90 protein-coding genes, 1 pseudogene and 1 riboswitch (1 of these 92 only partly in view) are annotated in these 105,173 nt (G+C 72.4%); of the genes and pseudogenes, 36 read left to right on the forward strand and 55 right to left on the reverse strand.

The features are described 5' to 3' along the window. Positions 1–689, forward strand: the 3' portion of a protein-coding gene (locus tag ACIRB4_RS17900; RefSeq protein WP_403292250.1) for an SIS domain-containing protein. The gene continues 271 nt to the left of window position 1, outside the view; the window shows 689 of its 960 coding nt (coding positions 272–960); its start codon lies off the left edge, out of view; the stop codon is at positions 687–689. Next, positions 689–1,543: a ketose-bisphosphate aldolase gene (locus tag ACIRB4_RS17905; RefSeq protein WP_403292251.1), complete on the forward strand. Its 855-nt coding sequence runs from the start codon at positions 689–691 to the stop codon at positions 1,541–1,543. Before ACIRB4_RS17900 ends, ACIRB4_RS17905 begins: the two co-directional genes overlap by 1 nt. On the opposite strand, the gene ACIRB4_RS17910 is transcribed toward ACIRB4_RS17905, so the two are convergent. From ACIRB4_RS17910 to ACIRB4_RS17930, 5 genes are all read right to left on the reverse strand, one after another. After that, positions 1,530–3,290 carry a VanW family protein gene (locus tag ACIRB4_RS17910; RefSeq protein ID WP_403292253.1) on the reverse strand — a complete coding sequence of 587 codons (1,761 nt, stop codon included), beginning with the start codon at positions 3,288–3,290 and terminating at the stop codon, positions 1,530–1,532. The genes ACIRB4_RS17905 and ACIRB4_RS17910 overlap by 14 nt on opposite strands. A 126-nt stretch (positions 3,291–3,416) precedes the next feature. Further along, a complete protein-coding gene (locus ACIRB4_RS17915) occupies positions 3,417–4,883 on the reverse strand; it encodes a GH1 family beta-glucosidase (RefSeq protein ID WP_403292255.1) in 1,467 nt (488 codons plus the stop codon). 95 nt (positions 4,884–4,978) lie between these two features. Continuing rightward, complete coding sequence (locus ACIRB4_RS17920) at positions 4,979–5,899, reverse strand: carbohydrate ABC transporter permease (RefSeq protein ID WP_403292257.1); 921 nt, start codon at positions 5,897–5,899, stop codon at positions 4,979–4,981. A gap of 4 nt (positions 5,900–5,903) precedes the next feature. After that, the gene (locus tag ACIRB4_RS17925) at positions 5,904–6,905 is read right to left on the reverse strand and encodes a carbohydrate ABC transporter permease (protein ID WP_403292258.1); all 1,002 of its coding nucleotides are present in this window, start codon (positions 6,903–6,905) and stop codon (positions 5,904–5,906) included. Between the two features lie 183 nt (positions 6,906–7,088). After that, positions 7,089–8,405, reverse strand: a complete 1,317-nt coding sequence (locus ACIRB4_RS17930) for an ABC transporter substrate-binding protein (protein WP_403292260.1) — start codon at positions 8,403–8,405, stop codon at positions 7,089–7,091. 177 nt (positions 8,406–8,582) lie between these two features. Between ACIRB4_RS17930 and ACIRB4_RS17935 the strand changes: the two genes are divergently transcribed. After that, positions 8,583–9,611 (forward strand): LacI family DNA-binding transcriptional regulator, encoded by a 1,029-nt coding sequence (locus tag ACIRB4_RS17935; protein WP_403292262.1) that lies wholly within the window; start codon positions 8,583–8,585, stop codon positions 9,609–9,611. A gap of 182 nt (positions 9,612–9,793) precedes the next feature. Here ACIRB4_RS17935 and xylA read toward each other — a convergent pair whose 3' ends face one another. Continuing rightward, a complete protein-coding gene (xylA, locus tag ACIRB4_RS17940; RefSeq protein ID WP_403292263.1) occupies positions 9,794–10,963 on the reverse strand; it encodes a xylose isomerase in 1,170 nt (389 codons plus the stop codon). A 164-nt stretch (positions 10,964–11,127) separates the two neighbouring features. On the opposite strand from xylA, the gene xylB reads away from it, so the two are divergent. The 5 genes from xylB to ACIRB4_RS17965 all read left to right on the forward strand — a co-directional run bounded on the left by xylB (position 11,128) and on the right by ACIRB4_RS17965 (position 18,077). Next, positions 11,128–12,651, forward strand: a complete 1,524-nt coding sequence (xylB, locus tag ACIRB4_RS17945; RefSeq protein ID WP_403292265.1) for a xylulokinase — start codon at positions 11,128–11,130, stop codon at positions 12,649–12,651. A gap of 148 nt (positions 12,652–12,799) precedes the next feature. Beyond that, positions 12,800–13,807 (forward strand): phosphatase PAP2 family protein, encoded by a 1,008-nt coding sequence (locus ACIRB4_RS17950; protein ID WP_403292266.1) that lies wholly within the window; start codon positions 12,800–12,802, stop codon positions 13,805–13,807. Positions 13,808–13,850: 43 nt separating this feature from the next. Then, positions 13,851–16,073, forward strand: coding sequence for an NADP-dependent isocitrate dehydrogenase (locus ACIRB4_RS17955; RefSeq protein WP_403292267.1), 2,223 nt, complete (start codon positions 13,851–13,853; stop codon positions 16,071–16,073). A gap of 100 nt (positions 16,074–16,173) precedes the next feature. Then, positions 16,174–16,464, forward strand: coding sequence for a hypothetical protein (locus ACIRB4_RS17960; protein ID WP_403292269.1), 291 nt, complete (start codon positions 16,174–16,176; stop codon positions 16,462–16,464). A gap of 86 nt (positions 16,465–16,550) precedes the next feature. Continuing rightward, positions 16,551–18,077, forward strand: a complete 1,527-nt coding sequence (locus ACIRB4_RS17965; protein ID WP_403292271.1) for a sigma-70 family RNA polymerase sigma factor — start codon at positions 16,551–16,553, stop codon at positions 18,075–18,077. Between the two features lie 28 nt (positions 18,078–18,105). Here the strand turns inward: ACIRB4_RS17965 and ACIRB4_RS17970 are convergent, their stop codons facing one another. From ACIRB4_RS17970 to ACIRB4_RS17985, 4 genes are all read right to left on the reverse strand, one after another. Next, complete coding sequence (locus ACIRB4_RS17970; protein WP_403292273.1) at positions 18,106–18,972, reverse strand: CAP domain-containing protein; 867 nt, start codon at positions 18,970–18,972, stop codon at positions 18,106–18,108. A 407-nt stretch (positions 18,973–19,379) separates the two neighbouring features. Then, a complete protein-coding gene (locus tag ACIRB4_RS17975; RefSeq protein WP_403292275.1) occupies positions 19,380–20,264 on the reverse strand; it encodes a universal stress protein in 885 nt (294 codons plus the stop codon). A 231-nt stretch (positions 20,265–20,495) separates the two neighbouring features. Continuing rightward, on the reverse strand, positions 20,496–20,939 hold the full coding sequence (locus tag ACIRB4_RS17980) for a hypothetical protein (protein WP_403292277.1): 444 nt from the start codon (positions 20,937–20,939) through the stop codon (positions 20,496–20,498). A gap of 10 nt (positions 20,940–20,949) precedes the next feature. Next, a complete protein-coding gene (locus ACIRB4_RS17985) occupies positions 20,950–21,126 on the reverse strand; it encodes a CsbD family protein (RefSeq protein WP_403292279.1) in 177 nt (58 codons plus the stop codon). A gap of 166 nt (positions 21,127–21,292) precedes the next feature. Here ACIRB4_RS17985 and ACIRB4_RS17990 point away from each other — a divergent pair, with 166 nt between their 5' ends. Continuing rightward, positions 21,293–21,532 carry a CDGSH iron-sulfur domain-containing protein gene (locus ACIRB4_RS17990; RefSeq protein ID WP_403292281.1) on the forward strand — a complete coding sequence of 80 codons (240 nt, stop codon included), beginning with the start codon at positions 21,293–21,295 and terminating at the stop codon, positions 21,530–21,532. Positions 21,533–21,620: 88 nt separating this feature from the next. Here the strand turns inward: ACIRB4_RS17990 and ACIRB4_RS17995 are convergent, their stop codons facing one another. Both ACIRB4_RS17995 and ACIRB4_RS18000 read right to left on the reverse strand, forming a co-directional pair. Further along, the gene (locus tag ACIRB4_RS17995) at positions 21,621–22,805 is read right to left on the reverse strand and encodes a zinc-dependent alcohol dehydrogenase (RefSeq protein WP_403292282.1); all 1,185 of its coding nucleotides are present in this window, start codon (positions 22,803–22,805) and stop codon (positions 21,621–21,623) included. Positions 22,806–22,923: 118 nt separating this feature from the next. After that, on the reverse strand, positions 22,924–23,961 hold the full coding sequence (locus tag ACIRB4_RS18000) for an NAD-dependent epimerase/dehydratase family protein (RefSeq protein WP_403292284.1): 1,038 nt from the start codon (positions 23,959–23,961) through the stop codon (positions 22,924–22,926). Between the two features lie 105 nt (positions 23,962–24,066). On the opposite strand from ACIRB4_RS18000, the gene ACIRB4_RS18005 reads away from it, so the two are divergent. Further along, positions 24,067–24,309: a DUF5133 domain-containing protein gene (locus tag ACIRB4_RS18005; protein ID WP_403292286.1), complete on the forward strand. Its 243-nt coding sequence runs from the start codon at positions 24,067–24,069 to the stop codon at positions 24,307–24,309. 473 nt (positions 24,310–24,782) lie between these two features. Here ACIRB4_RS18005 and ACIRB4_RS18010 read toward each other — a convergent pair. The 3 genes and pseudogenes from ACIRB4_RS18010 to ACIRB4_RS18020 form a co-directional block, all read right to left on the reverse strand. Continuing rightward, positions 24,783–25,568 (reverse strand): annotated as a pseudogene (locus ACIRB4_RS18010) (metallophosphoesterase); the annotation flags it as partial. Next, positions 25,565–25,819: a BON domain-containing protein gene (locus ACIRB4_RS18015; RefSeq protein ID WP_403292288.1), complete on the reverse strand. Its 255-nt coding sequence runs from the start codon at positions 25,817–25,819 to the stop codon at positions 25,565–25,567. The gene ACIRB4_RS18015 and the pseudogene ACIRB4_RS18010, both read right to left, overlap by 4 nt. Next, positions 25,806–26,534 (reverse strand): nucleotidyltransferase family protein, encoded by a 729-nt coding sequence (locus tag ACIRB4_RS18020; RefSeq protein WP_403292289.1) that lies wholly within the window; start codon positions 26,532–26,534, stop codon positions 25,806–25,808. The genes ACIRB4_RS18015 and ACIRB4_RS18020 overlap by 14 nt, the downstream gene beginning before the upstream one ends. Before the next feature lie 186 nt (positions 26,535–26,720). Between ACIRB4_RS18020 and ACIRB4_RS18025 the strand changes: the two genes are divergently transcribed. Then, complete coding sequence (locus ACIRB4_RS18025; RefSeq protein ID WP_403292291.1) at positions 26,721–27,137, forward strand: STAS domain-containing protein; 417 nt, start codon at positions 26,721–26,723, stop codon at positions 27,135–27,137. A gap of 22 nt (positions 27,138–27,159) precedes the next feature. Next, positions 27,160–27,612: an ATP-binding protein gene (locus ACIRB4_RS18030; protein ID WP_403292292.1), complete on the forward strand. Its 453-nt coding sequence runs from the start codon at positions 27,160–27,162 to the stop codon at positions 27,610–27,612. 87 nt (positions 27,613–27,699) lie between these two features. Here the strand turns inward: ACIRB4_RS18030 and ACIRB4_RS18035 are convergent, their stop codons facing one another. Further along, a complete protein-coding gene (locus ACIRB4_RS18035) occupies positions 27,700–28,635 on the reverse strand; it encodes a SigB/SigF/SigG family RNA polymerase sigma factor (protein ID WP_403292294.1) in 936 nt (311 codons plus the stop codon). 133 nt (positions 28,636–28,768) lie between these two features. On the opposite strand from ACIRB4_RS18035, the gene ACIRB4_RS18040 reads away from it, so the two are divergent. The 3 genes from ACIRB4_RS18040 (at position 28,769) to ACIRB4_RS18050 (ending at position 32,583) form a co-directional block, all read left to right on the forward strand. Then, complete coding sequence (locus ACIRB4_RS18040; protein WP_403292296.1) at positions 28,769–29,401, forward strand: ATP-binding protein; 633 nt, start codon at positions 28,769–28,771, stop codon at positions 29,399–29,401. An 84-nt stretch (positions 29,402–29,485) separates the two neighbouring features. Beyond that, positions 29,486–32,458, forward strand: coding sequence for a HAMP domain-containing protein (locus ACIRB4_RS18045; RefSeq protein WP_403292297.1), 2,973 nt, complete (start codon positions 29,486–29,488; stop codon positions 32,456–32,458). Next, a complete protein-coding gene (locus tag ACIRB4_RS18050; RefSeq protein WP_403292299.1) occupies positions 32,443–32,583 on the forward strand; it encodes a hypothetical protein in 141 nt (46 codons plus the stop codon). Before ACIRB4_RS18045 ends, ACIRB4_RS18050 begins: the two co-directional genes overlap by 16 nt. 4 nt (positions 32,584–32,587) lie before the next feature. Here the strand turns inward: ACIRB4_RS18050 and ACIRB4_RS18055 are convergent, their stop codons facing one another. Continuing rightward, a complete protein-coding gene (locus ACIRB4_RS18055; RefSeq protein WP_403292301.1) occupies positions 32,588–34,909 on the reverse strand; it encodes a PP2C family protein-serine/threonine phosphatase in 2,322 nt (773 codons plus the stop codon). A gap of 511 nt (positions 34,910–35,420) precedes the next feature. Here ACIRB4_RS18055 and ACIRB4_RS18060 point away from each other — a divergent pair. The 3 genes from ACIRB4_RS18060 to ACIRB4_RS18070 all read left to right on the forward strand — a co-directional run bounded on the left by ACIRB4_RS18060 (position 35,421) and on the right by ACIRB4_RS18070 (position 37,098). Beyond that, the gene (locus ACIRB4_RS18060; RefSeq protein WP_403292303.1) at positions 35,421–35,588 is read left to right on the forward strand and encodes a hypothetical protein; all 168 of its coding nucleotides are present in this window, start codon (positions 35,421–35,423) and stop codon (positions 35,586–35,588) included. Beyond that, positions 35,585–36,616 carry an iron-containing redox enzyme family protein gene (locus ACIRB4_RS18065; RefSeq protein ID WP_403292304.1) on the forward strand — a complete coding sequence of 344 codons (1,032 nt, stop codon included), beginning with the start codon at positions 35,585–35,587 and terminating at the stop codon, positions 36,614–36,616. The genes ACIRB4_RS18060 and ACIRB4_RS18065 overlap by 4 nt, the downstream gene beginning before the upstream one ends. 158 nt (positions 36,617–36,774) lie before the next feature. Continuing rightward, on the forward strand, positions 36,775–37,098 hold the full coding sequence (locus ACIRB4_RS18070) for a plasmid stabilization protein (protein ID WP_403292306.1): 324 nt from the start codon (positions 36,775–36,777) through the stop codon (positions 37,096–37,098). 90 nt (positions 37,099–37,188) lie between these two features. Here ACIRB4_RS18070 and ACIRB4_RS18075 read toward each other — a convergent pair whose 3' ends face one another. Continuing rightward, positions 37,189–38,487 (reverse strand): D-alanyl-D-alanine carboxypeptidase family protein, encoded by a 1,299-nt coding sequence (locus ACIRB4_RS18075; protein WP_403292308.1) that lies wholly within the window; start codon positions 38,485–38,487, stop codon positions 37,189–37,191. 427 nt (positions 38,488–38,914) lie between these two features. Between ACIRB4_RS18075 and ACIRB4_RS18080 the strand changes: the two genes are divergently transcribed. Beyond that, positions 38,915–40,798: an NAD-binding protein gene (locus tag ACIRB4_RS18080; RefSeq protein ID WP_403292422.1), complete on the forward strand. Its 1,884-nt coding sequence runs from the start codon at positions 38,915–38,917 to the stop codon at positions 40,796–40,798. A 36-nt stretch (positions 40,799–40,834) separates the two neighbouring features. On the opposite strand, the gene ACIRB4_RS18085 is transcribed toward ACIRB4_RS18080, so the two are convergent. The 6 genes from ACIRB4_RS18085 to ACIRB4_RS18110 form a co-directional block, all read right to left on the reverse strand. Beyond that, on the reverse strand, positions 40,835–41,080 hold the full coding sequence (locus ACIRB4_RS18085) for a hypothetical protein (protein WP_403292309.1): 246 nt from the start codon (positions 41,078–41,080) through the stop codon (positions 40,835–40,837). A gap of 41 nt (positions 41,081–41,121) precedes the next feature. Continuing rightward, positions 41,122–41,625, reverse strand: a complete 504-nt coding sequence (locus ACIRB4_RS18090) for an NUDIX domain-containing protein (RefSeq protein WP_403292311.1) — start codon at positions 41,623–41,625, stop codon at positions 41,122–41,124. A 23-nt stretch (positions 41,626–41,648) separates the two neighbouring features. Then, positions 41,649–42,383, reverse strand: a complete 735-nt coding sequence (locus ACIRB4_RS18095; protein ID WP_403292313.1) for a D-Ala-D-Ala carboxypeptidase family metallohydrolase — start codon at positions 42,381–42,383, stop codon at positions 41,649–41,651. Positions 42,384–42,524: 141 nt separating this feature from the next. Further along, entirely contained in the window at positions 42,525–43,754 is a 1,230-nt protein-coding gene (locus tag ACIRB4_RS18100) for an FAD-dependent oxidoreductase (protein ID WP_403292423.1), read from the reverse strand. A gap of 80 nt (positions 43,755–43,834) precedes the next feature. Next, the gene (locus tag ACIRB4_RS18105; protein WP_403292315.1) at positions 43,835–45,286 is read right to left on the reverse strand and encodes an FAD-dependent oxidoreductase; all 1,452 of its coding nucleotides are present in this window, start codon (positions 45,284–45,286) and stop codon (positions 43,835–43,837) included. After that, the gene (locus ACIRB4_RS18110) at positions 45,283–46,734 is read right to left on the reverse strand and encodes an FGGY family carbohydrate kinase (protein ID WP_403292317.1); all 1,452 of its coding nucleotides are present in this window, start codon (positions 46,732–46,734) and stop codon (positions 45,283–45,285) included. Before ACIRB4_RS18110 ends, ACIRB4_RS18105 begins: the two co-directional genes overlap by 4 nt. A 311-nt stretch (positions 46,735–47,045) precedes the next feature. Here ACIRB4_RS18110 and ACIRB4_RS18115 point away from each other — a divergent pair, with 311 nt between their 5' ends. Continuing rightward, positions 47,046–48,023: a hypothetical protein gene (locus tag ACIRB4_RS18115; protein WP_403292319.1), complete on the forward strand. Its 978-nt coding sequence runs from the start codon at positions 47,046–47,048 to the stop codon at positions 48,021–48,023. A gap of 76 nt (positions 48,024–48,099) precedes the next feature. Next, the gene (locus ACIRB4_RS18120; RefSeq protein WP_403292321.1) at positions 48,100–49,632 is read left to right on the forward strand and encodes an amino acid permease; all 1,533 of its coding nucleotides are present in this window, start codon (positions 48,100–48,102) and stop codon (positions 49,630–49,632) included. An 83-nt stretch (positions 49,633–49,715) separates the two neighbouring features. Here the strand turns inward: ACIRB4_RS18120 and ACIRB4_RS18125 are convergent, their stop codons facing one another. The 3 genes from ACIRB4_RS18125 to ACIRB4_RS18135 all read right to left on the reverse strand — a co-directional run bounded on the left by ACIRB4_RS18125 (position 49,716) and on the right by ACIRB4_RS18135 (position 52,581). Continuing rightward, positions 49,716–50,471 (reverse strand): GntR family transcriptional regulator, encoded by a 756-nt coding sequence (locus ACIRB4_RS18125; protein ID WP_403292322.1) that lies wholly within the window; start codon positions 50,469–50,471, stop codon positions 49,716–49,718. A gap of 319 nt (positions 50,472–50,790) precedes the next feature. Then, positions 50,791–52,179: an FAD-dependent oxidoreductase gene (locus tag ACIRB4_RS18130; RefSeq protein ID WP_403292324.1), complete on the reverse strand. Its 1,389-nt coding sequence runs from the start codon at positions 52,177–52,179 to the stop codon at positions 50,791–50,793. Between the two features lie 24 nt (positions 52,180–52,203). Beyond that, positions 52,204–52,581, reverse strand: coding sequence for an ArsR/SmtB family transcription factor (locus tag ACIRB4_RS18135; RefSeq protein ID WP_403292325.1), 378 nt, complete (start codon positions 52,579–52,581; stop codon positions 52,204–52,206). Positions 52,582–52,692: 111 nt separating this feature from the next. On the opposite strand from ACIRB4_RS18135, the gene ACIRB4_RS18140 reads away from it, so the two are divergent. Continuing rightward, the gene (locus tag ACIRB4_RS18140; RefSeq protein WP_403292326.1) at positions 52,693–54,600 is read left to right on the forward strand and encodes a heavy metal translocating P-type ATPase; all 1,908 of its coding nucleotides are present in this window, start codon (positions 52,693–52,695) and stop codon (positions 54,598–54,600) included. A 1-nt stretch (position 54,601) separates the two neighbouring features. Here ACIRB4_RS18140 and ACIRB4_RS18145 read toward each other — a convergent pair whose 3' ends face one another. From ACIRB4_RS18145 to dhaK, 11 genes are all read right to left on the reverse strand, one after another. After that, positions 54,602–55,849 carry a GTP-binding protein gene (locus ACIRB4_RS18145; RefSeq protein ID WP_403292328.1) on the reverse strand — a complete coding sequence of 416 codons (1,248 nt, stop codon included), beginning with the start codon at positions 55,847–55,849 and terminating at the stop codon, positions 54,602–54,604. Between the two features lie 5 nt (positions 55,850–55,854). Beyond that, positions 55,855–56,025, reverse strand: a complete 171-nt coding sequence (gene rpmF, locus ACIRB4_RS18150) for a 50S ribosomal protein L32 (RefSeq protein ID WP_137991083.1) — start codon at positions 56,023–56,025, stop codon at positions 55,855–55,857. Positions 56,026–56,858: 833 nt separating this feature from the next. Next, a complete protein-coding gene (locus ACIRB4_RS18155; RefSeq protein WP_403292329.1) occupies positions 56,859–57,392 on the reverse strand; it encodes a PadR family transcriptional regulator in 534 nt (177 codons plus the stop codon). 30 nt (positions 57,393–57,422) lie between these two features. Then, positions 57,423–59,447, reverse strand: a complete 2,025-nt coding sequence (locus ACIRB4_RS18160; protein WP_403292330.1) for an FAD-dependent oxidoreductase — start codon at positions 59,445–59,447, stop codon at positions 57,423–57,425. A 119-nt stretch (positions 59,448–59,566) separates the two neighbouring features. After that, complete coding sequence (locus tag ACIRB4_RS18165; RefSeq protein ID WP_403292332.1) at positions 59,567–60,415, reverse strand: ATP-binding cassette domain-containing protein; 849 nt, start codon at positions 60,413–60,415, stop codon at positions 59,567–59,569. Next, positions 60,412–61,161: a cobalt ECF transporter T component CbiQ gene (gene cbiQ, locus ACIRB4_RS18170; RefSeq protein ID WP_403292334.1), complete on the reverse strand. Its 750-nt coding sequence runs from the start codon at positions 61,159–61,161 to the stop codon at positions 60,412–60,414. The genes ACIRB4_RS18165 and cbiQ overlap by 4 nt, the downstream gene beginning before the upstream one ends. A gap of 6 nt (positions 61,162–61,167) precedes the next feature. Further along, positions 61,168–61,527, reverse strand: a complete 360-nt coding sequence (locus ACIRB4_RS18175; RefSeq protein ID WP_403292336.1) for an energy-coupling factor ABC transporter substrate-binding protein — start codon at positions 61,525–61,527, stop codon at positions 61,168–61,170. 5 nt (positions 61,528–61,532) lie between these two features. Then, the gene (locus ACIRB4_RS18180) at positions 61,533–62,234 is read right to left on the reverse strand and encodes an energy-coupling factor ABC transporter permease (protein ID WP_403292337.1); all 702 of its coding nucleotides are present in this window, start codon (positions 62,232–62,234) and stop codon (positions 61,533–61,535) included. Between the two features lie 28 nt (positions 62,235–62,262). Further along, a riboswitch (cobalamin riboswitch) is annotated at positions 62,263–62,471 on the reverse strand. Positions 62,472–62,545: 74 nt separating this feature from the next. Then, the gene (locus ACIRB4_RS18185) at positions 62,546–62,950 is read right to left on the reverse strand and encodes a PTS-dependent dihydroxyacetone kinase phosphotransferase subunit DhaM (RefSeq protein WP_403292339.1); all 405 of its coding nucleotides are present in this window, start codon (positions 62,948–62,950) and stop codon (positions 62,546–62,548) included. Continuing rightward, positions 62,947–63,585, reverse strand: coding sequence for a dihydroxyacetone kinase subunit DhaL (gene dhaL / locus ACIRB4_RS18190; RefSeq protein ID WP_403292341.1), 639 nt, complete (start codon positions 63,583–63,585; stop codon positions 62,947–62,949). Before dhaL ends, ACIRB4_RS18185 begins: the two co-directional genes overlap by 4 nt. A gap of 8 nt (positions 63,586–63,593) precedes the next feature. Next, positions 63,594–64,586, reverse strand: coding sequence for a dihydroxyacetone kinase subunit DhaK (dhaK, locus tag ACIRB4_RS18195; RefSeq protein ID WP_403292343.1), 993 nt, complete (start codon positions 64,584–64,586; stop codon positions 63,594–63,596). Between the two features lie 451 nt (positions 64,587–65,037). On the opposite strand from dhaK, the gene ACIRB4_RS18200 reads away from it, so the two are divergent. Both ACIRB4_RS18200 and ACIRB4_RS18205 read left to right on the forward strand, forming a co-directional pair. Beyond that, positions 65,038–66,192 carry an aminotransferase class V-fold PLP-dependent enzyme gene (locus ACIRB4_RS18200; RefSeq protein ID WP_403292345.1) on the forward strand — a complete coding sequence of 385 codons (1,155 nt, stop codon included), beginning with the start codon at positions 65,038–65,040 and terminating at the stop codon, positions 66,190–66,192. Between the two features lie 132 nt (positions 66,193–66,324). Next, positions 66,325–66,915 (forward strand): snapalysin family zinc-dependent metalloprotease, encoded by a 591-nt coding sequence (locus tag ACIRB4_RS18205; RefSeq protein WP_403292347.1) that lies wholly within the window; start codon positions 66,325–66,327, stop codon positions 66,913–66,915. Between the two features lie 67 nt (positions 66,916–66,982). On the opposite strand, the gene ACIRB4_RS18210 is transcribed toward ACIRB4_RS18205, so the two are convergent. From ACIRB4_RS18210 to ACIRB4_RS18220, 3 genes are all read right to left on the reverse strand, one after another. Continuing rightward, the gene (locus ACIRB4_RS18210; protein WP_403292349.1) at positions 66,983–68,431 is read right to left on the reverse strand and encodes an endo-1,4-beta-xylanase; all 1,449 of its coding nucleotides are present in this window, start codon (positions 68,429–68,431) and stop codon (positions 66,983–66,985) included. Between the two features lie 82 nt (positions 68,432–68,513). Then, positions 68,514–70,787 (reverse strand): glycoside hydrolase family 3 N-terminal domain-containing protein, encoded by a 2,274-nt coding sequence (locus tag ACIRB4_RS18215; protein WP_403292350.1) that lies wholly within the window; start codon positions 70,785–70,787, stop codon positions 68,514–68,516. A 9-nt stretch (positions 70,788–70,796) separates the two neighbouring features. Continuing rightward, positions 70,797–71,810 carry a LacI family DNA-binding transcriptional regulator gene (locus tag ACIRB4_RS18220; RefSeq protein ID WP_403292352.1) on the reverse strand — a complete coding sequence of 338 codons (1,014 nt, stop codon included), beginning with the start codon at positions 71,808–71,810 and terminating at the stop codon, positions 70,797–70,799. Between the two features lie 243 nt (positions 71,811–72,053). Here ACIRB4_RS18220 and ACIRB4_RS18225 point away from each other — a divergent pair, with 243 nt between their 5' ends. From ACIRB4_RS18225 to ACIRB4_RS18250, 6 genes are all read left to right on the forward strand, one after another. Continuing rightward, on the forward strand, positions 72,054–73,343 hold the full coding sequence (locus ACIRB4_RS18225) for an extracellular solute-binding protein (protein WP_403292353.1): 1,290 nt from the start codon (positions 72,054–72,056) through the stop codon (positions 73,341–73,343). 127 nt (positions 73,344–73,470) lie between these two features. Further along, entirely contained in the window at positions 73,471–74,415 is a 945-nt protein-coding gene (locus ACIRB4_RS18230; protein WP_403292355.1) for a carbohydrate ABC transporter permease, read from the forward strand. After that, positions 74,412–75,242, forward strand: a complete 831-nt coding sequence (locus ACIRB4_RS18235; RefSeq protein ID WP_403292357.1) for a carbohydrate ABC transporter permease — start codon at positions 74,412–74,414, stop codon at positions 75,240–75,242. The genes ACIRB4_RS18230 and ACIRB4_RS18235 overlap by 4 nt, the downstream gene beginning before the upstream one ends. A 38-nt stretch (positions 75,243–75,280) precedes the next feature. Continuing rightward, complete coding sequence (locus ACIRB4_RS18240) at positions 75,281–76,750, forward strand: non-reducing end alpha-L-arabinofuranosidase family hydrolase (RefSeq protein WP_403292359.1); 1,470 nt, start codon at positions 75,281–75,283, stop codon at positions 76,748–76,750. A gap of 248 nt (positions 76,751–76,998) precedes the next feature. Continuing rightward, positions 76,999–77,793 (forward strand): HAD family hydrolase, encoded by a 795-nt coding sequence (locus tag ACIRB4_RS18245; RefSeq protein WP_403292361.1) that lies wholly within the window; start codon positions 76,999–77,001, stop codon positions 77,791–77,793. 2 nt (positions 77,794–77,795) lie between these two features. Further along, positions 77,796–80,210 carry a glycoside hydrolase family 65 protein gene (locus ACIRB4_RS18250; protein ID WP_403292362.1) on the forward strand — a complete coding sequence of 805 codons (2,415 nt, stop codon included), beginning with the start codon at positions 77,796–77,798 and terminating at the stop codon, positions 80,208–80,210. A 40-nt stretch (positions 80,211–80,250) separates the two neighbouring features. Here ACIRB4_RS18250 and ACIRB4_RS18255 read toward each other — a convergent pair whose 3' ends face one another. The 5 genes from ACIRB4_RS18255 to ACIRB4_RS18275 all read right to left on the reverse strand — a co-directional run bounded on the left by ACIRB4_RS18255 (position 80,251) and on the right by ACIRB4_RS18275 (position 87,675). Then, a complete protein-coding gene (locus ACIRB4_RS18255; protein WP_403292425.1) occupies positions 80,251–83,184 on the reverse strand; it encodes an NHLP bacteriocin export ABC transporter permease/ATPase subunit in 2,934 nt (977 codons plus the stop codon). 73 nt (positions 83,185–83,257) lie between these two features. Beyond that, positions 83,258–85,531, reverse strand: a complete 2,274-nt coding sequence (locus ACIRB4_RS18260; RefSeq protein WP_403292363.1) for an NHLP family bacteriocin export ABC transporter peptidase/permease/ATPase subunit — start codon at positions 85,529–85,531, stop codon at positions 83,258–83,260. Then, on the reverse strand, positions 85,528–86,337 hold the full coding sequence (locus tag ACIRB4_RS18265; protein WP_403292365.1) for an HlyD family efflux transporter periplasmic adaptor subunit: 810 nt from the start codon (positions 86,335–86,337) through the stop codon (positions 85,528–85,530). The genes ACIRB4_RS18260 and ACIRB4_RS18265 overlap by 4 nt, the downstream gene beginning before the upstream one ends. A gap of 117 nt (positions 86,338–86,454) precedes the next feature. Continuing rightward, positions 86,455–86,676, reverse strand: coding sequence for a type A2 lantipeptide (locus ACIRB4_RS18270; protein WP_403292366.1), 222 nt, complete (start codon positions 86,674–86,676; stop codon positions 86,455–86,457). Between the two features lie 519 nt (positions 86,677–87,195). After that, positions 87,196–87,675 (reverse strand): RrF2 family transcriptional regulator, encoded by a 480-nt coding sequence (locus ACIRB4_RS18275; RefSeq protein WP_403292368.1) that lies wholly within the window; start codon positions 87,673–87,675, stop codon positions 87,196–87,198. Positions 87,676–87,850: 175 nt separating this feature from the next. Between ACIRB4_RS18275 and ACIRB4_RS18280 the strand changes: the two genes are divergently transcribed. After that, the gene (locus ACIRB4_RS18280) at positions 87,851–90,571 is read left to right on the forward strand and encodes an FAD/NAD(P)-binding protein (RefSeq protein ID WP_403292370.1); all 2,721 of its coding nucleotides are present in this window, start codon (positions 87,851–87,853) and stop codon (positions 90,569–90,571) included. Positions 90,572–90,580: 9 nt separating this feature from the next. Here the strand turns inward: ACIRB4_RS18280 and ACIRB4_RS18285 are convergent, their stop codons facing one another. Both ACIRB4_RS18285 and ACIRB4_RS18290 read right to left on the reverse strand, forming a co-directional pair. Then, complete coding sequence (locus ACIRB4_RS18285) at positions 90,581–91,894, reverse strand: Tm-1-like ATP-binding domain-containing protein (protein WP_403292372.1); 1,314 nt, start codon at positions 91,892–91,894, stop codon at positions 90,581–90,583. A 90-nt stretch (positions 91,895–91,984) separates the two neighbouring features. Further along, positions 91,985–93,634: a hypothetical protein gene (locus ACIRB4_RS18290; protein WP_403292374.1), complete on the reverse strand. Its 1,650-nt coding sequence runs from the start codon at positions 93,632–93,634 to the stop codon at positions 91,985–91,987. 385 nt (positions 93,635–94,019) lie between these two features. Between ACIRB4_RS18290 and ACIRB4_RS18295 the strand changes: the two genes are divergently transcribed. Continuing rightward, on the forward strand, positions 94,020–94,319 hold the full coding sequence (locus ACIRB4_RS18295; RefSeq protein ID WP_403292376.1) for a DUF1876 domain-containing protein: 300 nt from the start codon (positions 94,020–94,022) through the stop codon (positions 94,317–94,319). A gap of 213 nt (positions 94,320–94,532) precedes the next feature. On the opposite strand, the gene ACIRB4_RS18300 is transcribed toward ACIRB4_RS18295, so the two are convergent. The 5 genes from ACIRB4_RS18300 to ACIRB4_RS18320 form a co-directional block, all read right to left on the reverse strand. Beyond that, positions 94,533–95,216 (reverse strand): CBS domain-containing protein, encoded by a 684-nt coding sequence (locus ACIRB4_RS18300; protein WP_403292377.1) that lies wholly within the window; start codon positions 95,214–95,216, stop codon positions 94,533–94,535. An 86-nt stretch (positions 95,217–95,302) separates the two neighbouring features. Continuing rightward, positions 95,303–96,514, reverse strand: coding sequence for a glycoside hydrolase family 64 protein (locus tag ACIRB4_RS18305; RefSeq protein WP_403292379.1), 1,212 nt, complete (start codon positions 96,512–96,514; stop codon positions 95,303–95,305). A 180-nt stretch (positions 96,515–96,694) separates the two neighbouring features. Then, positions 96,695–97,117 carry a VOC family protein gene (locus ACIRB4_RS18310; RefSeq protein ID WP_403292381.1) on the reverse strand — a complete coding sequence of 141 codons (423 nt, stop codon included), beginning with the start codon at positions 97,115–97,117 and terminating at the stop codon, positions 96,695–96,697. Positions 97,118–97,469: 352 nt separating this feature from the next. Further along, positions 97,470–98,135 (reverse strand): GntR family transcriptional regulator, encoded by a 666-nt coding sequence (locus ACIRB4_RS18315; RefSeq protein ID WP_403292382.1) that lies wholly within the window; start codon positions 98,133–98,135, stop codon positions 97,470–97,472. Positions 98,136–98,200: 65 nt separating this feature from the next. Next, complete coding sequence (locus ACIRB4_RS18320) at positions 98,201–99,385, reverse strand: CaiB/BaiF CoA transferase family protein (protein ID WP_403292383.1); 1,185 nt, start codon at positions 99,383–99,385, stop codon at positions 98,201–98,203. Positions 99,386–99,522: 137 nt separating this feature from the next. Between ACIRB4_RS18320 and ACIRB4_RS18325 the strand changes: the two genes are divergently transcribed. After that, on the forward strand, positions 99,523–100,716 hold the full coding sequence (locus ACIRB4_RS18325; protein ID WP_403292385.1) for an acyl-CoA dehydrogenase family protein: 1,194 nt from the start codon (positions 99,523–99,525) through the stop codon (positions 100,714–100,716). An 89-nt stretch (positions 100,717–100,805) separates the two neighbouring features. On the opposite strand, the gene ACIRB4_RS18330 is transcribed toward ACIRB4_RS18325, so the two are convergent. Continuing rightward, a complete protein-coding gene (locus ACIRB4_RS18330) occupies positions 100,806–101,345 on the reverse strand; it encodes an FBP domain-containing protein (RefSeq protein ID WP_403292387.1) in 540 nt (179 codons plus the stop codon). A 77-nt stretch (positions 101,346–101,422) separates the two neighbouring features. On the opposite strand from ACIRB4_RS18330, the gene ACIRB4_RS18335 reads away from it, so the two are divergent. After that, a complete protein-coding gene (locus ACIRB4_RS18335) occupies positions 101,423–101,857 on the forward strand; it encodes a VOC family protein (RefSeq protein WP_403292389.1) in 435 nt (144 codons plus the stop codon). 58 nt (positions 101,858–101,915) lie between these two features. Then, the gene (locus tag ACIRB4_RS18340; RefSeq protein ID WP_403292390.1) at positions 101,916–102,314 is read left to right on the forward strand and encodes a nuclear transport factor 2 family protein; all 399 of its coding nucleotides are present in this window, start codon (positions 101,916–101,918) and stop codon (positions 102,312–102,314) included. A gap of 60 nt (positions 102,315–102,374) precedes the next feature. On the opposite strand, the gene ACIRB4_RS18345 is transcribed toward ACIRB4_RS18340, so the two are convergent. Next, positions 102,375–103,301, reverse strand: coding sequence for a DUF6777 domain-containing protein (locus ACIRB4_RS18345; protein WP_403292392.1), 927 nt, complete (start codon positions 103,299–103,301; stop codon positions 102,375–102,377). Positions 103,302–103,793: 492 nt separating this feature from the next. Here ACIRB4_RS18345 and ACIRB4_RS18350 point away from each other — a divergent pair, with 492 nt between their 5' ends. Next, positions 103,794–105,077 (forward strand): streptophobe family protein, encoded by a 1,284-nt coding sequence (locus ACIRB4_RS18350; RefSeq protein ID WP_403292393.1) that lies wholly within the window; start codon positions 103,794–103,796, stop codon positions 105,075–105,077. Positions 105,078–105,173 lie beyond the last annotated feature (96 nt).

The following is a 105,173-nucleotide window of genomic DNA, read 5'->3' on the forward strand; positions in this document are numbered from 1 at the left end:
CGGGCACCACCACCGAGGTCCTCGACCTGCTCGGCAAGGTCAAGGGCTCCCTCGCGACCGGCGCGCTCACCGCGGACCCGGCCACGCCCGTGACGGCGGCGGCCGACGCCGTGGCCGTACTCGACTTCGCCGACGAGGAATCGGTGGTGCAGACCCGTTTCGCCACCACCGCCCTCGCCCTCCTCCGCGCCCACCTGGAGGCCGAGTCCGCCCTGCCCGCCGGTGTCCGTACGGTCCAGGAGGCGGCCCGGCACGCCGAACGGGCCGTCGCCGAACCGCTCTCCGACGCGATCACCGAAGCCGAGCAGTTCACCTTCCTCGGCACCGGATGGACCTACGGCCTGGCACTCGAAGCCGGGCTCAAGATGCGCGAGGCCGCCGGCGCCTGGACCGAGGCGTACCCGGCGATGGAGTACCGCCACGGGCCGATCAGCATCACGGCGCCGGGCCGCGTCGCCTGGGTCCTCGGCCCCGTCCCCGCCGGTCTCGCCGACGACGTGGCCCGCGTCGGCGGAACCCTGGTCGCGGAGTCCGGAGCCGCGCACGGGGACCTCGACCCGCTCGCCGACCTCGTCCGCGCGCAGCGCCTCGCCGTCGCCCTCGCCGAGGCCCAGGGCCAGGACCCGGACCGGCCCCGCAACCTCACCCGCTCCGTCGTGCTGCCCTCCACCGACCGGGAGAACGGCTGATGCCCCTGACCACCACCGGCTCCGTCGTCCTCGGCGCGCGCGAAGGGAACGCCGGAGCCGGCGCGTTCAACGTCATCCAGATCGAACACGCCCAGGCCATCGTCGCCGGAGCCGAGGCGGCCGGCCGGCCGGTCATCCTCCAGATCAGCGAGAACACCGCCCGCTACCACGGCTCCCTGGAGCCCATCGGGCTCGCCACCCTCGCCATCGCCCGCCGCGCGACGGTCCCCGTCGCCGTCCACCTCGACCACGCCGAGTCCCCCGCGCTGGTCCGCGAGGCGGTCGAACTCGGCTTCCACTCCGTCATGTTCGACGCGTCCAGGCTTCCGTACGAGGAGAACGTCGCCGCCACCCGCGAGATGACGGACTTCTGCCACCGCCACGACGTCTGGGTGGAGGCCGAACTCGGCGAGGTCGGAGGCAAGGACGGCGCCCACGCCCCCGGCGTGCGCACCGACCCCGACGAGGCACGCGCGTTCGTCGCCGCCACCGCCGTCGACGCCCTCGCCGTGGCCGTCGGCAGCTCCCACGCGATGGTCACCCGCGACGCCGTCCTCGACTTCGCCCTCATCGGCCGGCTGCGCGAGGCGGTGCGCCTTCCCCTCGTCCTGCACGGATCGTCGGGCGTCGGCGACACCGACCTCGCCCGGGCCGTCGGCGCGGGGATGACGAAGGTGAACGTCTCCACCCACCTCAACAAGGCGTTCACCCGGGCCGTACGCGACCGCCTGGAGGAGCGGCCGGGGACGGTCGACCCCCGCCGCTATCTGGGCCCGGCCAGGGACGCGGTCGCCCGGGAGGTCACCCACCTGCTGGGAGTCCTCACGGCGGACGCCGAACTCATTCGCACGTGACGCGGTCGCGCGGGGTGTAGTGCGTGCGGAACGTCTCGCGCCCGACCTCCGCGCCGTCGTCGCGGAACACCCGGTCGACCGTGATGTCGAAGCCCTCCAGCGGGGTCTGCGGCTCGCAGTGCGGGCCGGTGCCCTTCCGCTCGGAGGGCTCCTTCAGCTTCGTCCGGGGGCCCTCCACGGCCAGCACCTCGTCGTACTTCTTGGTGCCGTAGAAGGTGACGGTCACCGAGGAGTCCGTGGAGGTCGCCTCGATGTAGATGCCGTGGCCGGAGTCGTTGCGGAACTTCAGGTCCAGCGTGCCCCACGCGACCGTCGCCTCCCGGCCGGCCGGGTAGCGCTCGATGTAGAAGGAGTGCGCCCCGTACTCGACCGGCTTCACCCCGGCGAAGAAGACCGCGTTGAAGACGGTCGTCGCGACGGCGGACACCCCACCGCCCGGAGCGGAGTGGTACTGACCGTCGAGGATCATCGTGCCGTCCACGAAACCGTTGGCCTTCGTGCGCTCGCCGACGGTCCGGTTGAAACTCCAGACCTCACCGGGCCGCACGAGCGAGCCGTTGATCAGCTCGACCGCCCGGCCGATGTTGATCGTCCGGTACGGCGCCGGGGGGAAGTTGACCGTGAAGGTGGACATCCGCTCCTTGATCCCCAGCTCCTCCACCGACTCGGCCGTCAACTCCGGCTGGATCAGCTCGGTGGCGACGGGCGCGGTCCGGGCCGCCGCCCCCGTCCTCGGCAGCAGGGGGAGCACGGCGTCCTTCAGCGCCTTGGCGGACACCTCGTGGCCGGGCCGGCCGTCCGACTCCACCACCACCCGCCCGTCGCGCACTCCCAGCTTCGCGTCGACCGGGCCGTCGGCGATCGAGTCGAGCGGCCGCGCGACGTCCGGATCGCGGATCAGCGCTTCCGCGTCGAGCGACGCGCCCAGCCGGCCCTTGCCGTCCGCCTTCACCTTCAGATGGTCGCCGAGCGTCGCCGGGGCGATCCGCAGCGGCTTGCCGACGGCGGTGAGCGTGACCGGGCCCGACATGGCCGGTGTCGCGAACTCCTTCATGAACCGGGCGACTTCCGCCGCGCCGACCTGGGGAGGGGAGACGGCGGCCGGCAGCGCCACAGGATCCCGGCCGGTGGCGGGATAGGCCGCGCGCAGCGCGTCGACGGCGCCCTCCCTGTCCAGCTTCACCCCGTCGCGCGGCGGAGTCGCGACCGCCCTGCCCTCCTTGAACGCGACGGCGCCCTCGACCGTCGTACGGTCGTGGCGCTTCGCCACCTCGGCCATCGCCGTACGGGCCTTGGCCTCGTCGAAGGCGACGACGGGTTCGACGTCGCGGTCACCGGAGGAGAAGAGGCGGCTGATCACCGTCACCGGATCGCGGGAGGGGTCGGCGGCCCGCTCGGCGGTCCGCGCCGCGTCGACCGTCAGCCCGGCGGCGGCCGGAGCGACGATGTCGGTGCGGTCACCGACGCGTACGGGGAGGGGCGCCGTCCAGGAGGCGGGCGCCGCGGAGACCAGCCGGTCCCGCGCCTCGGCACGGCTCATTCCCCCGATGTCCACGCCGCTGACCCGCGTGCCCTCGGATATGTCCTCCCCGGTGGCGACGAGCCCGGCGACGTACAGCCCGCCCGCGACGACGACGACCGCTCCGGCCGCCGTCGCCGCGATCCGTATGCCACCGCGCTTACGCCTGCGCCCGCGGCCGCCGCGAGGTGAGGGGGCCGCGGCCTCACCGGTACTGGAGCGACGCACACACCCTCCCGCAGCAGTCGGAGTCCCGGTACACCGGCGACGGTACGCCGGGAGATCGTCCGGCGCACCTCAGACCGCTCCCACCTGCAGCGATGTGCTCGCCAGGCTCGCTGGGCGGCGTCCGGCTCAGTCGTCCGCCGGGCCGTCCAGCAGGCCGTCCACCGGGTCGACGAGCTCGCCGGCCCGCGCCACGCGCGCGTACCAGTGGGCGCTCGACTTCGGCGTACGGGCCTGCGTCGCGTAGTCGACATGGACCGCGCCGAACCGCTTGGCGTAGCCGTACGCCCACTCGAAGTTGTCCAGGAGCGACCACAGGAAGTAGCCGCGGACGTCCGCGCCGTCGGCGATCGCCCGGTGCACCGCCGCCAGATGGCCGTGCACATAGGCGATCCGGTCCGGGTCGTGGACCGAGCCGTCCGCGCCCACCTCGTCCTCGTAGGCCGCGCCGTTCTCGGTGATCAGCATCGGAAGGCCGGGGTAGCGGGCCGAGATCCGGCTCAGCAGGTCGTACAGACCGCTCGGGTCGACCGCCCAGCCCATCGCCGTGCGCTCGCCCGGCGCCTGGTGGAACGCGACGTCGTCCGCGCCCGGCCACGGGGAGTGCTCGCTCGCCCCGTGCCCGTCGTCCTGGGGCTTCTCCATCCCGCCCGTGACCGCCGACACCACCGTCGGCGTGTAGTAGTTGATGCCGAGCGAGTCCAGCGGCTGCCGGATCGCCGCGGTGTCGCCGTCCCGTACGAACGACCAGTCGGTGAGGGAGGCCGTGTCGGCGAGCAGGTCCTCCGGGTAGGCGCCGTCGAGCAGCGGCCCGAGGAAGATCCGGTTGCCGACCGCGTCGATCCGGCGGGCCGCCTCGCGGTCGGCCGCCGACGGGGTCAGCGGCCGGATCTCGTGCAGATTGAGGCTGATGGAGAGCCGGGCCCGGCCGGGCAGCGCCGAGTGCAGCGCCTGGGCGGCCAGGCCGTGGGCCAGATTGAGATGGTGGGCGGCGCGCAGAGCGGCCACCGGGTCCGTACGGCCCGGGGCGTGGACGCCCGAGCCGTAACCGAGGAAGGCGCTGCACCAGGGCTCGTTGAGCGTGGTGAAGCGGGTGACCCGATCGCCGAGCGCGCCGCCGACGAGCGACGCGTACGCGCCGAACCGCTCGGCGGTCGCCCGCTCGGGCCAGCCGCCGGCGGCCTCCAGCTCCTGCGGCAGGTCCCAGTGGTAGAGGGTGACGACCGGCTCGATGCCGGCGCCGAGCAGCTCGTCGACGAGCCGGCGGTAGAAGTCCAGGCCCTTCTGGACGGCCGGACCGCGGCCGGTGGGCTGGACCCGGGGCCAGGAGACGGAGAACCGGTACGCGCTCAGACCGAGGTCCGCCATCATCCGTACGTCGTCGCGGAACCGGTGGTAGTGGTCGACGGCCACGTCACCGGTATGGCCCTCGAACACCTTCCCGGGCGTGTGCGAGAAGGTGTCCCAGATGGAGGGAGTACGGCCGTCCTCGGCCGCGGCGCCCTCGATCTGGTACGCGGCGGTGGCGGCGCCCCACAGGAACCCGGCGGGGAACCGGCGGACCGTGGTGAGGGGGCGGGGATCTGTCGTGGTCATACGGAGGTACTCCCGAGTGAGAGGAGGAGTGGGGAGGGGGAGGGGTGGGACGGGGCGCCGGACGATCGGGAGGCGCCTGCGACGGGCGGGGCGGGTCAGTTCTTGACCGCGCCCGAGGTGATGCCGCCGACGATGTGCTTGCCGAGCACGGCGAAGACCAGGAGCAGCGGCAGCGTCGAGATCAGCGCGCCGGTCAGCACGACGGCCTGGTCGACGGTGTGGTTTCCCGAGCCGAGACCGGCCAGGGCGACCTGGAGGGTCGGATTCCCGTCCGGGGTCAGCGCGATGAACGGCCAGAAGAAGTCGTTCCAGGCCTGCACGAAGACGAGCATCCCGAGGACCGCCATGGCCGGCCGGGCCACCGGGAACACCACGTGCCAGATGATCCGCAGGCTGTGCGCGCCGTCCATCCGGGCCGCCTCGACGAGCTCCACCGGCAGCGCCTCGATGAGGTACTGCCGCATGAAGAACACGCCGAAGGCGGCGACCAGCGAGGGCAGTACGACCGACTGGAGCTGGTCGACCCAGCCCAGGTCGGTGATGATCCGGTAGAGCGGGATCACGCTGAGCTGCGGCGGAATCGTCATGGTGGCGACGACGAGCGCCAGCATGGCCCCCCGCCCCTTGAAGGGCAGCTTGGCGAAGGCGAAACCGGCCAAGGTGGAGAACATCACGGTGGACAGGGCCACCAGGCCGGCCACCACGGTGGTGTTGACCAGCGCCTCGCCCATGTCGACCTGGTTCCAGGCGAAGGAGAGGTTGTCGAAGAGGCGGGGGCCGGGCAGCAGCGGCGCGGGCGCCTCGACGACGCGCTCGCCCGAGTGGGAGGCGGCGACGAGGTTCCAGTACAGCGGGAAGAGCGACAGCAGGGCGGCCAGGCCGAGCAGGATGTAGGTCAGCGGTCCGGCGTGGTGCTGGCGGCCGGCGCCGGAACGGCCGAAGCGCCTCTTCCCGGTCTCTTCGCGGACGCGCTTCCTACCGGTCTCTTCGCGGACGCGGGTGCGGGTGTACGTCATGAGGTCAGGCCCCCAGCTTCTTGCGGTTCGCCCGCGACACGAGCGTCTGGACGGCCCCGATCAGCAGCAGGAGCAGCAGCATCACCCAGGCGATCGCGGACGCCTGCCCCAGCGCACCGGTCACCCAGCCCTTCTCGTACATCAGCAGGCTGAGCGTCTGGAACTGGTTGCCGCTGCCGCCACTGATGCCGAGGCTGCCGCCGAAGATCATCGGCTCGCCGAAGAGCTGGGTGGCGCCGATGGTGGAGACGATGATCGTGAAGAGGATCGTCGGGCGGATCGACGGGATGGTGACGCTGAGGAACTGGCGCCAGCGCGAGGCGCCGTCGAGGGCCGCGGCCTCGTACAGATCCTGGGGCACCGCTTGCATCGCGGCCAGATAGATGAGCGCGTTGTAGCCGGTCCAGCGCCAGGTGACGATCGTCGAGATGGCGATCTGCGACGGCCACTTGGACGACTCCCAGTCGACCGGGTCGAAGCCGACCCAGCCGAGGACGGTGTTGATCAGGCCGTAGTCGGTGTTGAAGAGCTGGGCGAAGACCAGGGTCGCCGCCGCGATCGAGGTGGCGTACGGGGCGAGGACGGCGACCCGGAAGAAGCCGCGGCCGCGCAGCTTGTAGTTGAGCAGATGGGCCAGGCCCAGGGCCATCAGCAGCTGTGGCACGGTCGAGACGACGCCGATGGTGAAGGTGTTGAAGAGGGCGTTCCAGAAGAACTCGCTGTCGGTCAGGGAGGTGTAGTTCTCCAGGCCCTTCCACTGCGCGTCACCGCCGAGCTCCACCCGGTGGAGCGAGAGCCAGCCGGTGTAGAGCAGCGGGAAGAGCCCGAAGGCCGCGAAGGTGAGGAAGAACGGGGCGACGAAGGCGTACGGGCTCAGCCGCAGGTCCCACCGGTACAGCCTGCTGCGCCAACGGCCGGGCGGGGCCGAGGGCTTCGGGACGGCGGGGGAGGGGTGCGGGGCGGGCGGCGGGGAGCCGTCGGCCGCCGCCCGGACGGAGGTGGCCACGAGGGGCGTCCCTTCGGATGTCGATGCGTCGGTCGTGCGTCGTGCGTCGGGTGCGGGGTGGGTGTGGGGCGTCGTGCAGTGGCGTCGTGCGCCGCACGCGGGCGCGTCCCGCGCCGCGTGGGGCGCGGACGGACGGCCGCCCGGCGGGGAGCGCCGGGCGGCTCCGGGTCCGTCTGGACTCGCCTACTGGTCGATCTTGTCCGCGACCAGCTTCCTGACGTTCTCCCAGGCCTTCGCCGGGTCCGTGCCGCGCTGCTCGATGTCGAGGACGCCGTTGTCCGTGATGAAGGTCTTCACCTGGCCGTCCCAGCGGCTGATCGGGGCCGGGGTGATGCCGGCGGCCGCCGACGAGTAGATCTTTCCGACCGGGGTGTCACCGAAGTACGGCAGCCTGGCGTCCTGGACGGTCGGGGAGGAGAGCGTGTCCTTGGTGGAGGGGATGTTGCCGTTCACGCCGAAGACCTTGGCGTGCTGCGCGGGGGCGGTGAGCCAGGCGGCGAGCTTGGCTGCCTCCGTGGCGTGCTTGCCCGACTTCGGGACCGCGAGGAAGGAGCCACCCCAGTTCCCGGCCACGGGCGGTGCGGCGATGTCCCACTTGCCCTGGTTGCCGGGGCCCGCCTGATCCTTGATGATGCCGGTCATCCAACTCGGGCAGGCGACCGTGGCGAACTTGGAGTTCTTGAAGGCGGCGTTCCAGCTGCCCTTCTCGTCGAACTGGCGCAGCTTGGCGGTGATTCCGCTCCGCGCGGCCTCGACGGCGGTGTCCCAGGCCTTCTTCACACCGGGGCTGTTCTCGTAGTCGAGCTCGCCCTTGGTGTTGGCGTACTGGATCGGCTGGCTGGAGACGACGGCGTTGAACAGGCCGCTCGCTGAGTCGTGGAAGGAGGTCCCGTCCGGGGCGCTCTTCTGGTAAGTCTTGCCGGTGGAGAGGAACTTCGACCAGTCGCCGGCCCACAGGGCTGCGACCTGTTCGCGGTCGGTCGGCAGCTTCGCCTTGGCGAAGAGCTCCTTGTTGTAGCAGATGGCCATGGGGCCGATGTCGGTGCCGAGGCCGATGACCTTGCCGTCGGGGGTGGTGGCCTGCTTGACCTTCCAGTCGAGGAACGCCCCGAGGTCGGCGCCGCCGACAGAGCCGAGGTCGGTCCACTTGTCCGCCATCGCCGGACCGGTCGCCTCGGCGATGTAGCCGACCTCCAGAGCCTGGATGTCGGCGAGACCGCTGTTGCGCGAGAGGCGCAGCTTGAGCGTGTCCCAGTACTTCTGGCCGTCCGCGACGTTCGACTCGACGATCTTGATGTGCGGGTTCATCTTCTCGTACTCGGCGTAGAGCTTGGCGCCGGTCTTGTCGTCGTAGCCGAAGGAACCGAAGGTCCCGATGCGCAGGGTGATCTCTCCGTCGCCGGAGGCCTCGTCCGAGCCTCCGCCACCGCAGCCGGTGAGCAGGACCGTGCAGGCCGCGAGCCCGGCGACCATGGCGGTTCTCGTTCTGGAAGTGCGCATGCGACTCTCCTCGTCCAAGGCGATGGTGGGAGCGCTCCCACTCCCCACTCGCCCGAAGGTTGCTTCCCGGCGGGGGCGGGTGTCAAGGGGTGTGCGCGGATCCGGGGTCGAAGGTGTGGGAGCGCTCCCACTGTTGATAGGGTCGCGGGAGCACTGGGCTGCGAGGGGAGACGGCGGATGGTGGTGAGCGGGCGCCAGACCGGCAGGCCCACCCTGGAGGAGGTCGCGGCCAGGGCGGGTGTCGGCCGTGGCACGGTCTCGCGGGTGATCAACGGCTCCCCGCGCGTGAGCGAGCAGGCCAAGGCCGCCGTCGGCCGGGCCATCGCGGAACTCGGATACGTACCCAACCGGGCGGCCCGTGCGCTGGCCGGCAGCCGTACCGACGCGGTCGCCCTGGTGATCCCCGAGACCGAGGCGCGGCTGTTCGCCGAGCCCTACTTCCTCGACATCATCCGTGGAGTGAGCGCCGAACTCGCCGATGCGGACAAGCAGTTGCTGCTCACCCTGATCCGCAGCGACAAGGAGCGGCAGCGTTTCGAGCAGTATCTCGCCGCCCAGCGGGTGGACGGGGTGCTGCTGGTGTCGGTGCACGGCGACGACCCGCTCCCGGACCAGGTGCGGGAGCTCGGTCTTCCGGCCGTGCTCAACGGCCGCCGCACCGAGGAGGAGACCGTCGCCTATGTGGACTCCGACAACGTCGGGGCGGGCCGCTCGGCGGTCGCCCATCTTGCCGGCCGGGACCGCCGCCGCATCGCGACCGTCACCGGCCCCCTCGACATGTACGTCGCCCGCTGCCGGCTCGACGGCTACCACCAGGGCCTCGCCGAGGCCGGGCTCGCCCCCGACGAGGAACTCGTCGCCACCGGCGACTTCACCGAGGAGGGCGGCCGGCGGGCGATGCGGGAGCTGCTCGCGCGCCGCCCTGACGTGGACGCGGTCTTCGCCGCCTCGGACGTGATGGCGGCCGGTGCGCGCGGCGCGCTGCGCGAGGCGGGGCGGCGGGTCCCCGAGGACGTCGCCCTGGTCGGCGTCGACGACTCGGCGGTGGCGCGGCACATGGATCCGCCCCTCACCAGCGTGCGCCAGCCCATCGAGGAGATGGGGCGGACCATGGCGCGGCTCCTGCTCCAGGAGATCGCGGAGCCCTCGGCGGACCAGCCCCGCCGGGTGCTGCCGACGGAGCTGGTGGTCCGCGCCTCGTCCTGAGGCGCGGACATCGCGTGGGCCCGCCGGATCGCCGTTCCGCTCCCGGGCGGGTCGGTGCTTTTCGGCGCCCCCGGTGCCCCGCGCGCACACCGCAAGCCGGCGTCCGCGGTGCCCCGCGCGCACACCGCGAGTCGGCGTCCCCCGGCCGGTCAGCGCACCCCGAGCAGCCGTCCCCGGCAGGGTCAGCGCACCGCCAGCAGGTGTTCCAGGGCCAGTTGGTCCAGGCGTTCGAAGGCCATCGAGCGTTCGGCCGCCGCCGTCGCGTCGAACTCCTCGTACGCCGAGCGGTCCGCGAGCAGCTCCGCCAGGCCGGCGGCGGCCGTGGGGGTGGCGAGCTCCGGAAGCCGGGAGGCGGCCAGCGCCTCCTGGACCTCCGGGTCCGCCCGGAACGCGGCGGCACGGTCCTTGAGGATCAGATAGTTGCGCATGCAGTTCTTCGCGGACTCCCACACCCCGTCGAAGCCGTCGGTGCGCACGGGCTTGAAGTCGAAGTGCCGGGGCCCCTCGTAGCCGGCCGTCTCCAACAGGTCGACCAGCCAGAACGCCTGGCGCAGATCGCCCGCCCCGAAGCGGAAGTCCTGGTCGTACTTGATGCCGGACTGGCCGTTGAGGTCGATGTGGAAGAGCTTGCCCGCCCAGAGCGCCTGGGCGATGCCGTGCGGGAAGTTCAGCCCGGCCATCTGCTCGTGGCCGGTCTCCGGATTCACGCCGACCAGGTCCGGCCGCTCCAGGCGCTCGATGAACGCCAGCGCGTGGCCGATCGTCGGCAGCAGGATGTCCCCGCGCGGCTCGTTCGGCTTGGGCTCGATCGCGAAGCGGAGCCGGTACCCCTGTTCGGTGACGTACTGGCCGAGCAGGTCGAAGGCCTCCTTCATGCGGTCGAGGGCCACCCTTACGTCCTTCGCGGCGCCGGACTCGGCGCCCTCCCGTCCGCCCCAGGCGACGTACACGCTCGCGCCGAGTTCGACGGCGAGGTCGATGTTCCTGATCGTCTTGCGCAGGGCGAACCGGCGTACGTCGCGGTCGTTGGCGGTGAAGCCGCCGTCCTTGAAGACGGGGTGCGTGAAGAGGTTCGTCGTGGCCATCGGCACCTTCAGGCCGGTGCGGTCCAACGCGGCCCGGAAGCGCTTGACGGCGGCCTCGCGCTCGGTCTCCGAAGAGCCGAACGGGATCAGGTCGTCGTCGTGGAACGTGACGCCGTACGCGCCGAGCGAGGCAAGGCGTTCGACCGACTCGGCCGGGTCGAGCGCCGGCCGGGTGGCGTCACCGAAGGGATCGCGGCCCTGCCAGCCGACGGTCCACAGGCCGAAGGTGAACCGGTCCTGGGGGGTGGGGGCGAAACGTACGGACATGGTCCGGCCCTTTCGGTCGAAGGCGGTCGGAGGTCTGGGCGACCTATTTGTTTTGTGCGATAACTAATACGCCACCCGGGCGCTCCCGCGCCAGAGTGAGGCGCGGATCCGACGTTCCCTACGGCCGCGCGTGACGACGACGAGGACGACGAGAGGCGAGGCCCATGCCCGCGCAGCACCCCGTGGTGATCGGAGTGGACAGCTCCACGCAGTCCACCAAGGCCGCCGTGGTGGACACCACGACCGGCGCCCTGCTCGCCGTCGGCAGGGCCCCGCACACCGTCAGCGGCACCGGGGGCGCACGCGAGAGCGACCCCGGTCAGTGGTGGACGGCCCTGGTGGAAGCGGTCGGACGAGCGCTGAAGGAGGCGGCGGTGCCCGCGTCCGCCGTCACCGGGATCGCGGTCGCGGGGCAGCAGCACGGCCTGGTCGTCGTCGACGCCACGGGCCGCCCGCTGCGGCCCGCGCTCCTCTGGAACGACACCCGCTCCGCGCCGCAGGCGGCCGACCTCACCGCCGAGCTCGGCGGCCCCGGGCCGTGGCTGGCGCGGACGGGATCGCTGCCGGTCGCCTCGATGACGGCCGCCAAATGGCGGTGGCTGCGCGAGAACGAACCGGCCACCGCCGACGCCACGGCCGCGGTCCGGCTGCCGCACGACTTCCTCACCGAACGCCTCACCGGCATGGGCGTGACCGACCCCGGGGACGCCTCGGGCACCTGCTGGTACTCCACCGCCGACCACGCCTACGACCCGGACCTCCTCGCCCTCCTGGGTCTCGACCCGGCCCTGCTGCCCGCCGTCGCCCCGACGGGAGCCGCCCGGGTCGGCACCCTCACCCCGGCGGCCGCCGAAGCGCTCGGGCTCCCCGGCACCGTCGCCGTCGCCGCCGGGACCGGGGACAACATGGCGGCCGCCGTCGGACTCGGCCTGGGAGGGGCCGGGCTGCTCGACCACCCCGTGGTGAGCCTCGGCACGTCGGGGACCGTCTTCGCCGCCACCCGCACCCGCCCCGCCGCGCCCGGACTGGCCGGGTTCGCCGCCGCCGACGGGACGTACCTCCCCCTCGGCTGCACCCTCAACTGCACGCTCGCCGTGGACAGGTTCGCCGACCTCCTCGGTCTGCACCGCGAGGACACCGCACCCGGCGGCGACGGCGTGGTCGTCCTGCCCTACCTCGACGGCGAACGCACCCCCGACCTCCCGCACGCCACCGGCCTGCTCACCGGCATCCGCCACACCACCACCCCGAACGCGATCCTGGCCGCGGCCTACGAGGGCGCCGTCTTCACTGTGCTGCGCGCACTCGACGAACTCCTCACCGCCTGCGGCGCGAACCCCGCCGACCCGGCGGTACGGGACCGTCCCCTGCGCCTGATCGGCGGCGGCGCACGCGGCCGCGCCTGGGCGCGGACCGTCCGCCGGCTCTCCGGGCGCCCCGTCGTCGTCCCGGCCGCGACCGAACTCGTCGCCCTCGGCGCGGCGGCCCTCGCCGCCGGGGCGGCGAGCGGTGACGACCCGGTCGCGCTGGCCACCGCCTGGGACGCCGGCGCCGGCGACCTCCTTCCGCCTCTGGCACGGGACCGGGAGACCTGGGACCGGATCGCCTCGGTCCTCGACGCGGCCGCACCCGCCCTGCCCGCTTCGGCCGCCGGCGCGGCCGAAGGCGCCCGGACATGGGTGCTCTAGGCCCCCGCGTTCGGTGCCTCGTCCCCCGTGATCGGCTCTCGGCGTGTCGTTCGGGTGCCTCCAGCGGGCGGAGAGGGGCGCCGCGGGGTGGAATCGGGGCATGGCTCCTCTACACAGGGTCGGTACGCGCCGCCGTGTGATACCGCCGATGGAGGTCGGCGACTGGTGGTACTCCGCGGTGGCCGCCGAAGCACCCGATTCCTTCAACGGGCGCATACGCAGACGGATGCGGAACGCCGCCCTCGGCGCCGTCCTGCTCCTCTCCGTCGTCTACGCGGGCCTCGTGCTGACCGCGACCGGACAGCGCTGGGAGAACACGGCCACCGCCGGCCGGCTGACGGACGCCAGGCTCTCCGCCGAGCAGGTCGCGCACCGGATCCCGCACGAGATCGCCCTCTCCACCCTCGGCCTCGCCCTGCTGCTCCTGGCGGTGACCGGCATCCTGCGCAAGCGGTACACGGCCACCGCGGCCGCCCTCGGCGTGGTGATCGCCTCCACGGCCCTCGCCGAGCTGCTCCAGCGGTACGTGCTGCACCGGCCCGACCTCGTCGGCGCACCGGCCCACCTCCTGGACGGCGGCTTCCCCAGCGGGCACACCACCCTCGCCCTGAGCGTGACCCTCGGCTTCGCCCTGGTCGTGCCGTACCGGCTGCGCGCCATCGCCGTCGGGGCGTGCGCCGTGTGGGCCACGGCCCTCGGGTTCCACACCGTGGCCGCCGGATGGCACCGGCCGGCCGACCTCATCGGCGCCCACCTGTTGGTGCTCGCCATGGTCTGCGGGACCGTCACCCTCCTCGCCCGCAAGAGGCGGGTCCGCCCCGCGCCCCGGCACCGCGCCCCCCTCCGTACCGCCCTCGTGACCGTTCCGGTGATCCTGGGCGTCCTCGCCTGCCTCGGCGCGGGCGTCCTCCTGCTCACCCGCTCCCTCGGCGTCCCGCTCCCGGTCGACCCGTCGACCGCGCGCCTCGCCTACGAGTCCGGGCAGCTCCTCGCGGCCGGCACCGGCCTCGCGACCGCCCTGCTCCTCCTCGCCCTGCTGCGCCATGTCGACCTCGACGGCACCCCCGTACAGCACCGCCGGATCCCCGAGGAGAGCGACGTGGAGGACGAGATCACGGGGCCCTTTCCCGTGGAGCACGATCACGAGATATCTTGATGTCGAGCAATCTCGCAGACGCAGACGTGGAGCGGAGCACCCGGTGACTGACTCGACCATCATCTACACGCACACTGACGAGGCGCCCGCCCTGGCGACGTACTCGTTCCTGCCCGTGATCCAGGCGTACGCCTCGACCGCGGGAATCAATGTCGAGACCCGTGACATCTCCCTGGCCGGCCGCATCATCGCCAGCTTCCCCGAGCGTCTCGAAGAGGGGCAGCGCATCGACGACGCCCTCGCCGAGCTCGGCGAGCTGGCCAAGACGCCCGCCGCCAACATCATCAAGCTGCCGAACATCTCGGCCTCCATCCCGCAGCTGAAGGCCGCGATCGCCGAGCTGCAGGCCCAGGGCTACGCCCTCCCGGACTACCCCGACGACCCGCGCACGGACGAGGACAAGGACGTCCGCGCCCGCTACGACAAGGTCAAGGGCAGCGCCGTCAACCCGGTCCTGCGCGAGGGCAACTCCGACCGCCGCGCCCCCGCCTCGGTCAAGAACTACGCCAAGGCCCACCCGCACCGCATGGGCGCCTGGAGCCCCGAGTCGAAGACGAACGTCGCCACCATGGGCGAGAACGACTTCCGGTCCACCGAGAAGTCCACCGTCGTCGCCGAGGCCGGAACCCTGCGCATCGAGCACGTGGCCGCCGACGGCACCACCACCGTCCTGCGCGAGTCGGTCCCCGTCCTCGCCGGTGAGGTCGTCGACGCCTCCGTCATGCGCGCCGCCGCGCTGCGCACCTTCCTCAGCGAGCAGGTCGCCCGCGCCAAGGCGGAGGACGTCCTCTTCTCCGTGCACCTCAAGGCCACGATGATGAAGGTCTCCGACCCGATCGTCTTCGGCCACGTCGTACGCGCCTTCTTCCCGAAGACCTTCGCGAAGTACGGCGAGGCGCTCGCCGCCGCCGGTCTGTCCCCCAACGACGGCCTGGGCGGGATCCTCAAGGGCCTCGACTCCGTGCCGGACCTCGGCGCGGAGATCAAGGCGTCCTTCGAGGCCGAGATCGCCGAGGGCCCGGCCCTCGCCATGGTCGACTCCGACAAGGGCATCACCAACCTGCACGTCCCCTCGGACGTCATCGTCGACGCCTCCATGCCGGCCATGATCCGCACCTCCGGCCACATGTGGGGCCCGGACGGCCAGGAGCACGACACCCTCGCCGTCCTCCCCGACAGCAGCTACTCCGGCGTGTACCAGGCCGTCATCGACGACTGCCGCGCCCACGGCGCCTTCGACCCGTCGACCATGGGCTCCGTCCCGAACGTCGGCCTCATGGCGCAGAAGGCCGAGGAGTACGGCAGCCACGACAAGACGTTCGAGATCGCCGCGGCCGGCACCGTCCGCCTCGTCGACGCCTCCGGCGCCGTCGTCCTGGAGCAGGAGGTCGCCGAGGGCGACATCTTCCGCGCCTGCCAGACCAAGGACCTGCCGATCCAGGACTGGGTCAAGCTCGCCGTCACCCGCGCCCGCGCCACCGGCGACCCGGCCGTCTTCTGGCTCGACGAGAGCCGCGCCCACGACGCGCAGCTCATCGCCAAGGTCAAGCAGTACCTGCCGCAGCACGACACCGAGGGCCTCCAGATCGAGATCCTCTCCCCGGTCGAGGCGACCAAGTTCTCCCTGGAGCGCATCCGCCGCGGCGAGAACACCATCTCCGTCACCGGCAACGTCCTCCGCGACTACCTGACGGACCTCTTCCCGATCCTGGAGCTCGGCACCAGCGCCAAGATGCTCTCGGTCGTCCCGCTGATGAACGGCGGCGGTCTGTTCGAGACGGGCGCCGGCGGCTCCGCGCCCAAGCACGTCCAGCAGCTCGTCAAGGAGAACTACCTCCGCTGGGACTCGCTGGGCGAGTTCCTCGCCCTCGCGGTCTCCTTCGAGCACATGGCCACCACCACGGGCAACGCCCGCGCCCAGGTCCTCGCCGACACCCTCGACCGCGCCACCGGCACCTTCCTCAACGAGGACAAGTCCCCGAGCCGTCGCCTCGGTGGTATCGACAACCGCGGCAGCCACTTCTACCTCGCCCTGTACTGGGCCCAGGAGCTGGCCAGGCAGACCGAGGACGCGCAGCTCGCCGAGGCCTTCGCCGGCCTGGCCAAGACCCTCGCCGAGCAGGAGGAGACCATCGTCTCCGAGCTCATCGCGGTCCAGGGTTCCCCGGTCGACATCGGCGGCTACTACCAGCCGGACCCCGCCAAGGCCTCGGCCGTGATGCGTCCGTCCGCCACCTTCAACGAGGCCATCGCCAGCCTCGGCTGATCCCGGCGCACACGCGTGGCCCGCCCCGGCCCGGACCTCCGTCCGGACCGGGGCGGCCCTGTCGGTGGCGGATGGGCCGTCCGGGTGTGAACCTGGATGGATGAGCTGGGCATCATGGACGACCGCCGGGGTCTATACCGGGCGTGGTGGGGTGCTGACCGAGGAGGCCGGCGCGCTCACCGGTGACGTGACCGTGCACACCACCTACGCGGACGGTGAGGCACGCGTGGCCGTGCAGTACAGCGGCGCGTCCGACTGGTTCACCATGTCGGGCAGTCCGGTGCCGTGCGCCTCCGAGCCGGAGAGCCGCGAGATACACGAAGCGGTCGTCGAAGCCGTACGGGCGGGCAACGCGGCGGTCGTGCCGTACCGGCCGCCCTCACCCACCTGACCGACCGCCGCCCATAACCGTTATCGCGCCCCCTCCCACGGGTCTCCTCACCACGGGGACGGACCCAGGGACGAGGGAGCAGACACATGCACAGCGACGAGCACGCCACGGCAGGCCTGGTGGCGGCGGCCGCGGCCGGGGACGCGCACGCCCGGGAACGGCTGATACGCGACCACCTCCCGCTCGTCCACAACATCGTCGGCCGCGCGCTCGACGGCCACGCCGACGTCGACGACGTCGTGCAGGAGACCCTGCTGCGGGCCCTGGACGGACTGTCCGGCCTGCGCGACCCCGCGCGGTTCCGCTCCTGGCTGGTCGCCATCGCCATGAACCAGATCCGCAGGCGGTGGCGCGAACGGCAGAACGGCCCGCTGCCCGGCCTGGACCGGGTGTCCGAGATCGCCGACCCCGGCTCCGACTTCACCGACCTCACCATCCTGCGGCTGGGGCTCTCCGGGCAGCGCCGCGAAGTGGCCGAGGCCACCCGCTGGCTGGACGAGAGCGACCGCGAACTCCTCGCCCTGTGGTGGCTGGAGGCCACCGGCGAGCTGACCCGCGCCGAACTGGCCGAGGCGCTCGGCGTCACCCCGCAGCACGCCGCGGTCCGCGTCCAGCGGATGAAGGGCCGGCTCGAGACCGGCCGGACCGTCGTCCGGGCCCTCGCCGCCACCCCGCCGTGCCCGGGTCTGGCGGAGGTCGTCGCCGGATGGGACGGCCGACCGGCGCCGGTGTGGCGCAAACGCGTCGCCCGTCACCTGGAGGCCTGCGACGCCTGCGCCGGCTCCCGCTCGGGACTCGCCCCCGCGGAGGGGCTCCTGGTGGGCCTCGGCCTGGTGACACCCCTGCTGGCAGTCGAGGGGGCACCGCACCCGCCGGTCGCCGCGACCGAGACGGTCGCCTGGGCCGGTCCGGCACCGGGCGCGTCCGTGGCGGGGGAGGGGCTGCCGGGTCCCGTGCCGACCGCACGCGGCGTACGAGGGCGGGGCCGGGCCCGTGGTACGGCACGGCGGGCCGTCCTCGCCGGCGCGGCGGCGCTGGGCGCTCTGGGAGGCGTCATCCTGCTCGTCCCGTCACCGCCGCCGGCCCGTACCCCGGAGCCCGCCCCGGCCCTGGCGGCCCCCGCCCCGGCTCCCACGACCGCCCCCGCCGAGCCGTCGCCGAGCACCGCCACCCGGGCGAGCCGGACACCCGTACCGGCCTCCGCGACGCCGGCGCGGACCCAGCCGCCGACCGTCGAGGAACGACTCAACCGGCTGGTCAACCAGCGCCGGGCGCAAGCCGGTTGCGCCCCGCTGCGGACGGACCCGCGGCTGACCGGGGCCGCGCGCGCGTACGCCCGGGACATGGTCCGGCGCGGCTACTACGCCCACAGCAGCCCCGAGGGCGCCTTCGCGGACGCGCGGATCTCGGCCGCCGGCTATCCGTGGAGCCGCTGGGCCGAGAACCTGGCGCGCGGGACGACGGACCCGGCCGACGTCTTCGCGGGCTGGATGGACGACGGCGCGCACCGGCGGAACATGCTGGACTGCCGCTACCGGGACACCGGGGTCGCCGCGGTCCCCGGACCGGACGGCACGGTGTGGGTGCAGAAACTGGCCACCCCGTCGTCCTGAACCCGCACCGCCACCCGCAGTGCCGTGGTCACCGCTTGGCGGCGAAGTTCTGCACCCACCAAGGGCCATTGGGGCTGAACCGCACCCCGACGCCGATGTCCTTGAAGGAGCAGTTGAGGATGTTGCGCCGGTGTCCGTCGCTCTCCATCCACTCGCGCATCGCCTGCGCGGCCGTCTTCGGCCCGCGGTGGATGTTCTCGGCCCAGGTGGACCAGGAGTACCCGGCCGCGGTGATCCGGTCGCCCGCGTTCCGCCCCTCGGGGCTGTTGTGGTCGTAGTAGCCGCGCTCGGACATGTCGTCCGCGTGTGCCTGGGCCGCCGAGCGAAGCCGGGCGTCGGAGCGGAGCGCCGCGCAACCGGCCTTCGCCCGCTCGGTGTTGGCGAGGGAGATCACCCGGTCGACGTACCGCGCGATCTGCCCCGGCGACGCCGGGTTCGCCGGTACCGCCTCGGCCTCGGCCATCGCACGCAGCCGCGCCGGGGCCGTGGGCGCGGTGCGGGCCGTCACCTCCCGCCGGGTCGGCGCGGGGCTCTCGGCGGGCGCGGAGGACCGGCCGGCCGAGACGGACGCGGAGGATACGGCCGAAGGGGTGACAGGGGCCGCCGGAGGTTTCCCGCCCGGCGCCGGGGCCGACGGGGTGGAGCTCCCGGCCGGTGGCGCGACAGCGGCCCGGAGCCCGGTGGTACGCCCGGCCGCGTCGGCCGGGACGCCGTGGGACGCCACGTAGGCGCCCGTCGTCACGGTGAGGACGGCCGCGGCCGTACCCGCCATGGTCACAGCGGTACGGAAGGACGTCGCCCGGCGCGCGTGCCGTCCCGCACCACCCCCTCTGCGATGGCGGCCGCCGCCCTTGGCCGGCCGGTCGTACGGGACGCGATCGTCGTGGTGGTGCATGGGCTCCGCTCTCTTTCAGGACACCGGACGGTCCGGCGCGGGGGAGAGCCGCCGGGGCGACGGCACTAGGGGGTGTCTTGCCGATCAGGCCGGGCTCGCGTGCCCTGGCACCGCTCCCCCGTAGCCCTTCGGGCACGGGAGGGGCCCCACGCCGCGTTGCCGTCGGTCGCCGACTCCCCCGTAGCCCTGCGGGCACGGGAGGCGCCCCCACCGCGTTGGCTCCCTCCTCCGCCTTGCGATCCGTCCCCTCGGCCCTGGCGGGCCTGGGGAGACCCCATGCACCAGACCCCGCTCCCTGATCCGGCCTGATCGACAAGACACCCCCTCACACTGTCCTGCCCCGGAGCCTTCGACACACCTCGTCAATCCGCCGAGTCAACCCACCACGCCGAGCGGCCGCACCCGGGTCACCCGTCGTGCGGAACGACCGCCACCGGGCACGGCGCCAGGTGCAGCGCGGCGTGCGCCACCGACCCGATCCGGGGCCCCACCGCCCCGCGCCGGGCCCGCCGCCCCACCACCAGGAGCCGGGCGTCACCCGAGGACGAGAGGAGCACCTGCCCCGCGCTCCCGATCTCCACATGCTCGGCCACCGGCACCTGCGGGAACCGCTCCCGCCACGGCGCGAGGGCCTCGCGCAGCGCCTTCTCCTCGTACGGGACGAGACCGCCGGCCTCGTCGGCGAGCGCCAGCGACCCCGGGCTGTACGCGAACAGGGGCGGCAGGCTCCACGCCCGTACCGCCCGGACGGACGCTCCTCGCGCCGCCGCCGTCTCGAAGGCGAAGCGCAGCGCCGGGGCGCTGTCCTCCGGCCCGCCCAGCTGCCCCACGACGATCACACCGCCCCGGCCTTCGGCCCGGCTGCCGCTGCCGCCGTCACGGGAGCGGACGGCCACCACCGGACGGGTGGCGGCCGCGATGATCTGCTGTCCGTACGAGCCGAGCAGGAACCCGGCGACCGCCCCGTGTCCGCGCGAGCCGATGACGAGCAGTTCCGCCCGCGCCTCGGTGCTCGTCAGGGCGGAGACCGGGGTGTCGGCCAGTACCTCGGCGGTCAGCCGCACCTCCGGGTGGCGCCGCGCGAGTGCCGCCTCCGCGTCCCGCAGCACGTCCTGGGCGGTCCGTTCCTGCCCCTGCCGGTCCGGCAGGAACGGGATGTCGAGCGGCTCCCACCGCCACGCGTGCACCAGGCGCAGCGGAAGCCCCCGGTGCAGGGCCTCGCGGGCGGCCCAGTCGGCCGCGGCGAGACTCTCCGGCGAACCGTCCACTCCCGCGACGATCTCACGACTCATCAGGATGCCTCCGTAAGCTCCGTACCTCTGCGGCGGTTGCGGCCCGTCGGCCGCGGCCCGTCTTCTGCACTGCCGTCCAGCCTGGGCCCATCGGCTCCCGGACGAGGGGGCCGGACGCCCCGACACGACGGCACGTCGCACACCCCGCCCACGCGCCCGGATGCGGCGCACGCGCGGGGCGTGCGCCGCATCCGGTGGCGTCCGGGCCTCATCTCCCGGCCCGGACCCGCGTCACCAGTCCTTCCTGATCTCGAACCGGTAGTCGCGCCGGTCGAGGACGTGGCCGTCGCCGTCGACGAGCGCGGCGTAGACGTCGTACAGTCCGCGGGCCCGTGGTCCGCTGGGGACGCGCTCCGGGGGAAGCGCGAGTTCGTACGGTCCACCCCGCCGGAAGTCGCCGAGCAGCACCTCCCGGACGCCCACCTCGGCGCCGGACCTGCTGCGTACGTCCAGAACCTTCAGGCCTGTCACGAACGGTCCGTCGACACGGAAGTGCACCACCGCGCGGCACTCCGTGCCCTCCTTCAGCGTGAAGGGCGGAGCTGCCGTGCCCGGTGGAGACACCGGTACCGCGATGGGGTCCCGTCCGGCGAACTGGAGGGACAGGCCCAGCAGTTCCACGGCGCGCCCGTCGCGGACCGGAGCCGACTCGGCCGCATCGGCGAGGGAGGCCATGAGGCGCTCGCTACTCGTGCCCGTGCTTCTTCATCCGCCGCATCGCTTCCGCGGCCTTGGACCTGGCCTTGCCGGTGACCTCCTCGGCGCGACCCTCACCCTTCATCCCCGGGTCGCCGACGGCGCCGCCGACTGCCTTCTTCATCTTGCCCTTCATCTCCTGGGCCTTGCCCTTGGCCTTGCTCATGACGTCGCCTCTCTGCGCATGCCCCTCGGGGGCCAGGTGGTGACGGGTCGCGGCTACCCCGATTCGCCTCGCGCACTCGCCGTCCGGGCGCCGGGAACGGTGCCGCGCATGGCCCGCCGCCGAGCGGGCACTCGGGGTGTCAGAGCCGAGAAAGGGTGGTGGGACCATGTCCGGAACGAGGGAGCCGGCTGCGGACGTTCCGCGCGTGACGCCGGTCACCGGCGGACCGCTCCTGGTCGAGGGGCCGGTCGAGATCGTCATGCCGGACGGCACCGTGACGCTGTGCGAGCGCCCCGTGGTCGCATTGTGCACCTGCCGGCGCACGCTCCGCGCCCCGTTCTGCGACACGAGCCATCGCAGCCGCTTGCGGCGCGACCGGCGTAACGCGGGCGACGGCGACGGCTGAGCGCGCCGCCCGGGACCGGGGCGGACGCCTGAGGCGAGGGAGGCGGAGGGAACATTGCCACTGTTCCCTCCGCCTCCCTCGCCGGTTTTCACGGCCGCAGCAGGGTCTTCACCATCCCGTCCTCCTTCGCCTGGAAGGTGGCGTACGCCGACGGGCCCTCCTCCAGCGGCAGCACATGCGTCGCGAAGCCCTCCACGCCCAGCGGATCCCCGCCGTCCAGGAGCGGCATGATCTCGTCGACCCAGCGCCGTACGTTCGCCTGACCCATCCGCAGCTGAATCTGCTTGTCGAAGAGGGTGAGCATCGGCAGCGGGTCCGCCATGCCGCCGTACACCCCGACGACCGAGATCGTCCCGCCGCGCCGCACGATGTCGATCGCCGTGTGCAGCGCCTGCAGCCGGTCGACCCCGGCGAACTCCATCAGACGTTGGGCGACCGGGTCCGGCAGCATTCCGGTGACCCGCTGGGCCGCCTTCGCCACCGGTGAGCCGTGGGCCTCCATGCCGACCGCGTCGATCACCGCGTCGGTGCCCCTGCCGCCGGTCATCTCCCGGATGACGTCGGCCAGCCCCGCCCCGTGCTCGCGCAGGTCGACGGTGGTCACCCCGCGAGCGGCGGCCCGGGCGAGCCGTTCGGTCACCAGGTCCACGCCGATGACCACCCCGGCGCCCTGGTGCAGCGCGATCCGCGCGGCCATGTCCCCGATCGGCCCGAGGCCGAGGACGGTCACCGAGCCGTCGGGCGGCACGTCCGCGTACCGCACCGCCTGCCACGCCGTCGGCAGGACGTCCGACAGATAGACGAACCGTTCGTCGGGCGGGCCCTCCGGCACCTTCACCGGCAACCGGTCGGCGAACGGCACCCGCAGGTACTGCGCCTGGCCGCCCGGCACCTGCCCGTACAGCTTGGTGTACCCGAACAGCGCGCCGCCCTTGCCGTGCTCGCGCACCTGCGTCGTCTCGCACTGGGAGTGCAGGCCGCGCCCGCACATGAAGCACTCGCCGCACGAGACGTTGAACGGGACGACGACCCGGTCGCCCGGCGCGAGCGACGTGACCTCGGGACCGACCTCGACGACCCGTCCCATCGGCTCGTGCCCCAGGATGTCCCCGGGATCGAGAAACGGTCCCAGCGTCTCGTAGAGATGGAGATCGGAGCCGCAGATGCCGGTGGACGTGATGCCCACGATGATGTCCGTCGGCTCCTCGATCTTCGGATCGGGCACGGTGTCCACCCGGACGTCGCGCCTGCCGTGCCATGTCAGCGCCCGCATGGGACACCTCCTTCTCGACGCCCTCTCGCCGCGGCGCCGTCGCTGTGACGCCCCGAGCCGTGCGGGCGAGTGCCCGGCGACGAGGGGCCGAAACGGGTCGGGGGTCGCGCCGGCCGCCTCAGCCGACGCGGCGACCGGTGAGCGGAGCCGTGGCGTCGCCGCTGCCCGCCCGTACGCCGCGCAGGAAGGCGCGTACGGCCTCCACCGAGCTCACCGTCGGTTCCCAGTCGAGCTCACGGCGCGCCCTGTCCGTGGCCAGCAGGGGCAGCCGCAGCACCGCGTCGAAGAGGTCGGGCGAGGCGGGCGCGACCCGTAGCTTCCAGGCCGCGGAGAGCGCGCCGCGCACGGCGCTCCGCGGGACCCTGACCGTCCGGGCGTCCAGCAGCCCGGCCAGCGTGTCGGCGTCGATCACCGGGTCCGCCGCCAGGTTGAACGCGCCCCGGACGTCGCGCAGCAGCGCCCGTACGTAGGCGTCGGCCGCGTCGTCGGTGTGCAGCGTCTGGAAGCGCAGGCCCTCGAACTCCGGGACCAGCGGCAGGAGTTCGGGGCGGAGCAGAGCGCCGGGGAAGAAGCGGCCGGCGAAGATCCGGCGCTGCTCGCTCGCCGACTCCTCCTTGAAGAGAAAGCCCGGCCGCATCCGCACCACCCGGGTCAGCGGATGGTCGCGCTCGAAGGTGTCGAGGACCCGTTCGAGGTATGCCTTCTCGCGGGTGTACGCGGCCCCGGGCCAGCCGTGCGTCGGCCACGACTCCGAGACACCGGGGCCCGTCTTGGGGCCGGGGGAGTACGCCCCGACCGACGAGGCGTGCACCAGGACCGGCACCCGGCCCGCCGCGACCGCGTCGAAGACGCGCAGCGAGCCGAGGACGTTGGCCTTCCAGGTCTCGACCGGGTCATGGGTCGGCTGGAAACGCCAGGCGAGATGGATGACGGCGTCGGCGTCCTCGACGTACTGGGCGAGCCGTGGCTCGTCGCGTTCGAGTGAGAGGTCCACCTCGGCCCACTCCGTCTTGGGGAGGGTCAACCCGGGCCTGCGGCGGGCCAGTCCGAGGACGGAGGCGACCCGCGGCTCCCGGGAGAGTGCCCGGACCACGCTCGTACCGACATTGCCGGTGGCGCCGGTGACGACCACCTTCAGGGCCTCGCTCGCGTTCATGGGACAGACCTTCCACTACGGAGTGTGTCCGAACGGGTCGCGCAGATGAGCGTCCGACCGGACTATAGAGCGATGGAGGGAAGGGGGGCGTGCCAGGAGGACAAGATGTTGCTGCCCGACAAGAAGATGATCGACCGGCTGCTCCGGCACTACCGGGCCCAGGAGCGAGTGGTTCTCGCACGGCCGGGGGACCTGTCGACGCGCAGGCGCTTCGAGGACACGGCGTACACGCTGTGTGTCCTGATGGGAGAGCGGACCGCCCGCGAGGCGGTGCACGCGGCCGAGCGGTACGTCGGCACGGGAAGCCGCGCGCCCCGCAAGACGCTGGAAAGCCTTCCCGGCGCCTGACCGCCCCCTCAGGAGGGCCCGGCCCCCAACCGGGACCGCCCGGACCCTCCTGAGGCCCCGGCACCCGCCGCGCCCGCCCCGAGCGGACCGCGCGCTGCCCAGGCGCTCGCGCCGATCCCGAACGGACCGCGCGCCGCCGAGGCGCTCTCGTCCGTTCCGGGTCGCCCGGTTCGTGCCGCGCCTGCCGAGCTCGCCGCGCCCGGCCGGGGTCGGCGTCGGCCGCGGCGTCACGACGACCCCGCGTCCTTCCCAGGCGTCGAACGCCCGCCCGGCCGCGCGGAGGTGCCCGGTGCCGGCCTCACGTCGGGACTCGTCACCGCCCCCGGCCGGCCGTCGCCGCCCGTGCGCCCGACCGGCTCGCGCACACCCTCGGAGTGGGGGCGGGACGCAGGTTCGGGTGCTCCGGTGGACTGCCGGTGCCCCCGCGCGCGGCCACCGTCGGCCTCTGCGGCGACCTCCGGCGCCCGGACGCCCCTCGCGGCCTCACCGTCCGCCGACGCCTTGCCGTCGAGCGGCAGGTGATAGACGGCGTACGCCCGGCCGATCACCGGCTGGGCCACGTTCCGCACCCGGATCCCGCCCGCCGTCATCCCGTGCTCCGTGCCCAGGTGGGCGTGGCCGTGCACGGCCAGATCCGCGCCGCCCTCGTCCATGGCCTCCGCCAGCAGATAGCTGCCGAGGAACGGATAGATCTCCGGCGGCTCCCCGGCCAGCGTGTCCGGCACCGGCGCGAAGTGCGTCAGCGCGATCCTCACCCGGCAGCCGTCGGCGCCCAGTTCCTCCAGCGCATGGCGCAGCCCGACCGCGCTGCGCCGGGTGTAGCGCACGAACGCCTTCATCTCGGGCTCCCCGAACTCGCCCGCGCTGCGCCCCGCGAAGCCGCCGCAGAACCCCTTCGTACCGGCCACCCCGATCTTGTGGCCCGCCACGGCCAGCACCGCCGCCGAACCCTCCAGGACGATGACGCCGGCCGAGCGCAGGGTGTCCATCACGCCCGTCTCCTGGTCCGAGTGATAGTCGTGATTGCCCAGCACGGCCACCACGGGCACGCCGAGACCGGCGACCTCCCCGGCCACGACCTCGGCCTCCTCGACGGTCCCGTGACAGGTCAGATCACCCGCCAGGAGCAACAGGTCCGCTCGATCGGAAAGCGTCTCGAACGCGGGCCGCAACAGGCCATGACTGTCCGGCCCCAAGTGGATGTCCCCGACCGCCGCCACGCGCAGGACGTCGCTCCGCTCCTCCGTCCTCGTACTCATAGCAGCTCCTCGGAACGGTCCGGGGCGTCGGCGCAGACCACGACGAGATCGGAGCGGACCGGATGCCCGCCCAGCATCTCGTGCGCGATGCGCAGGATCTGGTCCCGCCGCGCCGCGGTGGGCACGGTCCCGGAGAGCAGCACCGCGCCGCCGCGCATCTCGATCCGTACACCCAGCTCGGCGACCTCGTCGCCCGCGAGCCGGTCCCGCAGATGGGCGATCAGGTACTCGTCTTCGTCACCGTCCCTCATCGGTGGCCTCCCTCCCGGGAATCACGTCCAGCCGCTCCAGCAGGTACAGAAAGGCGTCCGGCATCGGGGCGTCCCCGTGCTCCCTGCGCACCCGGTCCCAGTCCACGCGCTCGCGCAGGCCCCGGGCGACGGGCAGCAGCGCCCCGAAGTCGCAGTGGTGCTCGGAGAGCGCGGCCAGCCGGCTGCTGACCAGGTCCGTGGGGGCGAGTACCGGCATGTGCACGGAGTCGACGGGCAACTGCTGGGCCCGGTCGAGCAATTCCGTCGTCACCGGGCGGTCCGCGAGCGAGAAGATCAGGTCGATCTGCTCGCCCCGGGTGCGCGCCTTCACGAGCCAGTCCTCGGGCGGCTCGATGATCTCGATGCCGTTCTCCTCAAGGATGCGGACGACCGCCTCCGCGTCCTCGCGGCGCACCGCGAAGTCCGTGTCGTGCTGCAGTCTGACCGGAATGCCGTGCGCGTACACCGCCACACTGCCCACCAGGGCGAAGGGGCAGCCCGACTTCTTCAGCAGCGCGGCCACCTGCTTGGTGGTCTCCAGGATGGCCTGGGTGTGGTCCGGCGGCAGGCTCTCCGGCGCCCCTCCCGCCCGGTCCCGGCCGCGGCTCCCGGCCGGGGCGGGTGCCGCGGCGGAGAGGCGGTTCGGGTCCGACGCCGTGTCGTGCGAGCCGGTCCGGATGGCGTTGTTCCGGGCCGGGCCTTCCATCAGGTTCATGGCCGGTACTCCGTCCTGCTGAGGTCCATGCCGAGGTTCAGGGGCGGGAGCCATGCGGGTACCCAGTCGTCGGGAAATGATCCGTCACCGCTTCCTGGTCGATTCGAGGCAAGGGTCGAGTTTCGCGCCGTTGGGTGGGTAGAGGCCGGTGAGGCGCGTGAAGACGCGAAGGGAAGGCGGTGACCCATGGAGGCCGAGAGGTTCGCCGTCGAAGCCGTCTCCGGGAAGGAGCCCGGTTCCGTGGTGCTGACCCTCCGGGGGGAGCTCGACCACGACACCGCGGACACCTTGCGGGCGGCGCTGGAGGAGACGAACGGTACGGGGCGGGCGACCGGCCCCGGCGCGAGGGCCGGTCCACCGGACCGACCCGGCCGGGCGCGCCGGATCGTCGTCGACTGCTCGGCTCTGACGTTCTGCGACTCCTCGGGTCTCAACGTGCTGCTGAAGGCCCGCCTCCACGCGCTGGAGTCGGGCGGGAGTGTGGAGCTGGCCGGGCTGCGCCCGCCGGTCGCGCGCATGTTCGAGATCACCGGGGCGCGGAGCGTCTTCCGGGTGTACGAGGACGTCGCGGAGGCACTGGCGGACCGGCGGGCGGGCGGGTAGACGCGCGAGGGCGGAGGCACTCATGGACCAGGAAGCCACGGCCGGCGAAGCCGTCGGGGAACACGAGGGCCAGATTCGACGGCTCCTGCTGTTCGGCACCCGAGGTGTCGTGACGCGCTGCCGCGACTTCACCGCCGAGGCGCTGGCCGACTGGGGCTGGACGCCGGCCGCGACCGAGGAGGCGCGGGAGCGGGTGGACGATGTCCTGCTCCTGGTCTCCGAGGTGGTCACCAACGCCTGCCTCCACGCAGGCGGCCCCGAGGAACTGGTCCTGCGCCACACGCGCGAACGCCTCCGGGTCGAGGTCGCCGACGCGAACCCCGACCATCCGACGCGCCGCCTGCCCAGGTCCGCTTCCCTTCCCGGCGGGCACGGCCTGATGGTCCTCGACCGGCTGGCCGGGGACTGGGGGTCGGAACCGCGCGAGGGCGGCAAGGTGGTCTGGCTGGAGATCGACCGCTCCGCGGACCCCTGAGGAAGGGCGGTGCGGCTCTCGCCGCTCCGGCCCTTCAGGGGGTATGTGTGACCAGGAGGTACGTGAGACCGCGCTCCAGGCGTCGCCTCAGGCGTCCGTGCCCTCCTTGGCGTCCTCCAGGAGGCCGGTCCTGAGCTCGCCGAGGATCTTGGCGAGCAGCCGGGAGATGTGCATCTGGGAGAGGCCGAGCCGCTCGCCGATCTCCGACTGGGTGAGTTCGTCGCCGAAGCGCAGTGCCAGGATCCGCCGGTCCCGCTCGTCGAGCTGGGCGATCAGCGGTTTGAGCGACTCCAGGGAGTCGATCAGCTCGAAGGAGCGCTCCTCCTCGCCCAGGCGCCGGGCCCCCGCCGTGAGCGACGTCTCCTCGTCACCGGCCGGGGTGTCCAGGGAGCGCGCCACATACCCGTTCGCGGCCTGCTCGCCCTCGGCCACGCTCGCCTCGTCGACCCTGAGGTGCGCGGCCAGCTCGGCGCGGCTCGGCCGGCGGCCCAGGTCCTGCTCCAGCGTGTCGATCGCCTTCGCCAGCTCGATGCGCAGCTCCTGGAGCCGGCGCGGCACCTGGACGGCCCAGCTCGTGTCCCGGAAGAAGCGCTTCATCTCGCCCACGATCGTGGGGAGCGCGAACGCCGAGAACTCCACGTCACGGCTGGTCTCGAACCGGTCGATCGCCTTGATCAGGCCGATGGTGCCGACCTGGATGATGTCCTCCGTGGGCTCCGCCCGGTTCTTGAAGCGCCGCGCCGCGAACTTCACCAGGCTGAGGTTCAGCTCGACCAGGGTGTTGCGGACGTACGCGTGTTCCGCCGTGCCCTCCTCCAGTGCCTCCAAACGGGTGAAGAGCGCCAGGGAGAGGGTCTGGGCGTCGGCCGTGCTCACTTCGGTGGGCCGGTCGATCTCGGGCAGTCCGTCCAGCGCCCGCCGCCGCACCTCGGCCGGCTCGGCCGGCTCGCGTGGCGCGGCCCCCGGGAAGGTGGCGGCAGCCGGGGCGGCGGACTGGGGTCGGGCGATGTGCGAAGTGGACATGATGCTCCCTCGACGGGTGGCGCAGCCCTTCGCCGTCCGGGGGAGGACGCCGAAAGGCCGTCGTTCGAGAGTCCTTAGGGAGAGATTCCCTTTTGGGATGAATTGACACCGAATGTGCGGGAAACGGCCACGTATGAAGCCCTCACAGCAGCGCGAGACGGCGCGGGCTCGGCGGTTCCCCCTGACCGGCGGGCCGGGCGTGGTGGCCGAGTGCCGTGATCTCACGCGCCAGGCGCTGCGGGAGTGGTTCGGGCAGGCCGGAGCCCCGGGGCAGACCGCCGCCGAGGACGCCCTGCTCCTCGTCTCGGAAGTCGTCACCAACGCGTACACCCATGGGGGCGCCCCTTACGAGCTGTACCTGCACCGCACGGACGGCCGGCTGTGGGTCCAGGTCAGCGATATCAACCCCGAACCCCCTCACCCCCGCGGACCGCACCGGCCCGCACGGTCCTCCGGACACGGGCTGTACCTCCTGGAGCGGCTCTCCGCGGCCTGGGGCTGCCTGCCGCGCTCCAGGGGCAAGGCCGTCTGGTTCGAGGTCGACGTCCTGGGGCGGGCGGCCGAACCCGGAGCCGACGGCGGAGACAGGGCGGACGGGGCCGAACGGGCGGACAGGGCGGGCACGGCCGAACGGGCCGGCAGGGCCGAAAGGGCCGCCGACGGCGGCGAGGGCGGCCACCGGGTCACCGAGGCCGACGGGGCCCTCCTCAGCCGGACGGCGCGGCAGGCACCACCGCCCGACGCCGGGCCCGCTCGCCCGGCCTGATCCACTCGGCAGCCCTAGAGTGGAAATGCGAACCGGGCCACCGCGGTGCACCCCGTACCGCTCCCGCGTCGCCGCGAGGCCGTGATGGACGTATCTCCCCGCACCACTCCCGCCGCCGGGCCCGCCGAGCCGGCCGGCCCGGGCGAGTACGGGCTCAGGGAACTGCTGGCCGGACTCACCGCCGTACGGGACGGCGACCTCTCCGTACGTCTGCCGGAAGCCGCCGAAGGCATCCACGGGCAGATCGCGGTCGTCTACAACGACATGGTCGATCAGCTCTCCCTGGTCACCTCAGAGGTCACCCGGGTCGCCCGCGAGGTCGGCGGGCAGGGCCTCCTCGGCGGGCGGGCCCGCGAACCCCGGGTGCACGGCGTCTGGCAGGAGCTGACCTCGGGCGTCAACACCATGGCCGACAACCTGACCTCCCAGGTCCGGTCCATCGCACAGGTCGCCACCGCCGTCGCGGGCGGCGACCTGACCCGCAAGATCCGCGTCGACGCGCGGGGCGAGATCCTGGAGCTCAAGGAGACCATCAACACGATGGTCGACCGGCTCTCCTCCTTCGCCGAGGAGGTCACCCGCGTCGCCCGCGAGGTCGGTACGGAGGGCAAACTCGGCGGCCAGGCCACCGTCCGCGGGGTGTCCGGCACCTGGAAGGACCTCACCGACAACGTCAACTCCATGGCCGACAACCTCACCAACCAGGTGCGGAACATCGCCCAGGTCACCACGGCCGTCGCCCAGGGGGACCTGACCAGCCGGATCGACGTCTCCGCGCGGGGCGAGATCCTGGAGCTCAAGACCACGATCAACACCATGGTCGACCAGCTGTCGTCGTTCGCCGCCGAGGTCACCCGCGTGGCCCGGGAAGTCGGTACGGAAGGAAAGCTCGGCGGCCAGGCGGAGGTCGAAGGGGTCTCGGGGACCTGGAAGCGGCTCACCGAGAACGTCAACGAGCTCGCCGGGAACCTCACCCGTCAGGTCCGCGCCATCGCCGAGGTGACCAGCGCCGTCGCCGAGGGTGACCTCACCCGCTCCATCACCGTCGAAGCCCCCGGCGAGGTCGGCGACCTCCGCGACAACATCAACGCGATGGTCGAGTCGCTGCGGGCCACCACCCGCGCCAACGAGGAACAGGACTGGCTCAAGACCAACATCGCCCGGATAGCCAGCCTCATGCAGGGCACCCGGGGCCTGCCCCACATTGCCGAACTGATCATGACCGAGGTGCCGCCGCTGGTCGCCGCGCAGTACGGCGCCTTCTTCCTGGCCCAGCACGACGAACGGGGCACCGAACTCGTCATGACCGCGGCGTACGGCGCCCCGGAGGACCCCGGCGACCCGCCCCGCCGCTTCCGCCTCGGCCAGTCGCTCGTCGGGCAGGCGGCACGGGACCGGCGCACCCTCGTCGTCGACCGGGTGCCGCCCGGCTACGCCACCATCGCCTCCGGCGCCGGGCACGGCGAACCGGGCATGCTGATCATCCTGCCGATCGTCGTCGAGGACCAGGTCCTGGGCGCCGTGGAACTCGCCTCCCTCCACCCCTTCACCCCCATCCACCGCGACTTCCTCGAACAGTTCGTCGACACGGCGGGAGCCGTCGTCAGCTCGCTCGTCGCCAACCTCCGCACGGACGAGCTGCTCGGCCAGTCGCAGCGGCTCACCGACGAACTGCGCTCCCGCTCCGAGGAGTTGCAGGCCCGCCAGCAGGAACTCCAGCGTTCCAACGCCGAACTGGAGGAGAAGGCGGCGCTGCTCGCCGAGCGCAACAAGGACATCGAGTCCAAGAACCTCGTCATCGAGCAGGCGCGCCAGGAGCTGGAGGCGCGTGCCCAGCAGCTCTCCCGTACCTCCATGTACAAGTCAGAGTTCCTCGCCAACATGAGCCACGAGCTGCGCACGCCGCTCAACAGCCTGCTGATCCTGGCCCGGTTGCTCGCCCAGAACCCGGAGGGGAACCTGACGGAGAAGCAGGTCGACTACGCCGAGGTCATCCACTCCGCCGGCTCGGACCTGCTGCAGCTGATCAACGACATCCTCGACCTGTCGAAGGTCGAGGCGGGCAAGATGGAGATCCGGCCCGAGCCCTTCGCGCTGCACCAGCTCCTTGAGTATCTGGAGGCGACCTTCGTCCCGGTGGCCGACGAGCGCGAGCTGGAGTTCTCCGTCACCGTGGGGCCGGGCGTACCGGACGAGCTGACCACGGACGAGTCGCGGCTCCGCCAGATCCTGCGCAATCTGCTCTCCAACGCGATGAAGTTCACCGACAAGGGCCGCGTCGAGCTGACCATCGACCGCGCCGAGGGCGACGAACTGCCGCCCCGTATGCGCGAGAACGGCTCCGCCCTCGCCTTCCGGGTCAGCGACACGGGCACCGGGATCCCGCCCGAGCGTCTGGAGAGCATCTTCGGCGCCTTCCAGCAGGGCGACGGTACCGGCGTGCGCGGCTATGGAGGAACCGGCCTCGGCCTGTCCATCAGCCGCGAGGTGGCCGGGCTGCTCGGCGGCGCCATCGATGTCCAAAGCACCCCCGGGCGCGGCAGCGTCTTCACCTTCTTCCTTCCCGAGCCGCGGCTCGGGAAGCTGCCGGGGCGTGACGGCGGGCCGGACGCCGTCGAAGGCGGCCGCGCCGAGTCCACCGGCCGGCCCGGGCCCCTCCCCGAGGGCGCGCCCGACCCCCGTACGGCAGGTCGGACCGTGCTCGTCGTCGACGACGACGTACGCAACGTCTACGCACTCACGGAGGTGCTGGAGGGCCACGGCGTCCGCGTTCTGCGGGCCGACGGCGGCCGCTCGGGTCTGGACCTGCTGAGCAGCCATCCCGAGGTGGAACTCGTCCTGATGGACGTGATGATGGCCGGTATGGACGGCTACGCCGCCACCGAGGCCATCCGGGAGCTCCCGGGCCGCGCGGAGCTGCCGGTCATCGCCGTGACGGCGAAGGCGATGCCGGGCGACCGCGCCCGGGCCCTCGCGGCGGGCGCCAGCGACTACATCGCCAAGCCCGTCGACGCGGAGGAGCTGATGACCAAGGTCCGCCAGTGGCTTCCGTCCTGACACCGGCCACGGCGCTCGGCGACTCCGGCGGCGGCCGCGACCACGTTCACGGCACCGGCACCGGCACCGGCACCGGCACCGGCATCCGCGTCGGCTGCGGCCCCGACCGCGGTCCCGGGCCCTGACCCGTCAGCGCACCCGTACCGCGACGATGCTGGTGTCGTCGTCCGTGTCCCCCGCGGCCGCGCTCAACAGCCGTTCCACCAGCTCGTCCAGGGAGTGGCGACTCAGCCGTTCGGCCTCCGCGACGAGCAGTGCGAGTCCCTCGTCGAGGCCGTCGTGGCGCCGTTCGATCAGCCCGTCCGTGTACAGCAGCAGCGTGTCGCCCGCTTTCAGCCTGGCGTGCCGCTCCTCGTACTCGTACGCCGGCACCGCGCCCAGCAGGACGTCGTGCGGGGGGTCGAGCAGCCGCGCCTTCCCGTCCCGGATCAGCAGCGGCGGCAGATGCCCGGCGCTCGACCAGACGATGCCGTGGTCGGCGGGGTCGTACAGCGCGCAGACGGCCGTGGCGGTGGGGTGGCCGCTGGTGTGCAGGGTGACCTCGTTGAGCCAGCGCATCAGGCAGCGGGGGGAGTTGCCGGTGAAGGCGAGCCCCCGCTGGGCGTTGCGGAGCGCCACCATGCCGTTGACGGACGTGATGCCGTGGCCGGCGATGTCGCCGACCGCCACCAGGACCTTTCCGCTCGGCAGCGGGAGGACGTCGTACCAGTCGCCGCCGACGCGGTACTCCTCCGCCGCCGGCCGGTAGCGGGCCGCCGCCAGCAGACCGGGCAGCTCCTGCAGATCGGCGACCTCGGGCACGATGGCCTGCTGCAGCTGCAGGGCCAGTTGGTGCCGGATCTCCGCACGGCCCTGTACGGCCGTCAGATGGTCGAAGGTCGCGTTGAGCGCCACCTCCGTCCGGCGGCTCGCGGACACGTCCTGGTACACCCCGGCGATCCCGCTCACGGCCCGCCCGTCGAGCAGCGGTTCGGCCGCCACCCGCACATGGCGTACGGTCCCGTCGTCCAGCAGGATCCGCAGCACCGTCTGCGCCCCCGTGCGCCGCTCGGTGAGGGTCTTGAGCAGCCCGGTCAGCGCCACGCCGTCCTCCGGGTGCACCCGGCCGCGCAGCCCGAGCAGGGGTACGGGCTTCTCGGCGCGGGCCATGCCGAAGATCGCGTACGCCTGTTCCGACCAGATGGTCTCCCCGCCGGTGAGGCTGTCCTGGAACGTGGCCACGCTCTGCAGACGGGCGACCGCCCGCCCGGTCGCGAGACCCGCGTCGCTCGCCGTGTGCCACAGCACCACCGTCCGCTCGGGACCGGCCGGCAGCACCCGTACGTCGAACAGGTGCGGCGAGCCCCCTTCGGAGAAGTCCGACAGGGGCAGCAGTGCCGCTCGTTGCATCCGCGCGCTGCGGTGGGCGCGGCGCGCGAGATGGGCGAGATCGGTGTGGATCCCGGGCAGGGCGAGGGCGAGGGAGCGGTCCTCGGGAGGGGGAGCGGCCCCCAGCGCCTCCACGGCCTCCTCGTTGAGGTGCTCGATCGTGGGAGCCGTCGACGACGGCGGCGTGTGCAGCAGCATCGCCGGATGGACCAGCGCGTCCAGGACGTCGGCGAGTACGGGGGTGGCCGGCGGCGCCGCCTCGGCCGCGTCCAGGACGGTGCCCGCCACGTCCATGAGGCCCATCAGCGCCCGCTTCACCGGGGGGTCGAGGCTCTGCGGCCCGGGCCAGCAGACCAGGGCGAGGCCGACCGTCGCCCCGCGCAGGCGCAGGGGGAGCAGCGCCCGGGCGGCGCGCGGTCCGGAGCCGGGCAGCACGACGTCGTCGCGCCCCGACTCCAGCCAGGCGGCGGACCCGTCCGCGAGGACCTCGTGGAAGAGGGCCGGTCCCGCCGGGGGGATCCACTGCCAGAACGCCGCCTCGGCCGCGCTCACACCGGCGTGTCCGGCGAGCCGCAGACAGCCCGAGTCGACGCAGCGCCAGAGCCACAGACTCTCCGCTCCGAAAGGCGACAGGCCGCCTTCCAGCAGGGTCCGGGCCGCTTCGCCGACGGTGTCGGCGGTCTCGGCGGCCGCCACCGTGCGGCGGGCACGGCGGGCGTCGACGACATGGTCCGCGAGGGCTCGGGACGCGCCGTCGTCCGGCGGGTTCTCCGGCGCCGTCACTCCGGCTCCGGACACCACCGGAGGGTGCGGCGACGGTCCCGCGACGGCGTTGACGACGTCCGCGGCGAGGTCCTCGACCGCAAGACCGGTGGCGTGGGCCAGGGCGTCGAGGTGGGCGGCCGCGTCGGCGGGCGAGGCGCCGAGCTGGGCGGCGAGGACGCCGGTGGCCAGGTCCAGAAGGTGCCGGCGGGTGAGTTCGGCGCGCAGTCGGCGGTTCTCCGCGCGGAGGCGGCCGGTGCTGTCCTGGCCGGACCGAGCCTTGTCGGCCCCTGGAGGTGTCGCCGCGGGCGTCGTCGTCACGGCTCCTCCGTCCCTGCACCGCACGGTCGTCCGGAATCATCGTGTCCGCTCAGGATTCTACCCGCGAGGGGTGATTGTCAGATTGTGTGGGGAGGGTGACCGGGGGCCGGGATGTGTCTGAACGGTGCTTCTCCGGGTAGTCGCCGCTGCAGAACGGATGAGGATCGCCGGAGCTCCGCCTCCCGCGCACCGGCCCGGCCCGGACCTCCATCCGCGGAGACGACGGACCCGGACCGGACGGCGAGGACCCGAGGAGGTGTCGGCGATGGAGGAGGTACGGCTCTCACCGCGCGAACGGCGCATCCTGGCCGAGATCGAACGGGAGCTGGGGCGAGAGTGGAGACCAGAGCCGGGAGAGGACGCGTCACCGGAACGGCCGCCGGAGCGCGGACCGCGGACCACGCGGCGCGGGAGCGGGCAGCCGGCCGGCACCCACCGTCGTGACGGACGTGACCGTCGTGGCCAACGTGACGGAAGTGACCGGCGGGACCGCCGTGACCGCATGGCCGCCGTGGGCACCGCACTGTCGGGGGCCCTCGCCCTCACCCTTCTGGTCTCCGCGGTCGTGACCGGGGCGCCGGTCCTGGTCTGGGCGTTCGCTGCGGTGTGGGGCGTCACGCTGGTCTGCCTGCTGCGCCTGGTGATCCACTGGTCGACGAAGACGAGGACGAGAACATGAGCAGTGTGACCGAGACGGCCACCGGGAACGCGGATCCGGCCATGACCGCGCCCGGGCTGCCCGCCGCCCGCGGCGACGTGTCCGAGGCGGTGCTGGTGTATCTGCGCGGCGACGCCGACCGGCTCCCCGACGCCGCCGCGACCGCACGCCTCGACCCGTACGGCGAGGACCTCCACCTCGCCCTCCACCTCTGCTACGAACTTCACTACCGCGGCTTCCCCGGGGTGGCGGACGAGCTGGAGTGGGACCCTCGTCTGCTGGAGCTGAGGGCCCGTCTGGAGGCGGTCTTCCACACGGCCCTGCGGGAGGAGTGCGGCACCACCGACGACGTCGAGGAGGCGCTCGGCGAGATCCTCGTCGAGCCGGTGGGCGGCACCGGCGCCTCGCACTTCCTCGTGGAACGGGGTGAACTCTGGCAGTTGCGGGAGTACGCGGCGCTGCGCTCGGTCTACCACCTCAAGGAGGCCGATCCCCACGCCTGGGTCATCCCGCGGTTGCGGGGGCGTGCCAAGGCGTCCATGGTGGCGGTGGAGTACGACGAGTTCGGCTGCGGTCGAGCGGAACGGATGCACGCGCGTCTGTTCGCGGAACTCATGGCCGACCTCGGACTGGACACGACGTACGGTCGCTATGTCGACGCCGCCGGGGCCCGGACCCTGGCGACCGTCAACCTCATGTCGCTGTTCGGCCTGCACCGCGCCCTGCGCGGAGCTCTCGTCGGTCACTTCGCGGCGGTCGAGATCACCTCGTCGCCCGGCTCCTCCCGGCTCGCACTCGCCCTCGAACGGGCGGGGGCGGGGCCCGCGGCGGTCCGCTTCTACGAGGAACACGTGGAGGCGGACGCCGTCCACGAGCAGCTGGTACGCCGCGAGGTCGTCGACGGCCTCCTCGAGGACGAGCCGGAGCTCGCGGCGGACATCGCCTTCGGGATCCGCGCCACCGGCCTGCTGGAGGACCGGCTGGGCGACGCCCTGGTCGACGCCTGGTCCGAGGGAAAGTCGGCACTCCGTCAACCGCTGGACGCGTGAACCTCGGCGCGTGAAAGCGGGCGAAAAGGGCAAATGTGTCGTGGGGTCCGCCGGATCGACGGCGCGGCTCCACGAACCGACGCAGACCGACGGCAGACCGACGACAGACCGACGACAGACCGCTCATGCAGCTCATGCACGGTGGAAAGGAACGGACGATGCCTCGCGGATCGAGTCCGAAGCGGGAACGGCAGTACGAACACATCAAGGAGAGCGCCCAGGACCGGGGCGCGAGCAAGAAGCGTGCGGAGGAGATGGCCGCCCGCACGGTCAACAAGGAACGCGCCCGCTCGGGCGAGTCCAAGACCGCCAGCAAGACGTCCACCGAGGACATGTCGTCCTCCCGGCGGGGCGGGAAGCGCTCGCACAGCGGGTCGGAGGGACCGACCTACGACCAGCTGTACGCCGAGGCCCAGAAGAAGAACGTCCACGGCCGCTCCTCCATGAACAAGGAGCAGTTGAAGCGCTCGCTCGGCAAGTGACCCACCGGCCGCCGGGACGTCTCCCCGCGTGACCCGTACGAGAGCGCCGCGCCCCGGCCACCGCCGGCGCGCGGCGCTCTCGTACGGCCGTCACGCCCCGCCGTCGTCCCGTCCGGTCGACCGGCGCCGCCACAGCCACAGGGAGAGCGCCGCTCCGAGGGACGAGCCCACCAGCGCGAGCGGGAGCCCGGCCCACGGACCGGAGGGTACGGCCTCCGGGGGCACGGTGTTCGCCGCCGCGGCGACCGCCGCGTCCCTCGGCGCCGCTTCGGCTTTCGCCGGTTCGGGCGCCGCGGCCGCCCGCGCCGGCGCGGGCGGCCCTGAGGGCTCCCCGCCCGGTGCCTTCGGTGCTCCCGCCGCCGGGCCCGCCTGCTGGGCCTCACCGGCCGGCCCCGCCTTCAGCGGCTCGGGCCGCAGGGAGCCCACCGGATGGACCCGGCCCGCCGCGGCGAATCCCCAGTCCAGCAGGGCACGAGCCTCTTCGTAGACGGCGAGCCCGCCGCCCGACCGGGGATTCATCACCGACACCACCAGCGTCCGCGAGCCCCTGCGCGCGGCGGCGATCAAGGTGTTGCCCGCGCCGCTGGTGTAGCCGTTCTTGACCCCGATGATCCCCGGATAGCGCGCCACACCGTTCGCCCCGGTCAGCAGCCGGTTGGTGTTGCGGATGCCGTACGACCAGGACCCCGCCGGAAACCGGGCGTAGGGGGTCGAGCAGTACCGGATGAACGCCGGGTCCCGCAGCCCGGCACGGCCGAAGACCGCCAGATCGTACGCGGACGACACCTGCCCCGGAGCGTCGTAGCCGTCGGGCGACACCACGCGCGTGTCGTACGCCCCCAGGGCCCGCGCCTTCACCTGCATCTGGCGGGCCATGGAAGCCCATCCGCCGTTCATCGCCGCCAGCACATGGACCGCGTCGTTGCCCGAGCTGAGGAAGACGCCGTTCCAGAGGTCCGACACCTTGTACGTGTATCCGGCCCGCACCCCGACGAGGCTGCTGCCCGGTCCGATGCCGGTCAGCTCGGACTCCGCGACGGTGTGCAGCCGATCGTGGTCGAGGCGCGGCAGCGCCGTCACGGCGAACAGGGCCTTGAGGGTACTGGCCGGGGGCAGCCGCCGGTGGGCGTCGCGCGCCGCGAGCACCTCGCCGGTGGCGACGTCGGCGACCAGCCATGACCGCGCGGAGACGGAGGACGGGAGGGCGGGCGCGCCCGGCAGTGGCTCGACCTGGGTCCCGTTGAGATGGAGACGGGCCGCGTCGATGAAACGGGCGACGGGAGGCGTGGGTTCGGTGACGGAGGAAGCCGTGGCCGAGGGGGCCGGCAGCACGAGCAGCAGCGCCGCGGTACCGGCGGCGGCATGACGGACAGCTGACGTGACGATCATTCAGCCACCGTAGGAAGCGGCGGCCGTACCCGCAGATCGAAGTGCGCCGACCGGCGTACGGCCGGAGCCGGACGGCCCCGGCGCAGGGACGGGCGTCGACGGCTCCGACGCGGGGGCCGGGCGTACGGGAGGGGCGGCCGCGCGTGTACGGGAGGGGGCGGGCCGGACGGGCACCGGAGGGGCGGCGGCGCGTGCAGGAGGGGTGCGAAGTGCGCGCGCCGCAGGGGCGGGGCGAGTGGGGTCACGGGGTGTCAGTGGGGCAGGGCATGCTGGTGACGTGGCATCACTCCCGTACCAGAGCAACCCGGTTCCGGCGGAGCCCGGCGCACCGCGCGCCTCCGGCGTCGCCGGTCCGCCCGGCGTGCCCTTCGGAGGGCCCGCGCCCCGGGCCGCCGACCGGCAGCCCCGGCCCGCCCCCGTCGGCCACATGATCGTCTGCGGTGACGACGTGCTGGCCCACCGGCTCGCGGGCGAGCTCCACGACGTCTACGGCGAACGGATCACCCTGCTCGTCCCCACTCCCAGGGAGCCCGAGCGGCAGGCCCCCGGCCGGCAGGGCCTCGCCCAGGCGCTCTTCGGCCGGGTGACGGCGGCCGTCATCCGCGGCACCGTGGGCGAACAGCGCGGCGCCACCCCCGGCCGCTCCATCCGGGTGGTGGAGACGGCCGAGGTGGACGACACGGTGCTCCTTGAGGCGGGCGTGGAGCAGGCGGCGGCCCTCGCCCTCGTGCACGACGACGACGAGACCAACATCCGTGCCGCGCTCGCCGCCCGGCGTCTCAACCCCCGGCTGCGTCTGGTCATCCGCCTGTACAACCGCAAGCTCGGCCAGCATCTGGAGACCCTGCTCGACCAGGCCGCGGCCGTCGCCGAGCCCTGCCTGGATCCCAAGCTCCTCGACGCCACGACCACCGTCCTCTCCGACGCCGACACCGCGGCCCCGGCGCTCGCCGCCACCGCCGTCGCCGGCACCAGCAAGGTCGTCCAGGCCGGTGGCCTGCTCCTGCACGCCGTCGAACGGCCCCCGTCCACCGACGGGCAGGCCGCCGACCCGGGGCTGTGCACGCTCGCCCTGCTGTCGGCGACCACCAACGACCCGGCCGGCTGCGAGGGCTCGGAGCACAGCGGCGACGAGGGCCCGCGGCTCCTGCCCGACGACCGGGCCGTCGCGGCGGCCCCCGGCCGCGGCACGGTCGCCCTCGAAGCGATCAGCTACGCCGGTCCCACCCTGTCCGCGAACCGGTTCGGCGCCTCCGCCCTGCCCGTCGCCTCGCTCTTCTCGCGACGGCTGCGCTGGTCCCTGGCGGGCGTGGCGGCCGCCGTCGGCGGCATCGCCCTCGCCACCTGGCTCACCACCGGTGACCATCCCCTGCACGCCGCCTATCTGACGCTCCTGGACATCTTCGCGATCGGCGAGCCCGCCGTCGGCGAGGCGACCAGCCGCCAGGTGCTGCAGATCCTCGCCGGGTTCGTGGGGCTGCTCCTGCTGCCCGTCCTGATCGCCGCGCTCCTCGAAGCCCTCGGCACGTTCCGCACGGCGACCTCGCTGCGCCGCCCGCCGCGCACCCTCTCCGGCCATGTGGTGCTCCTGGGGCTCGGCAAGGTCGGTACGCGTGTTCTGGCGCGGCTGCGCCGACTGGACATCCCCGTCGTCTGCGTGGAGTCCGATCCGGAGGCGCGCGGCATCGCGCTGGCCCGCCGGCTGCGTGTGCCGACGGTCATCGGGGACGTCACCGAGGAGGGCGTCCTCGAAGCCGCGCGCGTCCACCGCGCCCATGCTCTGCTCGCCCTGACCAGCATCGACATCACCAACCTGGAGGCCGCGCTCTACGCCCGCTCGGTCAAACCCGACCTGCGTGTCGCCCTGCGCCTGTACGACGACGACTTCGCCACCGCCGTCCACCGCACCCTGCGCACGGCCCACCCGGACGCCCTCACCCGCAGCCGCAGCGTCTCGCACCTGGCCGCACCGGCGTTCGCGGGCGCGATGATGGGCCGCCAGATCCTGGGCGCCATCCCGGTCGAGCGCCGGGTCCTGCTCTTCGCGGCCGTGGAGGTGGCGGACAACCCCCTCCTCGCGGACCGCACGGTCGCCGAAGCGTTCCGCCCCGGCGCCTGGCGGGTCATCGCCCTCGCCACCGGCTCCGCGCCCCTCGGGCGCCCGGGCGCCGGCCTCCTCTGGCAGCTCGATCCCAGCCGGATGCTGGCGCCCGGCGACCGGGTGGTGGTCGCCGCCACCCGGCGCGGCCTCGCCGAACTCCTCGGCAGGCGCCCGCGGCAGCCCGTACCGGACGCCGCGGGCGGAGCCTGACCGCGCCCTTCGGCGGCCCCACGCCGCACGTCCTCGCTAAGGGAGCCTGCCCCTGTCCGCCGCGGGGGAGGCGCGCAGGGACGAGACCAGGTGGAGCAGATGCGCCTCGTTGCCGGAGAGGCCGGCGGCCCGCAGCGCCTCGTCCGCCTCCGCCATGGGGTGGGTGAGCATCGCCCCGGCGTACGGAGCGAGGCGAGGGTCGGTCAGGACCGCCTGGGTGGACTCCAGCAGACGAAGGTACGCCTGGGCGGCGGCGCGTTCACGGGCGGTGATCGTGGTCATGTCGGGCTCCCTCTCGACAGGTTGGCGCCTCCCACCCTCTCCTACGGGTCTGACAATCGGCTTCGGGCTTCCTCCCGCCCCTCCAGGTGCGAGGCGAGGCGGTCGAGGAAGACCCGCTGGCCCGAGACGAGAAGCGGAGCGGCCGCCACGGGCGTGAACCAGCCGACCCGGTCGATCTCCGGGAACTCCCGCATGACGCCCGAGCCGCGCGGCCACTCCATGGTGAACGTGCCAGGCACGATCCGGGTCGGGTCGAGATCCGCCTCGACCGCCCAGACCGTGACGGTCTTTCCGTTCGCCTGGCGCGCCTCTCCGAGCGCGATCGGTTCACCGTCGGGCGCCGGCAGGCCGAGCTCCTCCTCGAACTCGCGCCGGGCGGCCGCCTCGGGCGTCTCCCCGTGGCCGTACTCGCCCTTCGGGATCGACCAGGCGGACACGTCCTTCGACGACCAGAACGGTCCGCCCATATGGCCGATGAGGACCTCGATCCCCCCGTCCGCGGTTCTGCGGAACAGAAGGAGCCCAGCGCTGCGCTTGTCCGGCATGCCGTCCAGTGTGGCCGAGCGGGTCAGATCCCGCAGCTGCTCGCCGACCAGTAGCGCGAGGCCCTGGTGTCGACGTGCGCGTGGTCACCGTGGCCCGGGTAGCCGGGCCCGAGGATCCCGTTGAAGCCGTGGTTGCGGGCCTGCTTGGCCAGGGTGCACAAGGAGGGCGAGCCGGTCAGGTCGATGCCGTCGCCGTACAGATGCCGGCTGTCGGACGAGCCGCCGACCGCCGAGTTGCAGGCGTACGAGCGGAAGCCGCTGCTCACGGAGATCGGTACGTCGCCGAGCGCGTGGCGCATCGCCTCCAGTTTCCACATCGCGCGCAGGGCGTTGGACTTGGCGGTGGCCGCGCTGACGGCGCCGCCGGAGAAGTCGCTGTTGCACTTGTTGAGCTCGGCGTAGGTGAAGTGGATGGGCGTGCAGTCGGCGTCCTGGAGCGCGTACAGCTTGGAGAAGGTCGAGGGGCCGGCGACGCCGTCCGCGGTGAGTCCGTACGCCTGCTGGAAGCGGGTCACGGCGGCTTTGGTGGCCGGGCCGTAGGCGCCGTCGACGGCGAGCACGGCACCGTACCCGGGGTAGCCGACCACCCGGATCTGAAGCTGGGTCACATCCGGCCCGGACATGCCGGAGGAGAGGGTGCGGCCCCAGGTGTAGCACTCGTCGGCATGCGCCGTACCGGATGTGGCGACCGTGCCCGCGAGGGCGGCGACCACCAGCAGGACCATGGAGAGCAGCGATCTGAGCGTGCGCCGGACCATGACACCTCCGTGTCGGAAGACGGAATTCCTGTCATGAGCATGAGGTTGCCGGGGGAGTGGGGTCAACGGCGCGGCACATATGCCACAGGACCAGGCCTCTGACGCTACGGACGGATCAGGGCCTCTGACGCAAGACACCCCCTACGGACCGGAGCTCACCACCACCGGTCCGCCCGCCGGATCCACCTCGCGCGTCCAAGCCGAGGACAGGAGCACCGAACGCCACGGCCAGACCCGGCCCTCCAGGGTCACGCGGTGCAGCGACCGGCCGTCCTGGGCGACGCACACGACGGGCCGGTTCAGCGGGGTGTCCGTACGCAGCAGGAAGGGCCGCCCGGGAGACCCGTCGGTGATCCGGTTCGGCACCACCCACCGCAGCGGCCGCTCGACCACCATCCGTACGCCGTCCTCGGGCCATGGATCACCGGCCAGCCGGCGCAGTACCGCCTCCGCCGCGGCGAGTCCCTCGGCGGCGGCCGTCCCCGCCGACTCGACGCCCCGCAGGGCGTTGCCCGCGGCGAACACCCCCGCCGCCGTGGTGCGGAGGGAACCGTCGACGGCGGGGCCTCGGGTGCCCGCGTCCAGCGACACCCCACCGGACCGCGCCAGTTCGTGGTCGGGGATCCAGTCCCCGGTGAACACCACGGTGTCGCAGCGGATCGTCCCCGCGCGCCCGTCGCCGCGCAGCACCCGCACGCCCGCGAGGCGGCCCCGGCCGAGCAGCTCCGTCACCGTGGCCCCCGTCAGCAGCGGAGGGGGTGTGGCGCCGGACACGGCGGCGAAACGGCGCGGCCCGCGCCCCTCCTCCGTCACCATCGCCGCCACCTCGAGACCCGCCCGGCGCAGCGCCCGTACCGCGTGGTGGGCGACCGGCTCGGCGCCGACGACCACCGCCCGCCGGCCGAGCCGCTCCCCGCGCACGCCGTACCGCACCAGCGACCACTGCAGCTCCCCGGTGGTGAGGATCCCCGCCGGCCGCGACCCCGGCACAAGCCGCGCACTCCTCGGGCGTTCCCGCGCGCCGGTCGCCAGCACGACCGCGCGCGCCGTGATCGTCTCCAGGCCGCTGGAGGCGGTGACGTCCAGCGTGAGCGGCCCGGCCCAGCCGGTGGCCATCACACCGGTACGCACCACGGCCCCGGCCCGTACCGCCGCCGCGACCGCGCGGCGCGCGTACGCAGGTCCGTCCACCGGGCGGCGTCGCCCGGTGGCGCCGAAGCCGTCGTGGGCGCAGTGGCGCGGTACCCCGCCGGCCTCCTCGTCCCGTTCCAGGACCTCGATCCGGCCCGCGCCCGCCGCCGCGAGCCGGGCGGCCGCGGCGAGCCCTGCGGGCCCCGCGCCGACGACGAGCACATCGACCGACCGGGCCACGGAGAAGTTCCCCGACCGGGCCTCGGACAGGTTCGGCGAGCGGTGCGCGGCGGAGTCCGCCGGGCGGCCCACGGCGGGATTCACGGCCTCGCCTCCTCGAACATCGCCCGTACCGTCGCCCCGCAGGAGAAGCCCTGGCAGCGCCCGCCGCGCGCCCGGGTCCGCCGGCGCAGTCCGTCGAGCGTGGACGGCGGGATCGTCGACGCGAGCGCGTCCCGGATCTCCCCTCGGGTCACGCGTTCGCAGGGGCACACGATCGACCCGAACTCCGGGTCCCGCGCGATCAGTTCCGCGTCCCGGTACGGGCGGGGGAACGCCTCGCCCAGGTTCGGCATCCGGACCGGGGCGAGCGTGCGCGCCGCCCCGAGCTCCAGCCCCTCCTCCGCGAGCAGCTCCACGACATGGGCGGCGAGGGCGAGGGAGGCCGTGAGGCCGGTGGAGCGGATGCCCCCGACCGTGACGTACCGGAGCCCGGGGTGCGCCGTCACCTGGAAGTCGTCGTGCTCGGTGGCGGCACGCAGACCGGCGTAGACGGCGGTGACCTCCTCGTCCAGGAGGGCGGGCAGGATCCGGCGGCCCTGGGCGCGCAGCGAACTCAGGCCCTCGGCCGTCGAGCCGGTGGCCGTCTTGTCGTCCAGGTCCTCGGCCGTCGGCCCGAGCATCACGTTCCCGTAGACCGTGGGCGCCACCAGGACACCCTTGCCGAGCCGGCCCGGCACGGGCAGCAGGATGTGCCGGACCAGGCCGCGCGCGAACTTGTCGAAGACGATCAGCTGTCCGCGCCGGGGTGTCACGGTGAAGTCGCGTCGGTCGAAGTGCGCGTCGAACTCGTCCGCGTGGAGGCCGCAGGCGTTGACGACGTACCGGGCGCGCAGCACCCCGCGCCGGGTGATCAACCGGTGCGGCGCTCCCGGACGGGCTTTCTCGACCGGGCAGTCGAGATGCAGGTCCACCCCGGAGCGGACCGCCTGCGTGGCGTACGCGAGCGTGGTCGTCCAGGGACAGATGACCGACTCCCCGGGCACCTCCAGCGCGCCCAGCGCTCCGGCGCCCAAGTGAGGCTCCCGCGAACGGAGTTCGTCGGCGCCGATCAGCCGGGTCGTGCGGTGGCCGTTGCGCACCGCCTTCTCGGCGAGGTGGGGGAGCGCCGCCCACTGCTCCTCGTCCCAGGCGACGAGCAGCGCCCCGAGGGGCTCGACGGGGATGCCGGTCTCCTCGGCGTACGCGCCGAGCCTGTGCCACCCGTCCCGTACCAGACGCGCCTCCAGCGAGCCGGGCACGGCGTCGAAACCGGTGTGCAGGATCGCGGTGTTGGCCTTCGACGTGCCGTCGCCGACATCACCGGACGCCTCGACGAGCGCGACCCGCAGCGAGTGGCGGGCCAGTTCACGTGCCAGCGCGCAGCCGACCACTCCGGCGCCGACGACGGCGACGTCGTACGCGGCCCCGGGCGCCGAGGTGTCCGGCAGCACCCCCGTGCGCGTCACCACTCCCCGCGCCACCGCTTCGCCCGTCCCAGCCTCCCGCTTCATGCGCGCGACGCTCCCGGGGAGCCGTCGAGGAGCGAGGTCACGGCGGTACGGAACCGGCCCATGCGTTCGCTCGCCTCCGTGCCGTTGATCCGGGGCTCGTACACGGCCGACGGTTTCCACTCCGGTACGGCCTCGTGGACCGCGAGCGCGGGATCGTGACCGAGCCGCGCGACCGCTGCCACGCCGAGCGCGGTCGCGTCCGGCAACGCCGACACCTCGACCGGCAGTTGAAGAAGGTCTGCCTGGGTCTGCATGAGCAGCGCGGACCGCGTGAGCCCGCCGTCCACCCGCAGCGTGGTCAGCGGTGTGCCGAGCCCGGCCGCCGCCGCTCCCGCGAGCTCCACCACCTGTGCGGCGATCCCCTCGCACAGGGCGCGCACCAGATGCCCGGCGGTCGTGTCCAGGCCCAGTCCGTGCAGTGAGCCGCGCACGTCCCCGCGCCACCACGGCGCGGCGAGCCCGGCCAGGGCCGGTACGAAGGTGACGCCACCGGTGTCCGGCACCGTTCCGCCCACGGCGTCGAGGTCCTCCGCGCCGGACAGCACTCCCAGGTCGGTCAGCCAGCGCACGGCCGACGCCGCCGTGTACACCTGCCCGTCCAGGCAGTAACTCGTCCGGCCCGCCAGCCGCCACGCCACACAGCTCACCAGCCCCGCGTCGCCCCGGCGCGGGACCGGGCCGGTCTGGGCGAGCAGGAAAGCCCCGGTGCCGTACGTGCACTTGGCGGCGCCCGGCTCGGTCACCCGCTGGGCGAGGAGCGCCGCCTGCTGGTCCACGAGCAGGCCGGTGAGCGGCAGCGCCGGACCGAAGGCGGTGGTCGTGCCGACCGGAGTGTCCGAGTCCACCACCCGGGGCAGCCGTTCCCCGCCCAGACGGTAGACGTCGAGGGCGGGGCCGGACCAGGCCGCCGTGTCCAGATCGAGGAGTCCGGTGCGGCCGGCGGTGGCGGTGTCGGTGACGAACTCACCCGTGAGACGGTGCACGAGCCAGGCGTCGCTGGTCGTGACCACACCGGCGCCGGTGAGGTGGCGACGGATCCAGGCCATCTTGGGCGCGGCGAAATAGGGGTCGAGCGGCAGTCCGGTCCACTTCTTCAACTCCTCCGCGTGTACGGAGAGTTCCTCGCAGAGCGTGGCGGCCCTGCGGTCCTGCCAGACCAGGGCGTCGGTCAGCGGCTCACCGTCGGCCGGGTCCCAGGCGAGGACGGTCTCTCCCTGGTTGGCCAGGCCCACCGCCACGACCGGGGTGCCCGCCCGGGCCAGGGCCGCGCGCCCGGCGGCGACGACGGAGTCGTACAGCTCCTGTGGATCGACCTCGACCAGGCCGCCCGGCAGATACCGGGGCCGTACGGGCGCCGATCCCGTGCCGATGACCCCGCGCTCGGGACAGACGACGAGCGCCTTGGTCCCCGAGGTGCCCTGGTCGACGGCGAGCACCGGCCCCGTCATCGTCGTACTCCCGTCCTTGAACCCGCGAACCGCGTCGACCTGCCAGAGTGATCGACAAAGCGGAAAGCCTGGTGCACCCCACGGCGACGCGTCAAGCCGTCACGGCACGGACCGCCTCCCTTCTTCTCCGTCGCTGACTCAATGTCAAATTCGGTCAGTGGCGGAATAGTTACGATCAGGAGCGAAAGTGGATCGCGATCGTCCAACGGGCTCTATAGTGATCGCCGATCAACGGCCGGGACGCCCGCCGGGGACTGACCACCCCTCCACCCCCACCGAGGAACCATGTCGCCCACAGCACCTCCCGCTCCGTGAGGGGCGGACAGGGTTTCCGGCCCGTCTACCACCCGGCGGGCCATGACCACGCCCTGCGCAACGCCGTCCAGGACGTGCGGACGGGCCGCTGGCTGTCGATGGCCCGGCTGCTCGACGAGACGTCCGACTGGTCCGCCTGGACACGGCGCACCCAGGTCCTCGCCGCCGTCGCCGCCGGCACCGACGTCGTCCACGCCTGGCGCGCCGAGCAGCCGGACAGCGCGGCCGCCGTCGTCATGCACACGCGGGTCGCCGTGGAACGCGCCGTACGGGCCCATCGCGCCGCCCACCCCCGCACCGGTGAACTGTGGCGGACGGCATGGGACGCCTGCCGGTCCGCCGCCGAACGGTCACCCGCCGACCCGGTGCCGTGGATCTGCCTGCTCGCCCTCGCCCCGCTGGACGGACAGCAGGACAGGGAGGAGTACCGGGCGGAGCCGCCCGCCGCCGTACTCCCGCCCGGACCGTGGGGACTCCTCGCCGAGACCGAGAAGCGCGACCCGTACAACCGGGAGGCGCACCACCGCATGCTCCAGTTCTTCTACGCGCGAGGGCGCGGGCCGCTCTCCGAAGCCCTGAACTACGCGCGGTGGGCGGCTTCGACGGCTCCCGTCGGCTCCGCCCTCCACGCCCTCCCGCTCTACGTCCGGGTCGAGCGCTACCGGCGCGAGAGCGGCCACGAGCGCGCGCTCGACCTGCACTGGGTCGCCGAGGACGCCGTCCGGGAGGCCAGGGGCGCCCTGGACAGCTGGTTCCTCTTCTGCGCCACCACCGAGGCGTCCCCCCTCGATCTGAACCACCTGGCCCACGCGCTCTTCGGCGCTCAGCACTTCGACGACGCCGCCCGGGTCTTCGAGGCCATGGGGCCGTACTACACGGTGCTGCCCTGGGCGTACCGCACGGCGCGCCCCGACGACCGGGCCCTCGCCGAGGAGGTCTTCCTGCGCGCCCGCGCCCGCTGCCTCGCCCACTGACCCGCTCTCGCTCGCCCCGCTCTCGCATCGCACCCCCGCTCACTCCCCGCTCACCCCTTCCCCCGGAGGTTCCGGCATGTCCCGCACCGTCCCCGTCGACGACGACATACGCACGTCCGTACCGGGCCAGGACGACGAGGCCCGGCTGAGAGAGCTCGGCTACCAGCCCGTCCTCGCCCGCCGCATGGGCGGTTTCGGCAACTTCGCCATCAGCTTCTCCGTCATCTCCATCCTCTCCGGCTGCATGACCCTCTACGGCTTCGGCCTGGGCACCGGAGGCCCCGCCGTGATGATGTGGGGCTGGGTGGGCGTCGGCCTGTTCGTGCTCTGCGTGGGCATGGCGCTCGCCGAGGTCACCAGCGCCTACCCGACGTCCGGCGCGCTCTACTACATGGCGGACCGGCTGGGCGGACGCCGCTGGGGCTGGTACACCGGCTGGCTGAATCTGCTCGGTCTGCTCGGCGCCATCGCGGGCATCGACTACGGCGCCGCCCTCTTCACCGGGGCCTTCCTCAACCTCCAGTGGGGCATCGTGCCCACGGCCGGATCCACCTTCCTGATCTTCCTCGCGATCCTGCTCCTGCACGCCGTGCTCAACCTGTTCGGTGTCCGCCTGGTCAGCGTGCTCAACTCGATCAGCGTCTGGTGGCACCTGGCGGGCGTCGCCGTGATCGTGGGCGCCCTCGCCTTCGTCCCCGACCGCCACCAGTCCGCCGAGTTCGTCTTCACCGAGTTCGTGAACGACACCGGCTGGGCCAACCCGTTCTACGTCGCGGCCGTCGGTCTGCTCCTCGCCCAGTACACCTTCTCCGGTTACGACGCCTCCGCCCATCTCTCCGAGGAGACCTCCAACGCCTCGGTCAGCGCGGCCAAGGGCATCGTCCGCGCCATCTGGGTCTCCTGGATCGCCGGCTTCGCGCTGCTCGCCGGACTCACCTTCGCCATCCAGGACTACGCGGGCACGCAGAACAGCGCCACCGGAGTCCCGCCCGCCCAGATCCTCCTGGACGCGCTCGGCTCCGGCGGCGCCACCGCCCTGCTGCTCGTGGTGATCGTCGCCCAGTTGTTCTGCGGCAACGCGGAGGTGGCCGCCGCGAGCCGGATGGTGTTCGCCTTCAGCCGCGACAACGCGCTGCCCGGCTCGGCGCTCTGGCGCAAGGTCAGCAGCCGCACCCAGACCCCGGTCCCGGCGGTCTGGCTCTCGGTCGCGGTCGCCGCCCTCCTCGCCGTGCCCTCGCTGTACTCGGCCACGGCCTACGGAGCGGTGACGGCCATCAACGTCATCGGCATCACCCCCGCCTACGCCATTCCGATCTATCTGCGCCTGCGGGCGGGCAACCGCTTCACCCCTGGCCCCTGGAACCTCGGCCGCTGGAGCCGGCCGATCGGCTGGACCGCCGTGATCTGGGTGGCCGTGGTCACCGTGCTGTTCTGCCTGCCGCAGAAGTCGCCGGTGACCGTCGACTCCATGAACTACGCGGTCATCGCGCTCGCCGTCGTCCTCGTCCTCGCCAGTGTGTGGTGGTACGTCGCCCGCCGCTCGTACGGCACCCCCTCGACGTACGGCAGCGCCCGCGAGGAGGCGGAGCTCGCCGAGGGGATCGTGTAGGGGGCCGGCCGGGCCCGAGGGCCGGGCCTGCATGGGGCGACGCGGGCCGACTCCGCCCCCCCGCAGGCCCGCGCCCCCTCGGCTCAGGCGCTGAACTCGTAGGTCCAGGCGGCCGTCTGGGCGGCGAAGTCGATGTCCGTGATCTCCAGCGTGTGGCCGTGCTGGTCGCTCACCACGCGGTGGACGACCAGCCGGGCCGCGCCGGTCGCCCCGACTCCCGTACCCGGACCCCCGGGCACGGCGATCGACTCGCGGCGGGTCAGCCGCAGCCCGGCCTGGTGCATCCAGTGGTAGAGCAGCCGCAGATCCGGCTGCTGGGCGGTGTCCTGCCCGCGCCGGTAGCGCGCGAGCTGGGGGATCTCCGCCAGCGCGGGCCGGGAGAACCAGGAGACCGACCGCTGCAGCGGCACCCCGCGGGGGCTCAGCACCACATGCCGGTGGACAAGCGTGGGTTCGCCCGGGGCGAGCGCGAGTCGGCCCCCCAGTGCCGCCGGTGGCGCCTCCCAGGCGAGGGCCGCCCGGACCAGCGCGTCGGCCGCCTGCGCACCTCCGGGAAAGGACTGACGGCGGGCCGTCAGCAGCGGGACGTGTGCCTGCGGTTCGGCTCCGACGGCGAACGTGCCGCGCCGGTCGGTCACCACGAGCCGCTCCTCGCGCAGCAGTTGGAGCGCGCTGCGGACGGTCTGGCGGTTGACGTGGTAGCGATGGGCGAGTGAGCGCTCGGACGGCAGTCGGCTGCCGGGTGCGATGCGCCGGTCGGTGAGGTCGTCCCGCAGGGCGGCGGCGACCCGGAGGTAGAGCGGTACCGCGGCCACCTGCTCGGGATCGGGCTCAGCCATGTGCAGACCCTTCTTTGCTCAGGGTGATCACGTGGGTCGTGTGAGTGATCATTCCTACCATTGGTCTAAACCATTGGGAAGGGGTGTGCGGCGAGAGTGGCCGAAACGAGGACCGCGCTCCGTAGGCGCTTCCACCGGAATCGGGGGCGAAGAGGCGGCTGAGGCCGCGCTGCCGACACCACCCGATCGGGCCGAAAAGGGCGGGGCGACCCGCAAGGCCCCTGGATCCGTGCGACATGGCTCTGCGCCCAGCTCGGGGGCGCACCGGGCGGGTGGCAGTCCCGGCTCATCCGAACCGGGCGGTACGCGTCGACGCGTGCTACACCTCGCGCCGCATCGGCGGCTCGGGCGGCGTCCACGGGATCGGGCCGAACAGGACGGCGCGGGCCACCGCGGGAGCGAACAGTGCCGTCATCGGCGCCGTCAGCGTGAGGACGGAGCGGAACGCCGCCCCGACGACCGGGTCCCCGCCGTACCGCTGCTGCAGACGGCCCAGGTACCAGCCCACCGGCTTGTCCACCGCGCGCGAACCCATGGCGTTGCCGGTCGCGCCCGGCATCTTCTTGTCCGCTCCGGCGGAGATGTCCCAGGCCTGGCGTGAGGCGTCGAACAGCGCCTTCTGCACCACCCGCGTGGTCGCCGTGCGCTTCGGGTCGGCCAGGGCCCGGCGCAGGGCGACCGCGCTCAGCGCGGCGACCGCCATGCCCTGGCCGTAGATCGGATTGAAGGTGCACAGCGCGTCGCCGGTGGCGAGGAAGCCGGCCGGGCGACGGCCCGGACGGTCGTAACGGCGGCGGACGTTGGCGGTTCGGCGGAAGCCGAACACCGAGGAATCCGGCTCGGCCCTGGCCAGCCACTCGCTGACCACGGGGTGCGGCAACCGCTTGGCGAACTCCTCGAATCCCGCCTCGTCCGTGGGGGGTTCGTCACCGCGCAGACCGGACAGCGTCACCATGTGACGACCGCCGCCCAGCGGCAGGACCACCGCGCCGTAGACCTGGTCGGGGTTGGGCACGATGTTGAAACCCAGCGCGTCCGACGTGTCGTCCTCCGGAGCCCGGTAGACCCGGGTGGCATAGGCGAGGCCGGTGTCGATGGTCTCCTCGTGCGGCGCCTCCGCGCCGATCGCGGCCAGCCAGTCGGGCGCGCGCGTCCCACGGCCCGAGGCGTCGACCACGAGGTCGGCCTCCAGTGAACGGGTCTGCGTCCCGGCGTCCTTGCCGCGCTCGCGCAGCAGCACCCCGCGCACCCGGGACGAGTCTCCCGTCAGGCCGACGACCTCGGCGCCGCCGACGGTCTCGATCCGCGGATCGGTGAGCACCCGCCGGCGCACCAGCCATTCGAGCTGCTCGCGCGGTCCGGTGTAGAGGGAGGTCGTCGCCGCCGTCCTGCGGAACCACCGGCCGTTCTGCAACTGCACCATGTCCGCCGGCATGCCCACCTTGGGCGCGCCGAGTTCGTCGAGCTCCGCGAGGAACCCCGGCAGCAGCTCCTCGAACGCCTGCTGTCCGCTGTCGAGGAGCACATGGGTGTGTCTGCTCTGCGGGGTCCCCGGCCGCGCGTCAGGACCCTCCGGAAGGCGGTCGCGCTCGACGACCGTCACTTTCTCCGCGTACTCGCTCAGCACCCGCGCGGCCAGCAGGCCCGCGAGACTTCCCCCGATGACCACCGCGTGACGTGTGCCGCGGCGCTCCAAGTCGTCGTCCATCCCCGCCCTTTCCGGTTCGTGGATCTACGACTGACCAGTATCCACGGTCTCCTGGGGGACGTCGCGGGTGCCGAGCCGAAGGTGCTCGATGTGGTACACGGCCTCGTCGAGGAGCTGGGCCACATGGTTGTCGTAGAGGCTGTACTCGATCCGGCGGCCCTGCCGGACACCGGTGACCAGGCCCAGCGCGCGCAGCAGCCGCAGCTGGTGGGAGACGGCGGACTGCTCCATGTCGACGGAGTCGGCGAGTTCGGTCACGCCGCACGGGCCCTGGCGGAGCTTGGTGAGGATCATGAGGCGTGAGGGCGTGGCGAGCGCCTGGAGGGTGGCGGCGATGGTGGCCGCGGACTCCGCGTCCAGGTGGGTGGCCGGGGTCGTCTCGCCGTTCGCTCCGTGTCCCATGGGCTCATCGTAGCGGCGCTCATATGTAGATAGATGAAGACCTCTTCATGTGTTCCGGTATGGTGGTGCTGTTCGTCCGCCCCGTCCCCGTGTGCGAAGAGGTGTACTCCCATGGCATCCCCGGTGCTCGACAGCCCGGCCACCCCTGCCGCGACAGCCCCGCCGCCGACCCGCGGAACCCGTCTGGCCGACCTGCCCGAGGTCCGCTGGGCGGCGCTCTCCGCCCTCGCCTTCCTCTGCGCGCTGCCGCTCGACCTGGCCGGCGCCCCCGCCTGGGCCTGGGGACCGCTCTACGCCGTCTGCTACGTCGCCGGAGGCTGGGAGCCGGGCTGGGCCGGACTCCGGGCGCTGCGCGAGAAGTCCCTCGACGTCGACCTGCTCATGGTGGTCGCGGCCATCGGCGCCGCGGCGATCGGCCAGTACCTCGACGGCGGGTTGCTCATCGTCATCTTCGCCTGCTCCGGCGCCCTGGAGGCGCTCGCGACCCGCCGTACCGCCGACTCCGTACGGGGTCTGCTCGACCTCGCCCCCGAGAAGGCGGTACGCCTCACCGGTGCCGGTGATGGCGGCGGCGAGAGCGAGGAGCCGGTGGACGTCGCCGAGCTGAGGATCGGCGACATCGTCCTCGTACGGCCGGGAGAGCGGCTGCCCGCCGACGGAACCGTGCTCCACGGCGCGAGCGACGTCGACCAGGCCACCATCACCGGCGAATCGCTGCCCGCGCCCAAGGCCCCCGGCGACGAGGTCTTCGCCGGCACCCTCAACGGCACCGGCGCGCTGCGCGTCCATGTCGACAAGGACGCCGGGGACTCCGTCATCGCCCGCATCGTCGCCCTCGTCGAGGAGGCAAGCGCCACCAAGGCACCCACCCAGCTCTTCATCGAGAAGATCGAACAGCGCTACTCCGTCGGCGTCGTCGTCGCCACCCTCGCGCTCTTCGCCGTCCCGCTCGCCCTGGGCGCCGACTTCACCACCACCCTCCTGCGCGCCATGACCTTCATGATCGTGGCCTCGCCGTGCGCGGTCGTCCTCGCCACCATGCCGCCGCTGCTCTCCGCCATCGCCACCGCCGGACGGCACGGCGTGCTCGTCAAGTCCGCCGTGGTGATGGAACGGCTCGGGGCCGTGGACCGGGTCGCGCTCGACAAGACCGGCACCCTGACCGAGGGGACGCCGCGGGTGATCGAGGTCCGGGGCGACGAGGACGCGCTCGCGCTCGCCGCCGCGGCCGAGCTGCCGAGCGAACACCCCCTCGCCCGCGCCGTGGTGGCCGCGGCGCGCGAACGCGGACTGCGTATCCCCGAGGCCCGCGACTTCGCCTCCGTGCCGGGGGAGGGCGTACGGGCGCGGGTGCAGGGCCGCGAAGTGCGGGTGCGCCGCGCCGAGGGAGAGCACGACGACACGGCCGTCGAGGTCGTCGTCGACGGCGCGCCCGTCGCGGTCCTCGTCCTCGCCGACCGGCTGCGCGACGGGGCGCCCGAGGCGGTCGCCGCCCTGACCCGGCTCACCGGCACCGCGCCCACCCTCCTCACCGGCGACAACGCGGGCGCCGCGGCCCGGGTCGCCGGACGGGCCGGCATCACGGACGTACGCTCCGGACTGCTGCCGCAGGACAAGGTGGCGGCGGTACGGGAGTGGGAGCGCGCCGGCTCAAAGGTCCTGGTGGTCGGCGACGGCGTCAACGACGCCCCCGCCCTGGCCGCCGCCCACACCGGCATCGCCATGGGCCGGGCCGGCTCCGACCTGGCGCTGGAGACCGCCGACGCCGTCGTCGTACGGGACGAACTGGCCACCGTTCCCACCGTCGTGGCCCTCTCCCGCCGGGCGCGCAGGCTGGTCGTCCAGAACCTGGTGATCGCCGGCACCTGCATCGGGGCCCTGGTGGTCTGGGACCTGGTGGGCCACCTCCCGCTGCCGCTGGGCGTGGCGGGGCACGAGGGCTCCACCGTCCTGGTGGGGCTCAACGGGCTGCGGCTGCTGCGCGACTCTGCCTGGCGGAAGGCGGCGGAGCGGGGGTGAGTCAGGCGTGCACGGCCTGCGGCGGGGGAGGGGCGGGGGCGGCGTGCTCGTGCTCGCAGACCTCGTCCAGGCCGTGGACGGCCCACTCGGGGAATGGGTCCGGCCAGGGGCCCGTCTCCCCGTCGGCGACCAGGCACCGGGCGAGCTCCGTCTGCAGCGCGTCCTTCCGCAGCTCCGTACCGATGAAGACCAACTCCTGGGCGTCGCCCGGGCCCTGGTGCTCGACGTCCAGGACTCCCGAGGGCTCGAAGCGGGCCACCGCGCCCGCCTGGGACCACAGCCCGGTCACCCGCTCACGGCCCGCGAGCCGGAAGAAGCCCTTGGAGCGCAGGATCCGTCCATAGGCGCCGCTGTCCATGCCCTCCGTCACGAAGTCCCACAACCGCCCGGGATGGAAGGGCCGTTCGGCGCGGAAGACGGTGGAGGAGATGCCGTACTCCTCCGTCTCGGGGACGTGGTCGCCGTTCAGCTCGCGCACCCAGCCGGGCGCCTGCTGGGCGCGCTCCAGGTCGAAGAGCCCGGTGCCGAGGAGCTCGGCGGGCCGCAGCCGGCCGTGGGTGGCGGAGACGATCCGGGCGGCCGGGTTGAGCCGCGACAGCGCGGCGCGCAGCCGGTCGGCGTCCGCCGGTCCCACCAGGTCGAGCTTGTTCACGACGATGACGTCGGCGAACTCGATCTGATCCATCAGCAGATCGCTGACGGTCCGCTCGTCGTCCTCGTACGGGGCGAGGCCCCGATCGGTGAGCCCGTCGCCGCCCTCCAGTTCGGGCAGGAAGTTCGCCGCGTCGACCACGGTCACCATGGTGTCGAGCCGGGCCAGATCGCCGAGCGTGGCGCCGTCGTCGCGGGGGAAGGCGAAGGTGGCGGCGACCGGCATCGGCTCCGAGATGCCGCTGGACTCGATGAGGAGATGGTCGAACCGCCCCTCGCGGGCCAGCCGGTCGACCTCTTCGAGGAGGTCGTCGCGCAGGGTGCAGCAGATGCACCCGTTGGTCATCTCGACCAGCCGTTCCTCCGTACGGGAGAGGGCGGCGTCCCCGCCCCGGACCAGCGCGGCGTCGATGTTGATCTCGCTCATGTCGTTGACGATCACGGCGACGCGCAGGCCGTCCCGGTTGGACAGGACGTGGTTCAGCAGGGTCGTCTTGCCCGCTCCGAGGAAGCCGGAGAGGACGGTGACCGGAAGGCGCGGGTCCCGCGCTCCGGCGGGTGTGCGCGCGGCGGCCGTCGTCGTCGCCGTGTCCGTCATCGCGCTCAGCCCTCGGGGCGCAGCAGGCCGCGCTCGTATGCCTTGGCCAGGCGCTGCGGCACCCGGTAGACGACGCCGTCGACCGTGATCGGGACCAGCTGGGGCGTGGTCGCCTTCCACTGGGCGCGGCGGTGGCGGGTGTTGGAGCGGGACATCTTCCGCTTGGGTACGGCCATGGGGAAACGGACCTCCATCGTCGGGACGTGACGGCCACGCTATCTGAAAATGGTTCCCATTAACAAAAGTGGCCCTGGCCCCGGAACTTTCGTACAGCCAGGACCGCCGAAGTCGGCGACGGTAGAGGCATGCGCGGACACGAAGTGGGGCCCACCCCCATGGATCGCGATGCCGAGACGGCTGGGAGGTCGCCCGCCCCCTCGGCGGCGCATCCCTCGACGGCGTCCGGATGGCCGGATTCCGTGACCGCTTCGCCGCCGGACTGACACGCACGTACTGCGCCCGGTCAGGCCCGCATCCGCGGCGAGCGCGTCGAGTGCGTCGAAGTGTGCTTGTCACCCCGGGCCGCCTACGCGCTGCTGGGCGTCTCCCCAGGCGAACTGCACGGCTCACTCATCGGACTCGAGGACCTGTGGGGGCGGCGCGAGCGACGCCTCCGCGAGCGGTTGACCGACGCCACGACGTGGCAGGAACGCCTCGCGCCGACGGACGAGTTCCTCAGGAAGCGGGCTGCGGGGGCACCGTCGATGTCGCCCGAGGCCGCCGCCGCCTGGGACACCATCGTGGCCCGTCGAGGCCGGATCGAGGCCGTGGCCGACCGACGGCAGGCCGCGTGCCGCAGGTACCCGTCACGGCAGATCCGCCGGGCACACCCCCTAGGTCGTGTCCGGAAAGTCTCGCCTGGTCCGCGACGCCCTGCACGCGCGGTCGCTGCGTCGGCCACAAGCCCAAGTAGCTCCGCTACGAGGGCTTCCGGCCGCCTCGCGATCGCACGCACCGGACGCCGCAGACCCCGCCCTCCGGGCGGACGGCGATACTTTCCGGACACTCCCTAGCGCTCCAGCTCGCTCAGGGCGTGCGTCAGCCACTCCACCCAGAAGCGCTCCAGATCGATCCCCCCGCGCAGGACGAGATGCCGCAGCCGGTCGGGTTCGCTCTCCCGGCGTGCGGGTGGGAAGTCCCGTACCTCGATCGCCCGGTATTCCTCCAACTGCCGCTGGTGCAGGGCGAGATGCCGCCGCAACTCCTCGACCATGCCGGGAGCGCCCACGACCGCCGCCGCGCGCATCCGCAGCAGCAGCGCGGACCGCATCGGCTTCGGGTCCTCCGTCCTGGCCACCCAGCCGGTCAGCTCGGCGCGGCCCGCGGGCAGGACTTCGTACTCCTTCTTCTGCCCGCGGGCCGGGGCCTGGACGGGCAGGGCACGGATGTGCCCCGCCTGCTCCAGCTTGCCCAGCTCGCGATAGATCTGCTGATGCGTGGCCGACCAGAAGTAACCGATCGACCGGTCGAAGCGGCGCGTCAGTTCGAGGCCGGAGGACGGCTTCTCGAGCAGCGCGGTCAGGATCGCGTGCGGGAGGGACATGCGCGCAATCCTAAATTCGCCCCGTGCCCGTCACAGGGCGGCGGCGAGGCGGGTGCCCTGGTCGATGGCGCGCTTGGCGTCCAGCTCGGCGGCCACGTCGGCGCCGCCGATCAGGTGCGCGCTACGGCCCGCGGCGACCAGCTCCTCGTACAGGCCGCGGCGCGGTTCCTGGCCCGTGCACAGCACGATCGTGTCGACGGGCAGCGTCCGCGGAACACCGTCGACGGTGAGGTGCAGACCTTCGTCGTCGATCCGCTCGTACGACGCACCCGCGACCATGGTGACGCCGCGGTGCTTCATCTCGGCGCGGTGGATCCAGCCGGTCGTCTTGCCCAGACCGGCGCCGACCTTGGAGGACTTGCGCTGGAGCAGGTGGACCTGGCGCGGCGGCCGGGGCCGCTCGGGGGTGCGCAGCCCGCCGCGCGTCGCGTAGCTGGTGTCGACACCCCACTGGCGGAAGTACGTCTCCGCGTCCTGGCTCGCACCCTCGCCGCCGTCGGTGAGGAACTCCGCGACGTCGAAGCCGATGCCGCCCGCTCCGATGATCGCGACCCGTTCGCCCACGGGCGCGCCGTCGCGCAGGACGTCGAGGTAGCTGACCACGCTCGGGTGGTCGATGCCCTCGATCTCGGGGGTGCGCGGGGTGACTCCGGTGGCGACGACCACCTCGTCGTACCCTGCGAGGAGTTCCGGCGTGGCCGTGGTGTTCAGCCTGACCTCGACGCCCCGGGCGTCGAGCTGGACCCGGAAGTAGCGCAGCGTCTCGTCGAACTCCTCCTTGCCCGGGACCCGCTTGGCGATGTTCAGCTGGCCGCCGATCCGGTCCGAGGAGTCGAACAGGGTGACGGTGTGGCCGCGTTCGGCGGCGGAGACCGCGCAGGCGAGCCCGGCGGGGCCGGCGCCGACGACGGCGATTCGCTTGGCCCGGCGGGTGGGGGAGAGGACCAGTTCGGTCTCGTGGCACGCGCGCGGGTTCACCAGGCAGGAAGTGATCTTCAGGCTGAAGGTGTGGTCCAGGCATGCCTGGTTGCAGCCGATGCAGGTGTTGATCGTGTCGGCGCGGTCCGCGGCGGCCTTGGCGACGAAGTCGGGGTCGGCCAGGAACGGCCGGGCCATGGAGACGATGTCCGCGCGGCCCTCGGCGAGGATCTGCTCGGCGACCTCGGGGGTGTTGATGCGGTTGCTGGTGACCAGCGGCACGGAGACCGCGCCCATCAGCTTCTTGGTGACCCAGGTGTAGGCGCCGCGCGGCACGGAGGTGGCGATGGTCGGGATACGGGCCTCGTGCCAGCCGATGCCCGTGTTGATGATGGTGGCGCCGGCCGCCTCGATCTCCTTGGCGAGCGCGACGACCTCGTCGAGCGTCGAGCCGCCGGGGACCAGGTCGAGCATCGAGAGCCGGTAGATGAGGATGAACTCCTCGCCGACGCGCTCGCGGATGCGGCGCACGATCTCCAGCGGGAAGCGGACCCGGTTCTCGTAGCTGCCGCCCCAGCGGTCGGTGCGCTGGTTGGTGGCGGCGGCGATGAACTCGTTGATCAGATAGCCCTCGGAGCCCATCACCTCGACGCCGTCGTACCCGGCGGCCTTGGCGAGTTCCGCGCAGCGGGCGTAGTCCTCGATGGTCTGCTCGACCTCGGCGTCGGTGAGCTCGTTCGGTACGAAGGGGCTGATCGGCGCCTGGATGGGGCTGGGCGCGACGAGGGCGGGGTGGTAGGCGTACCGGCCGAAGTGCAGGATCTGCATCGCGATCCGGCCGCCCGCCTCGTGCACGGCGTCGGTGATGAGCCGGTGCTCGGCGACCTCCTCGTCCGTGCTGAGCTTGGCCCCGCCGTCCCAGGGGCGACCGACGTCGTTCGGCGCGATACCGCCGGTCACGATGAGGCCGACACCGCCTCGGGCGCGCTCGGCGTAGAAGGCGGCCATCCGCGCGAAGCCGTTCTCGGCCTCCTCGAGACCGACGTGCATGGAGCCCATGAGCACCCGGTTGGGCAGGGTGGTGAACCCGAGGTCGAGCGGGCTCAGCAGGTGCGGGTACGGGGTGATCGGGTCCATGGGGGCGTCTCCTCGCGCGGGGTCGTCACGCTCTGTTGTAGACGACCGGAGGCGCGTTGTGCAACAAGTTGCATAACGGTGGAGGGGTGATCTGCGCTACGTCCACCACCGCGAGTCGTCTACGGGCCGCCCGGCACGCCCGACCACGCGGCCAGCTCCTCCGCCGTGCGGGGGCCCTTCTCGCCCTCCGGGAGGAGGCCGTGGGCGTGCAGCAGGCGGGTCACCGCCATCCCCCACGGCTGCCGGAGCCGCGCCGCCGCGAGCAGGGCGTCGTCCGCGAGGAGATCGGTGATCGGGCCCGTCCGCAATCCCTCCGGTGACAGCACCGCCGCCTCGTCGGCCCAGCGCAGGGCCAGATCGACGTCGTGCGTCGCCATCACCACCGTCGTGCCCGACTCCCGCAGCCGCGCGAGCACCTCAAGGAGACGCTCCTGCCCGTGGGGATCCAGCCCGGCCGTCGGCTCGTCCATGATGAGCACCCGCGGCCGCATCGCCACGGCGCCCGCGATCGCCGCACGCTTGCGCTGCCCGTACGACAGCAGATGCGTCGGCCGGTCCTCCAGCGCCACGATGTCCAGCGCCTCCAGCGCCTCGCGCACCCGGAGCCGTACCTCCTCCTCCGGCAGGCCGAGGTTCATCGGCCCGAACGACACGTCCTGGCCGACCGACGCCGCGAACAGCTGGTCGTCCGGGTCCTGCACGACCAGCTGCACGGTCGTCCGCAACCGCGTCAGACCCTTCCGGTCGTACGACACCTCCTCGCCGTCCAGCCGGAGCGCGCCGCTGCCGCAGCGCAGGCCCCCGCTCAGCAGCCGCAGCAGGGTCGTCTTGCCGCTGCCGTTCCTTCCGAGCACCGCGAGCGCCCGCCCCTCCGGCACGGCGAAGTCGATCCCGTCGAGGACGGGAGGCCCGTCCTCGTAGGCGAAGCCCGCCCTCACCAGTTCCACGACAGGGGAACGAAGACTCACGGCAGGGACCTTTCCAGTACGAGAGTGAGAGCGACGAGGCCGGCCAGCAGCCCGGCCGTCGCCGCCAGGAACCGCCGCGAGACGGCCGCGCCGGGCACGAGGACCCGGAGGGTGCCGTCGTACCCCCGCCCCGCCAGCCCCGACTGCAACCGCTGCGCCCGGTCGAAGGCGCGTACGAACGCCGTCGCGCCGAGCCCGGCGAGCGAGCGCCAGGTGGCCGCCCGCGTCGTCAGCCCCAGCCGGGCGGCCTGGGCCTGCCGGATCCTGGCCATGGAGTCGAGCAGCAGGAAGCTGATCCGGTACATCACGAGCGCGACGTCCACGACCGGCGCCGGCACCCCCGCCCGTACGAGCCGGGGCAGCACGTCCGAGACGGGTGTGGTGAACGCGAACAGCAGCACGCCCAGCGACGCGGCCGATGTGCGCAGCAGCAGCTCACCCGCGTGCAGCGGTCCTTCCGGCGCCAGGGCGACGAAGCCGCGCGCCCCTCCCACCTCGAACAGCAGCGGCACCGCGCCCGTCACGCAGAAGCCCAGCGGGATCCGGAACGCCCGCCACAGCTGACGTCCGGGCACTCCGGCGGGACCGAGCAGCACCGCGAGGGTGGCCGTCGCCACCAGGACGGCGCCCGGCCACGGCGGCAGACAGACCGCGCACAGCGTCAGGCCGAAGCCCAGAGCGGCCTTCTCGCACGGGTGACGGCGGCGCCAGCGACTGCTGTGCGCCGCCGCGTCGATCGGCAGCATCGCGACCTACTCGTCGCCCGGGGCCCGCGCCCCCATCGCCGCCCGCGTCCCCTGCGACGCCGCCGCGCGCTCCTCGCCCTGTCGACGTCCGCGCCGCAGACCGAAGTAGTACGCGAGGACACCGGCGCCGATGGCCGCCTGCAGCGCGAACAGCGCCGACTCGACCTCGCCGGACGGAGGCTCGTACAGCGGGCTGAACCACGGCTCGTAGTCGGGCCGGATCTCCGTGATCGCGGCCTCCGCCTCGGCGTCGGCCCCCGCGAACGGCTCATCCTTGTGGTCGCCGAGCCCCAGGATCAGCGGCAGCACCGCCAGCGCGGCGACGGCGAGCAGCAGCAGGGCGTTGATCTTCGTGTTCCTGCTCATCGGGCTCATCGGGCCACCGCCTCCGTGGTCTCGCTCTTCCTGGCGCCGGGAAGCAGCACCCCGAGCCGGGTCAGATCGCCCTTGCTCGACTGCGTCAGCAGACGCATCACGAGCACCGTGAGCAGGCCCTCGCTCACCGCGAGCGGCAGCTGCGTGACGGCGAAGATCCCGCCGAACTTCGCCAGCGCGCCGAGCACACCGCTGGCGGGGTCGGGGAACGCGACCGCCAGCTGCACGCTGGTGACGCAGTACGTGGACAGGTCGGCGACGAACGCGCCGAAGAACACGCTCACCATCAGCGGCACGTCGAACCGGCGCAGCAGCCGGTACGCCCCGTACCCGGCCCACGGACCGACGACCGCCATCGAGAAGACGTTGGCGCCGAGGGTGGTGAGCCCGCCGTGCGCCAGGAGCAGCGCCTGGAAGAGCAGCGTGATCGTGCCCAGGACCGCCATCACGGGCGGCCGGAACAGGATCGCGCCGAGGCCCGTTCCCGTGGGGTGCGAGCAACTGCCCGTCACCGACGGAATCTTGAGCGCGGACAGGACGAAGGTGAAAGCGCCGGAAGCGCCCAGCAGCAGAGTGGATTCGGGATGGGCCTTGACCTCACGGGTCAGGGCACGGACCCCGTGGACGACGAACGGCGCGGACGCGACGCCCCAGGCGGCCGCGTGCACAGGGGGCAGATACCCCTCGGCGATATGCATGGTTGGGAGACCCTCTCCAGCACCTCGTGGATGGACAACGCACCTTGGCCGGTCTCCTGGCTGACGGTCATGCCGCCCGGACTCCGCCTTCCCACACCGCGACGGTCTCCCGCGGCGGTGCAGTGGCTCCCCTGAGGGTTCTCCCCAAGGGGGTGGAGCCGGACCTCCCGATCACAGTGGCGAGGGCCGCACCGGTACTGCACCGGTTTCCCGTACACCAAGGCCCTGCGACACTAGTGCGTTGACCAGCTACATCACAACACGGTCGCCTCCCGGTACGGCCCGTGACGGGTGCTACGCCGCCCGCCCGCTCACGCCTTCCGGTACGTGTACGCCTCCGAGGCCGCGGCCTCCACGGCGTCCAGGTCCCCGCCCGCCGACGCCGTGACGAGGGCGGCGATCGCGCCCTCGACGAAGGGCGCGTCCACGAGCCGCGATCCCTCGGGCAGCTCGTCACCCTCGGCGAGCAGCGCCTTGACGGTCAGCACGGCGCTGCCCAGATCGACGAGGAGGGCCACACCGGCGCCCCGGTCGACCGCCTTCGCCGCCTCGGCGATCAGCTCGGAGCTGGTGCCGAGGCCGCCGTCCGGGGTGCCTCCGGCGGGCATGATCGGTGCGGTGGGGCCGCCGCCCGAGAGGCCCTGGGCGAGTTCTGCCACGGCCGCGGCGACGGCGGCGCTGTGCGAGACGAGAACGATGCCGACCTGCCCGCTCATCCGGCCACCTCCGCGAGGGCGGCGATCAGCAGCGCGGACGAGGTGGCCCCGGGGTCCTGGTGCCCGATCGACCGTTCGCCCAGGTAGCTGGCGCGGCCCTTGCGGGCCCGGAGCGGTACGGTCGCCAGCGCGCCCTCCTCGGCCGCCGTCCGGGCGGCCGCGAAGGACTCGCGCAGCGCCTCGGCCGCCGGGACGAGGGCGTCCAGCATCGTCTTGTCGCCGACCTGGGCCCCGCCGAGCTGGGCGACGGCGGCGACCCCGGCGGCCAGCGCGTCGGCGAACGTCTCGCGGGTCACGGTCCCGGCGTCGCCGAGCGCCTTGCCGGTGCGGCGCAGGAGCGTCCCGTACAGCGGCCCCGAGGCACCCCCGACGGTGGAGATCAACTGCCGTCCGGCCGTGGTGAGTACGGCCCCCGGGGTGGCGGGCGGCTCCTTCTCCAGGACGTCCGTCACGGCGGCGAACCCGCGCTTCAGATTGGAGCCGTGGTCGGCGTCGCCGATCGCCGAGTCGAGCTCGGTGAGACGGTCGGCCTCACGGTCGACGGCGGAAGCGGCGACGCTCAGCCAGCGCTGGAAGAACGCGGCATCGAACCGGCCCGGCTCGTTTCCCTCGATCACTTCGGTCACTTCGCTCACTCTCCTTCTCACCGGCCCCAGCGGAGGGCAGGCGTCTGCACGGGCGCGTCCCACAGGCGTAGCAGTTCCTCGTCGGCCTCGCAGAGCGTGACCGAACAGCCGGCCATGTCGAGGGAGGTCACATAGTTCCCGACCAGGGTGCGGGCGACCGGAGTCCCGCGCTCGTGCAGCACCCGCTGCACCTCGGCGTTGAACCCGTACAGTTCGAGCAGCGGGGTGGCGCCCATGCCGTTCACCAGCGCCAGGACCGGGCCGGACGGCCGCAGGTCGTCCAGTACGGCATCGACGGCGAAGTCCGCGATCTCCCGCGAGGTCATCATCGCGCGCCGCTCGCGCCCCGGCTCGCCGTGGATCCCGATCCCCAACTCCAGCTCGCCCTCGGGGAGGTCGAAGGTGGGGCTGCCCTTGGCGGGCGTGCTGCAGGCGCTCAGCGCGACGCCGAAGGACCGCGACCGCTCGTTCACCCGCCGGGCGATCGCCTCCACCCGCTCCAGCGGGGCGCCCTCCTCGGCGGCGGCCCCCGCGATCTTCTCCACGAAGAGCGTGGCCCCCGTCCCGCGCCGCCCGGCGGTGTAGAGGCTGTCGGTCACGGCCACGTCGTCGTCGACCAGGACCTTGGCGACCTGGACGCCCTCGTCCTCGGCGAGCTCGGCCGCCATCTCGAAGTTGAGCACGTCCCCGGTGTAGTTCTTGACGACGAAGAGCACACCGGCCCCGCTGTCCACCGCGGCGGCGGCCCGCACCATCTGATCGGGCACGGGTGACGTGAACACCTCGCCGGGACAGGCCGCGGCGAGCATCCCCGGCCCCACGAACCCCCCGTGCAACGGCTCGTGCCCGGACCCGCCCCCGGACACCAGCGCCACCTTCCCGGCGACGGGCGCGTCCCGCCGCAGCACGACACGGTTCTCGACGTCCACGGTGAGTTCGGGGTGCGCGGCGGCCATCCCGCGCAGCGCGTCGGCGACGACGGTCTCCGGGACGTTGATCAGCATTCTCATCGGTACCTCCTGGTAGGGCTGACAGGTAGGTGTCCGACCTGGGTCACCAGGCCAGGTGCGGTGTGCGCGCTCGCCGGTCTCGGCGGACCGCGTGTCGGCAGTATCGACCTTGCGGCGGCGAAGGTCGCGCTGGTCGGCACATCTCGGCCGTCAGCGCCACCGCGCATCTCGGGACCTACGGCTGTACGCCACCTCCACCGGGGCCGTTCGGGTCATGGGATGCCGGCGCCCGCGCCCGGTTTGCGTAACCTCGTCACCAGAAGGGCACCGGACAGACGTTCCGCCGTCGCTCCGCCGGTCGCGTACAAAGGGGTGCTGGATGTCGATGACGAGTCGGCGCGATCTGCTGGCGCGATCCGCGGGAGCGGTCGCGGTCACCCTCGTGCCGAGCTCCGGCGCGGCAGGCGTGAACACACCGCGGGAGCGGCCGGTCACCACGATCGACGGGCGCGTGGACTGGGACGCCTTGCGGGCGCAGTTTCGCCTGGAGCCGGGATGGGCGAATCTCGCGTTGTTCTATCTGGCCTCGCATCCGAAGGCCGTGCGTGATGCGGTGGAGCATCTGGCAGCACAGGTCGACGCCGATCCTCTCTCGGTGCCCGCGGGCCTTGCGCTGCCCGATGGCCCCACCGGCTGGCTCCGGGTACGCCAGACGCTCGCGGCGTATCTGGGAGGCCGGGCCGACGATGTCGCGATGACGGCGAGCACGAGCATCGGGCTGGGCGTCTTCTACAACGGCGTCGTGACCCGTCCGGGGCAGGAGTTCCTGCTGACCGAGCACGACCACGTCTCCCATCGCGTCGCCGCCCGACTGGCCGCCGACAAGCATGGCTGCACGGTACGGCTGGGCTCGTGGTTCGCCGATCCGGCCACCGCGACGGCGGAGGGCATCGCGGCGGCGGTCGGCGAGGCGATCCGCCCGAACACCCGAGTCGTCGGAATCACTTGGGTGCAGTCGAGCACGGGGCTCCGGATGCCGGTGCGTGCGGTGGCCGAGGTGGTGCGCCGGGCCAATGAAGGCCGCAGCCCCGCCGACCGCTGCCTGCTGGTCGTCGACGGCGTGCACGGGCTGGCCGTGATCGACGAGGACGCCGCCGGCCTGGGCGCGGACGCGGTGATCGCCGGGACGCACAAATGGCTGTTCGGTCCCAGGGGAACGGGTCTGGTCTGGGTGGCGCCGGACGTCCTCGACCAGCTGCGGCCCACGTTCGTCAGCTTCATCGGAGGCGGTGGAGCAGCGCCCTTGTCGCCCGGGGGTTTCCTGGCGTTCGAGCATGCCTTCGCCCTGCCGGTGGCGGTGGCTCTGCATGAGCAGCTGGGCCGCGCACGCGTCGCCGCCCGCATCACCCAGCTGTCGACGCGGGTGAAACAAGGACTGAGCCGCATTCCCGGCATCACCGTGCACACCCCTGCCGACTCGGAGCTCTCCGCGGGCATCACCTGTTTCAGCGTGGCCGGACACACCCATCAGCAGGTCGTCGACCACGCCGCCACCCGCCGCGTACGGCTGTCCACCTCGACCTACACCCGGATCGGTACCGCCGTCGTCAACACCCCGGCCGAGATCGACACCGCACTGAACAGTCTGGACGAACTCACCCGGTGAAGCTTTCACCACGACCTTGCCCATAAGGGCTTCACGAGATTCACGAAGGAAAAAAATGACAGGTGCATGGCGGGTGGGGGTGCGGGGGCATAACGACAGGGATCCGAGCCCCCCACGAGTGAAGGAGCAGCAATGCCGCTCTGTACATGGCTGAAAGCGGGCACCTTAGCCGCAGCGGTCGTCCTGTCCACGGCGACGGGCGCGAACGCCGCCCCCGCCCCCGCCCCCGCGTCGCTGCCGTCGACGGCGGGCGCGTCTGCGGTGGTGACACTTCGTTACGACGACAGCCGGGCCGCCGGTTGGGAGTCCGCCATCGCCGCAGGCGTCGCCTCATGGAACGCCAACGTCGACAACGTGAGGCTGGTCGAGGCCGCGCCGGGCACCCGCGCCGAGATCGTGATCGTGGCCACCACCGGCTGGCCCCAGGCCACTCTCGGCCCCGTCCGTCCGGGCAGGCAGGTGCGCGTCGAGCTCGGCAGCCAGGCGGTGGCCCAGGGCTACGACAAGACCCGCATCGCCGCCCACGAACTCGGCCACAGCCTGGGCCTCCCCGACACCAAGCCCGGCCCGTGCTCGCAGCTGATGTCGGGATCGAGCGCCGGTACGGCCTGCAGGAACGCGGTCCCCAACGCGACCGAGCAGGCCCGGGTGGAGTCCGCCTACGCCAACGGCGCCGCCGCGAGCATCCCCGCCGACGGCCGGATCCTCGTGGACGCCCCGTAACCCAGCGCCTTGAGGGCAGGGCGCCCGACCGTCTTCCACGGTCGGGCGCCCATCCTGTCGCGACAGGTCAGGTGCGGGTCCAGCGCTGGTTGCCGCCGTTCGAGCAGGAGTAGAGCTGGATCAGGGTGCCGTTGGCGGTGCCGTGGGCGACGGCGTCGAGGCAGAGGCCGGACTGGACGCCGACGATGGATCCGTCGGAATCGAGGCGCCACTTCTGGTTGTCGCCACCCCAGCAGCTGTAGATCTGGACCTTGGCGCCGTTGCCGGTGCCGGCGGCGTCCAGGCACTTGTCGCCGTAGACCCTGAGCTCGCCTCCGGCGGTGTAGGCCCACTGCTGGTTGGTGCGGTTGTTGCAGTCCCACAGGTGGACCTGGGTGCCGTCGGTGGTGCCGGCGCCGGGCACGTCCAGGCAGCGGCCCGAACCGACGCCCTTGATCTGTCCCGAACCGGGCGAGGGGGCGGGGGAGGCGGCGTTGAGCGCGTTGAGGACGGCGGTGTAGGCGGGCTTCTTGCCGCCGTCGCCGTTGAACAGCAGCGGCGCGTGCTCCGGCCGCCAGGAGTCGGTGTCGCGCACACCCCAGACGGTGATGCCGAGGCAGCGCGGGACGGCCAGGCAGTCGTTGGTCACGTCGGCGTAGGTCGTGGCCGAGGCGCCCTGGATGTCGAGTTCGGTGATGGCCACATCGACGCCGAGAGCGGCGAAACTCCGCAGAGTCGTGCGGAAGTTGCTGTGGTAGGGGCTGCCGCTGTTGAAGTGGGACTGGAAGCCGACGCAGTCGATCGGCACGCCGCGCTGCTTGAAGTCGCGGACCATGGCGTACATGGCCTGCGTCTTGGCCCAGGTCCAGTTCTCCACGTTGTAGTCGTTGTAGCAGAGCTTGGCGGCCGGGTCGGCGGCGCGCGCGGTGCGGAAGGCGACCTCGATCCAGTCGTTGCCGGTGCGCTGCAGGTTGGAGTCGCGCCGGGCTCCCGAGGTGCCGTCGGCGAAGGCCTCGTTCACGACGTCCCACTGGGCGATCCTGCCCTTGTAGTGGGCCATCACGCCGTTGATGTGGTCGATCATCGCCTGGCGCAGCGCGCTGCCGCTGAGGCTCTGCATCCAGGCGGGCTGCTGGGAGTGCCAGGCCAGGGTGTGGCCGCGCACCTGCTTGCCGTTCCGCACCGCCCAGTTGTGGACGCGGTCACCGGCGGTGAAGTCGAACTGGCCACGCTGGGGTTCGGTGGCGTCGATCTTCATCTCGTTCTCGGCCGTCACGGAGTTGAACTCGCGGGCCGCGATCGCCGTGTACGCCGAGTCGTTGAGCCTGCCCGAGGCGATGGCGGTGCCGAAGTAGCGACCGCTCTGCGCCGCCGCGGCGCCGAGTGTGCTCTCGGCGGCGTGTGCGGTCGGTGCCGGCACGAGCGGGGCGACCGACCCGAGGACGCCGAGGACCAGGGCCGATAACAGAGCGCCTGTTGTCCGGCGACCGCCCGTCTTCCGGCGGACGGCGGGTGGGGAAATGGCTGTTGAGCCCATGACTGAACCTCCAGGAGAGAGAACACGGAAGGAGGAGAGCGCGGCAGAACGAATCCGCGTGTGCGACGCCGGGGTACTCCCTTCAGTTCGCATGCTCGGGAACGCCGATATCCGTCGCCCCGGAGCCAGGCGCCGTAGGTGGAACCGGCACGATCTCGACCGGTACGGACAGCACCCGGTCGGGCCCCGGGTGACGTACGGGACCCTCCAGAGTGAAGGAGCCCCGGAGCGGAAGATCGCCGCTGGACCGTCCGACGGCCACGCCGATCTCCCCGGGTTCCACTCGTCTTCGCAGGTCGAGCCCGGTGAAGGAGGTGCGGTCGGCGTGGACGGAGAAGGTGACCCGGGCGGCCGCGCCCGGCCGCAGCTCGACCCTGCGGAATCCGGCGAGCCACCGCTGCGGCCGGACGACGGACGCCACGGGGTCCGAGAGGTACAGCTGGACCACCTCGGTCCCGGCCACCTCGCCGACGTTGCGTACGGTGACCGAAACGGCGACGGTCCCGTCCGTCGCCGCGACGGGATCCACCGACAGGTCCGAGCAGGTGAAGCTGGTCCAGCTCAGCCCATGCCCGAAGGGGAACAGCGGAGTCGGGTCCACCGAGCTCCAGTCGGTGTGCCCGCCGAGCCTGGCACGGAGGTAGGTGCCGGGCTGGCCGCCGACCTGGCGGGGGATGGAGACGGGCAGCCGCCCGGACGGTTCCGCGGCCCCGCTGATGATCCGGGCCAGCGCCGTCCCGCCCTCCTCGCCGGGGAAGAAGGACTGCACCACGGCCGATGCGCGCTCGGCCAGCGTGCCGAGCGCGTAGGGCCGTCCGGAGACGAGGACCAGGACGGTCGGCACCCCGGAGTCCAGCACGGCGGAGGCGAGTGCGGCCTGGTCGCCGGGCAGGTCGAGGGTCTCGGCGTCGCAGCCCTCTCCGGAGGTGCCCCGGCCGAACATGCCGGCCCGGTCCCCGAGCACCAGCACGTTCACGTCCGGATCGTCCGCGGTGACCGTGAACCCGGCTGCGGTGAGCGCCTCGCCGAGCGTCGGGATCTCAAGACCGAGGTCACCGGGCAGCGCGACGTGGTTGGGGAAGGAGTAGCAGCCGAGGAAGGACTGGGGGTCGTCGGCGTACGGCCCGCTGATCGCGACCCGGCACGGCCGCAGCGGCAGGGTGCCGTCGTTGGCGAGCAGCACGGTGGACCGTTCGGCCAGGAGTCTGGCCAGCGCCCGGTTCTCCGGCGGATCGAGGTCGACCGGCTCGGGCTCGACGGGTTCCCAGCCGCAGTCGAGCAGGCCGAGCTCGGCCTTCTGCCGCAGGACCCGTTCCGCGGCCCGGTCGATGAGCTCTTCGGACACGCTTCCCGACCGCACGAGTCCGGTCAGTGGCTCGCCGTAGCAGCGGGCCGTGGGCAGTTCGACGTCGATTCCGGCCGTCAACGCCAGCGCGCCGGCCGCGCCGCGCGATCCGCTGACGCCGTGCCGGGTCTCCAGGAAGGAGACGGCGTAGTAGTCGGCGACGACCACACCGCTGAAACCCAGCTCACCCCTGAGCAGTTCGGTCAGCAGCCGCTCGTCGGCGGCCACCGGGACGCCGTCCACGTCGGTGTAGCTGTTCATCACCGACCGGGCGCCTCCCTCGCGCAGGGCCCGTACGAAGGGCTCGACCAGCACGTCGGCGAACTCGCGCGGCCCCGAGGCGACGGGGGCCATGTTCCGGCCGCCGCGCGAGGCCGAGTACCCGGCGAAGTGCTTGAGCGTCGCCACGATCCCCGCGCCTTCCAGGCCCTGCACATAGGCGGTGCCGATCGCTCCGACGAGATACGGATCCTCGCCGATGCACTCCTCGGTCCTGCCCCACCGGTAGTCGCGGACCACGTCGAGCACCGGAGCGAGACCTTGGTGGACGCCGACCCGCCGCATCCCCGCGCCGATGGCGGCGGCCATCCGGCGCACGAGGTCGGGGTCGAAGGACGCACCCCAGGCCAGCGGCCCGGGGAAGACCGTCGCCCCGAACGTCATGAACCCGGTCAGGCACTCCTCGTGCGCGATCGCCGGGATCCCGAACCGGCCGGATCCGGTCACCTGCCGCTGCAGCGAGGCGAGCCGCTCCATCCCGGCTTCCGCGGTGACCGGCGCGGTGCCGTACACCCGGGTGAGCTGACCGAGCCCGTGGGCGACGATGTCGTCGAGGCCGGGCGCGGACTCGCCGGAATCATCCTCCATCGGCGCGACAGGTGTTCCCGGATCCGAGGGCAACGCCCAGAAGCCGGCGAGCTGACCGGCCTTCTCCTCCAGCGTCATCCGCTGCAGCAGATCGGCGACTCGCACGGACGCGGGCAGGAGGGGATCACGCCAGGGCTCGGTCAAGGGGTTCTCCTAGGCACGGGGCGGGGCGGTGGAGAGCCGGACCTTCAGCTCGGTCGAGAGCTCCATCCGGGGGCTGACCAGCGGCTGGTCCTCAAGGAGTTGGAACAGGGTGCGAGCGGCGAGCCGGCCCATCTCCTCCAGCGGCTGACGCACCGTCGTCAGCGGCGGCGACAGCCATTCGCACATCGGCAGGTCGTCGAAGCCGACCACGCTGAGGTCCTCCGGGATGCTCAGCCCCAGCTGCCGGGCGGCTTCGTAGACGCCCATCGCCTGCTGGTCGCTGCCGGCGAAGACGGCGGTCGGCGGCTCGGGGAGGGCGAGCAGCTCCTGGGCGCACCGGAACCCGCCCTCGTGCTGGAAGTCCCCGAACCGGATCAGGTCGCGGTCGAGCTCGATCCCGGCCCGCTCCAGCGCGGCCCGGTACCCGTCGATACGGGCCTGGCTGCAGAGCATCTCCTTGCGCCCGCCGATCGTGGCGATCCGGCGGTGCCCCAGCTCCAGCAGGTGCTCGGTGGCGGCGAGGCCGCCCGCCCAGTTGGTCGCGCCGATGCTCGGCACACCGTTGCCCGGCAGATCGATCGGGTCGATGACGACCAGTGCCACCCCGGCCCGTTCGATCTGGGCGCGCTGGGCTCGGGTGACCGAGGCGGTGACGAGGATGACGCCGTCGCTGTGGTGCAGGACCGGCAGTGCGGCCCAGCTCGACGGCGTGGCCTCGCCCGGCGGGACGAGCGACACGACGGTGCCGACGCTCCGCTGGGCGCACTCGGCCTCGACGCCGCGCAGTATCTCCACCGCCCACGCGCTGTCCAGTCCTCCGATGATCAGGTCGACCAGACCTGACCTGCGGGCCCTGCCATGCCGGCCCGGGGGGAGGTAGTGGTGAGACCGCAGCAGGCCTTCGATCCGTTCGCGTGTCGAGGGTGCGACATCGGAGCGGCCGTTGATCACCTTGGACACGGTGGCCTGGGAGACCCCTGCCTCCGCGGCGATGACGGCCAGGGTCGGACGGGGCTCGCTCAACTTCTCTCCTCTGTGCGGATCTGCGCGGACGCCGTGGGCTGGCGACAGGTATCGCAAACTTTCGAAGAAGTTTCTGGTCGGTGCGACCTGCTTGTCAACCCAGAAAACCCAGTTGTTCTCGGGGAGTTCGGTGACAGGCCTTGACCGGGAAGGCTCGCGTTCCTAGTTTATGCCAGCACCGAATTCGAGAGATTTACGAAACATTTTCGAGCGTGCATCGGCATTCCCCACCCCGGAGGTCCCATGGCCAGCACCGCCCCGAGCCGACGAAGTTTCCTGGCGCTCTCGGGTCTGACCGCGCTGTCCGTCCCGCTGGCGGCCTGCGGCGGTGACGACTCCGGCGGCAAGCCGGCGGCCGACGGCAAGGTGACCCTCGCGTGGTGGAACATCGCCACGACGGAACCGGGCAAGTCCCTCTTCCCGCAGATCTCCTCGGCGTTCACGGCCGCGCACCCGGACATCACCATCAGGGCGACCTCGCTGGAGAACGAGGCGTTCAAGTCCAAGCTCACCGCCACCACCGCTTCGGGCAAACTCCCAGATGTCTTCCAGACCTGGGGCGGCGGCGTGTTGCGGCAGCAGGTCGACGCGGGTCTTGTCGAGGACCTCACCGACGCGTTCGACTGGTCGTCCGACCTCACCCCGGTCTCGCTGCAGGCCTATCAGTTCGGGGGCCGGACCTACGGGGTGCCCTACGACGTCGGCATGGTCGGCTTCTGGTACAACAAGAAGCTCTTCGCCAAGGCCGGGATCACCGCTCCGCCGGCCACCTGGGCCGAGCTCCTCGAAGACGTCGAGAGGCTCAAGGCGGCGGGCGTCACTCCGATCGCCCTCGCGGGCAAGGAGAAATGGCCGGGCCACTACTACTGGGCCTACCTCGCGATGCGCGTCGCGGGCCTCCCCGCGCTGCAGCAGGCCGCGACCACGAAGGACTTCACCGGCGCCGGCTTCGTCCAGGCGGGCACCCACCTCAAGGAGCTGGTCGACCTCCAGCCGTTCCAGACGGCCTTCCTCGGCGCCGGCTACTCCACCCCCGGGGGCCAGGCCGCGACCATGGGCAACGGCAAGGCCGCCATGGAGCTGATGGGGCAGTGGGGACCGTCGGTGCAGAAGGACGCGGGCGCCGATCTCGGAGCGGACCTGGGCTTCTTCCCCTTCCCGACGGTCGACGGCGGTGCCGGCCGGGCCACCGAGGTGTTCGGCGGTGGCAGCGGCTTCGCGCTGCGCAAGGGCGCCCCGAAGGAGGCGATGGACTTCCTGAAGTTCTTCGTGCTGGAGAACCAGTCCAAGCTGCTGGCGTCCAACGGCTTCCTGCCCGTCGTCAAGGGCGCGGAGAGCCGGCTCACCGACGCCAACAGGAAGGTGGTGGCCGACAGCCTGGTGAAGGCGACGGGCTTCCAGCTCTTCCTCGACCAGGCATATCCGCCGGCGGTCGGCCAGGAGGTCAACGACAGCGTCGCCGACCTCATCGCGGGCGAGAAGACGCCCGAGCAGGTCACCCGGTCGATCACCGAGGCTGCGAAGAGTGCCTAGCTCCGTGTCCACCCCGACCGGGGAACCGACCAAGGACCCGACCGGGGGCCCGGCCAAGGGTCCGGCCAAAAACCCGACAGAGGACCCGACCGAGAGCCCGGCCTCGAAGCGTACGGGGGGCGGCGCCGTGCCGACGCGACCGCGCGCCGCGGCCGCCCGGTCGCTCCTGCGCGCGTGGGGAGACTGGGCGTCGGTCGCCTGGTTCCTCGTCCCCGCTCTGGTCCTCTTCCTCGTCTTCGTCCTCGCCCCGATCGCCGTCGCCGTCTACACCGGCTTCTTCAAGTGGGGCGGGGTCGGCCCCATGGACGACTTCGTCGGGTTCGCGAACTACGCCGCGCTCTTCCGCGATCAGGTCTTCCTCGGCGATCTGGGCCGCGGGCTGTACCTGATCGCCCTGTCCCTCACGGTGCAGTTGCCCTTCGCACTGCTCACCGCGGTCCTGCTCAACCAGAGGCTGCGCGGCCGGGCGGTCTACCGGATGCTGTTCTTCGCGCCGTACATCCTGTCCGAGGTGGTCACGGCGGTCCTCTTCACGATGATCTTCCTTCCCGGCGACGGCATGGCCGACCATCTCGCCGGCGCCCTCGGCCTGGAGGGGCTGCGGGGCACATGGCTCGCCGATCCCTCGACGGTCATGCCGACCCTGTTCCTGGTCATGACCTGGAAGTACTTCGGTTTCCACATGATGCTCCTCCTCGCCGGGCTGCAGAGCATCCCGGGCGAGATCCTCGAGGCCGCCGCCATCGACGGCGCCGGCGCCTGGCAGCGCTTCCGGCACGTGACGCTGCCGCTGCTCGGCCCGACGATCCGGATCAGCGTCTTCCTCTCGGTCATCGGGGCCATCCAGCTCTTCGACCTCGTCTGGGTCATGACCGCGGGCGGGCCCAACCACTCCTCCGAGACGATGGCGATCTCGATGTTCCAGTACGGGTTCAAGCGCTACCAGGTCGGCTACGCCAGTGCGATCAGCGTGGTGCTGTTCATGATCAGTCTGGTCTTCTCCCTCTTCTACCAGCGGTACGTGCTCCGCCGTGACCTGAGCGGGGCCGTCACCCCGGGCGGTGGTCGATGAACGCCCGCAGGACGGCACGCGGCCTGTCGCTGCACGCCGTGGTCTGGCTGATCGGCGCGTTCGTCGTCGTGCCGCTGATCTACGCGGTGATCTCCGGGTTCAAGAGCACCGGCGAGCTGACGACCAACCCGTTCGGGCTGCCGGAGCACTGGAAGACCGGCAACTACACCGGCATCCTCGGTGACTCGACGTTCTGGCGGCAGATCGCCAACAGCGCGGGCATCGCGCTCGGCACGACATGCTGCACGGTGGCTGCCGCCGCCATGGCGGCGTTCGTGCTCGCCCGCTACGCCTTCCCGGGCAGGGAGCTGTTCTACGGGCTGTTCACGATCGGGCTGATGTTCCCGTTCGCGGTGGCCGTCCTGCCGCTGTTCCTGCTGCTGCGCGACATCGACCTGCTCGACAACCCGCTCGGAGTGATCCTCCCGCAGGCGGCCTTCGGGCTCCCCATGACGATCATCATCCTGCGCGGCTTCTTCCGGACCATCCCGGCGGAGGTCGAGGAGGCGGCCATCGTGGACGGCTGCGGCAAGTTCCGTTTCTTCTGGAAGATCCTGCTGCCGATGGCGCGTCCGGCGCTCGGCACGGTCTCGGTGCTGGCGATCGTCGCGAGCTGGAACAACTTCCTCCTGCCGCTGCTGGTGTTCAACGATCCGCGATGGCAGACGATCCCGGTCGGCGTCCAGCAGTTCCAGGGCCAGTACTCGACCGACTACGCGCTCGTCCTCGCCTACATCGTGCTCGCCATGGTTCCCGCCCTCGCCTTCTACGTCGTTGCCGAGCGGCAGTTGATCGGCGGCCTCACCGCGGGCGCCACCAAAGGCTGACCCGTCCGGTCTACCACCCCCCCGAAGGAGCTCTCCTCATGTGGTCTCACCCTCCCTCCCCGGTCCACCTGAAACGCCTGCTGGCCGCCCTCGCGCCGTTACTGCTCCTGGCGGCCTTCTTCAGTGCCCCGCCCGCCGCCGCCGCGGCGACCATCGACACCAACGCCTCGTACGTGCTGGTCAACCGCAACAGCGGCAAGGCCCTGGACGTCCACAACCTGGCGACCCACGACGGTGCCCGCATCACCCAGTGGACCAGGAACGACCAGGCCCAGCAGCAGTGGCAGTTCGTCGATTCCGGCGGCGGCTACTACCGCATCAAGTCCCGCCACTCCGGCAAGGTGCTGGACGTCCACCACGTGTCCACCGCCAACGGCGGCCCGATCGTCCAGTGGGCCGACCTGAACGGCGCCAACCAGCAGTGGCGGCCGGCCGAGAGCTCGGACGGCTACGTGAGGTTCATCGCGCGCCACAGTGACAAGGCCCTCGAAGTACAAGGCGGCTCCACCGCCGACAACGCGAACATCGTCCAGTACGACGACTGGGGCGGCGCCAACCAGCAGTGGCGGCTCGTCCGGGTCGACGGCGGCGGCCCCGGCCCGTGCGGTCTTCCGTCGACGTACCGCTGGACGTCGACGGGCCCGCTGGCGCAGCCCAAGCCGGGCTGGGTCTCGCTGAAGGACTTCACCGTCGCTCCCTACAACGGCCGGCAGCTCGTCTATGCGACGACGCACGACACCGGGACGAAGTGGGGGTCGATGAACTTCGGCCTGTTCACCAACTGGTCGGAGATGGCCTCGGCCGGCCAGAACACGATGTCGAACTCGGCCGTCGCGCCCACGCTCTTCCACTTCGCGCCGAAGAACATCTGGGTGCTCGCCTACCAGTGGGGCAGGACCGCCTTCTCGTACCGGACGTCGAGCGACCCCACCAACCCGAACGGCTGGTCATCGGAGCAGGCGCTCTTCTCCGGCAGCATCACCGGCTCCTCGACAGGACCCATCGACCAGACACTCATCGGCGACAGCACGCACATGTACCTGTTCTTCGCCGGCGACAACGGCAAGATCTACCGGGCGAGCATGCCGATCGGGAACTTCCCGGGCAGTTTCGGCACGACATCGACCGTGGTCATGAGCGACACGACCAACAACCTGTTCGAAGCCGTCCAGGTCTACAAGCTCCAGGGCCAGAACCGCTACCTCATGATCGTCGAGGCGATCGGCGCGCAGGGCCGCTACTTCCGCTCGTTCACGGCCACCAGCCTGGACGGCTCGTGGACGCCCCAGGCCGCGACCGAGAGCAACCCGTTCGCGGGCAAGGCCAACACCGGTGCCACCTGGACCAATGACATCAGCCATGGCGAACTGATCCGCACCAGCGCCGACCAGACCTTCACCGTCGATCCCTGCGACCTGCGGTTCCTCTACCAGGGACGCGCCCCCGACTCCGGAGGCGACTACGGCCTGTGGCCCTACCGGCCCGCTCTGCTGACACTGCAGCGCTGACGGCATGACACGGATCCGGCTCCGGAGCGGAGCCGGCGTGGCGGGCTCGGCGGAAGGCCGAGCCCGCCGCGGGACGACCTCGACGGGAAGGGCTCACCCCCTTCCCACGTGGTGCCTTCCGCCGAAGCACCTGCGGACTTGCCACTATGGGACGGCGTCCGTCGAGGAGGCGCGGCGGCGGTGACGGGGAGGCGCGAGATGAGCACGGACTCCTGTACGGCAGGGCCCTGGCGGCAGGGCGGTCGTCCATGAGCGCCGAAGCCTCCATGGGACAGGCCCCCACCCCCGCCGATCGTCTGGCACACGCGGCGGCCGTCGTCTTCGACACCGACGGGGTGATCACCGACTCGGCACGCCTCCACGCCGCCGCCTGGAAAGAGGCCTTCGACGCCTGTCTGCGGGCCCACCCGCCGGCCGATCCCCAGGCGCGCCGCCCGTTCGGCCAGGACGACTATCTGCGGTACGTCGACGGCAGAACCCGCATGGACGGAGCCGCGTCCTTCCTCGCCGCACGTAAGGTCGCCCTCCCCCTCGGCACCCTGGACGACCCCCCGGGCACCGACACCGTCGGCGCAGTGGCCGCCCACAAGGAACGGCTCTTCACGGAACGGCTGAGAACCCGGGGCGTCGACGCCTACCCGGGGACGCTCCGTCTGCTGCGACGGCTGCGCGAACGCGGTGTCCCCATGGCGGCCGCCTCCGCGTCCCGGCACGCCGGAGAACTGCTCGACCGGTCCGGGACCCTGCCGTACTTCACCGCGGTGGTCGACGGAACCGAGGCGACCCGGCTCGGCCTGCCGGGCAAGCCCGCCCCCGACCTGTTCCTCGAAGCCGCCCGACGGATCCACGCCCCTCCCGGACGTACGGCGGTGATCGAGGACTCCCTGGCAGGGGTGGAGGCCGGCAGGCGCGGCGGCTTCGGCCTCGTCGTCGGCGTCGACCGTACGCCCGGCACCACCTACCGGGACGCGCTCCTCGAACGCGGCGCCGACCTCGCCGTCACCGACCTGTCCGAACTGCTCACCGACTCCACCGAGGGCTGACGATGGCCGAGCACATCCCGGAGACCAACCACAGCTGGGAGTACGAGGGCTACGATCCGGGCCGGGAGCGACTCCGAGAGGCCCTGTGCACCCTCGGCAACGGCTATATGGCGACCCGGGGCGCCGCACCCGAGTGCGTGGCCGACGCCGTGCACTACCCCGGCACGTACGCCGCTGGCTGCTACAACCGGCTCACCTCGGACATCGCCGGCCGCCAGGTCGAGAACGAGGACATGGTCAATCTGCCCAACTGGCTCCCCCTGCGCTTCCGCATCTACAGCCCGCAGGGCGACACGTCCTGGTTCTCACCCGACAGCGACGCGCTGCGTGAACACCGCCAGCGTCTCGATCTGCGCACCGGCGTGCTGGAGCGCACGGTGAAGTACGAGGTCGACGGGGGAGTGCTCGCCGTCCGCCAGCTGCGCCTCGTCCACATGGGGGACCCGCACCTGGCCGCCCTGCGAACCGAGTTCACCGCGGAGGGAGGCTGGTCCGCCGACATCGAGGTGGAAGCCGCCCTCGACGGTTCGGTGACCAACAGCGGAGTGGCCCGCTATCAGCAGCTCAACGGCAACCACCTGGTCCACGTCAACGCCGGTGACGGCGGGGCCGACACCGTCTGGCTGCGCTGCAGGACCAGCACGTCCGACATCCGGATCGGTCTCGCCGCCCGTACCACCGCCGACGACCCCGTGGCCGAGGTCCGGACCGCCCACGAGCCGCTTCGAGCCGTTCAGACGCTCCGGCTGAGTCTGACCCCGTCGGGCGGCCCCCGCGCGGTCGACAAGGTCGTCGCCCTGTACACCTCGCGCGATCCCGCCATCAGCGACCCGCTCCACGCGGCGATCGACACCGTCGAGCGCGCACCCGCCTTCCCGAACCTGCTCGACTCGCACCGGGCGGCCTGGCGTCAGCTCTGGCGCCGAGCGGACCTGGACGTGCCGGGGGACGTCGGCCGCGTCCTGCGGCTCCACCTCTTCCACGTCCTCCAGACCCTCTCGCCCCACACGGCCGAACTGGACGTCGGAGTCCCGGCCAGAGGGCTGCACGGCGAGGCCTACCGTGGGCACGTCTTCTGGGACGAACTGTTCGTCCTGCCGTACCTCAACCTGCACCTGCCGGAAGTCTCCCGTGCGCTGCTGCTCTACCGCCACCGGCGACTGGCGAAGGCGCGCAACGCCGCTCGCGACCTGGGCAGAGCGGGCGCCCTCTACCCGTGGCAGAGCGGCAGCGACGGCCGCGAGGAGACCCAGCAGCTGCACCTCAACCCCCACTCGGGCCGGTGGCTTCCCGACTACTCGCATCTCCAGCACCACGTCGGATCGGCGATCGCGTACAACATCTGGCGGTACTACGAAGCAAGCGGCGACGACGAGTTCCTGCACACCAAGGGCGCCGAGATGCTGACGCAGATCGCCCGCTTCTGGGCCGACTCGGCCACGTACGACGCCGACACCGACCGCTACCGCATCCTCGGCGTCATGGGGCCGGACGAGTACCACGACCACTATCCCGACCGTCTCACGCCGGGTCTCGACGACAACGCCTACACCAACGTCAGCGCGGCCTGGGTCCTCGGCCGCGCCCTGCATCTGCTGGAGGAACTGCCCGAACCGCGCCGGGTGGAGCTGTGCGAGCGGATCGGTCTCGACGACCGGGAGACCGCCTTGTGGGAGGACGTGTCACGCAAACTGCGCGTCCCGTTCCACCAAGGGGTGATCAGCCAGTTCGACGGCTTCGGCCGGCTGGCGGAGCTCGACTGGGACGCCTACCGGGCCCGGTACGGCAACATCAGGCGGCTCGACCGGATCCTGGAGGCGGAGGGAGACACCGTCAACCGCTACCAGGCGTCGAAGCAGGCCGATGTGCTGATGCTCGGCTACCTCTTCTCACCGACCGAACTGGCCGGCATCTTCCGCCGGCTCGGCTACGACCTGGACGACGAGACCTGGAGCCGCACCGTCGACTACTACCTCCGCCGCACCAGCCACGGCTCCACCCTCAGCGGCCTGGTACACGGCTGGGTGCTGGCCCGGGTGCGCCGGGGGGAGGCGTGGACGTACGTCCAGGAGGCGATCGAGGGCGATGTCGCCGACCTCCAGGGCGGCACCACGGAAGAGGGCATCCACCTGGGCGCGATGGCCGGCACGATCGACCTGGTCCAGCGCGGCCTGACCGGCCTGGAGACCCGGGCAGACGCCCTGTGGCTGGACCCGGTGCCCTCACCGAGCTTCACCGAGTACGGATTCTCCATCCGCTACCGTGGCCACTGGGGGGTGGGGCTGCGGGTAAGGCCGGGCCGCATGCGGGTCAGCGTGCCGCCCTCGGACATGTCACCGATCGAGGTCCGCCTGCGCGACCACGCCGTGTCGGTGGAACCGGGCGCATCGGTCGAGCTGCGCCTCACGACCCGGTGAACGCCGCACGGCGCCACCTCCCGCCACCAGGCGGTTCATGTCACGTGAGCTGGCGCCGCACCAGGTCGTGCAGGAAGCCGCCCGAGTCGGCGAGGAGCGCCGCCGGTGTGCCCTGTTCGACGATGCGGCCGTCAGACATGACGATCACGCGGTCGGTGTCCATGACCGTGGACAGCCGGTGGGCGATCACCAGACGGCTGCACTCCAGGCTGCGCGTGCTCTCGATCACGATGCGCTGGGTCTCGTTGTCCAGCGCGCTGGTCGCCTCGTCGAAGAACAGGATGCGCGGGCGCCTGACCAGGGCCTGCGCGATCATCAGCCGCTGCCGCTGCCCGCCCGAGATGGCGCCGCCGCCGGAGATCAGGGTGTGCAGCCCCATCGGCATCCGCTTGATGTCCTCCGCGAGACCCGCCATCGTGGCCGCCTCCCACACCTCCTCCTCGGAGAAGCTCTCGGCGCCGCAGATGCACTCCAGGATCGATCCCGTCAGCGGCTGCGCGTTCTGCAGCACCACCCCGCACTGCCGGCGGACGGCCGCCTGATCGAGCGCGGCCAGGTCCTGACCGTCGTACAGCACACTGCCCGACGTCGGCCGGTCGAAGCCGATGAGCAGCCGCAGCAGCGTCGACTTGCCGCAGCCGCTCGGCCCGACGACCGCCACGAACTCGCCCGGACGTACCTCCAGGGACACGTCGTCGAGCACCAGCGGGCCGTCGTCCGAGTAGCGGAAGGAGAGTCCGCGGGCCTCGATCCCGCCGGACAGCGCACCGGGCTGCGCGCCCGCGCCCCGGACCTCCGGAGCCTCGTCGAGAAGCGGCTTGACCTGCTCGAACATCGGCATCACGGCAGCCGCCGAGACCAGCGCTCCGGTGACCTGGGTGACGGAGGTCAGCAGCATGGTCAGGGCGGTGCTGAAGGTCAGAAAGGCTCCGGCCGACATGCTGCCGCGGGCCGGCCCCGCCAGCAGCATGAACATCGTGAGCGAGCAGAGCGGCAGACAGACCGCGTCGAGGACCGTGGTCAGGTTCCTGATCCGGCCCGCCCGCTGCTGCAGCTCCCTGGAGCGGGCGAACTCACGCGCCCAGGCCGCGTAGGCGAAGCTCTCCGCCGCGGCGACCCGCAGCTTCGGCAGCCCGCGCAGGGTCTGGTACGCCTGATTGTTGAGCTTGTTGCCGAGCTCGACCAGCTGCCGCTGCCACCGCAGCTGCCACAGACCCATCCCGAGGAACACCGCCGCTGCCACGGCCAGCATCGCGAGGGCCACCAGAGCGAGCGACACGCTGTAGCAGAAGAGCAGGACGACGTTCATCACGCCGACCGTGCAGGCCTGCACGACCACCGGACCGACCCCGGACAGCACCCTGCGGATGGCGCTGATGCCCATCGCCGCGCTCGCCAGCTCCCCGGTGGAGCGCTCGGCGAAGAACGCCGTCGGCAGCCGCAGCAGCCTGTCCCACACGGCGGGCTGCAGAGTCGCCTCGATACGGCCCTCCAGCCTGAGGACGGTCAGGTTCTGCAGCAGCATGAACGCCGCGGTGACCACACTGGTGACCATGACGGCGAGCGAGACCTGGACGATGAGACCGCTCTCGCCCTTCGGTACGTAGACGCCGAGGATCCGGCCGGTGGCGATCGGCACCAGAGCGCCCAGACCCACCGTCACCAGACCGGCGAGGAGCAGGTTCCGCAGGTCCAGCCGTGTCCCGCGCATGCTGAAGCGGAGCAGCCGCCACGGCGTCATGGGCCGGTCCGGGAGCGGTCGGTAGAACATGACGGCCCGCGGCTCGAACTCGTCGGCGTTCTCCCGGCCGACGCGCTGCCGCCGCCCGGTGGACGCGTTGACCGCCTCGTACCGCCCGCGCCGCCACAGCAGCGCGACCGGCGCTCCAGACTTGGCGCGATGCCCCACCAAGGGTCCGCTGTCCGTGCGCCACCAGTCCCCGGCGAGCCGGACGGCGCGGGTACGGACACGCGAGCTCGACGCGATGCGTTCGACCGGCGTGACGCGCTCGTTCGCGGCGCCGCCTCGCGGGGGCTCGGCGAGGTCGATTCCGGCCGCTGCGGCGACGAGACGGCAGACGGCGTACTCCGCTTCGTCGTCACCGGTGCCCGCGCCCGCGGCCGAGCCGTCCACCCGCACGCCACCGCGCCGGCTCCGGTCCGGCCTGCCGATGGAGGCGAGCAGTGCCTCGTTCGCGCGGGCACGGACGGCCGCGCCGGCCTTGATGCCCTGCGCGGTCCGGTCCTCGTGGGCGCGTTCGAGACCCTCGATCCACCGGTCGACGGCGAATAGCAGCCGCTGCTGCTGGTTCACCATGCGCTGCCACATCGCGCCGTCGATCAGCAGATCGGCCGCCGCCTCCGCGCTGAAGGAGGCGCCGTACCGGACACTGCCCGGTTCGACCGACATCCACAGGATGTCGTCGTCGGCCATGGTCTCGTCGCCGGCGGGGCGGCCGTTCAGCGGAGCCTCGAACAGCACGCTCAGGGCGCGGCCGGTGCCGAGGGCGAAGGCGTGCTCCAGCGGCGTCGGCGGTGTCGGCGGGACGCCGTACGCTCCGTAGGCGTACGCCTCGTCCTGCCCGTATGCGCCGTGCGCGCCGAACGAGCCGCTTGAGCCGTATTCCCCGTACGCGCCGTCCCCCGCTCCGTACACACCCTGCGCCCCCTGCACGCCGTACGCCCCGTCGTGCTCCGGCCGGTACAGCTCCCGCAGCGCGATCCGGCGCATCAGGCAGTCCTGCGACGGCCTGCCCAGCAGGGTGTGCTGCGGCCCCTCGACCGGGCCGAGCAGCAGGCTCCCCGTCTCCAGACGGCCGAGGAAGTGCCACTGGCCCTGCTGGACGGGGTCGTACGCGAACAGGTCCAGGGCTCCGGCCATGACGAGCCACAGCACCTGCGGCCCTTCCAGCGGAAGGGTGCGCAGGCCGGTGCAGTCGACGGGCGTACCGAGGCCGCCCAGGGCGTGGATCACCAGGTCCGTGCCGCCCTGTCCTGCGGTGGCGTACCCGGACGGGTCCGCGGGCTGGTGGTGAACGGATGACACGTCAGTGCTCCTTGACCAGCGCGGCGTACGGCCCCCCGGCGGCGACCAACTCGTCGTGCCGGCCGCGTTCGACGACCGAGCCGTGGTCGAGGACCAGGATCTCGTCGCTGTCCCGGACCGTGCTCAGCCGGTGGGCGATGACGACACACGCGCAGCCGCGCCGCCGCAGATTGTCGATGATCACGCGTTCCGTCTCCGCGTCCAGGGCGCTGGTGACCTCGTCGAGGATTAGGATGCTCGGCTGCCGCACCAGCGCCCTGGCGATCTCCAGACGCTGCCGCTGACCGCCGGAGAAGTTCCGGCCGTCCTGCTCGACCCGGCCGTGGATGCCTTCCGGCCGCCGTGCGATCACCTCGTACAGCGCGGCGTCCTTGAGGGCGGTGACGACCGCCTCGTCCGGTATCGACGGGTCCCACAGGGCCACGTTGTCCCGCACCGTGCCCTCGAAGAGGAACACGTCCTGGTCGACGAAGGAGACGGAGGCCGCGAGCGCGCCACGCGGAATGTCCTCAAGGCGTCGGCCGTCGATGCGGATCGTCCCCTCCCACGGGCTGTACAGGCCGGAGATCAGCCGGGAGACGGTGGACTTGCCGCTGCCGGAGCCGCCGACGAGCGCGATCTGCTGCCCGGGGCCCACCGTCAGCGAGAAGTCGCTGAGCAGCGGCTTGTCGAGCGGGCTGTATCCGAAGGTGATGTTCTCCAGCGCCACATGGCCCCTGAGCCGGCGCGTGCTCTCCTCGGTGTCGCGGCCCCAGTACACCGAGTCGACCGGGAAGTTCTCGACGTCCTTCAGCCGGGCCACGTCGGCGGCGAAGTCCTGGATCCTTCCCGCCACCCCGTTGAGCCGGGTGATCGGCGCGGTGAAGCGCGTGACCAGTGCCTGGAACGCGACGAGCAGGCCGATCGAGATATGGCCCTCCACCGCCCGCAGTCCGCCGATCCAGAGGATCAGCGCGCTGTTGAGCGTCGCGAGGGTCGGCGCGACGACGCCGAGGACGGCGCTCGGCACGCCGAGGCGCTGCTGCACCTCCAGGGTGGTGGCGTGCTGCCCCGCCCACCGGCGGAAGAAGCCGTTCTCACCGCCGGTGGCCTTCATCGTCTCGATGAGCTGAAGACCGGTGTACGACGTCGTGGTGAGCCGGGCGCTGTCCGCGCGCAGTTTCTGGGTGTCGTTGGCGCGCAGCCGGATCACGATCCGCATCGCGACCACGTTGAGCAGCGCGATCAGCACGCCGACGACGGTGAGTTGGGGGTCGTACGTCCAGAGCAGGAAGGCGTAGAGGATCACCACGATGCCGTCCACCCCGGCGGCGGCGAGGTCCCTGGCCAGTGTCTCGGCGACGGCGTCGTTGGACTGCAGGCGCTGCACGAGATCGGCCGGGCTGCGCTGGGCGAAGAACGTGACGGGCAGCCGCATCAGGTGCCGCAGGAACCGGGCGCTGCTCAGCGTGGACGAGATGATGCGTCCGCGCAGCAGGTTCGCCTGCTGTACGCCCGTCAGCACGGCGGTGAGCGCCACCAGCGCGGCCATCGACGCGAAGAGCGGCCCGAGGAGGGACGTCTGCTCGCCGATCAGGAAGCGGTCGATGTACGTACGGCTCAGCGCGGGCGCCGCGGCGCCGACGGCGACCAGCAGGAGGCTCGCGAGCAGGGTGGCGAGCAGCGTGCCGGTGGTGCCGCGCAGCCTGGCGGGCAGGGCGCGCAGGATGCCGGGCTTGCGGCCGCCCGGCCGGAAGGAGGCGGTGGGTTCGAAGATCAGGGCGACGCCTGTGAAGCTGGTGTCGAAGTCCTCCGTCGGCACGAAGCGGCGGCCCTTGTCGGGGTCGTTGATGTGCACGCCGCCGCGCCGCAGGCCCCGCCCCATGCCGTCGTAGACGACGTAGTGGTTGAACTCCCAGAAGAGGATGGCCGGCGGCCGCACCCCGGCGAGCGCGGCCGGTTCCATCTGCATGCCCTTGGCCTGCAGGCCGTACGAGCGCGCCGCCTTGAGGACGTTGCTGGCGCGCGAGCCGTCACGGGACACCCCGCAGGCGATGCGCAGTTCCTCCAGCGGTACGTGCCGGCCGTAGTGGGCGAGGACCATGGCCAGGGCGGCGGCGCCGCACTCGACGGCCTCCATCTGGAGGACCGTGGGCGTGCGCACGGCCTTGTGCTTCGTCGCCTTCTGCCTCTTCGCCCTCGGCGCGGGCCTTCCGCGCTGGGCTCGCCGGCCGCCGGGAGCGGCTTCCGGTCGGTGCCGGCGGCGGCCGGCCGGGGGCAGCTGCTGGGTCGTCATGGGAGCAGCCAATCGATCGGGTGCTGTGCGGCCAGCCGGACGGTGGCGCCGGCCGGCGTCATCGACTCCAGTCGGAACGGGGGGCCTCCGGCGGAGGACCAGGCGTAGCCGGACTCGGTGTTCTCGGCGCGTTCGAGCCGTACGAGGACGGGTACGGGACGTCCCTGCCGGGCGAGTTGTTCGCCGAGCTGGCCACTGCCGAGGAAGGCCGCGATCTGCTGGGCGGTCTGGGCGGTGCGGCCGACGGACTTCACCCGGCCGCGCAGTACGCCGTACTGGCGGGCCGCGACCGACTGGACGCTCAGGTCCACCGCCGCGCCGACGGGGACGGTCGACGCGCCGTCGGCCGGTACGTACACGACGGCCATCAGCGGATCGTCAGGGCGGGCGACGCGTTCGACCGCCGCCACGTCGGCGCCGACGGTGACCACGGAGCCGATCCCGGTGACCAGGGCCGTCAGCCGGCCCGCGGCGAGGGTGCGGACGACGGCGTCGGTTCCCCGCGCGGTACGGAGCTTCAGCAGGGGGGCGTCGGCGGGAAGCCGCGCGCCCTCCGCGGCGAGCACGTCGGTGACCTGTCCGGCGGCGGGGCTCTGCAGGACGTAGCTGCCCTGCGCGTGGGTGAGGATCCCGGGGGCTTCGAGGGTGGTCGAGACGGTGCCGGTCATGGCCCAGAAGGTCGCGGCGATCATCACGACGACCGTCACGGACAGAACGAGCCAGCCCTGTGGGCGGGCGAAGCGCACCGGCAGGTCGATGTCCTCGGAGGACCGCAGCTTGGAAAGGGCCTGTTGGCGGAACTGCACGACACTCTTCCTCGACTGCGTTGCTGCACGGTTCTGTTCGCTCCGGGGAGCGACGCGGCGTATGCCCCGGATCCGATGCGGATCCGGGGCATACGGCGGGTTCGGACGTCCGAGAGATCAGACGCCGGCGATCGTCGCGGAGGCGATGCCCGCGAGCGGCGCGGTGTTCAGGCCGGTGACGCCCTCCACGGTGCCGACGGCGGTGGCGGCCAGGGGAGCGACCTCCGGGAAGATGCCGTTGACAGCGACGGTGGAGTGGGCGACCACGCCGCCACCGAGGCCACCGGACACGTTGTCCAGGTCGGCGTCGGAGATCTCCTGGGTGGGGACGAAGCTCATGATGTGAGTTTCCCTTCACATGGGGACGTATCGAAACAACCGCGAACGCACGGGCCGGACCGGTGGCGCCGATCCGGAGGGGGAACTTCCGCGGTGTGCTGGATCAAAGCACGTCGACCTGACGGCCAGCCAATCGAACAACGGCTTCAACGTGCATGTACCGGCCGCGAATTGCCGAGACGTGCATATCCGTCCATGAGTTGGTGCCACCTTCTTCACAGGATCGCCCGACTCGGCTCGCCGTCCGTCACCGGCCCCTTGAGTCGGAATGAGACATTCCGCACCAGACGGGCCGAGGGCCGGCCCGAGCCACCCCGCCCCCCGGGAGGGGATCGGGAGAGCGTGTGTTCCCTGCGTATTCGGTGTGCAGATCAGGCGACCGCCGCAGGACGTCGCTTTTCTCCCCGGAGTTCCGAAGTTCCTGAGTTCCCGGGAATCGGCGGAAGGAACTGTCTGTCCCCACAGAGAGAAAGGGCCGCACAACGTCGTTGTGCGGCCCGGGTGAAACGCTGCCTTCTCTTACAGAGGATGCGGGTGCGACGGATATGTCCGTACGTCGTCGTTGTATTCACGGGCCCGTTCCCGCACCAGCTCCGGCAGGGTTCCCGAAGCGAGGTCCGCCAGTGTCGTCCCCTCCAGGACATGACGCAGACTGGCGCGCACCGCGCGCCACACATCCGGCATGGGCGCCGCCGCGCCCTGGTACTCGAGACCCGTCAGCTTCAGGTCGCGCACGCTGACCAGGGGTCCGTCCATCGCGCGGATCACGTCCGCGAGGGTGATCTCCGCCGGCGGCCTGGCCAGCGTGTAGCCGCCGTCGGGCCCGCGCACGCTCCGTACCAGCCGGGCCTGACGCAACTCGCTGAGGACGACGAAGAGGAAGCGGACGGGGATGTCCTGGCGGCCGGCGATGTCCTCCGCCTTCAGTGGGTGCTCCGTCGAGCAGGCCAGCTCCGCCATGGCGCGGACCGCGTAGTCCGTTCTTGCTGAGATCCTCACCGACTCAATGTCTCACGACTGGCGGGAAATCGATCCGGAACGGCCGCCGACGGCGGGCGGAGCGCCGGGCGGGCTTGTCACTTCACATTGTTCATCGACATAGTGAACTTCGCGGTGGACGCCCGCCCGCCGTGAACCACCCCGTGCAGGGCCCGCCTTGGAGCCGGAGGTATCCGTGGTGTCCGCTGAACCGCGATCGACCGTGGCAGTCGTCGGAGCAGGTGCGGCCGGGGCGCTCGTCGCCGTCCAGTTGTGCGAGACGGCGGCACGCCGGCGCACCCCGCTCGACGTGGTCCTGATCGATCCCGCGCCTGAGGCGGGCCGCGGCACCGCCTACGCCACCGAGGTCCCCGAACACCGGCTCAACGTCCCCGTCGGCGGCATGAGTTGCTACCCGGACGACCCCGGCCACTTCCAGCGCTGGCTCTGCCACCACGGCGAACCGACCGTCACGGCCGGGGACTTCGCCTCCCGCTACCGCTACGGCTCGTACCTCGCCGACACCCTCGGACGCGCGGTCATCACCGCGCACGGCACGGTCGCCGTCCGCCGACTGCGGACGAGGGCGACGCACTGCGCGGACACGGCCGACGGGCGCCTCGAACTCCGCCTCTCCGACGGCGGCACGGTGACGGCCGACAGCGTGGTCCTGGCCACGGGACCGGCGGCCGGAACGGCCGGCTGGGCGCCGGCGGAGCTGCGCGGCTCCGACCGGTTCATCGCACGCCCCTGGGCGCCCGGCGCGCTCGACAAGGTGGGGGAGGCCGACGACGTCCTCCTGGTCGGCACCGGCCTCACCGCCGTCGACCTCGCCCTCGTCCTCGACCGCCCCGGCCGCACCGTGCACGCCGTGTCGCGCGGCGGGCTCCTGCCCCGCGCGCACGCCGTCTCCCCGTTGCCGCCCGTACCACCGCCCCCCGGATTGAAGGACCTCCCGCTCCACCGGATCCGTACGGTCCTCCGCCGCCATCTGGCCACGACGCTGCGCGACCACGGCGACTGGCGGCCCGCCCTCGACGGGCTCCGCCCGCACATCGCCGAGCTCTGGCAGGCTCTCGGCGACGACGACCGGGCCGAGTTCCTCGGCCGCGACGCCACCCGGTGGAACGTCCACCGGCACCGGATGGCGCCCACCACCGCCGAGACCGTCGACCGTGCCCGCGCCGCCCGCCGGCTGCGCGTCCACGCCGGCCGTATCGCGTCCGCCGAGCCGTGCGACGACGGCCGGCTCGCCGTGTCCCTGGCCGACGGCCGCGTCCTGACCGTGGCGTGGGTCGTGGACTGCACCGGGCCCGGACTGCGGCTCGACACGGCCGGCGACCCGCTGTGGGGCGGGCTGCTCACCGCCGGGCTCGCGGTGCCCGGACCCCTTGGCATCGGCGTCGCGACCGACGGCGGCCGCCTCCTCGACGCCGAAGGGCACACCCGCCGGGCCCTGTTCACCCTGGGCGCGCCCCGCCGCGGTGAGCTGTGGGAGACGACCGCGATCCCGGAGATCCGGACGCAGGCCCGGGACGTCGCCGAGGCCCTCCTCGCCCCGCTCGCCCCCGCCCCACGGCCGGCCCGGCGCCGCCCCACCGACCAGTTCGGTCTGCCGCTCTCCACCCATGCCGCCGCGGCCGCGTCCTTCCGTACCGGACTCACCCGCGTGATCACCGTACGGGCCAAGGCCGCCGACGCGTTCGTACGTGCCACCGAGCTCGACCCCGGCTTCGCCCTCGGCCACGCCGCACTCGCCCTGCTCGGACACGAGAGCGGCGCGGAGGTCGACGTGGCCCGGAGACTGGCCGACGCCCAGCGTGCCGTACGGGAACGCGGCGACGAGCGGGAACGCTCCTTCGTCGACGTCGTCACCCGCCGCATCCGGTCGTACGACGGCGGCGGGAGCGCGACGGACCCCGGCCAGGGAGCGTCCGACGGCGACACGGCGCTCGTCGACCACCTCGACCGCCATCCCGGCGACGCCCTCGCGCTCAGCGCCGCCGTCCCCACCATCGCCTTCTCCGGCGTCGGCGACCTCGACGGCACACTGGCGCACCGGCTGGTGGCGCACACCGCACCCGCCTACGACGGCCACTGGTTCCACACCTCGCTCCTCGCCTTCCTCCGCCAGGAGGAAGGCCACGTCGACGAAGCGGGCGCCCTCGCCCGCGAGGCGCTCGCCGCCGAACCCGCCTCCGGCCACGCGGTCCACGCCCTCGCCCACGTCCACTACGAGTCCGGCGAACACCGGACCGGCCGTGACTGGCTCGACGACTGGATCGGCGGCCAGGGACGCGGAGCCGTCCACCGGGCGCACTTCTCCTGGCACGTCGCCCTGCACGAACTCGCCCTCGACGACTCCGCCGCGGTGCGCCGCCGCTGGTTCGCCCAGCTCGCCCCGTGCCGGGTGAACGGCGTACGAGCCCTCGTCGACTCCGGATCGCTCCTGTGGCGGGCCCGGATGACCCGGAACTGGACGGGCCGCATGCCCGTCGACGGCGTACTGGACGCGGTCGCGGTCGACCTGGTCGAACGTCCGGCGACGGCGTTCACGGCGCTGCACAGCGCCGTCGCCCTCACCGCGGCCGGAGACCTGCCCGCGCTCCGGCGCCTGCGCACCCACGCGGCCCAGGCCGACCCCGTGCAGCGCGAGGTCGTCGAGCCGCTGTGCCGGGCGCTGGAGGCCGTACTGGAGGAACGCTGGACGACCGCCGTGCGGGGCCTGCGCGCGCTGCTGCCCTCGCTGCGCCGCGTCGGCGGCAGCGCCGCCCAGCGCGAGGTCGTCGAGGAGACCCTGCTGTACGCCCTGATGGAGGCGGGCCACAGCGACGCCGCCCGACATCTCCTCGAAGAACGCCTCGACCGCCGCTCCTCCCCGCTGGACCGCCGGCGCCTGGCCGACCTGCGGGGGTGAGCCGGCGGGCTAGAGGGTGGTCACCATCCGGTGCAGCAGATCCGCCGCCGCGTGGGCGAACGACGGCTCGTTGATGTGGGCGTCGATCTCGACCACGTCGACCGAGCTGCCCCGCAGCCCGTCCCTCAGGGCGTCGAAGAGGACGCCGTCCGTGGCCGGATCGTGGTACGGCTGGCCCGGCGCCCCCAGCGTCGACAGCCCGCGCAGCGGCAGGCACACCGCGGTCGGCCCCGTGGCCTCCCGCAGCTTCGCGGCGACGCGCCTGCCGAGTTCGGCGCACTCCTGCGGCGTCGTACGGACCACGCTGATGGAGGGGTTGTGCACGCGCACGTCGCGGTCCCGCACGCGCGCGGGGACGGTGTCGAGCGGGCCGAACTTCACCATGTCCAGCGCGCCGGGGCTCACCACCTGGGGGACACCGCGGCGCCCGGCGGCGAGAAGCCGGTCCGGGCCCGCCGTCAGGATGCCCCCGCAGAGGTCGTCGGCCAGCTCGCAGAGCGTCAGATCCAGCACACCCGCGAACAGCCGCTGATCCGCGAGCGATTCGAGGGTGCGCCCGCCCGTGCCGCTGGCGTGGAAGACCAGCACCTCATAGCCGCGCTCGGTGAGCCACCCGCGGGCCGCGTCGACGCCGGGCGTCGTCACCCCGGCCATGCTCGCGGCTATCAGCGGCCGGGCGTCGCCGTCGTCCTCCCCGAAAGCCCCGCCGACCCCACCGGGCCTGCCGTCCTCGCCGTTCGAACCGCGTCGGCCGAGGTCGGCAGGCCGTACGGCCCGGGAGCCGGAGGCGGCGGCGAAACCACGCGCCATGGCGGCGACCGCGTCGACGGCGTTCGCCAGGATCGGAGCCGACAGGCGGTTCACCCCGGCGATGTCGACCACGCTGTACATCATCGTGATGTCCGCGGAGCCGATGTACGGCGAGACGTCACCCGAGGCCATCGAGGAGACCATCACCTTCGGCACCCCGAGCGGCAGAGCCCGCATCGCCCGCGTCGCGAGAGACGTACCGCCGCTGCCGCCGATGGCCAGCACCCCGTGCAGCCGGCCTTCCGCGTACAGCCGCAGCACGATCTCGGCGGCGCCCCGGGCCATCGTCGTCACCGCCGCGCCACGGTCGCCCTCGGCGCGCAACCGCTCCAGATCCGCCCCCGCCGCACGAGCCACCTCGGCGCGCGGGACGTCCGCGTGGCTCCGCGGCGCGCCGATCACCCCGGCGTCCACCACCACGACCTCGACGCCCTGCTCCAGCAGCCGCTCCCGCAGCCAGCCGTACTCCAGCCCTTTGGTGTCCAGGGTCCCCACCAGCACAACGACCGCCATCCCCGTACTGTCCCGGGGCACATGGCGCGAACACAAGAGCGTGACCGAGAATCACCAGGACCGCGCGCCTGGGGGGTGTCTTGCCGCCCTCTAGGAGGCGAAGCCTGCGATGACCTCGCCCATGTCGTAGCCGTACAGCTCACGCTTGCACGCGCCGCACTTGCTGGGTGCGTGCTCGCTCAGGGACCACAGCCGCGGGGGAAGTCCGTCCCCGCGCCCGTGCGCCAGGTACAGGTCTTCCGGCCCGATGGAGGACCGCAGCACCTTCGGGTTGGCGACGAGCTGAGTCGTACCGTCGACCGTGCCCGGGGTCGCCTGGAGCAGACGGCCGTTCTCGACGGCGTTGCTGCGGTGGAAGTACCACTTGCCCTGGTACCGCGTGACGCCCTGGATCTTGTGCCACAACGCCTCGCCGTCGAACGCCGGGCCCGACGGCAGTCCGTAGGCGAGATCCGCGTTCGCGACCGTACCCGGCGCGCCCTCGACCGCGGCGGTCAGCGCCGCCATCGGGTACGTGCCCACGCGACCGCGGCTGTCGCCGCCCGCGTTGGTGTTGCAGTACTCGCCGAGGATCAGGTGATGCGCGTCGGTGCGGTCGAGGGAGACGTACGACGCCTTCGGGCGGCCGGTGGCGTAGCACTGGTTCTCGGACGTGTCCCCGGCGGGCTTCGGAGTGGTGAACCGCAGTGTGGCCACCTGCGGCATGACGTACCGGTAGCCGTAGCCGTACCAGACGTTGTTCTGCCGGCCGATCCGCTTCTTGTCCGCGACGTCGCTGACCAGACCGTCCGGCGTCGGGTCGTCGACGGCGGCGTTGCCGTCGGGGTTGAGGTCCATGATCTTGCGGAAGTCGAAGACCCGCATACCGTTGAAGGTGTCGGCGACGTAGAGGTAGTTGCCGTACCAGACCATCCCGCCGGCGTGGATGCCCTTCTGCGCCGCGCAGCTCTCCGTCACGGTGGTCGTGCACGTCCCCTCGCGCGCGTGGAGGGCGTCGAAGGAGATGTTGTTCTTCGAGTTCAGGTACGGCCAGACCAGCAGGACGTGGCGATACTTCTTGGTGGCCTGGTTGAAGAGGCTGACGCGGACGCCCTTCTCGTTGCAGGCGTCGGACGCGGTGTCCTTGAGGCAGTCGTCGGCTTGCGAGGCGTAGTCGCCACGGCCGGGGTTCTGCGCGTCGTAGGAGCCCACGGCGATGGGGTCGGAGGGGGAGGCGCCCCAGTCCTCGTCCTCCACGGCGTCGGAGACGCCGGTGATGGCCTGGGGGATCCACTCGGAGGAGGTCGCGTCGTCGGTCTCCCAGCAGACACGGTGGTGCGGGGTGAGGTCGGGGCCGTAGATGCCGGCGGTGCCGCAGGCGTCGTCCCAGTCCGCCGTCCGGTTCGCCTGCTCCATCAGCTTGGTCACGCCCTGCTTGGGCAGCGCCGCGTCCAGCTGGTTCACCAGACCGGTCAGGGAGGGCCCCGCCTCCAGCCGGAAGTCCTCGGCCCGGCCGGGGAGCACCGCCCCCAGCGCCTGCGTGTCCGCCGGAGTCTGCGTACCGGCCAGGTCGTCCTGCTCGCCCTCCGGTTCGCTGACGAAGCCGTCGTCCGGCATGCTCTCCACGGGCTCGTCGGCCGTGACCGCCGACGTCGCCGTGGGCGGCGAGGCGACCGCGCTGGAGGGGACGATCCCGGAGAGCACCGCGCCGGCCAGTACCGCTCCGACGGCCAGGCGCGTGGGGCGCGACCGTAGTCTCATGGTGAGGGGCCTTTCGCTGGAGAACGAGCTGGTCAGTGCGTAACTGACTGCTCATCAGTCATAGGGGCCACTCACGCTAGCAATCTGACGTCGGCTCATCGCGAAATATGTGATGACGGTCACCGCGGATGCGGCCGCCGGGGTCGCCTGCCGGGTGCGGGGCGCCACGGATCACGGTGGCCGGCTGTCTCGCCGTCGCGGGCTCGTCGTGATTCGAGTCCTGACCCTCGCCGCGCCGGTTCCCCTGCCGCCGGCCCGCGAGAGCCTTCTCCCGTCGGAGCCTCCTCTCTGTCACGTCGCGCTCACGCGCGCGTGGATGGATCCTGGGAGGAGGAAGGGGCGTGTGGGCCGTCCCACGCGGCCCGACGTCGCGAGGAGGCAGACCATGACACGGACCCTTGAGTGGACGGTCGGCCTGGAGCTGGTCGAGGAGGACGGCAGGACCAGGGCCGAGGCGCATCTTGACACCGGCACGTCGCACCTCACGGGCCGCGGCAGCGCACGGTGCAACCCGGCCGACGTGGACGTCCCGGCGATCGGCGACGAGCTCGCCGCGAGCCGGGCCATGAAGGATCTGGCCGGACAGCTGATGCGGGAGGCCAACCGCGAGATGGAGGCGGCGGGCGCGGGGACGGTCCCCCAGCACACCGGCCCCGGATACGGCTGGCCGGAGGCGGTCTCCTGACCGGACGGGATCGCCCAGGCGACCGGGCCCGTCGGCCACGCGCCGGCGGGCCCGGCCATGCGGGCGACGGCTCGGCCACCCGCCGACGAGCCTGGCGATGCGCCGGCGAGCCCGGTAACGCCAGGGCGGGCGCGGTCAGGCGCCGACTGGGTCCGGTCACGCGCCGGCGGCCAGTCGCCGTGACCCGTGACCCGTGACCGGAGGTCCCGGCGGTCAGGCCTCCGGCGTCGCCGTCGCGTCCTCGGCGGGCCGCGGACCGTGACCCTCCACCGTGACCCCGGCCCGGCCCGAGGGCTCGGCCGCGGCCTCCTCGTCGTCGTACGTGAGGCGGTCGACGACCTCCACGACCCCGTCCACGTCCTCGCAGAGCCGTACGAAGACCGGCGCGAGGTTCTTGCTCGGCAGGGTGCCGCTGAGCGTCACCCTGCCCTCTTCGACGTCGATGTGGAGCGCGGCGGGGGAGAGCCGGAGGATGCGGGTGACCACGTCCTCGACGATCTCCTCCTGGATCGCCCGGTCCCGCCGCAGGAACAACTGCAGCAGATCGCTGCGGCTGAGGACCCCGATGAGCTGCCCGTCCGAGTCCACCACCGGCAGCCGCTTGACCCGGTGCCGTTCCATGACCCGGGCCGCCTCGACCGCCGTCCACGAGGGCCGCGCCACCACCACCGGGCTGGACATCATGGCCTCGGCGGTGCTGGGCCCGTCCTTCGCGGTGTGCCGCCGCAGCAGGTCCGCCTCGGACACGACACCGATCGGACGGTGCGCCTCGTCGACGACCGGAACGGCGGTGATCCCGTACTCGTCGAGCAGCCGCGCGATCTCCTTGAACGGGGTCCCCGGCTGCACCGCCACCGCGGTCGGCGTCATCAGGTCGGCCACACTGCGGTGCCTCATGGTCGGTCCCGTCCCTTTCTCCGCTCCTGCGTCCATGATCCCTCACATGGAGGCAGGAGCCCGGGTACGGCCGGGCCGGACCGTTCCTAGTCGAACGGGTCGAGCGTGACGTACGCCTGCCGGGGGTCGCCGTCGTGCACCAGCGACTCGTGCGCGCCCACGTCGTCGAAGGCGAAGCCGTACGCCTTGCCGTCCACCATCTGGGCGTGGATCTTGCGGGAGTAGTGGTTGGTCACCACGTCCTTGTAGAACCCGGCCGACGAGGTGTCCGGCTGGTTCGGGTTGGTCAGCAGGGTGGAGCGGTTGTAACCGGCGCACAGCGTACGGGAGATGGGGCCGCGGACCTGGTCGTTCGGGGCGTCGAGCAGCTTGTAGCAGCCGAAGACGCTGTCGGAGTCGGGCTTCTGGAACGACGTGACGAGCGCCCCGGAGCCGTTGGTGAAGTTCATGACGTTGCCGGAGACCCGGCCGTAGTACTTCACCGACGGCTGGTTCGCGAAGGGGGTCACCGTCAGGGTGGAGGTGGCGTACTTCGTCCAGACGCGGTTGATGTAGTCGTTCATGACGTTCGCGGGAAGCGCCCCCGCCTCGATGCCGTGCCCCGGTGCCAGCGCGCGCAGCACGGTGCCGTCGGGGCGGGTCTGGACGAGGTTCGCCCAGCCGCCGGGCTGGCCCCGCAGCGCGGCGAAGAAGCCACGGTAGCCGCCCGGCTTGAGCCGGCCGGTGCTCGCGACGCTCCCGTCCGGGCGCTTGACGCCGACGGCGTACGGCGCGGAGAACATGTCCACCTGGGTGCTGTTGATCCACAGGCCCGAGTCGTTGAGCGTGTACTCGGACCAGTTGAACAGGATGTTCCGGTTGGGGTCGCTCGGGTTCTGGACCGCGGGCTGGACGAGACCGCCCGTGGCGAGCTTGAAGACGAGCTTCTGTCCGTAGCTGAAGTAGATCCGACCCGAGAACTTCGGCAGCCGGATCGTCATGGACGCGCCGGCGGCCGGTCCCGTGATCGAGGCGTCGGGGGCGGGGACGGGGGTCGAGCCTCCGGCGGGCCACGGGTGGAAGGTGCCGTTCGCGTCGGCCCAGCCCTGGCGGCCGGTGGAGAGCTCGGTGCCGAGGTTGTAGACGTAGACCTGCTCGCCGCGGCCCGAGTTGTTGGTGAAGGTGAGCGGAATGGTGCTGGGGACGGCGGCGGCCCGGACGGTGGGCGAGGGGCCGGCCACGCTGAGGGCGGTGCCCATCAGCGCGGCGACGGCGAGCGGGGCGAGCAGGCGAAGCTTGCGGCGATGGCTGGAGGGCATGGGGAGCTCCTCGGGGGTGGGGGGATCGTGGGGGAGCACGCTTTGAGAGCGCTCTCAGAATGGTGAGAATGTTGTGAGCCTGTCAATGGTTTGGACATCTCCGCGTCACCGGCCGCCCCTGCCTCAGGAGACCGTCGCGGTCGAGAGGCAGGGGCGGCGCCGGAGTGGCTCGCTGGAACGCTAGGGGCGGGCGTACGGCCGGGTCATGATCTCCATGTTGTGGCCGTCGGGGTCGTCGAAGTACGCGCCGCGGCCCCCGAACAGACGGTTGGTCCTGCCCGGTTCGGTGTGGTGGGGGTCGGCGTAGTAGGTGACGCCGGCCGCCTCCAGGCGGGCGATCATGGTGTCGAACTGTGCTTCGGGCACGAGGAACGCGTAGTGCTGCGACTGGATCGGCTCGTCGGTCAGCTCGTAGTAGTCGAGCGTCACGCCGTTGCCGAGGTCGACGGGCAGGAACGGTCCGAACGGCGCGCCGACCTCCAGCCCGAGAACGGTGGCGAGGAACTCGGCCGACAGCCTGCGGTCGCGGGCGTGGACGACGGTGTGGTTGAGCTGGACGGTCTCGACCGGCGGCTCGGCCGCGGTCTTCTGGTCATCAGGCATGGGGTGGTCTCTCCGGGTCGGTGGGTCTGCTGAGGCGGGGCGCCGCGAAGGCGGGCACCGGTGCGAAGACGCGGAGAAAGGGGGCGGGCCTCTGGCCCGCCTCGCGCTCATGCCGAGGCCGGGAGCCCCACTCGTGCATGGCCCATGGCCGACCCGGCAGTCACATGATCGACCCTAGTGTCGCCCGCCCACCGGGGCAACGCCGTTTCCCGGCCGACGTGAGCTCGCTTCCGGTCGCGCGGGCCGGGGGCGCCGTGCGCTCGCTTCCGGGCGACGTGAACCTGGGGTCGGCGTGCGCTCGCTTCAGGTCGACGTGAACCGGGGGCCGACGCGGGCCAGGGCCCGACACGGATCACTCCAGGTCGAGGATGTCGCGGAGCGCCGCGACCGCGTGCGCGCGGTGTTCGTGGAGCCAGCGGAGGGCGGCGTCCGTGTCGCCGTGACGGACCGCGGAGATGACCGCCCGGTGCTCGCGCACGGCGAGCTCGCGGTGGGGAACCTCGGTGTAGTACAGCGACCGGTACGCGTCGGTGGCGTCCCACAGGGTCGCGATCAGCCGGACCAGCCGGGGCATCCCGGACGCCTCGACCAGCGTGAAGTGGAAGCGGCGGTTGGCCGCGGCCATCTCCGTCACGTCACCGGCGTCGGCGGCGCGTTCCACCTCCCGCTGGATCTTCTCGAGCGCGGCGGTCAGCCCGTCCTCGGACCTTGCCATGGCGACACGGACGGCCTCCGTCTCCAGGAGGTCGCGGATGCGGTAGATCTCCTCCAGGTCGTCCAGCGACAGCTCGGCGACGAAGTAGCCCCGGTGGACGTGGTGCACCACGAGCCCCTCGGCCTCCAGGGTCTTCAGCGCCTCGCGCAGCGGCACCCGGCTCACGTTGAGCCGCGCCGCGAGCGCGTCCTGCCGGATCTGACCGCCCGGCCTGAGCTGCCCGCTGGTGATGGCGCGCCGCAGCTCCTCCAGGACGAACTGCTGGGCGGTCGGCGGCCGCCGCTTCTGTACCGCGCTGCTCATCGCCTGTGACCTTTCTTGTGCATCGCTTACCGGCCTGACACGCGCCGCCGGTGCCGTACATCTTCCTATGGCGTACGAGGCGGCAGCCCCAGCTCATCGAGCAGGGCCTCCGTGTGCTCCCCGAGGCGCGGGGGAGGGCGGTGGTACACGGGCGGAGTGGCGTCGAGCGCGATCGGATGGGCCACCTGACCGGGCCCGGCAAGGTCGGCGGGGACCCGGGGGTCGAGGCCGAGCCGGCCGGCGAGCTCGAAGGCCGCCGCCAGGTCGTTGATCGGGCCGCACGGCACCCCGGCCGCCGTCAGTTCCTCGAACCAGCTCTCGGCGGTCCGCCCCGCGAGCGGACCCGCGAGCGCCTCGGCCAGCTCCTCGCGGTGCGCCACCCGGGCGGTGTTGGCCGCGAACCGGGGGTCGTCGGCGAGGCCGGGGAGCCCGATCCGTTCGCAGAGCGTACGGAACTGCCGGTCGTTGCCCACGGCGAGCACCAGCGGCCGGTCCTTCGCCTCGAAGACCTCGTACGGGGCGATGCTCGGATGCAGGTTGCCCATGGCCCGTGGGACGACCCCGGCGCCGAGGTAGGCCGCCGACTGGTTGGTGAGCGCGGACAGGAGGGAGGTGAGCAGGGAGACCTCGATCCGCTGCCCCTCTCCGGTACGTTCCCGGTGGCGCAGGGCCGCGAGGATGCCGAGGCCCGCGTGCAGTCCGGTGATGACGTCGACGAGTGCGACGCCCGCCTTCGTCCCCTGGCCGCCGGGCTCCCCCGTGACACTCATCAGCCCGCCCATGGCCTGGACGAGGAGGTCGTAGCCGGGAAGGCGGGCGCCCTCGGCCGAGCCGAATCCGGTCACCGAGCAGTAGACGAGCCCCGGGTTGGAGGCCCGTACCTCCTCGTGGCCCAGGCCCAGCTTCTCCATGGTCCCGGGGCGGAAGTTCTCGACCAGGACGTCGGCCCGGTCGACGACGGCCCGGGCCGTCTCCCGGTCCACCGGGTCCGTCAGATCGAGGGCGATGGACCGCTTGTTGCGGTTCACTCCGAGGAAGTACGTCGCCTCGCCGCCGGCGAAGGGCGGGCCCCACGCGCGGGTGTCGTCACCGGAGCCGGGCCGCTCGATCTTGATGACGTCGGCGCCGAGGTCGGCGAGGAGCATCGTCATGTACGGTCCGGCGAGCACCCGGCCGAAGTCGGCGACGACGATCCCGGACAGGGCGCCCCGGCTCGGCGTACCCGGCGTCTCCGGTCGATCTGCGCGCATCCCGCTTCTCCTCCGCCGGTGATCGGATCCACGGCGAACGTACGCAGCGCAGAACGGATATTCAATACTGGATCCAAAATCCAATATCCGGCTAGGCTTCGGCACGCCGTGTTGCCGCAGCCGCTTGGAGGCCGTCCGTGAAGTCGCCCGCCGCGTCGAAGTCGTCACCCGTCCACCCTTTCGATCTGCTCGCCATCGACGGCCTGCTGACCGACGAGGAGCGCGAGATCCGCCGGACCGTCCGGGCCATGGCGGACCGCGAACTGCGCCCGCGCGTCGCCGAATGGTTCGAGCACGGCGCCGTTCCGGCCCGCGAACTCGCCCGTGAACTCGGCGGCATCGGCGTGCTCGGCATGCACCTGGAGGGCTACGGCTGCGCCGGCACCAACGCCGTCGCGTACGGCCTCGCCTGCCTGGAGCTGGAGGCCGTCGACTCCGGCCTGCGCAGCCTGGTGTCCGTGCAGGGCTCCCTCGCCATGTACGCGATCTGGGAGTACGGCTCCGAGGAGCAGAAGCAGCGGTGGCTGCCCGGTATGGCGGCAGGCGAGTACATCGGCTGCTTCGGGCTCACCGAGCCGGACGCCGGTTCCGACCCCGGAGCCATGCGTACCCACGCCAAGCGGGATGGCGGGGACTGGGTGCTCAACGGCACCAAGATGTGGATCACCAACGGATCGGTCGCCGACGTCGCCGTCGTCTGGGCCAGGACCGACGACGGCGTCCGCGGCTTCCTGGTGCCCGCGGGCACCCCGGGCTTCACCGCCCCGGAGATCAAGCAGAAGCTGTCCCTGCGGGCCAGCGTCACCAGTGAACTGGTTCTCCAGGACGTACGGCTGCCGGCCGACGCGATGCTTCCGGCGGCCCGGGGTCTGTCCGGACCGCTCGGCTGCCTCAACGAGGCCCGTTTCGGCATCGTCTTCGGCGCCCTCGGCGCGGCCCGCGACTGCCTGGAGACGGCCATCTCCTACGCCGGCGACCGCATCGTCTTCGAGAGGTCCCTCGCCTCCTACCAGCTCACCCAGCAGAAGCTCGCCGACATGGCCCTGGAACTGGGCAAGGGCATGCTCCTCGCCCTCCACCTCGGCCGGCTCAAGGACGCCGGGCGGCTGACGCCCGAGCAGGTCAGCGTCGGCAAGCTCAACAACGTGCGCGAGGCGATCGCGATCGCCCGCGAGTGCCGCACGATCCTGGGTGCCAACGGCATCACCCTGGAGTACCCGGTGATGCGCCACGCCAACAACCTGGAGTCGGTGCTCACCTACGAGGGCACCAGCGAGGTGCACTCCCTGGTCGTCGGCAAGGCCCTCACGGGCGAGGCCGCCTTCCGCTGACACCGCCCGGCCCTTCCCAGGCCCCCTGGCGGGGCGCCGCGCCGAACTCGACGGGCCCACCGGCCATGGCCTGCTCCACCAGGCAGCGCCTAGCCGGCCGTCACCTTCGCGAGGAACGCGTTCAGATTGGCCATCATCCGGTCGATCCGCTCCTCCGGCGCGAGGGACTCCTCCTGGCGGCCCGCCCTCAGCCTGGGCTGCCGCTTGCCGCGGACGTACAGGGAACAGGCCAGGTCGGCGCAGACGTAGATGCCCACCGTGTTCCCCTCACGTCCGCGGCTGCCGGCGAGCGGCGCCGCGAGCAGGGTGACACCGGACGAGGCGTGACCCGTCAGGCAGACCTGGCAGAGACTGGACTTGACCGCGCTGGTGCGGCTCATGCCCGGCACCCTCAGCGTGATGCCGAGCGGCCCGTCCTCGCGGGGGACGACCAGATGGGCGCGCAGCGGCGCGCCGGGGTCGACCCAGCCGAGGAAGTCGAGGTCCTGCCAGGGAAGTTCGGCGAAGTCGAGCGGCAGTCGGAGCCGGCTCGCCTCACCCTTCGTGCAGTTCACGAAGGACGAGCGGATCTGTCGGTCGGTAAGAGGTTCCACTCGTTGGACGGTACACACACTTCGTGGGGGCGGCATCCGATTTTCGCTCGCACCGTCACGGTGAACGGTGCCGAGCGGGGTACGAGGGGGCAGGGCGCCGCTACGTTGAAGCCATGGAACAGCGCATCAGTCTCATCACCCTCGGCGTCACCGACCTGGCCCGCGCCCGCGCCTTCTACGAGAGCCTCGGCTGGAGGGGCCAGGAGGTCGAGGAGACCGTCTTCTTCCAGGCGGGCGGCCTCGGCCTGGTCCTGTGGGGCCGCGACAAGCTCGCCGCGGACTGTGGCGTCCCCGCCACGCCCACCGACGGTTTCGGCGGCATCGCCCTGGCCCACAACGTCCGCTCGCCCGCCGAGGTCGACGCGCTCCTGACGGCGGCCCACCAGGCGGGCGCCACCGTCACCCGCCCGGCCGCCTCCACCTCGTACGGCGGCTACGCCGGTGTCTTCCTGGACCCCGACGGCCACGCCTGGGAGATCGCCCACAACCCCGGCTTCCCCCTCGCGGACGACGGCACCCTGACCTTGCCCGACTTCGGGCCGCACTAGGAGGCCTGCTCGTCCCATTGCCGATGGCGGGCCGTCCTGCGGTGTTAGCGTCGTCACCATGTCCAAGACCGAGATAGACATGGTGACCGCCGAATTCTTCGATGCCTTCGACAACCGGGGCGGCAAGACTCCCGATCTGGATCGGATCCGCCGACTGGTCGTCCCGGGTGGCGTGATCGTCATGACCGGTCCGGACTTCACCGTCTACACCGTCGACGAGTTCATCGAGCCTCGCCGGCGCGTGCTGACCGAGGGGCGGCTGGTCGAGTTCTCCGAGTGGGAGACCTCCGAGCGGACCGAGATCGTGGGCGATATCGCGTCGCGGTTCGGCGAGTACCGCAAGTCCGGGATCTTGGACGGGGAGCCGTTCGAAGGGGGCGGGACCAAGACCATCCAGTTCGTCCGCTCTCCGGAGGGCTGGCGGATCGCGGCCTTCTCCTGGTACGACCAGCCCTGACCGCGACCGGCCGTCGCGCAGGCCGCTCAGTCCGGCAGGCCCCGTGTGCGGCGGTCCCGGCTAGGGAGCGGTGTCCGGTGGTGACTGCGGAGAGTTCTGCGGGGAATCGGTCTCGGGATCGCCGGGCGGGGGGCTCTCGAGCGAGGCGGACTGGTCCAGTGACGACTGGTCGGTGACCGTGGTCTCCGCCGCCGGTGACGTCGCCGTCTCGGGTGACTCGGGGGCGGGCGAGACCGAGGTGGCGGAGTCCGAGGTGACCGGCGCGGGCGGGGACTCCGATGTCTCCGTCGGCGAACCCGTGACGAGGTCCGAGACGGACGGGGACGGGGGCGTCGGCGGTGGAGAGGTCGGCGTGTCCTGCCGCCCGGTGTCGCCCGGCTTCCGGGCGAACCAGCCGTCGTTCTCGGGGTCGTAGACGACGAAGACCTTCACGACCGTCACGGCGGGCGCCACGACGACCACCTGTGAGGGCTGATAGCCCGGCCAGGCGCCCCCGATCGTCCTCGGCGCCCTCTGGGCGACCGGCTCCTTCAGCGGGTTCCCGCACGCGCACCGGACCCGTGGCACCCCGCGCGCGTCGACCAGCACCGCCGTACCGGCCTGGAGCACCGCCTGGTACGAGGTGGGGGCGCCGCCCCTGAAGCCGTGGTTGGTGACCCGTGTGTCGACGCGGAGCTGCAGCGGTGTCAGGGAGCGCAGATAGCCGGGGACTCCGTCGGCCGCGACGCCGACGACCGAGGCGAAGGCCGCGTTCTTGGCGGGCTCTTCGGCCAGATAGCGGACCTGCTGCTCGACGTCGCAGCTCGCCACCCGCCGCGTACCGCCGTACAGGCCCGGCGCGGATCCGGCGACGCTGCGCGTGGCGGTGGCGTCGGCCGGCCGTGACGGGCTGGGCAGCGGGGCGGGGGACTGCCCGGCGTCGGTGGTGCGGGCCGTCGATTTGGTGAACGGATCGGGGCCCGTGGCGGAGGCGTTCTGGAGGAACACCTCGCCGCCGGAAGCCGTACCGCCGCCGCCGCCGTCCCCGCCCGAACGGGTGAGGACGACGATCAGCGCGACCGCCGCGACCAGGACGGCGGTGGCCGAAGCGACCTTGGGAACCGAACGCCACCACGGCCCACCCCCGCCCCCGCCGGGCCTGCCGCCGCCGGCACCGCCGCGGTCGTCCCCCGCGTCACCGTCGGTCGGCCCACCCCCGGAACCACCGCCCGGACCCCCACCGGAGCCGCCCGGACCGCCCGGACCGCCACCGGAGCCGCCGTAGGGCGGTCCGGTGGGTGGCGGGGGGCCTGGCGGCCCTGGGCGAGCGCCCGGGCCGGAGAGAGGACCCGAAGGCGGGCCTGTCGGAGGAACCGAGGGGCGGCCGGACGGCGGGTGGGAAGTCACGTTTTTCCCTTTCTTCCGATCCGCGCCCATTGTGTGCGCGGAACAGGCGCCGCCCGCAAGCGGACATCCGCCACCGGTACTAGCGTGAGCCGGGTGAGCAGTCACCCCGCCCGAGCCTGGGCAGAGGCGCTGGCCGCAGTGCTGGCCGGATTCCTCGCGATGGCCGTCACGGCCGCCCTGGGCCTCTGGGCCGCCGGAGCCGCGGATCTGCCAGGCGGCTTCCCCTCCGTCGTCGCCGCGGTCGTCGTCATGGCCGTCGGCGGACAGGTCGACCTCTCCGGCGACGCCGGAGCCCTCGCCGGTACGGACGCCGAACTGACCGCCATGCCCCTCACCGTCACCCTGGTGGGCGCACTGGTCACCGGCTTCTGCTTCCTGCGCCCCCTGCGCCACCACGCGGTCGCCCGCCCCCACGAACTCCCGGCCCGGGCCGCCCGCACCGTCGTGCTCTGGCTCGCCGCGCTCGCCGGACTCTCCGCCCTCGCCCGCCACGACTTCCGCATCACGATCGGCGGCGGCGAGGAACAGGATGCCCTGGCCGACCTCTTCGGCGACCTTCTCGAAGCGGCGAACCCCACCGTCGGCTTCCGTACCGACCTCGGCCCCACCCTCTTCTTCGGGCTCCTGTGGATCCTCGGCGTGCTCCTGGTCGCGCTCCTGGTCTCGCGGCGCACCCCGCTGCCGCCCCGGTTCGTCCGCTACCACGAGCCCGTCCGCCCGGCCGCCTTCGCGATGCTCCTCCTGCTCCTCGCGTACGTCCTGATCGGCCTGGTCGTCGGCGTGGTCGTCGCCGCCACCAGGGGCCACGCGGCCGAGACCCTCGCCGTTCTCCTGCTCGGCCTGCCCAACGTCACCTGGCTCGCCCTCGGTGTCGGCATCGGAGGCTCCTGGGAAGGCAGGGCGGAAGGGCCGTTCGGGCTGCCCATGCCGCAGATCCTCGACTCGGTGCTGCGCACACCGGACGGCGCAGGCCTCTCCACGGTCGACCTCTCCTCGCTGGCCGCCCACGACGGCCGAGCCTGGTGGCTGCTGCCCATCGCCGCCGCCCTGCTGATCGGGGCCGCCTTCGTCGCGGCCGTCCGCTCACCGGCCCGGATCCGCCTCTGGCAGCACGCCGTCCACCTGGGGATCGCCTTCGCGCTGACCCTCCTCGTCGTCGCCCCGGTGACGCTCGTCGAGGCCCGATTCGGTCTCTCCATCCTCGGCATCGGCGACCTCGGCTCCCTCGGCGGCGAGGTCCTGCTGCGCCCGCACGTCTGGAAGACGGCCGGGCTCGCCCTGCTCTGGGGTCTGGTCGCGGGCTTCCTCGGCGCCCTGCTCGCCCGCCCGGTCCGGCGCCGCGGCGAGGTCGACGCCAAGGACCCCAAGAAGCCCTAGATGTATTGCCCTGTGAGGTTGGGGACGCGGCTGGCGGGCGGTTTGCCTGCGAGTGCGGTGTGTCCGCGGTGGTGATTGTAGGAGTGCAGCCAGCCC

This window comes from Streptomyces sp. NPDC093600, from assembly GCF_044764755.1.
Lineage (GTDB): Bacteria > Actinomycetota > Actinomycetes > Streptomycetales > Streptomycetaceae > Streptomyces.

Bases quoted from the DNA above. Each gene is read 5' to 3' on its own strand.
- ACIRB4_RS17950 (WP_403292266.1), top strand. From the start codon at position 12,800: ATGGAGGTCGGCGACTGGTGGTACTCCGCGGTGGCCGCCGAAGCACCC.
- rpmF (WP_137991083.1), bottom strand. From the start codon at position 56,025: ATGGCCGTACCCAAGCGGAAGATGTCCCGCTCCAACACCCGCCACCGC.
- ACIRB4_RS18075 (WP_403292308.1), bottom strand. From the start codon at position 38,487: ATGATCGTCACGTCAGCTGTCCGTCATGCCGCCGCCGGTACCGCGGCG.
- ACIRB4_RS18205 (WP_403292347.1), top strand. From the start codon at position 66,325: ATGCCGCTCTGTACATGGCTGAAAGCGGGCACCTTAGCCGCAGCGGTC.
- ACIRB4_RS18080 (WP_403292422.1), top strand. From the start codon at position 38,915: ATGATCGTCTGCGGTGACGACGTGCTGGCCCACCGGCTCGCGGGCGAG.
- ACIRB4_RS18015 (WP_403292288.1), bottom strand. From the start codon at position 25,819: ATGAGGGACGGTGACGAAGACGAGTACCTGATCGCCCATCTGCGGGAC.
- ACIRB4_RS18320 (WP_403292383.1), bottom strand. From the start codon at position 99,385: ATGCGCGCAGATCGACCGGAGACGCCGGGTACGCCGAGCCGGGGCGCC.
- ACIRB4_RS18180 (WP_403292337.1), bottom strand. From the start codon at position 62,234: ATGCATATCGCCGAGGGGTATCTGCCCCCTGTGCACGCGGCCGCCTGG.
- ACIRB4_RS18120 (WP_403292321.1), top strand. From the start codon at position 48,100: ATGTCCCGCACCGTCCCCGTCGACGACGACATACGCACGTCCGTACCG.
- ACIRB4_RS18130 (WP_403292324.1), bottom strand. From the start codon at position 52,179: ATGGACGACGACTTGGAGCGCCGCGGCACACGTCACGCGGTGGTCATC.
- ACIRB4_RS18285 (WP_403292372.1), bottom strand. From the start codon at position 91,894: ATGGCGGTCGTTGTGCTGGTGGGGACCCTGGACACCAAAGGGCTGGAG.
- ACIRB4_RS18155 (WP_403292329.1), bottom strand. From the start codon at position 57,392: ATGTCCCTCCCGCACGCGATCCTGACCGCGCTGCTCGAGAAGCCGTCC.
- dhaK (WP_403292343.1), bottom strand. From the start codon at position 64,586: ATGAGAATGCTGATCAACGTCCCGGAGACCGTCGTCGCCGACGCGCTG.
- ACIRB4_RS18065 (WP_403292304.1), top strand. From the start codon at position 35,585: ATGAGCAGTGTGACCGAGACGGCCACCGGGAACGCGGATCCGGCCATG.
- ACIRB4_RS18045 (WP_403292297.1), top strand. From the start codon at position 29,486: ATGGACGTATCTCCCCGCACCACTCCCGCCGCCGGGCCCGCCGAGCCG.
- ACIRB4_RS17965 (WP_403292271.1), top strand. From the start codon at position 16,551: ATGCACAGCGACGAGCACGCCACGGCAGGCCTGGTGGCGGCGGCCGCG.
- ACIRB4_RS18020 (WP_403292289.1), bottom strand. From the start codon at position 26,534: ATGAACCTGATGGAAGGCCCGGCCCGGAACAACGCCATCCGGACCGGC.
- ACIRB4_RS18305 (WP_403292379.1), bottom strand. From the start codon at position 96,514: ATGCCCTCCAGCCATCGCCGCAAGCTTCGCCTGCTCGCCCCGCTCGCC.
- ACIRB4_RS18025 (WP_403292291.1), top strand. From the start codon at position 26,721: ATGGAGGCCGAGAGGTTCGCCGTCGAAGCCGTCTCCGGGAAGGAGCCC.
- cbiQ (WP_403292334.1), bottom strand. From the start codon at position 61,161: ATGCTGCCGATCGACGCGGCGGCGCACAGCAGTCGCTGGCGCCGCCGT.
- ACIRB4_RS18085 (WP_403292309.1), bottom strand. From the start codon at position 41,080: ATGACCACGATCACCGCCCGTGAACGCGCCGCCGCCCAGGCGTACCTT.
- ACIRB4_RS18245 (WP_403292361.1), top strand. From the start codon at position 76,999: ATGAGCGCCGAAGCCTCCATGGGACAGGCCCCCACCCCCGCCGATCGT.
- ACIRB4_RS17985 (WP_403292279.1), bottom strand. From the start codon at position 21,126: ATGAGCAAGGCCAAGGGCAAGGCCCAGGAGATGAAGGGCAAGATGAAG.
- ACIRB4_RS18225 (WP_403292353.1), top strand. From the start codon at position 72,054: ATGGCCAGCACCGCCCCGAGCCGACGAAGTTTCCTGGCGCTCTCGGGT.
- ACIRB4_RS18040 (WP_403292296.1), top strand. From the start codon at position 28,769: ATGAAGCCCTCACAGCAGCGCGAGACGGCGCGGGCTCGGCGGTTCCCC.
- ACIRB4_RS18175 (WP_403292336.1), bottom strand. From the start codon at position 61,527: ATGAGCAGGAACACGAAGATCAACGCCCTGCTGCTGCTCGCCGTCGCC.
- ACIRB4_RS18260 (WP_403292363.1), bottom strand. From the start codon at position 85,531: ATGACGACCCAGCAGCTGCCCCCGGCCGGCCGCCGCCGGCACCGACCG.
- ACIRB4_RS17995 (WP_403292282.1), bottom strand. From the start codon at position 22,805: ATGCGGGCGCTGACATGGCACGGCAGGCGCGACGTCCGGGTGGACACC.
- ACIRB4_RS18185 (WP_403292339.1), bottom strand. From the start codon at position 62,950: ATGAGCGGGCAGGTCGGCATCGTTCTCGTCTCGCACAGCGCCGCCGTC.
- ACIRB4_RS17980 (WP_403292277.1), bottom strand. From the start codon at position 20,939: ATGGCCTCCCTCGCCGATGCGGCCGAGTCGGCTCCGGTCCGCGACGGG.
- ACIRB4_RS18160 (WP_403292330.1), bottom strand. From the start codon at position 59,447: ATGGACCCGATCACCCCGTACCCGCACCTGCTGAGCCCGCTCGACCTC.
- ACIRB4_RS18240 (WP_403292359.1), top strand. From the start codon at position 75,281: ATGTGGTCTCACCCTCCCTCCCCGGTCCACCTGAAACGCCTGCTGGCC.
- ACIRB4_RS18145 (WP_403292328.1), bottom strand. From the start codon at position 55,849: ATGACGGACACGGCGACGACGACGGCCGCCGCGCGCACACCCGCCGGA.
- ACIRB4_RS18095 (WP_403292313.1), bottom strand. From the start codon at position 42,383: ATGGTCCGGCGCACGCTCAGATCGCTGCTCTCCATGGTCCTGCTGGTG.
- ACIRB4_RS18135 (WP_403292325.1), bottom strand. From the start codon at position 52,581: ATGGGACACGGAGCGAACGGCGAGACGACCCCGGCCACCCACCTGGAC.
- ACIRB4_RS18340 (WP_403292390.1), top strand. From the start codon at position 101,916: ATGTCCAAGACCGAGATAGACATGGTGACCGCCGAATTCTTCGATGCC.
- ACIRB4_RS18295 (WP_403292376.1), top strand. From the start codon at position 94,020: ATGACACGGACCCTTGAGTGGACGGTCGGCCTGGAGCTGGTCGAGGAG.
- ACIRB4_RS18090 (WP_403292311.1), bottom strand. From the start codon at position 41,625: ATGCCGGACAAGCGCAGCGCTGGGCTCCTTCTGTTCCGCAGAACCGCG.
- ACIRB4_RS18105 (WP_403292315.1), bottom strand. From the start codon at position 45,286: ATGAAGCGGGAGGCTGGGACGGGCGAAGCGGTGGCGCGGGGAGTGGTG.
- ACIRB4_RS17970 (WP_403292273.1), bottom strand. From the start codon at position 18,972: ATGCACCACCACGACGATCGCGTCCCGTACGACCGGCCGGCCAAGGGC.
- ACIRB4_RS18005 (WP_403292286.1), top strand. From the start codon at position 24,067: ATGTTGCTGCCCGACAAGAAGATGATCGACCGGCTGCTCCGGCACTAC.
- ACIRB4_RS18110 (WP_403292317.1), bottom strand. From the start codon at position 46,734: ATGACGGGGCCGGTGCTCGCCGTCGACCAGGGCACCTCGGGGACCAAG.
- ACIRB4_RS17915 (WP_403292255.1), bottom strand. From the start codon at position 4,883: ATGACCACGACAGATCCCCGCCCCCTCACCACGGTCCGCCGGTTCCCC.
- ACIRB4_RS18125 (WP_403292322.1), bottom strand. From the start codon at position 50,471: ATGGCTGAGCCCGATCCCGAGCAGGTGGCCGCGGTACCGCTCTACCTC.
- ACIRB4_RS18335 (WP_403292389.1), top strand. From the start codon at position 101,423: ATGGAACAGCGCATCAGTCTCATCACCCTCGGCGTCACCGACCTGGCC.
- ACIRB4_RS18035 (WP_403292294.1), bottom strand. From the start codon at position 28,635: ATGTCCACTTCGCACATCGCCCGACCCCAGTCCGCCGCCCCGGCTGCC.
- ACIRB4_RS17920 (WP_403292257.1), bottom strand. From the start codon at position 5,899: ATGACGTACACCCGCACCCGCGTCCGCGAAGAGACCGGTAGGAAGCGC.
- ACIRB4_RS18300 (WP_403292377.1), bottom strand. From the start codon at position 95,216: ATGAGGCACCGCAGTGTGGCCGACCTGATGACGCCGACCGCGGTGGCG.
- xylA (WP_403292263.1), bottom strand. From the start codon at position 10,963: ATGTCCGTACGTTTCGCCCCCACCCCCCAGGACCGGTTCACCTTCGGC.
- ACIRB4_RS18070 (WP_403292306.1), top strand. From the start codon at position 36,775: ATGCCTCGCGGATCGAGTCCGAAGCGGGAACGGCAGTACGAACACATC.
- ACIRB4_RS17905 (WP_403292251.1), top strand. From the start codon at position 689: ATGCCCCTGACCACCACCGGCTCCGTCGTCCTCGGCGCGCGCGAAGGG.
- ACIRB4_RS18330 (WP_403292387.1), bottom strand. From the start codon at position 101,345: ATGCCGCCCCCACGAAGTGTGTGTACCGTCCAACGAGTGGAACCTCTT.
- ACIRB4_RS18250 (WP_403292362.1), top strand. From the start codon at position 77,796: ATGGCCGAGCACATCCCGGAGACCAACCACAGCTGGGAGTACGAGGGC.
- ACIRB4_RS17935 (WP_403292262.1), top strand. From the start codon at position 8,583: ATGGTGGTGAGCGGGCGCCAGACCGGCAGGCCCACCCTGGAGGAGGTC.
- ACIRB4_RS18315 (WP_403292382.1), bottom strand. From the start codon at position 98,135: ATGAGCAGCGCGGTACAGAAGCGGCGGCCGCCGACCGCCCAGCAGTTC.
- ACIRB4_RS18270 (WP_403292366.1), bottom strand. From the start codon at position 86,676: ATGAGCTTCGTCCCCACCCAGGAGATCTCCGACGCCGACCTGGACAAC.
- ACIRB4_RS18290 (WP_403292374.1), bottom strand. From the start codon at position 93,634: ATGAGACTACGGTCGCGCCCCACGCGCCTGGCCGTCGGAGCGGTACTG.
- ACIRB4_RS17930 (WP_403292260.1), bottom strand. From the start codon at position 8,405: ATGCGCACTTCCAGAACGAGAACCGCCATGGTCGCCGGGCTCGCGGCC.
- ACIRB4_RS18210 (WP_403292349.1), bottom strand. From the start codon at position 68,431: ATGGGCTCAACAGCCATTTCCCCACCCGCCGTCCGCCGGAAGACGGGC.
- ACIRB4_RS17990 (WP_403292281.1), top strand. From the start codon at position 21,293: ATGTCCGGAACGAGGGAGCCGGCTGCGGACGTTCCGCGCGTGACGCCG.
- ACIRB4_RS18140 (WP_403292326.1), top strand. From the start codon at position 52,693: ATGGCATCCCCGGTGCTCGACAGCCCGGCCACCCCTGCCGCGACAGCC.
- xylB (WP_403292265.1), top strand. From the start codon at position 11,128: ATGCCCGCGCAGCACCCCGTGGTGATCGGAGTGGACAGCTCCACGCAG.
- ACIRB4_RS17960 (WP_403292269.1), top strand. From the start codon at position 16,174: ATGAGCTGGGCATCATGGACGACCGCCGGGGTCTATACCGGGCGTGGT.
- ACIRB4_RS18030 (WP_403292292.1), top strand. From the start codon at position 27,160: ATGGACCAGGAAGCCACGGCCGGCGAAGCCGTCGGGGAACACGAGGGC.
- ACIRB4_RS18000 (WP_403292284.1), bottom strand. From the start codon at position 23,961: ATGAACGCGAGCGAGGCCCTGAAGGTGGTCGTCACCGGCGCCACCGGC.
- ACIRB4_RS17975 (WP_403292275.1), bottom strand. From the start codon at position 20,264: ATGAGTCGTGAGATCGTCGCGGGAGTGGACGGTTCGCCGGAGAGTCTC.
- ACIRB4_RS18235 (WP_403292357.1), top strand. From the start codon at position 74,412: ATGAACGCCCGCAGGACGGCACGCGGCCTGTCGCTGCACGCCGTGGTC.
- ACIRB4_RS18310 (WP_403292381.1), bottom strand. From the start codon at position 97,117: ATGCCTGATGACCAGAAGACCGCGGCCGAGCCGCCGGTCGAGACCGTC.